This window comes from Streptomyces sp. 7-21 (genome assembly GCF_016741785.1).
In the GTDB taxonomy this organism is placed as follows: Bacteria; Actinomycetota; Actinomycetes; order Streptomycetales; family Streptomycetaceae; genus Streptomyces.
In genome coordinates, this window is record NZ_JAERRL010000001.1 from 336,818 (window position 1) to 434,902 (window position 98,085).

Annotated in this window: 73 protein-coding genes, 2 tRNA genes and 2 pseudogenes (1 of these 77 running past the window's edge); 54 read left to right on the forward strand and 23 right to left on the reverse strand. The window is 72.7% G+C overall.

Going from position 1 to position 98,085, the window contains the following annotated elements:
• The 4 genes from glgB to JK356_RS01635 form a co-directional block, all read right to left on the reverse strand.
• Window positions 1-2,229: the 5' portion of a 1,4-alpha-glucan branching protein GlgB gene (gene glgB, locus JK356_RS01620; RefSeq protein ID WP_201865620.1), read on the reverse strand. Its footprint begins 33 nt before the window's first position; the window shows 2,229 of its 2,262 coding nt (coding positions 1-2,229); its start codon is at window positions 2,227-2,229; the stop codon falls past the left edge of the window.
• The gene (locus JK356_RS01625; protein WP_201865621.1) at window positions 2,183-3,628 is read right to left on the reverse strand and encodes a phosphotransferase; all 1,446 of its coding nucleotides are present in this window, start codon (window positions 3,626-3,628) and stop codon (window positions 2,183-2,185) included. Before JK356_RS01625 ends, glgB begins: the two co-directional genes overlap by 47 nt.
• A 241-nt stretch (window positions 3,629-3,869) precedes the next feature.
• Entirely contained in the window at window positions 3,870-5,573 is a 1,704-nt protein-coding gene (gene treS / locus JK356_RS01630) for a maltose alpha-D-glucosyltransferase (protein ID WP_201865622.1), read from the reverse strand.
• On the reverse strand, window positions 5,560-7,608 hold the full coding sequence (locus tag JK356_RS01635; RefSeq protein ID WP_201865623.1) for an alpha-1,4-glucan--maltose-1-phosphate maltosyltransferase: 2,049 nt from the start codon (window positions 7,606-7,608) through the stop codon (window positions 5,560-5,562). Before JK356_RS01635 ends, treS begins: the two co-directional genes overlap by 14 nt.
• A gap of 715 nt (window positions 7,609-8,323) precedes the next feature.
• Here JK356_RS01635 and JK356_RS01640 point away from each other — a divergent pair.
• From JK356_RS01640 to JK356_RS01660, 5 genes are all read left to right on the forward strand, one after another.
• Window positions 8,324-9,994 (forward strand): ABC transporter substrate-binding protein, encoded by a 1,671-nt coding sequence (locus JK356_RS01640; RefSeq protein WP_201865624.1) that lies wholly within the window; start codon window positions 8,324-8,326, stop codon window positions 9,992-9,994.
• Window positions 9,995-10,088: 94 nt separating this feature from the next.
• Entirely contained in the window at window positions 10,089-11,093 is a 1,005-nt protein-coding gene (locus JK356_RS01645) for an ABC transporter permease (RefSeq protein WP_201865625.1), read from the forward strand.
• Between the two features lie 2 nt (window positions 11,094-11,095).
• Window positions 11,096-12,067: an ABC transporter permease gene (locus JK356_RS01650; RefSeq protein WP_201865626.1), complete on the forward strand. Its 972-nt coding sequence runs from the start codon at window positions 11,096-11,098 to the stop codon at window positions 12,065-12,067.
• A 5-nt stretch (window positions 12,068-12,072) separates the two neighbouring features.
• Window positions 12,073-13,110, forward strand: coding sequence for an ABC transporter ATP-binding protein (locus tag JK356_RS01655; protein ID WP_201865627.1), 1,038 nt, complete (start codon window positions 12,073-12,075; stop codon window positions 13,108-13,110).
• Window positions 13,107-14,210 (forward strand): ABC transporter ATP-binding protein, encoded by a 1,104-nt coding sequence (locus JK356_RS01660; protein ID WP_201865628.1) that lies wholly within the window; start codon window positions 13,107-13,109, stop codon window positions 14,208-14,210. The genes JK356_RS01655 and JK356_RS01660 overlap by 4 nt, the downstream gene beginning before the upstream one ends.
• 30 nt (window positions 14,211-14,240) lie before the next feature.
• On the opposite strand, the gene JK356_RS01665 is transcribed toward JK356_RS01660, so the two are convergent.
• On the reverse strand, window positions 14,241-16,151 hold the full coding sequence (locus tag JK356_RS01665) for an ABC transporter ATP-binding protein (protein ID WP_201865629.1): 1,911 nt from the start codon (window positions 16,149-16,151) through the stop codon (window positions 14,241-14,243).
• Window positions 16,148-18,031, reverse strand: a complete 1,884-nt coding sequence (locus JK356_RS01670) for an ABC transporter ATP-binding protein (RefSeq protein ID WP_201865630.1) — start codon at window positions 18,029-18,031, stop codon at window positions 16,148-16,150. Before JK356_RS01670 ends, JK356_RS01665 begins: the two co-directional genes overlap by 4 nt.
• A gap of 137 nt (window positions 18,032-18,168) precedes the next feature.
• On the opposite strand from JK356_RS01670, the gene JK356_RS01675 reads away from it, so the two are divergent.
• Window positions 18,169-18,477: a hypothetical protein gene (locus JK356_RS01675; RefSeq protein WP_201865631.1), complete on the forward strand. Its 309-nt coding sequence runs from the start codon at window positions 18,169-18,171 to the stop codon at window positions 18,475-18,477.
• A 24-nt stretch (window positions 18,478-18,501) separates the two neighbouring features.
• Here the strand turns inward: JK356_RS01675 and JK356_RS01680 are convergent, their stop codons facing one another.
• Window positions 18,502-18,987: an ATP-binding protein gene (locus JK356_RS01680; RefSeq protein ID WP_201865632.1), complete on the reverse strand. Its 486-nt coding sequence runs from the start codon at window positions 18,985-18,987 to the stop codon at window positions 18,502-18,504.
• Window positions 18,988-19,154: 167 nt separating this feature from the next.
• A complete protein-coding gene (locus JK356_RS01685) occupies window positions 19,155-20,360 on the reverse strand; it encodes an Ig-like domain-containing protein (protein WP_201865633.1) in 1,206 nt (401 codons plus the stop codon).
• A gap of 256 nt (window positions 20,361-20,616) precedes the next feature.
• On the opposite strand from JK356_RS01685, the gene glgX reads away from it, so the two are divergent.
• The 3 genes from glgX to JK356_RS01700 all read left to right on the forward strand — a co-directional run bounded on the left by glgX (window position 20,617) and on the right by JK356_RS01700 (window position 27,095).
• Entirely contained in the window at window positions 20,617-22,827 is a 2,211-nt protein-coding gene (gene glgX, locus JK356_RS01690) for a glycogen debranching protein GlgX (protein ID WP_307815354.1), read from the forward strand.
• A 387-nt stretch (window positions 22,828-23,214) separates the two neighbouring features.
• Window positions 23,215-26,070: a BTAD domain-containing putative transcriptional regulator gene (locus JK356_RS01695; RefSeq protein WP_201865635.1), complete on the forward strand. Its 2,856-nt coding sequence runs from the start codon at window positions 23,215-23,217 to the stop codon at window positions 26,068-26,070.
• A gap of 137 nt (window positions 26,071-26,207) precedes the next feature.
• Window positions 26,208-27,095, forward strand: coding sequence for a dienelactone hydrolase family protein (locus JK356_RS01700; RefSeq protein WP_201865636.1), 888 nt, complete (start codon window positions 26,208-26,210; stop codon window positions 27,093-27,095).
• A gap of 139 nt (window positions 27,096-27,234) precedes the next feature.
• On the opposite strand, the gene JK356_RS01705 is transcribed toward JK356_RS01700, so the two are convergent.
• Window positions 27,235-27,564: an Lsr2 family protein gene (locus JK356_RS01705; RefSeq protein ID WP_201865637.1), complete on the reverse strand. Its 330-nt coding sequence runs from the start codon at window positions 27,562-27,564 to the stop codon at window positions 27,235-27,237.
• A 660-nt stretch (window positions 27,565-28,224) separates the two neighbouring features.
• Between JK356_RS01705 and JK356_RS01710 the strand changes: the two are divergent.
• A pseudogene (locus JK356_RS01710) lies at window positions 28,225-28,622 on the forward strand (MerR family transcriptional regulator); the annotation flags it as partial.
• Window positions 28,623-28,992: 370 nt separating this feature from the next.
• On the opposite strand, the gene JK356_RS01715 reads toward JK356_RS01710, so the two are convergent.
• The 3 genes from JK356_RS01715 to JK356_RS01725 all read right to left on the reverse strand — a co-directional run bounded on the left by JK356_RS01715 (window position 28,993) and on the right by JK356_RS01725 (window position 30,010).
• Window positions 28,993-29,406 carry a group 1 truncated hemoglobin gene (locus JK356_RS01715; RefSeq protein ID WP_201865639.1) on the reverse strand — a complete coding sequence of 138 codons (414 nt, stop codon included), beginning with the start codon at window positions 29,404-29,406 and terminating at the stop codon, window positions 28,993-28,995.
• Between the two features lie 268 nt (window positions 29,407-29,674).
• A tRNA-Ile gene (locus tag JK356_RS01720) sits at window positions 29,675-29,748 on the reverse strand.
• A gap of 189 nt (window positions 29,749-29,937) precedes the next feature.
• Window positions 29,938-30,010 (reverse strand) — tRNA-Asn (locus JK356_RS01725).
• 149 nt (window positions 30,011-30,159) lie between these two features.
• On the opposite strand from JK356_RS01725, the gene JK356_RS01730 reads away from it, so the two are divergent.
• From JK356_RS01730 to JK356_RS01760, 7 genes are all read left to right on the forward strand, one after another.
• Window positions 30,160-30,432 (forward strand): hypothetical protein, encoded by a 273-nt coding sequence (locus JK356_RS01730; protein WP_201865640.1) that lies wholly within the window; start codon window positions 30,160-30,162, stop codon window positions 30,430-30,432.
• 112 nt (window positions 30,433-30,544) lie between these two features.
• Window positions 30,545-31,336 carry an IclR family transcriptional regulator gene (locus JK356_RS01735; RefSeq protein ID WP_201865641.1) on the forward strand — a complete coding sequence of 264 codons (792 nt, stop codon included), beginning with the start codon at window positions 30,545-30,547 and terminating at the stop codon, window positions 31,334-31,336.
• Window positions 31,333-32,211 (forward strand): SMP-30/gluconolactonase/LRE family protein, encoded by an 879-nt coding sequence (locus tag JK356_RS01740; RefSeq protein ID WP_201865642.1) that lies wholly within the window; start codon window positions 31,333-31,335, stop codon window positions 32,209-32,211. Before JK356_RS01735 ends, JK356_RS01740 begins: the two co-directional genes overlap by 4 nt.
• Window positions 32,212-32,488: 277 nt before the next feature.
• The gene (locus tag JK356_RS01745; RefSeq protein WP_201865643.1) at window positions 32,489-33,847 is read left to right on the forward strand and encodes an extracellular solute-binding protein; all 1,359 of its coding nucleotides are present in this window, start codon (window positions 32,489-32,491) and stop codon (window positions 33,845-33,847) included.
• Window positions 33,844-34,809 carry a carbohydrate ABC transporter permease gene (locus JK356_RS01750; protein ID WP_201865644.1) on the forward strand — a complete coding sequence of 322 codons (966 nt, stop codon included), beginning with the start codon at window positions 33,844-33,846 and terminating at the stop codon, window positions 34,807-34,809. The genes JK356_RS01745 and JK356_RS01750 overlap by 4 nt, the downstream gene beginning before the upstream one ends.
• Window positions 34,810-34,814: 5 nt before the next feature.
• Window positions 34,815-35,708 carry a carbohydrate ABC transporter permease gene (locus tag JK356_RS01755; RefSeq protein ID WP_236670624.1) on the forward strand — a complete coding sequence of 298 codons (894 nt, stop codon included), beginning with the start codon at window positions 34,815-34,817 and terminating at the stop codon, window positions 35,706-35,708.
• A 263-nt stretch (window positions 35,709-35,971) separates the two neighbouring features.
• The gene (locus tag JK356_RS01760; protein WP_201865646.1) at window positions 35,972-37,498 is read left to right on the forward strand and encodes an alpha-N-arabinofuranosidase; all 1,527 of its coding nucleotides are present in this window, start codon (window positions 35,972-35,974) and stop codon (window positions 37,496-37,498) included.
• A gap of 170 nt (window positions 37,499-37,668) precedes the next feature.
• On the opposite strand, the gene JK356_RS01765 is transcribed toward JK356_RS01760, so the two are convergent.
• Together JK356_RS01765 and JK356_RS01770 are read right to left on the reverse strand one after the other, a co-directional pair.
• Window positions 37,669-38,397: a protocatechuate dioxygenase gene (locus tag JK356_RS01765; RefSeq protein ID WP_201865647.1), complete on the reverse strand. Its 729-nt coding sequence runs from the start codon at window positions 38,395-38,397 to the stop codon at window positions 37,669-37,671.
• 116 nt (window positions 38,398-38,513) lie between these two features.
• Window positions 38,514-41,048, reverse strand: coding sequence for an ATP-dependent Clp protease ATP-binding subunit (locus tag JK356_RS01770; protein ID WP_201865648.1), 2,535 nt, complete (start codon window positions 41,046-41,048; stop codon window positions 38,514-38,516).
• 154 nt (window positions 41,049-41,202) lie between these two features.
• Between JK356_RS01770 and JK356_RS01775 the strand changes: the two genes are divergently transcribed.
• The 4 genes from JK356_RS01775 (at window position 41,203) to JK356_RS01790 (ending at window position 44,720) form a co-directional block, all read left to right on the forward strand.
• Window positions 41,203-41,859 carry a hypothetical protein gene (locus JK356_RS01775; RefSeq protein WP_201865649.1) on the forward strand — a complete coding sequence of 219 codons (657 nt, stop codon included), beginning with the start codon at window positions 41,203-41,205 and terminating at the stop codon, window positions 41,857-41,859.
• A gap of 143 nt (window positions 41,860-42,002) precedes the next feature.
• Window positions 42,003-42,956 carry a hypothetical protein gene (locus tag JK356_RS01780; protein WP_201865650.1) on the forward strand — a complete coding sequence of 318 codons (954 nt, stop codon included), beginning with the start codon at window positions 42,003-42,005 and terminating at the stop codon, window positions 42,954-42,956.
• Between the two features lie 121 nt (window positions 42,957-43,077).
• The gene (locus tag JK356_RS01785; protein ID WP_201865651.1) at window positions 43,078-44,124 is read left to right on the forward strand and encodes a hypothetical protein; all 1,047 of its coding nucleotides are present in this window, start codon (window positions 43,078-43,080) and stop codon (window positions 44,122-44,124) included.
• Window positions 44,121-44,720: a hypothetical protein gene (locus JK356_RS01790; RefSeq protein ID WP_201865652.1), complete on the forward strand. Its 600-nt coding sequence runs from the start codon at window positions 44,121-44,123 to the stop codon at window positions 44,718-44,720. Before JK356_RS01785 ends, JK356_RS01790 begins: the two co-directional genes overlap by 4 nt.
• Window positions 44,721-44,741: 21 nt before the next feature.
• On the opposite strand, the gene gcvH is transcribed toward JK356_RS01790, so the two are convergent.
• Window positions 44,742-45,128: a glycine cleavage system protein GcvH gene (gene gcvH, locus JK356_RS01795; RefSeq protein ID WP_201865653.1), complete on the reverse strand. Its 387-nt coding sequence runs from the start codon at window positions 45,126-45,128 to the stop codon at window positions 44,742-44,744.
• 52 nt (window positions 45,129-45,180) lie between these two features.
• Window positions 45,181-46,332: a glycine cleavage system aminomethyltransferase GcvT gene (gene gcvT, locus JK356_RS01800; RefSeq protein ID WP_201865654.1), complete on the reverse strand. Its 1,152-nt coding sequence runs from the start codon at window positions 46,330-46,332 to the stop codon at window positions 45,181-45,183.
• Between the two features lie 121 nt (window positions 46,333-46,453).
• Here gcvT and JK356_RS01805 point away from each other — a divergent pair, with 121 nt between their 5' ends.
• The 3 genes from JK356_RS01805 (at window position 46,454) to JK356_RS01815 (ending at window position 48,786) form a co-directional block, all read left to right on the forward strand.
• Window positions 46,454-47,224, forward strand: a complete 771-nt coding sequence (locus tag JK356_RS01805) for an enhanced serine sensitivity protein SseB (RefSeq protein WP_201865655.1) — start codon at window positions 46,454-46,456, stop codon at window positions 47,222-47,224.
• A gap of 83 nt (window positions 47,225-47,307) precedes the next feature.
• Entirely contained in the window at window positions 47,308-48,090 is a 783-nt protein-coding gene (locus JK356_RS01810) for an enhanced serine sensitivity protein SseB C-terminal domain-containing protein (protein ID WP_307815355.1), read from the forward strand.
• A gap of 222 nt (window positions 48,091-48,312) precedes the next feature.
• A complete protein-coding gene (locus JK356_RS01815) occupies window positions 48,313-48,786 on the forward strand; it encodes a Dps family protein (protein ID WP_201865656.1) in 474 nt (157 codons plus the stop codon).
• 50 nt (window positions 48,787-48,836) lie between these two features.
• Here the strand turns inward: JK356_RS01815 and JK356_RS01820 are convergent, their stop codons facing one another.
• Together JK356_RS01820 and JK356_RS01825 are read right to left on the reverse strand one after the other, a co-directional pair.
• Window positions 48,837-50,117 (reverse strand): MFS transporter, encoded by a 1,281-nt coding sequence (locus JK356_RS01820; protein WP_201865657.1) that lies wholly within the window; start codon window positions 50,115-50,117, stop codon window positions 48,837-48,839.
• A gap of 183 nt (window positions 50,118-50,300) precedes the next feature.
• A complete protein-coding gene (locus tag JK356_RS01825) occupies window positions 50,301-50,966 on the reverse strand; it encodes an HNH endonuclease family protein (protein ID WP_307815356.1) in 666 nt (221 codons plus the stop codon).
• 401 nt (window positions 50,967-51,367) lie between these two features.
• Between JK356_RS01825 and JK356_RS01830 the strand changes: the two genes are divergently transcribed.
• From JK356_RS01830 to JK356_RS01840, 3 genes are all read left to right on the forward strand, one after another.
• A complete protein-coding gene (locus JK356_RS01830; RefSeq protein ID WP_201865659.1) occupies window positions 51,368-52,456 on the forward strand; it encodes an N-acetylmuramoyl-L-alanine amidase in 1,089 nt (362 codons plus the stop codon).
• 130 nt (window positions 52,457-52,586) lie between these two features.
• Window positions 52,587-53,222, forward strand: a complete 636-nt coding sequence (locus JK356_RS01835) for an RNA polymerase sigma factor (RefSeq protein WP_201865660.1) — start codon at window positions 52,587-52,589, stop codon at window positions 53,220-53,222.
• 3 nt (window positions 53,223-53,225) lie between these two features.
• Entirely contained in the window at window positions 53,226-54,143 is a 918-nt protein-coding gene (locus tag JK356_RS01840; RefSeq protein ID WP_201865661.1) for a hypothetical protein, read from the forward strand.
• 42 nt (window positions 54,144-54,185) lie between these two features.
• Here the strand turns inward: JK356_RS01840 and JK356_RS01845 are convergent, their stop codons facing one another.
• Window positions 54,186-54,884: an N-acetylmuramoyl-L-alanine amidase gene (locus tag JK356_RS01845; protein WP_201865662.1), complete on the reverse strand. Its 699-nt coding sequence runs from the start codon at window positions 54,882-54,884 to the stop codon at window positions 54,186-54,188.
• Window positions 54,885-54,976: 92 nt separating this feature from the next.
• On the opposite strand from JK356_RS01845, the gene JK356_RS01850 reads away from it, so the two are divergent.
• Together JK356_RS01850 and mnmA are read left to right on the forward strand one after the other, a co-directional pair.
• Entirely contained in the window at window positions 54,977-56,146 is a 1,170-nt protein-coding gene (locus tag JK356_RS01850) for a cysteine desulfurase family protein (protein WP_201865663.1), read from the forward strand.
• A gap of 50 nt (window positions 56,147-56,196) precedes the next feature.
• Complete coding sequence (gene mnmA, locus JK356_RS01855; protein ID WP_201865730.1) at window positions 56,197-57,294, forward strand: tRNA 2-thiouridine(34) synthase MnmA; 1,098 nt, start codon at window positions 56,197-56,199, stop codon at window positions 57,292-57,294.
• A 13-nt stretch (window positions 57,295-57,307) separates the two neighbouring features.
• Here the strand turns inward: mnmA and JK356_RS01860 are convergent, their stop codons facing one another.
• Window positions 57,308-58,108, reverse strand: coding sequence for a carbon-nitrogen hydrolase family protein (locus JK356_RS01860; RefSeq protein WP_201865664.1), 801 nt, complete (start codon window positions 58,106-58,108; stop codon window positions 57,308-57,310).
• Between the two features lie 135 nt (window positions 58,109-58,243).
• Here JK356_RS01860 and JK356_RS01865 point away from each other — a divergent pair, with 135 nt between their 5' ends.
• From JK356_RS01865 to gatB, 8 genes are all read left to right on the forward strand, one after another.
• Window positions 58,244-58,933 carry an SDR family oxidoreductase gene (locus JK356_RS01865; RefSeq protein WP_201865665.1) on the forward strand — a complete coding sequence of 230 codons (690 nt, stop codon included), beginning with the start codon at window positions 58,244-58,246 and terminating at the stop codon, window positions 58,931-58,933.
• Between the two features lie 112 nt (window positions 58,934-59,045).
• Window positions 59,046-60,020, forward strand: a complete 975-nt coding sequence (locus tag JK356_RS01870; RefSeq protein ID WP_307815363.1) for a methionine synthase — start codon at window positions 59,046-59,048, stop codon at window positions 60,018-60,020.
• 3 nt (window positions 60,021-60,023) lie between these two features.
• Window positions 60,024-62,246 carry an NAD-dependent DNA ligase LigA gene (ligA, locus tag JK356_RS01875; RefSeq protein WP_201865666.1) on the forward strand — a complete coding sequence of 741 codons (2,223 nt, stop codon included), beginning with the start codon at window positions 60,024-60,026 and terminating at the stop codon, window positions 62,244-62,246.
• 162 nt (window positions 62,247-62,408) lie between these two features.
• Window positions 62,409-64,574: a bifunctional diguanylate cyclase/phosphodiesterase gene (locus tag JK356_RS01880; RefSeq protein WP_201865667.1), complete on the forward strand. Its 2,166-nt coding sequence runs from the start codon at window positions 62,409-62,411 to the stop codon at window positions 64,572-64,574.
• A 129-nt stretch (window positions 64,575-64,703) separates the two neighbouring features.
• A complete protein-coding gene (gatC, locus tag JK356_RS01885; RefSeq protein WP_201865668.1) occupies window positions 64,704-65,000 on the forward strand; it encodes an Asp-tRNA(Asn)/Glu-tRNA(Gln) amidotransferase subunit GatC in 297 nt (98 codons plus the stop codon).
• Between the two features lie 5 nt (window positions 65,001-65,005).
• Window positions 65,006-66,508, forward strand: coding sequence for an Asp-tRNA(Asn)/Glu-tRNA(Gln) amidotransferase subunit GatA (gene gatA, locus JK356_RS01890; RefSeq protein WP_201865669.1), 1,503 nt, complete (start codon window positions 65,006-65,008; stop codon window positions 66,506-66,508).
• Window positions 66,505-66,750 carry a hypothetical protein gene (locus JK356_RS01895; RefSeq protein ID WP_307815357.1) on the forward strand — a complete coding sequence of 82 codons (246 nt, stop codon included), beginning with the start codon at window positions 66,505-66,507 and terminating at the stop codon, window positions 66,748-66,750. Before gatA ends, JK356_RS01895 begins: the two co-directional genes overlap by 4 nt.
• A 19-nt stretch (window positions 66,751-66,769) precedes the next feature.
• A complete protein-coding gene (gene gatB, locus JK356_RS01900; RefSeq protein ID WP_201865670.1) occupies window positions 66,770-68,275 on the forward strand; it encodes an Asp-tRNA(Asn)/Glu-tRNA(Gln) amidotransferase subunit GatB in 1,506 nt (501 codons plus the stop codon).
• Window positions 68,276-68,484: 209 nt separating this feature from the next.
• Here the strand turns inward: gatB and JK356_RS01905 are convergent, their stop codons facing one another.
• Window positions 68,485-68,679 carry a DUF6191 domain-containing protein gene (locus JK356_RS01905; RefSeq protein WP_201865736.1) on the reverse strand — a complete coding sequence of 65 codons (195 nt, stop codon included), beginning with the start codon at window positions 68,677-68,679 and terminating at the stop codon, window positions 68,485-68,487.
• A 253-nt stretch (window positions 68,680-68,932) separates the two neighbouring features.
• On the opposite strand from JK356_RS01905, the gene JK356_RS01910 reads away from it, so the two are divergent.
• Complete coding sequence (locus tag JK356_RS01910) at window positions 68,933-69,109, forward strand: hypothetical protein (protein WP_201865671.1); 177 nt, start codon at window positions 68,933-68,935, stop codon at window positions 69,107-69,109.
• 35 nt (window positions 69,110-69,144) lie between these two features.
• A pseudogene (locus tag JK356_RS01915) lies at window positions 69,145-72,155 on the forward strand (AAA family ATPase).
• Between the two features lie 37 nt (window positions 72,156-72,192).
• Here the strand turns inward: JK356_RS01915 and JK356_RS01925 are convergent.
• Window positions 72,193-73,371, reverse strand: coding sequence for a sorbosone dehydrogenase family protein (locus JK356_RS01925; RefSeq protein WP_201865673.1), 1,179 nt, complete (start codon window positions 73,369-73,371; stop codon window positions 72,193-72,195).
• 52 nt (window positions 73,372-73,423) lie between these two features.
• Between JK356_RS01925 and JK356_RS01930 the strand changes: the two genes are divergently transcribed.
• The 6 genes from JK356_RS01930 to serA all read left to right on the forward strand — a co-directional run bounded on the left by JK356_RS01930 (window position 73,424) and on the right by serA (window position 83,087).
• Complete coding sequence (locus JK356_RS01930) at window positions 73,424-74,377, forward strand: 2-hydroxyacid dehydrogenase (RefSeq protein WP_201865674.1); 954 nt, start codon at window positions 73,424-73,426, stop codon at window positions 74,375-74,377.
• 227 nt (window positions 74,378-74,604) lie between these two features.
• Window positions 74,605-77,406, forward strand: a complete 2,802-nt coding sequence (locus JK356_RS01935) for a putative bifunctional diguanylate cyclase/phosphodiesterase (RefSeq protein ID WP_374100584.1) — start codon at window positions 74,605-74,607, stop codon at window positions 77,404-77,406.
• A 306-nt stretch (window positions 77,407-77,712) separates the two neighbouring features.
• Window positions 77,713-79,563, forward strand: a complete 1,851-nt coding sequence (locus tag JK356_RS01940) for an acetolactate synthase large subunit (RefSeq protein WP_201865675.1) — start codon at window positions 77,713-77,715, stop codon at window positions 79,561-79,563.
• 65 nt (window positions 79,564-79,628) lie between these two features.
• Entirely contained in the window at window positions 79,629-80,162 is a 534-nt protein-coding gene (gene ilvN / locus JK356_RS01945) for an acetolactate synthase small subunit (protein ID WP_201865676.1), read from the forward strand.
• A 116-nt stretch (window positions 80,163-80,278) separates the two neighbouring features.
• On the forward strand, window positions 80,279-81,277 hold the full coding sequence (ilvC, locus tag JK356_RS01950) for a ketol-acid reductoisomerase (protein WP_201865677.1): 999 nt from the start codon (window positions 80,279-80,281) through the stop codon (window positions 81,275-81,277).
• A 211-nt stretch (window positions 81,278-81,488) separates the two neighbouring features.
• Window positions 81,489-83,087, forward strand: a complete 1,599-nt coding sequence (gene serA / locus JK356_RS01955) for a phosphoglycerate dehydrogenase (protein ID WP_201865678.1) — start codon at window positions 81,489-81,491, stop codon at window positions 83,085-83,087.
• A 226-nt stretch (window positions 83,088-83,313) separates the two neighbouring features.
• Here serA and JK356_RS01960 read toward each other — a convergent pair whose 3' ends face one another.
• Window positions 83,314-84,318, reverse strand: a complete 1,005-nt coding sequence (locus tag JK356_RS01960; protein ID WP_307815359.1) for a glycoside hydrolase family 6 protein — start codon at window positions 84,316-84,318, stop codon at window positions 83,314-83,316.
• A gap of 215 nt (window positions 84,319-84,533) precedes the next feature.
• Here JK356_RS01960 and JK356_RS01965 point away from each other — a divergent pair, with 215 nt between their 5' ends.
• The 9 genes from JK356_RS01965 to JK356_RS02005 all read left to right on the forward strand — a co-directional run bounded on the left by JK356_RS01965 (window position 84,534) and on the right by JK356_RS02005 (window position 98,076).
• Window positions 84,534-85,460: a proline dehydrogenase family protein gene (locus tag JK356_RS01965; protein ID WP_201865679.1), complete on the forward strand. Its 927-nt coding sequence runs from the start codon at window positions 84,534-84,536 to the stop codon at window positions 85,458-85,460.
• Window positions 85,461-85,529: 69 nt separating this feature from the next.
• Window positions 85,530-87,161 (forward strand): L-glutamate gamma-semialdehyde dehydrogenase, encoded by a 1,632-nt coding sequence (pruA, locus tag JK356_RS01970; RefSeq protein WP_201865680.1) that lies wholly within the window; start codon window positions 85,530-85,532, stop codon window positions 87,159-87,161.
• A gap of 255 nt (window positions 87,162-87,416) precedes the next feature.
• Window positions 87,417-87,581 carry a hypothetical protein gene (locus tag JK356_RS01975; RefSeq protein ID WP_201865737.1) on the forward strand — a complete coding sequence of 55 codons (165 nt, stop codon included), beginning with the start codon at window positions 87,417-87,419 and terminating at the stop codon, window positions 87,579-87,581.
• A 73-nt stretch (window positions 87,582-87,654) separates the two neighbouring features.
• Window positions 87,655-88,698, forward strand: coding sequence for a 3-isopropylmalate dehydrogenase (locus JK356_RS01980; RefSeq protein WP_201865681.1), 1,044 nt, complete (start codon window positions 87,655-87,657; stop codon window positions 88,696-88,698).
• A gap of 273 nt (window positions 88,699-88,971) precedes the next feature.
• Window positions 88,972-90,081, forward strand: a complete 1,110-nt coding sequence (locus tag JK356_RS01985; RefSeq protein ID WP_201865682.1) for a branched-chain amino acid aminotransferase — start codon at window positions 88,972-88,974, stop codon at window positions 90,079-90,081.
• Between the two features lie 275 nt (window positions 90,082-90,356).
• Window positions 90,357-91,955: a citramalate synthase gene (gene cimA, locus JK356_RS01990; RefSeq protein ID WP_201865683.1), complete on the forward strand. Its 1,599-nt coding sequence runs from the start codon at window positions 90,357-90,359 to the stop codon at window positions 91,953-91,955.
• Between the two features lie 177 nt (window positions 91,956-92,132).
• On the forward strand, window positions 92,133-93,728 hold the full coding sequence (locus tag JK356_RS01995) for an acyl-CoA carboxylase subunit beta (protein WP_201865684.1): 1,596 nt from the start codon (window positions 92,133-92,135) through the stop codon (window positions 93,726-93,728).
• 22 nt (window positions 93,729-93,750) lie between these two features.
• Window positions 93,751-93,957, forward strand: coding sequence for an acyl-CoA carboxylase subunit epsilon (locus tag JK356_RS02000; protein WP_201865685.1), 207 nt, complete (start codon window positions 93,751-93,753; stop codon window positions 93,955-93,957).
• Window positions 93,958-94,731: 774 nt separating this feature from the next.
• Entirely contained in the window at window positions 94,732-98,076 is a 3,345-nt protein-coding gene (locus tag JK356_RS02005) for a nitrate- and nitrite sensing domain-containing protein (RefSeq protein WP_201865686.1), read from the forward strand.
• Window positions 98,077-98,085 lie beyond the last annotated feature (9 nt).

The window sequence follows — 98,085 nt, forward strand, 5'->3', positions numbered from 1 at the left end:
CGGCAGGGTCAGCACGATGCTGGCCTGCCGCCCGTGGCAGCCCACCGGCTCCGCCTTGACCGGCCCGGCCGCGGTGGCCACGCCTCCGCCGCCGTACCCGGGCGCGTCCGTGTTCAGCGTCTCCTCCCAGGCGGGCACGTCCTCCGGCACGCCCAGGCGGTAGCCGTGCCGGACCAGGGGCGAGAAGTGGCAGACCACGAGCAGCGGATCGCCGTCCGGCGCGTGCCGCAAAAACGCCAGCACGTTGTCCTCGGCCGCCGTCGCCGTCACCCACGTGAAGCCCCGCGGCTCGCTGTCCCAGCGCCACAGCGCGGGCGTCGCGCGGTACGCGGCGTTCAGGTCGCGCACCAGATCGCGCACGCCGCGGTGGTCCGGCTCCGCGGCGTAGCCCGGATCCAGCACCCACCACTGCGGGCCCTCGGTGGCGGACCACTCCGCGCCCTGGGCGAACTCCTGGCCCATGAACAGCAGCTTCTTGCCCGGGTGCGCCCACATGTAGGCCAGGTAGGCGCGGTGGCTGGCCCGCCGCTGCCACCAGTCGCCCGGGATCTTCGACACCAGGGCGCCCTTGCCGTGGACGACCTCGTCGTGCGACACCGGCAGCACGTAGTTCTCGGCGTACGCGTACACCAGCGAGAACGTCATCTCGTCGTGGTGCCAGGCCCGGTGCACCGGGTCGCGCCCCAGGTACTGCAAGGTGTCGTGCATCCAGCCCATGTTCCACTTGAAGCCGAACCCCAGGCCGCCCTGGTCGGCCGGCCGCGTGACGCCCTCCCAGGCGGTGGACTCCTCGGCGACGGTGAGCACGCCGGGGCAGTGGCGGTAGACCGTGGTGTTCATCTCCCGCAGGAACGCCACCGCGTCCCAGTTCTCGCGCCCGCCGTCCGCGTTGGGCGTCCACTGGCCCTCGCCGCGCGAGTAGTCCAGGTAGAGCATGGAGGCCACGGCGTCCACCCGCAGCCCGTCGATGTGGAACTCCTCGCACCAGTACAGGGCGTTGGCGACCAGGAAGTTGCGCACCTCGCGCCGCCCGTAGTCGAACTCCAGCGTGCCCCAGTCGGGGTGCTCGGCGCGGCGCGGGTCGGGATGCTCGTAGGCGCACGTGCCGTCGAAGCGCGCCAGCGCCCAGGCGTCCTTGGGGAAGTGTGCGGGCACCCAGTCCAGGATCACGCCGATGCCCGCGCGGTGCAGTGAGTCCACCAGGAACCGGAAGTCGTCGGGGGAGCCCAGCCGGGCCGTGGGCGCGTAGTAGCCGGTGACCTGGTAGCCCCACGAGCCGCCGAAGGGGTGCTCCGCCACGGGCATCAGCTCGACGTGGGTGAAGCCGGTCGCGGTCACGTAGGCGGTCAGCTCGCGGGCCAGCGCGCGGTAGTCCAGGCCGGGGCGCCAGGACGGCAGGTGCACCTCGTAGACCGACATCGGCTCGGCGTGCCAGCGCCGCCGGGCGCGGGCCCGCATCCACGCGCCGTCTCCCCACGTGTACGAGCTCTCCCACACCACGGAGGCCGTCGCCGGCGGGCACTCGGTGCGCCGCGCCATCGGATCGGCGCGCAGGGTGCGCCTGCCGTCGCTGCCGTGCACCTCGAACTTGTACCGTGCGCCGGGGCCCACGCCGGGCACGAACAGCTCCCACACGCCGCTGGTGCCCAGCGAGCGCATCGGCAGCGCCGCCTGCTCGTGCCAGCCGGTGAAGTCCCCGGTCAGCCGCACCCCGCGCGCCGCCGGCGCCCACACCGTGAACCGCGTGCCCCGCTCGCCCTGGTGGCACCTCACGTGCGCTCCCAGCGCCTGCCACAGCCGCTCGTGCCGTCCCTGGCGGATCAGCTCCAGCTCCGCCGGGCCCAGTGAGGGCAGGAAGCGGTACGGATCGGCCGTCTCCTGCCGGCTGCCGTCCGGCCACCGCGTCACCAGCTGGTACGCCGGCGCCTGCGGCAGCGGCAGCACGGTGCTGAACAGCCCGTCGCCCTCGGGCCGCAGCGGCACACGCAGCCCCGCCGCGTGCAGCGTCACCCGCTGCGCGCCGGGGCGCAGGGCCCGCACCCGCACGCCCCCGCCGGGCTCCGGGTGCGGGCCGAGCAGGGCATGCGGGTTGCGGTGGACGCCCGCCAGCAGGCGGGCCCGGTCCTCGGGATTCAGCGGCACGGTGGCTCCTTTCGCGTCGTGCTCCGGCTGGGGCCGGCGGTCACAGCCGCGCCTGGGCGAGCCGGCGGATGGCGGCCATCGGCACATGCAGCCAGGCGGGACGGTGCCGGGCCTCGTACAGCACCTCGTAGACGGCCTTGTCGGTCTCGTAGGCGAGCAGCAGCTCCCGCTGCTCCAGGGGGTCGTGGCCCGAGGCCTCGGCGTAGCCCTGGCAGTAGGCGGCACGGCTGGCCCGGGACCAGGCGGCGGCCCACGCGCCGCCGGTGCGGTCCTGGCAGGCGGCGTAGTCGAACGAGCGCAGCATCCCGGCGATGTCGCGCACCGGCGGGCCGGGTTCCCGGCGCGCGGTCAGCGGCCGGGCGGGCTCGCCCTCGAAGTCGATGACGGACCACGCGCCGCCGGCCGACTCGGCGGCCGGCGCGTGCAGCACCTGCCCGAGGTGCAGGTCGCCGTGGAGGCGCTGGACGACGCAGGTGCCGCCGCGCCGGGCGTAGTCGGCGAGCGCGGCGTAAGCGCGGCTCAGCCCGTCCCGGTACGGGCGCAGCGCGGGCACGGCGCGCGCGGCCTCGGCCAGCCGCCGCGTCATGGCCTCGGCCATGCGCTCCAGCTCGTGCCGCCCCAGCACCGAGGTCGGCAGCGCGGCGGCGAGCGCGGTGTGGACCTCGGCCGTGGCGCGGCCGAGCGAGCGCGCGGCGGCGGAGAAGTCCGCCCGGTGGCTGAGGGCGGACAGCGCCAGCTGCCAGCCGTCCCGCGAACCGACGAGGTAGGGCTGGAGCACCCCCAGCGTCAGCGGCTCGCCGTCGGCGAACGCCGCCTCGAACCAGGCCGACGGCGCGGGCACCCGGGAGCAGCCCGCCTCGGCCAGCGCCAGCGGCAGCTCCAGGTCCGGGTTGATGCCGGGGCTGACCCGCCGGAAGAGCTTGAGGATCTGCGCCTCGCCGTAGACGACGGAGGAGTTGGTCTGCTCGCCGGTCAGCAGCCGGGCGGTCAGCCCGGAGGGAATGGCCGAGCCGGGGGCGCGCCCGAAGCGGAGGCTGCCGAGCCGGCCGGGTGCGCGGAACCGTTCCAGCAGCAGGGCGGCGAGCCGCGGGTCGTGGAGCGCCTCGTAGACGGCCCGGCCCCGCAGCGGCCCCTCGGCGGGATGGCCGACGAGGGCCGGGGCCAGGGCGGGCGGCAGCAGTCTGCGGACCCCCAGCAGCAGTTGGTAGCAGTCGCCGGTGGCGCGGTCGGCGCCGGGCGGGCGGGTGCGCACCAGCAGGTGCAGCAGGCCGGGCGCGTGGCCGGCGGCGGTGCAGGGCAGCAGTTCGGTGGCCGCGACGAGCGTGAGGCCGCCCAGCGGACGGCCCTTGCCGGCGAACCACCGCTGCCGGGGCAGCCAGCGCGCGAGCAGGCCCGTGAGCGAGCGGAGCAGCGCCCTGCCGTCGGGTGAGGCGGTGAGGAGCGGAAGCCGGCCGGATACCGTCCGGGGCGAGGCGCTGTCCGACATGGCGTCCTTTCCCCGGGCACAGGCACAGAATTATGTGACGAAGTGTCCCGTATGGGGGGTGCTCCGCGCGCGGTGGCGGCGGACGTGTCGTCCAGGAACGGCCGTGCGGGTGAGGACGGTAACGCGGATGGAGCCAGGCCGCCGGCGGTGCGCGGCGCGGCTGCGAGGGGTGCCCCCGGCCGAAGGCCGGGGGACGGTAAGCCTGTTGAGCCGGCCGGACGGCCGGCGATGCGGTGCGGCTTCAGACCGCGGTGGGCCGGCAGAGCCGGAACCAGTAGAAGCCGTGTCCGGCCAGCGTGAGCAGGTAGGGGAGTTCACCGATGGGCGGGAACCGGACGCCGCCGATCAGCTCCACCGGGATACGCCCCTCGTACGCCCGCAGGTCCAGCTCGGTGGGCTGGGAGAAGCGGGAGAAGTTGTTGACGCACAGGACCAGGTCGTCCCCGTGCTCCCGGAGGAAGGCGAGGACGGCCGGGTTGGACGACGGCAGCTCGGCGTAGGAGCCGAGGCCGAAAGCGGGGTTCTGCTTGCGGATTTCGATCATCCGCCGTGTCCAGTGCAGCAGCGAGGAGGGCGAGCTCATGGCCGCCTCCACGTTGGTCACCTGGTACCCGTAGACCGGGTCCATGATGGCGGGCAGGAACAGCCGCCCGGGGTCGCAGGTGGAGAAGCCCGAATTGCGGTCCGGGGTCCACTGCATGGGGGTGCGGACGGCGTCGCGGTCGCCGAGCCAGATGTTGTCGCCCATCCCGATCTCGTCGCCGTAGTACAGGATCGGCGAGCCGGGCAGCGACAGCAGCAGCGCGGTGAACAGCTCGATCTGGTTGCGGTCGTTGTCGAGCAGCGGGGCCAGGCGGCGGCGGATGCCGATGTTGGCGCGCATCCGCGGGTCCTTGGCGTACTCCGCATACATGTAGTCGCGTTCCTCGTCGGTGACCATCTCCAGCGTCAGCTCGTCGTGGTTGCGCAGGAAGATGCCCCACTGGCAGCCCGAGGGGATTTGCGGGGTTTTGGCCAGGATTTCCGAGACCGGGTAGCGGGATTCCCTCCGGACGGCCATGAAGATCCGCGGCATCACCGGGAAGTGGAACGCCATGTGGCACTCGTCGCCGCCCTTGTCGTAGTCGCCGAAGTAGTCGACGACGTCCTCCGGCCACTGGTTGGCCTCGGCCAGCAGCACGGTGTCGGGGTAGTGGGCGTCGATTTCCGCCCGGACCCGCTTGAGGAAGGCGTGCGTGGCGGGGAGGTTCTCGCAGTTGGTGCCCTCCTCGGCGAAGAGGTAGGGCACTGCGTCGAGGCGGAAGCCGTCGATCCCCAGGTCCAGCCAGAACCGCAGCGCAGACAGCACTTCTTCCTGCACCTTCGGGTTCTTGTAGTTGAGATCCGGCTGGTGGGAGAAGAACCGGTGGAAGTAGTACTGCTTCCGCACCGGGTCGAAGGTCCAGTTCGACATCTCGGTGTCGACGAAGATGACGCGGGCGTCGGCGTACTGCTTGTCGTCGTCCGCCCAGATGTAGTAGTCGCCGTACGGGCCGTCAGGATCCCTGCGGGATTCCTGGAACCACCGGTGCTGGTCGCTGGTGTGGTTCATGACGAAGTCGATGATGACCCGCATGCCGCGCTGGTGGGCGGCGTCGACGAAGTTCACGAAGTCGGCGAGGTCGCCGAACTCCGGCAGGACGTCGGTGTAGTCGGAGACGTCGTAGCCGCCGTCGCGCAGCGGCGACTTGAAGAAGGGGGGAAGCCAGAGGCAGTCCACCCCGAGCCACTGCAGGTAGTCGAGCTTGGAGGTGAGCCCTTTCAGGTCGCCGATTCCGTCTCCGTTGCTGTCCTGGAACGAGCGGACCAGCACCTCGTAGAAGACCGCGCGCTTGAACCACTCGGGATCCCGCTCGCGGGCTGGCGTGTCCTCGAATGTATCGGGGACCGGCTCATTGACGCTCATGGTTGGGTGACCCTCCGGTCTGTGAGGACGGTCGCAGGGCCAAGATGTGAGCGGAGGAGGCGTACGCGTCCGTACGGCCCGGCTCAAGCCGCACATAGTTGTCCCTGCCCCAGTAGTAGGTCTCTCCAGTGAGCTCGTCGCACACTGGGAAGGGCTCGGCGCCACTTTCCTGAGCGGGGGTGAGGCCGCACCCTTTGAGTTGCGACATATCCAACGAGACGGTGGCTTCCTGGGTGTGGTGCGGATCGAGGTTGACCACGATCAGAACGCAGTCTTCGTGAGGTGTCCGCACGCGCTTCGAGTAGGCAAGGATGTGCTCGTTGTCAGTGCGGTGAAAGGCCACATTGCGCAGTCTCCGGAGGGCGGGGTGGCGGCGGCGCAGTCCGTTGAGCCGGGTGATGAGCCCGGTGATGGTCTCGCCCCGCTCCTCGGCCCCCGCCCAGTCGCGCGGGCGCAGCTGGTACTTCTCGGAATCCGCGTATTCTTCACTTCCCGGCGCGGCCGGCGTGGCTTCGCACAGCTCGTATCCCGCGTACATTCCCCAGCTCGGGGACAGGGTGGCGGCGAGCACCGCCCGGGTCTCGAACGCCGCCCTGCCGCCGTCCTGGAGATAGGCGTGGAGGATATCGGGGGTGTTGACGAAGAAGTTGGGGCGCATATATGTCGCCGCGGTGCCGCTGAGCTCGGTGACGTATTCGGTCAGCTCGGCCTTGGTCGTGCGCCAGGTGAAGTAGGTGTAGGACTGCTGGAAACCCACCTGGGCGAGCGTGTGCATCACCGCGGGCCGGGTGAACGCCTCGGCCAGGAAGATCACGTCCGGGTCGGTGCGGTTGATCTCGGCGATGACCTTCTCCCAGAACGCCACCGGCTTGGTGTGGGGGTTGTCGACGCGGAAGATGCGCACGCCGCGGGCCATCCAGAAGCGCAGCACCCGCAGCGTTTCCGTGACCAGTCCCCGGAAATCCTGTTCGAAGGAGATCGGATAGATGTCCTGGTACTTCTTGGGCGGGTTCTCGGCGAACGCGATGGAGCCGTCCGCGCGCCGGTGGAACCACTCCGGGTGCTCCTTCACCCAGGGGTGGTCCGGGCTGCACTGGAGCGCGAAGTCCAGCGCCACCTCCAGGCCCAGGGCGCTGGCCTCGGCGACGAAGGCGTCGAAGTCCTCCAGGGTCCCCAGGTCCGGGTGGACCGCGTCGTGGCCGCCGTCGGCGGAGCCGATCGCCCAGGGGCAGCCGACGTCGTCGGGTCCGGCCGTCAGCGCGCCGTTCGGGCCCTTGCGGTACGACTGGCCGATCGGGTGGATGGGCGGCAGGTAGACCACGTCGAAGCCCATGGCGGCGATGGCCGGCAGCCGCTTGGCGGCCGTGCGGAACGTGCCGGAGACCGGGGGCGCCCCCGGCTTGACCACCGCGCCCTCCGAGCGCGGGAACATCTCGTACCAGGCACCGACGAGGGCGCGTTCGCGCTCCACCAGCAGCGGCAGCGGCCGGGAGGAGCAGACGAGCTCCCGCAGCGGGTAGCGCCGCAGCAGGTCGGTCACGGGCTCGGTCAGCGCGGCGGCCAGGCGGGCGGCCGGCGGCACCGCGCGGTCTCCGAGCGCCTCGGCCGCGGCGGTCACCAGCGATCTGCCCGCGTTCCGCGGCACCCCGGCGGCGGCGCGGCGCAGCAGCTCGGCGCCCTCGGCCAGCGTGAGTTCGGCGTCGTCGGTGCCGGCCGGGATCTTTACGCGGGCGCTGTCGATCCACGTGGTCACCGGGTCCGCCCACGCCTCGACCGCGTAGGTCCAGCGCCCCTCGGTGTTCGGGGTCACCTCGGCGCCCCAGCGGTCGGTGCCGGGGGCCAGTTCGTGCATCGGCAGCCACCCGCCGCGGCGCCCGTTGGGGTCGCGCAGCACCACGTTCGCGCCAACCGCGCCCGCCCCCTCGCGGAAGACCGTCGCACTGACCAGGAAGGTCTCGCCGGGAACGGCCTTGACCGGGCGGCGGCCGCAGTCGATGCGCGGCTGGACGTCGAGGACGGGAATGCGACCGATCATGGGATCACCTGGTGACGTTGAGAACAGGGGGACTTGTCCTTTGTATCGGTTTAGACGCCATATGACCGTTCTGTTCTGCGACCGCCTTCCGACGCGTTCACCCGCGTGGGGGTTGGGAGCCGCCCGCGGCACCGGCGGCCTGGCGGCCCCGCGGGAGAAGCGCCGGAACCAGCCCGTCAGTTCGTCAGGTGATGCGATTACCGCTGTGCGGCGCGGGGCCGTTGCCCGTTGCGGCCGGGGCTGTTCCCCGTGGCGGGCGCCGCCGCTGGGCCGCAGAAAACCCCCGGTGCGTGCGGCTGCTGATCGCAGGCGGCTGGGTGTGCCGCCACCGTCCGCCGGCCAGCGTGCGGGCGTCCGCCGGCACGCCGCCGGTGGCGCCCGTCTCCGCGGTGTCCGGCCCCGGTGCGCTGATCACACCCCCGCGTGCGGGATGTGGGGGAAATAACACTTCTGTGGTGCCGCCCGAAAAAAGAGGGGTCGCCGGGGCGGGGAAACCCGGCGCGCGTAGCCGGGGGATAACGCGGGAAAGCTCGCTACTGGACCGGAATCGGGCAGAGAAGTCCGGGTTTACCGGCTGTCCGCCGAGCCGTTCCCCGCGTGGGGTCTCAGGTCGGTATCGCCGTTCAGGCCGAGGTTCACAGCTATCTACGCGCGCAGTATCGTGACCTGCCACCGAAACGCCCTACCACCACCGCCGAACCCACTGAGGTGGACGATGCGCATAGCAAGACCAAAGGCCGCCCGAGCGTTCGCGGCCGTCCTCGCCATTGGCGTGATCGCCACGGGATGCGCCGAGAGCGAGCGCGATGGCGACGGTTCGTCGAACGGCTCCGACACGTTCATCTTCGGCGCCGCCGGCGACCCCTCGTCGCTCGACCCCGCGCTGGCGAGCGACGGCGAGACCTTCCGCGTGACGCGCCAGGTCTTCGAAACGCTGCTGGACCACGAGCCGGGAGGCACCGAGCTGGTCGGCGGCCTTGCCGAGGAGTGGGAGTCCAACGAGGAAGGCACTGAGTGGACCTTCCACCTCCGCGAGGGCGTCACCTTCCACGACGGCGGTGAGCTCACCGGCGAGGTGGTCTGCCAGAACTACGACCACTGGTTCAACTGGTCGGGCACCTACCAGAACAGCGCATTGTCCTACTACTGGCAGGCCATCTTCGGTGGCTTCGCCGAGAACGAGAGCGACGAGACGCCCGAGCCCCTCTACGTGGGCTGCACCGCGCCCGACGAGCACACGGCCGTCATCGAGGTCGAGCACGCCACCGCCAATCTCCCCGGCGGCTTCTCCCTCCAGGCGTTCGGCATCCACTCGCCCGATTCCATCGCCGTCATGGAGGAGCAGCAGGCCGGCGGCGAGGGCGAGAACATCACCTACCCCGAGTACAGCCAGGAGCCCGGCACGCTGGCCGGCACTGGCCCGTTCCGCATCACCGGCTGGAACAAGGGCAACCAGGAGATCACCCTGGAGCGGTTCGACGACTACTGGGGCGACCCGGCCGGAGTCGGGACGCTGGTCTTCCGCACCATTCCGGAAGAGGACGCCCGCCGCCAGGCGCTGGAGGCCGGCGACATCCACGGCTACGACCTCGTGGCGCCCGCCGACGTCGAGGACCTGGAGCGGCAGGGCTTCCAGGTGCCCGTCCGCGACGTGTTCAACATCTTCTACGTCGGCATGACCCTGGAGCGGAACCCGGCGCTTGAGGAGCTCGAGGTCCGCCAGGCCATCGCGCACGCCCTGGACCGCCAGTCGCTCGTCGACCGGCAGCTGCCCGAGGGCGGCCAGGTCGCGACCCAGTTCGTGCCGCACACCGTCGACGGGTACTCCGAGAACGTCACCACCTACGACTACGACCCCGACCGGGCCCGGGAGCTGCTTGCCGACGCCGGATACTCCGACCTGACCGTCGACTTCTGCTACCCGACCGAGGTCACCCGGCCCTACATGCCGGCGCCCGCCGACATGTTCGAGCTGCTCCGCGCCGACCTGGAGGCCGTGGGCATCACCGTCGAGCCCCGCCCGATGCAGTGGAACCCGACCTACCTCGACACCGTCGAGAACGGCGGCTGCGACCTGCGCCTGATGGGCTGGACCGGCGACTTCAACGACGCCTACAACTTCCTCGGCACCTGGTTCGCCGGCTACTCCGCCGAGTGGGGCTTCGAGCACGAGGAGCTGTTCGAGCTGCTGGACCGGGCCGAGACCGAGCCCGACCTGGAGACCCGCGTCAGCCTCTACCAGGAAGCCAACGAGCTGATCATGGACTTCCTGCCCGGCGTGCCCGTCTCCAGCTCGCCGCCGTCCATCGCCTTCGCTGAGAACGTCAACCCGCCGACCGTCTCCCCGCTCACGCAGGAGAACTTCGCGGAGGTCTCCTTCAAGTAATCCCGCCCGCCGACCGCCCGGCTCGCGCCACCCCGCGCCGGCCGGGCGGTACGGTGCGGCCCGCCGAAAGACGAGAGAGGGGAATTTCCCCGCCGTGATCCGCGTGATCGTCCGCAGGCTGCTTCAGCTCATACCCACGCTGTTCGGCCTGACGGTCCTCCTCTTCGTGTGGGTGCACTCCCTGCCGGGAGGCCCCGCCTCCGCGCTCCTTGGCGAGCGCGCCACCGACGCCGACCGCCGCCAGATCGAGGCGGCCCTCGGCCTCGACGAGCCCTTGTGGGTGCAGTACACGCGCTGGCTGAAGCGGCTGGTCCAGCTCGACCTGGGCAGCTCCGTGCAGACCGGCCAGCCCGTGTGGGAAGAGTTCACCCGCCGCTTCCCCGCGACCGTCGAACTCACCCTGGCCGCGATGCTCCTCGCCATCGCCATCGGCATCCCGCTGGGCTACTTCGCCGCCCGCCGGCGCGGCGGCTGGCTCGACGTCACCGCCGTCTCCGGCTCCCTGATCGGCATCTGCATCCCGGTCTTCTTCCTCGCCTTCCTGCTCAAGCAGCTCTTCGCGGTCGAACTCGGCTGGCTGCCCAGCTTCGGACGGCAGACGTCCAACATCGGCGCCACGGAAGTCACCGGGTTCGCCGTCCTCGACGGCCTGCTCACCCGGGAATGGGACGCCTCCTGGGACGCGGTGCAGCACCTGGTGCTCCCGGGCATCGCCCTGGCGTCCATCCCGCTGGCCGTCATTGTCCGCATGACCCGGGCCAGCGTCCTTGAGGTGCTCGGCGAGGACTACGTGCGCACCGCCGAGTCCAAGGGCCTGACGCGCAACACCGTGCGCACCCGGCACGTGATGCGCAACGCCCTGCTGCCGGTGGTGACCGCGATCGGCCTCCTCACCGGCCAGCTGCTGTCCGGGGCGGTGCTCACCGAGTCCGTCTTCTCCTTCGGCGGCATCGGCTCCTTCATCAGAGACGCCATCGAGACCCGCGACTATCCGGTCCTGATGGGCTTCATCCTCTTCATCGCCTTCACCTACGTCGTGATCAACCTGGTGGTCGACATCTTCTACAGCCTCATCGACCCGAGAGTGCGGGTGAACTGACGATGAGCACCGGCTCGTTCCTCACCAAGAAGGCGGACACCATCGACCGCCTCGCCGAACTCACCGCGAAGCGGGACACGACCACCGGCTCCAGCCTGTGGGTGGAGGCGCTGCGCCGCCTGCGCGGCAGCAAGATGGCGCTCATCGGCGGCGGCATCATGGCGGTGTTCGTCCTCACCGCCCTGATCGGACCGCTGCTCGCCCCGCACAACCCGACCGCGCAGCTGTGGCGCGACGAGGTCTTCATCAACCGGTCAATCTTCGTCGGCCCCCGCGCCGAGAACTGGCTGGGCCTGGACCACCTCGGCCGCGACCAGTTCTCCCGCATGCTCGTGGGCGCCCGCCAGACCCTGCTCGTCGGCGTCGTCGCCACCCTCCTCGGCTTCACCGCCGGCGCCCTGCTCGGCGGCCTGTCCGGCGCCGCGCTCGCGTTCGGCGGCAAGGCCGGGCGGCGCCTGGACACCGTCCTGATGCGGTTCACGGACATGGCGCTGGCCATGCCCTCGCTGCTGCTGGCCGTGAGCATCGCCGCCGTGCTGGGGCAGAGCCTCACCACGGTGATGATCGCCGTCGGCGTCGTACAGATCCCGATCTTCGCGCGGCTGCTGCGCGGCTCCATGCTGGCGCAGGCCAACGCCGACTACGTCCTCGCCGCCCGCTCGCTGGGCGTGCGGCGGCGGCGCATCGTGCTGGCGCACGTGCTGCCCAACTCCCTCGGGCCGGTCATCGTGCAGGCCACGCTGGCGCTGGCCACCGCCATCATCGAGGCCGCCGCCCTGTCCTACCTGGGCCTGGGCAACCCCGACGCGTCGCAGCCGGAGTGGGGCGTCATGCTCGCCCAGGCGCAGCGGTTCTTCGACGCGGCGCCGATGATGTCCGTCTACCCCGCGCTCGGGATCATCATCACGGCCCTCGGCTTCACCCTGCTGGGAGAGGCCATGCGCGAGGCACTCGACCCGAAACTGCGGAGCTGATGCTCATGTCCCAGCCCCTGCTGTCCGTGGACGAACTGACCGTCACGTTCGCCCCGCGCGGCGGCCGCGGCGCGCCCGTGCGCGCGGTGGACGGCGTGTCGTTCACCATCACCGAGGGCCAGGTCACCGGCCTGGTCGGCGAGTCGGGGTGCGGCAAGAGCGTCACCTCGCTCGCCCTGATGGGCCTGCTGCCGTCCAAAGGCGTCACCGTGGGCGGCCGCGCCGACTTCGCCGGCACCGACCTGCTGTCGCTGCGCCGCAACGAGCTGCGCGACATGCGCGGCACCCAGCTGGCGATGATCTTCCAGGACCCGCTGTCCTCCCTGAACCCGGTGGTCCCCATCGGGGTGCAGGTGGCCGAGATCCTCACCCGCCACCGCGGCCTGCGCGGCAGCGCCGCCCGCGCCGAGGCGGCCACGCTGCTGGACCGCGTCGGCATCCCCGACCCGACCAGGCGGCTGCGCGAGTACCCGCACCAGCTCTCGGGCGGCATGCGGCAGCGGGCCCTGATCGCCATGGCCGTCGCGTGCGCGCCCCGGCTGCTCATCGCGGACGAGCCCACCACCGCCCTGGACGTCACCATCCAGGCGCAGATCCTGGAGCTGCTGCGCGAGCTGGTGGACCAGCAGGGCACGGCGCTGCTGATGATCACCCACGACCTTGGCGTCGTCGCGGGGCTGTGCGACACGGTGAACGTCCTGTACGCGGGCAAGGTCGTCGAGACCGCCGAACGGCGCCCGCTGTTCGCCGCCCCCGCCCACCCCTACGCCCACGGCCTGCTCGGGTCCATCCCGCGCCTGGACGCCCCGCGCGGCGAGCCGCTGAACCCGGTGCGCGGCTCCATCAACGACACCATCGCCTGGGCCGACGGCTGCGCCTTCGCGCCCCGCTGCGACCACGTCACGATGGACTGCCTCACCGGCACGCCCGCCCTCGGGCCCGTCCCCGCCGGCGCGGCGGATCAGGCCGGCGGCCACCTCGTGAGGTGCGTCAACCCGGTCGTCCCGGCGCCGGAACCCCAGAACACGGAGGCCCCCGCATGAGCCTGCTCAGCCTGGACGACGTGAAGGTCCACTTCCCCGTCAAGCGCGGCGTGCTGTTCGACCGGACCGTCGGGCACGTGTACGCGGTCGACGGCGTGTCCCTGTCGATCGACTCCGGCCAGACCTACGGGCTGGTGGGGGAGTCCGGCTGCGGCAAGACGACGCTGGGCCGGGCGGTGCTGCGGCTGACCGACATCACCAGCGGCAAGGTCGTCTTCGACGGCACCGACCTGGCGCAGCTGCCCGCGGAGGAGATGCGCCGCGCCCGGCGCCGCCTCCAGATGGTCTTCCAGGACCCGCTGGGCAGCCTCAACCCCCGGCAGAACATCGAGTCGATCCTCGCCGAGGGCATGGCGGCGCACGGCATCGGCGCCAACCGGGCGGAGCGCCGCGCGAAGATCAGCGAGATCCTCGAACGCGTCGGCCTGCCGTCCTCGGCGCTCTCCCGCTACCCGCACGAGTTCTCCGGCGGGCAGCGGCAGCGCATCGGCATCGCCCGCGCGCTCGTGCTCGAGCCGGACCTGGTGATCTGCGACGAGCCGGTCTCCGCCCTCGACGTCTCCATCCAGGCGCAGGTGCTCAACCTGCTGGAGGAGCTCCAGGAGTCGATGGGCCTGACCTACCTGGTCATCGCCCATGACCTCGCCGTGGTGCGCCACATCTCCGACCGGATCGGCGTGATGTACCTCGGCGGGCTGGTCGAGGAGGCGGCGAGCGACGAGCTGTACGAGAACCCGCGCCACCCCTACACCCGGGCGCTGATGTCGGCTGTCCCCGTGCCCGACCCGGACAAGGAGGACACCCGGGAGCGCATCCTGCTCTCCGGCGACCTCCCGTCACCCGCCAGCCCGCCCGCCGGGTGCCGCTTCCACACCCGCTGCCCCTGGCGGCAGCCGGAGCGGTGCGACACCGAACGGCCGGTGCTGACCGATATCGGCGGCGGGCACCGGGTGGCCTGCCACTACGCGGCGGGCATCGCGGACGGCAGCATCCGGCCCACGCAGGAGCTGGCGCCCCGCGTCCTGCGCGCCGCCAACGGCGGCAACGGCACCGGTGGCACGGGCACGAAGGCCGAGCCGGTCGGCCCCGTCAAGCGCTGACGGGGCCGCCGCTCCCGCGGCCGGCCGCCGTCAGACCAGCGACTCGCGCCACGCCTGGTGCAGCGTGGCGAACCGGCCGGTGCCGCCGATCAGCTCGGCGGGCGTGCCGTCCTCGACGATGCGCCCGCTCTCCATCACCAGCACCCGGTCGGCGACCTCCACCGTGGACAGCCGGTGCGCGATGACCAGCGCCGTGCGGTTGCGCAGCACCGTCTCCATGGCGTGCTGCACGGCCTTCTCGCCGGGGATGTCGAGCGAGGACGTCGCCTCGTCGAGGATCACCACGGCGGGGTCGGCCAGCACCACCCGGGCGAACGCCACGAGCTGCCGCTGCCCGGCGGAGATGCGGCTGCCGCGCTTGCGCACGTCCGTGTCGTAGCCGTCGGGCAGCGAAGCGATGAAGGGGTGCGCGCCGATGGCCATGGCGGCGCGCTCGATCTCCTCCCGGGTGGCCTCGGGGCGGCCCAGCGCGATGTTCTCCGCGATCGTCCCGGAGAACAAGAACGCCTCCTGCGTCACCATCACCACGCCGCGCCGCAGCTCCGGCAGGCTCAGCGTGCGCAGGTCCGTGCCGTCCAGGAGCACCCGGCCCTCGGTCGGGTCGTAGAACCGCGCCAGCAGCTTCGCCAGCGTGGACTTGCCCGCGCCCGTCGCCCCGACCAGCGCCGTAGTCTGGCCCGCGGGGATCCGCAGCGAGAACCTGGGCAGCACCTCGCCGCCCGTGCGGTAGGCGAACCGCACGTTGTCGAAGACGACCTCCCGGCCCCGCGTGGACCCGGACAGCTCAGGCAGCCGCGCCGGCCGCTCCGGCTCCGGCACGTCGGGCCGCTGGCAGAGCAGGCCGGCGATCTTCTCCAGCGAGGCGGCGGCGGACTGGTAGTTGTTCAGGATCATGGCGAAGCGGTCGAGCGGGTCGTACAGCCGCCGCACGTACAGGGCGCCCGCCGCCAGCACGCCGAGCTCCAGGTCGCCCGAGGTGACGCGGTGCGCCCCCCACAGCACGATCGCGGCCGTGGCGCACGCCACGATCAGCCGGGAGAGCGTCACGAAGCGCGCCAGCTCCAGAATGCCGTCGCCGTTGAGCCGCTCGTGGCGGTGGTTGAGCACCGCGAACGCCTCGTCGTTGGCCTTCTCACGGCGGAACGCCTGCACCGGCCGGATGCCGCCGATCGTCTCGGAGAACTTGACGATCACCTTCGCCATGGCCGTGGACCGCTTGCTGAACCGCTCCGACGCGCGCCGCCGGTAGTCGCGCACCAGCAGGGACAGCGGCACGAACGACAGCAGCGCCGCCGTGCCCAGGCCCACGTCCAGGTAGAACAGCAGCGAGCTGATGTAGACGACCGAAACGGTCATCATCAGCAGGTCCTGCAGGCCCTCATCCAGCAGTTCGCGCAGCGACTGCACGTCGGTGGTGGCGCGCGAGATCAGGCGGCCCGAGGTGTAGCGGTCGTGGAAGTCGAGGCTGAGGGCCTGGGCGTGGCGGTAGATGCGGCTGCGCAGGTCCAGCAGCACGCCCTGGTTGACGCGGGCCGCCACCTGGATGAAACAGAACTGGAGCAGCCCGCCCGCCAGCGCGCAGACCAGGTAGGCGCACGCGACGGCGATCAGCGGCCCGTTGTCGTCCTCCCGCAGCGCGGGCACGCCGCGGTCGATGCCGTAGGCGACCAGCAGCGGCACCGCCTGCACGGCTGCCTGCTGGCTCAGCAGCAGCAGCGCGCCCAGCGCGACGCGCGCCTTGTGGGGCCGCAGCAGCGAGCCGAGCAGCCGCCGGGAGGCACCCGGGGGCGTCGGCAGCGTGTCCTGATCGAAGGGGTCGGACGCCTCAGACGGACCGGACGGACTGGAGAGACCGGACGGGCCAGCCTTCCCGGCCGGCCCCTCCTCGCGGGGCACCGGCGGCTCGTCGGGCGAGGACGGCAGCGTCGGGGTCGTGGTCATCGGACGGGAACCTCCCTGCCGGTGGTCCCGCCGGTACCGGTCTCCGCGCCGGCCTGCGGCGAGGTCCCAGACAGCGGCTCACCGGTCATCAGGTGCCGGTACTCGGCGCTGCGCTGGAGCAGCTCGGAGTGGGTGCCCACGTCGGCGATCCGGCCGCCGGAGAGCAGCGCCACCCGGTCGGCAAGCTGCACGGTGGAGGGGCGGTGCGCCACGACGAGGGCCGTGGTGCCCGCCAGCACCTCCCGCAGCGCCGCCTCGACGCGCGCCTCGGTGTGGACGTCCAGGGCGGAGAGCGGGTCGTCGAGGATGAGGAACGGCGGCCGGCCGATGACGGCGCGGGCCAGGGCGAGCCGCTGCCGCTGGCCGCCGGACAGGCTCAGCCCCTGCTCGCCGACCTCGGTCTCCGCGCCCTGGGGCAGCGCGGCCACGAAGTCGGCCGCCTGGCTGACCCGCAGGGCGCGTGCGAAGCTGTCGGCCCCGCCGCTGGCGGGGTCGCGCAGCCCCATCTCGACGTTCTCCCGCACCGTGGCGGAGAACAGCGTGGGCTCCTCGAAGGCGGCGCCGACCAGCTCGCGGACCCGTCGGCGGGGGAGCGTGGCGATGTCTGTGCCGTCGAGCGTGATCCTGCCGGAGGTGACCTCGTACAGCCGGGGCACCAGCGACAGCAGCGTCGTCTTGCCGCTGCCCGTGCCGCCGACGAGCGCCATCGTCTCGCCGTGCCGCACGTGCAGGTCGATGCCGTTGAGCACCGGTGTGGAGTTCTCGGGGGCCTCGGGGTACCGGAAGACGACGCCGTCGAAGCGCAGCCCTCGCTCGCCGCCGGCCGTGGGCGCCGGCGCGGGCGCGGCGCGCTCGGCGGGGGCGTCGGGCGGGATCTCGGTGTCCATCACCTCGAAGAAGCGGTCGGTGGCGGTGCTGGCTTCGTTCGCCAGGGCCAGCAGGAAGCCGATCGACTCCACGGGCCAGCGCAGCGCCATCGCGGTGGTCATGAACGCCACGAGCGTGCCGGCCGTCAGGTCATTGTCGGCGACCTGCGCGATGCCCAGCACCAGCGCCGTGCCCAGGAACAGCTCGGGGAGGACCAGGATGACCATCCAGATGCCCGCGAGCAGGCGGGCCTTGCGCAGCTCGGTGCCGTACAGCCGCCGCGAGAGCTGCTGGAAGGCCCGCGCCTGGCTGCGGTGCCTGCCGAAGCCCTTGATGACGCGGATGCCGAGGATGGACTCCTCCACCAGCGTCGTCAGGTCGCCCATCTGGTCCTGCGCCCGGCGGGCGGCGACCGCGTACTTGGTCTCGAAGACGGCGCACACCAGGATCAGCGGCAGCACGGGGGCGATGAGCACCAGGCCCAGGCCCCAGTCCTGCACCAGCAGCACGGCGCAGCCGATGAGGATGGTCGCGCTGTTGACGATCAGGAACGTCAGGCCGAACGCCAGGAACATCCGCAGCAGCTGGAGGTCGCCCGTGCCGCGGGAGAGGAGCTGCCCGGTGGCCCAGCGGTCGTGGAACGCGACGGGCAGGCGCTGCACGTGCTGGTAGAGCGCCCCGCGCATGCTGGCCTCGACGCCCGCGAGCGGCCGGGCCACGAGCCACCGCCGCAGGCCGAAGAGCAGCGCCTCGACGACGCCGACGGCCAGCAGGACGCCGCCGCCCAGCCAGACCCCCGCGGTGTCGCCGTCGGCGACGGGGCCGTCGACGATCCACTTGAGGATCAGCGGCATGATCAGCGCCATGGAGGCGGCGATGATGGCCACGGCGGCCGCGCCGAACAGACGGGCGCGCACGGGCCGTACGTAGGGCCACAGCCGGAGCAGGGAACGGACGACCGAGCGTTGTCGGGGCTGGCTGGTGGCGGCGGGGGCTTCGGCTGAGGCAGACATCATTACCGAGGTTACGGACTGGCTCGGACAGTGCCCACCCGGTTTTCCGGCGTAGGTCCTGGGGCCTGGTCCCGCCTGGCGCGGCCGTCGCCGCTGGCCGGGACCGGTTGTCGGTGCCGCCTTCTAGGCTGGCAGGCATGGACTCCGCGAGTGACCTCAGGGAGCTTCAGTCCGCCGTGCGGGTGGCGTCCGACATCGCCTTCGACCAGCAGCCGCCGGGGCCCGAGGAGGCCGAGGCGCTGGTGGCGGCGCTGCGGCGCGCGCTGGCCGCGGCACAGGCGCTGAGCGACGGGCCGGGCACGACCGGCTGCCCGGAGCACCCGCGCGGTGCGGTGGACCCGCTCTACTACGACAAGGAGAGCCCGCTGCCGCCCGGCTGGGGCAAGTGCCTGCTGTGCAATGACCGGCGGCGCCGTGCCAGTGCCCGGCGCCGGCCGCTGCGCTGAGACGCCCGCCGGATGCCGTGCCGCTCAGGTGCAGGTGCGGCCGGGCACCCGCATCTCGAACCAGGTGGACTTGCCGTGCGGCAGCAGATCGACGCCCCAGCGGCCCGCCAGCATGTTCACCAGGTGCAGGCCGCGGCCGCTGACGTCCAGGTCGCGGACCGGCAGGCGGCAGGGCAGGGCCCGGGACGGATCGCGCACCTCGCAGCGGATCCAGTCGCGGCGGCGCCTGATCCGCAGGCCGAAGACGTGCGCCCCGGCGTGCTGCACCGCGTTGCCGACCAGTTCAGAGGTGAGCAGCACGGCCGTGTCGGTGACGTCGGGCGGCAGGCCCCAGCGGTGGTGGAGCATGCTCCGCACCAGGCGGCGGGCGACCCCGGCGGACTCGGGGCGGGACGGCAGCCGCGCTTCGCCCGGCCAGGCGTCGTGGGTCAGCTCCCACGGCGCCGTGGGCGGCCCGTCCATGCCGTGTTCGTGACTCGCCTCGCGCGGAGGCCCTGCCGTGCTCGCCATGCCCTCATGATGGACCGTATATGCCGCCCATGAGGGTGAATTGAGGGTAGTTGGCCCGTGTGGGGTACGTGGGGCTTCCGTGACGGGCCTCATATGCCCAGGGCAGGTGGCCCGGGCGGCGCCGCGTGCCCCCGGTCACTTCCGGGGGCACGCGGGGAGCGCGGGCGTCACTCGTTCGCGCCCCAGTCGCTCCAGTCCATGTTCCAGCCGCTGAGCCCGTTGTCCGGCGCGATGATGTCGTCGTTGGAGTTGACGACCTCGACCACGTCGCCGATCAGGGAGTTCTCGAAGAACCACGCCCCCGGGGTGGAGGGGTCGCCCGCGCCCTGCACGTCCTCCAGACCGATGCAGCCGTGGCTGGCGTTGACGTTGCCGAACGTCGACGAGCCGGACCAGTAGTTGCCGTGGATGAACGTGCCGGAGGTGCTCAGCCGCATCGCGTGCGGCACGTCGGGGATGTCGTACTCGCCGCCGTACCCGACCGTCGCGCCGTCCATCCTGGTCTCGGTCAGGCGCTCGGTGATCACCATCTTGCCGTTCCAGGTGTCGTACCCGGGAGCGCCGGTGGTCACGGGCAGGGTCCGGATCGTCTCACCGTCCCGCACCACGTCCATGGTGAGGGTGTTGACGTCGACGGTGCTGATCTGGCTGCGGCCGATGGTGAAGCCGATGTCCTCGTGCAGGGTGCCGTAGACGCCCTCGGCTCCCTCCACGCCGCGCAGCCGGAAGCTGACGGACACCTCGGTGCCCGGCTCCCAGTACTCCTGGGGGCGGAAGTCCAGGCGCTGGTTGCCGAACCAGTGGCCCCGCACCTCCACCTCCGGGTCGGCGCTGATCCGCACGGCGTCCTCGACGGCCTCGGTGTTCTCGATCGGGGTGTCGAAGGTCAGCGACAGGATCATGCCGACCCCGGTGACCGACTCGTCGGGGATGTTCCAGTTGGTGGTGAAGGTGGCGTCGGCCTCGACCGTGGTGAAGGTGGAGGTTGCCGTCTCCTCCTCGCCGTCGCCGTTCTCCGCGACGGCCTCCACGGTGTACTCGGCGCCGTTGGCCAAGTGTTCCGAGGGCTCCCAGCGCGCGCCGTCCTCGGACAGTTCGCCGGGCACTTCCTCGCCCTCGTCGCTGGTGACCGTCACGCCGGTGAGGGAGCCGCCCTCGGCGGTGACCTCCAGCTCGCCCGAGGTCGCTACGCCGGTGGCGCCGTCCTCGGGCGTGATGGTGACCTCGACCGGCCCGCCGTTCCCCGCACCGTCCCCGCCGCCGCGGTCGTCCGCCTCGCTGCTGGTGCACGCCGCCAGGCCGAGCAGCAGTACCCCCAGCACCGCCGCGACGACGGAGTCCCGTGCCGTTCTCCGGTCATTGCCTGTCCGCACTGCGTGTCCCCTCCATGTCACCCGTGCGCGCGGCACTGCTCATATATGACTAATTGGAAGGTAATCACACTGGTGAGACGGAAGAGGGGCGGGATTGTCACTGTTCCGTCCCAGTCCGAGGCGCGTGCGCCCCGCCTGGCGACGGCTGCCGTGGCAAAATTCGGGAAATCCCGGCGTCACTGTCGTTTCTGACGTGCCGTGGGCCGCGGACGAGGCCGGGACCCGCGCGACCGGGCACGGGACGTGGGAGGCCAGCGTGCCCCAGTCATCCGAGGTGTGGCCAGGCGAACCGCACCCGCTCGGCGCCTGGTTCCAGCGGGCACCGCAGGGACCCGAGGGCACCAACTTCGCGCTCTGGGCGGGCGGAGCGGAGGCCGTCGACCTGTGCCTCTTCGACGACGACGGCCACGAGACGCGCTACCGCCTCGAAGAGCTGACACCCGAGATCTGGCACGGCTTCCTCCCCGGCGTCCGCCCCGGCCAGCGCTACGGCTACCGCGTCCACGGCCCGTGGGACCCGGGCAACGGCGCCCGGTGGAACCCCGCCAAGCTGCTCATCGACCCCTACGCCCGCGCCATCGACGCCGGCCAGGACGCCTGCGTCACCACGGAGAACGGCACCACCTGCCTGCCCGCCGAGGTCTACGGCCACGTCCGCGACTGGCACCGCCAGGACGCCGCCGACACCGTCCGCGACGACCGCGACTCCGCGCCGTTCGTCCCCAAGGGCGTCGTCGTCGACGACGAACTCACCGGCGGTGCGGGGCAGGACGACCGCCGCCCGGCCACCGACTGGGCCGACTCCGTCATCTACGAGCTCCACGTGCGCGGCTTCACGATGCGTCACCCCGGCATCCCCGAGCACCTGCGCGGTACCTACGCCGGACTCGCCCATCCCGCCGCCGTCGAGCACCTGACCTCACTCGGTGTCACCGCCGTCGAACTCCTGCCGGTCCACCAGTTCGTCCACGAAGACCACCTGCTCCGCCGTGGCCTGCGCACCTACTGGGGCTACAGCTCCATCGGCTACTTCGCCCCCCACGCCGCCTACAGCGCCAGCGGCAGCCGCGGCCAGCAGGTCAGCGAGTTCAGGCAGCTGGTCCGCACCCTGCACGCCGCCGGTATCGAGGTCATCCTCGACGTCGTCTACAACCACACCGCCGAGGGCAGCCACCTCGGCCCCACCCTGTCGCTGCGCGGCATCTCCAACACCGGCTACTACCGCCTGGCCGACGACCCCCGCTACTACGCCGACTACACCGGCTGCGGCAACACCCTGCACGTCGTCCAGCCGCAGGTGCTCCGCCTGATCACCGACTCCCTGCGGTACTGGGTCACCGAGATGGGCGTCGACGGCTTCCGCTTCGACCTGGCCGCCGCGCTCGCCCGCGCCATGCACGACGTCGACATGCTCTCGCCGTTCCTCGCCGTCATCGCCCAGGACCCGGTGCTGCGCCGGGTCAAGCTCATCGCCGAGCCCTGGGACGTCGGCAGCGGCGGCTACCAGGTCGGCGCGTTCCCCCCGCTGTGGACCGAATGGAACGACCGCTACCGCGACACCGTCCGCGACTTCTGGCGCGGCGCGCTGCCCGACGTGCGCGACCTCGGCTACCGCCTGTCCGGCTCCAGCGACCTGTACGCCTGGGGCGGCCGCCGGCCGTACGCCTCCGTCAACTTCGTCACCTCGCACGACGGGTTCACGCTGCGGGACCTCGTCTCCTACGAGCGCAAGCACAACGAAGCCAACGGCGACGGCAACCGCGACGGCACCGACGACAACCGGTCCTGGAACTGCGGCGCCGAGGGCGAGACCGACGACCCGCGCATCACCGCGCTCCGCCGCCGCCAGCTGCGCAACCTCCTCACCACGCTGCTGCTGTCCACCGGCGTGCCGATGCTGGTCGCCGGCGATGAGATGGGCCGCACCCAGCGCGGCAACAACAACGCCTACTGCCAGGACAACGAGATCAGCTGGCTCGACTGGTCCCTGCGGGACGACCCCGGCTGGCGCGCCCTGCTGGACCTGACGCGCCGCCTGATCCGGCTGCGCCGCGCCCATCCGGTGCTGCGCCGCCGCGCGTTCTTCTCCGGCCGCCGCCAGGGCCCCCACGGCATGCGCGACCTGGGCTGGTTCGCCGCCGACGGCAAGGAGATGACCGAGGAGGACTGGTACGCGCCCGGCAGCACGCTGGGCATGTTCCTCTCCGGGCGCGACATCCCGCAGCGGGACGACCGCGGCCGGCCCGTCACGGACGACAGCTTCCTCGTGCTGCTGCACGCCGGCGCCGAGGACGTGGCGTTCCCGCTGCCCGGAGCGCCGTGGGCGGACGCGTACGAGCTGCTGGCCGACACCTCCCGCGAGGACCAGGCCGGGCCGCCCGGGTCGCGCCACCCGGGCGGCTCCGTCCTCACGCTGCCGGCGCGTTCGGTGCTGCTGCTGCGCGCGCTGCCCCCCGGGGCGGGGTGAGCGCGCTCCGCCCTCGGCCAGCCAGGGTTTCCCCGCCGGGCCAGCTAGCCGCCGCCGGCGGCCTCCGGCAACGGCGGCGAGAGCGGCAACGGCCGGGACCAGCCCGAGGATGGCCGCCAGCGCGGCCGGAAAGCCACGGGTACGACTGCTGGTTCCCGCGCCTCTCCCAGCCTGCTCTCATGGCGCACCTCACGTCTCATCTCACTTTCTCTCTCTGGGAGTTGGGCGGCGAGCGGCGCCTTCCGGGGGCGGACGGCGGCGGAGGCCGGGCAGCCTCCGGCCCCCGTTCCTCCTGGCGAGTGGTACCCGGGACCAGGAAGGCCGCGGTGAACCGCCGGTTATCCTTGGCGGCCAGCCAGTGCCGGAGGGAGCGAGGGACTCGTGGGTGTGGAGTTCACTCTGCTCGGCGGCTTCGCCCTCCGGGCCGCTGGCGGCGAGGAGATCGATCTCGGCCACGCCCGGCAGCGCTGCGTGCTGGCGGCCCTGCTGATGAGCGCCAACAGCCTCGTCACCCACGAGAAGCTGGCCGACCGGCTGTGGGGCCCGGAGCCGCCGGAGCGCACCCACGCCACCCTGCGCGCCTACGTCTCCCGGCTGCGGAGCGCGCTGCGCGAGGCGGGGGACGAGGCCCGCATCGAACGCGGGCAGGGCGGCTACACGCTGACCGTGCCGCGCGACGCCGTCGACCTGCACCGCTACCGGCAACTGCTCGCGCGGGCGCGCCGCGCCCGGGACGGCGCCGAAGGCACCGCGCTGTTCGAGGAGGCGTTCGCGCTGTGGCGCGGCGAGCCCTTCACGGGCCTGGAGTCCGCGTGGCTCGACGGGGTGCGCCGGACGCTGCGCGCCGAGCACGACCAGGCGCGGCTGGACTACTTCGCCCTGCGCCTGCGGCGCGGCGAACACGCCGCCGTCCTGGCCCCGCTGACCGCCCACGTAACTGAACACCCGCTGGACGAACGGGCGTCCGCCCAGCTCATGCGCGCGCTCTACGCCAGCGGTCGCCAGGCCGACGCGCTGCGGGAGTTCGAGCGGATACGCGGCCGGCTGGCCGAGGAACTGGGAGCCGATCCCGGGCCGGAGACGCGCCGCGTCCACCAGCAGATCCTCACCGGCGGCCTCGGCCAACCGGCCGTGCCCGCCCCGCCGAAGGCGCCCGCCGCGCCCGCCGCCCCGCCAGTCCGGGTGCCCCGGCAGCTGCCTTCGGACATCCCGGGTTTCGTCGGCCGGCAGCACGACCTCGCGCACCTGGACGCCCTCCTCACCGAGGACCGGGGCCCGGACGGTCCGGACGCCTCACGGCCCGTCGTCATCTGCGCCATCGACGGCGCGGGCGGCGCGGGCAAGACCGCGCTCGCCGTGCACTGGGCGCACCGCGTCAAGGGCCGTTTCCCCGGCGGGCAGCTGTTCGTGAACCTGCGCGGCTACGGGCCCGGCGAGCCGGTGTCCGCGGCCGACGCGCTGGAGTCCATGCTGCGTTCGCTGGGGGTGCCGGCCGGCGCCATCCCCGGTGACCTGGACGAGCGGTCGGCCCTGCTGCGCAGCGAGCTGGCCGGCCGGCGGGTGCTGATCATCCTGGACAACGCCCGCGCCAGCGACCAGGTCCGGCCGCTGCTGCCGGGCGGCGACGCGCTGGTGCTGGTCACCAGCCGCCGCAAGCTGCGGGCCCTGTCCGCCCGGCACGGCGCCCGCCACCTCACGCTCGGCACGCTGCCGCTGCCGGACGCGCTCGCCCTGTTCGACGAGGCCACCGGGGGCCACCGCGCCGGCCGCGAGCCGGAGGCCACCCGGACCGTCGTCGAGCTGTGCACACGCCTGCCGCTGGCGCTGCGGCTCGCCGCCGAGCGGGCCACGCGCCAGCCGGACGCGCCGCTGAGCGCCCTCGCGGCCCAGCTTGCCCACCAGCGCGGCCGGCTGGCGGCGCTGTCCATCGACGAGAGCATCGACACCGACCTGCGGTCCGTCTTCGACTGGTCCTACGGGGCGCTCACCCCCGAGGCCGCCGCCCTGTTCGACTGCCTGGGCCACCACCCGGGCAGCGACACCGACGCGTCCGCCGCCGCCGCACTGGCGGGCACGACGCCGGAACGGGCCCGCGCCCTGCTGGGGCAGCTGTACGAGGTCAGCATGGCCGAGCAGCCCGTGCCCGGCCGGTTCCAGCTGCACGACCTGCTGCGGGAGTACGCCCGCGACCAGGCCGCGCGCCACGGCGTCGGCGCCCGGGAGACGCTCGGGCGGCTGCTCGACTGGTACGTGCACTCCGCGGCGCGGGCGCGGGGGCATCTGCTGCGTCTCGCGCACCGGTTGCCGCTTCCCGACGCGCCGCCCGAGGGCATCGTCCCGGCCGTGCCGGCGGACCGGGCGGAGGCACTGGCGTGGTTCGCCGCGGAGAGCGACACGATTGCCGCGCTCGTGCCCCGGGCCGGCGAGCTGGGGCACCACCGGTCGGCGGTGCTCCTCGCGCAGCTGAGCTGGCCGTACTTCTACATGCGCGCGCAGTGGGGGCGGCTGGTGGCCACGGGTGAGGCGGCGCTCGCCTCGGCGCTCGCGCTCGGCGACCCGTTCCTGGAGGCGAAGTGCCGCAACGGCCTGTCCGGGGCCTACGGCCACGTCGGCCGCTATGAGGAGGAGCTGGCCACCTGCCGCCGGGCGCTGGAGCTGTTCGAGCGGCTCGGCCACGTCGAGGAGCAGGCGACGGCGCTGCTGAACATGGGCTCGGCGCTGGAGAAGCGGCAGCGCTACGCCGAGGCGCGCGAAGTGCTCCAGCGCTCGCGGGACCTGTACCTGGAGGCCGGTGACGTCACGTCCGCCGCCATGGCGCTGAACAATCTCGCGATGGCGTACCGGGGCCTGCGCCGCTTCGACGAGGCGCTGGGGTGCGGCCTGCGGGCGGCCGGGATCTTCCGCACCGCGGGGGAGTACATGCGGCTGGTCGCGGTGCTGGACACCCTCGCCTGGGTGCACGCCGAGCGGGGCGACCACCGCTCGGCGATCCGCGTGTACGAGGACGCGCTCGCGGTCGAGCGGCGGCACGGCGCCGACTCGTCCGCCACCAGCATCCGCGTCGGCCTGGGCCACCAGTACCTGGCGCTCGGGAACCGCCAGGCGGCCCGTGAGGCGTGGTGCGAGGCCCTCCGGTACGCCCTGGCGCAGGAGGACCGGGAGGCCGCGGCGGAGGCCGCGCGGCTGGTGGACCAGCTCGACGGGAACGACTCTTCCGCCGCGCGTCGCCCGTCCGCGGTCTGACCGGCAGCCGCCGGCAGACGCCCACAGACATCGACGGAATACGCCCAACAACTTTACGAGCAAGTCAAGTAACCGGGGCTACGCTGGGCCTCCGCAGTCACGTCCCCCCACACCGGTCAGCGGAGAAAGGTTTCCTCATGACCGAGCTGATCAGCGCCTCACCCGTCCGCCGGGCGGCCCGCCGCCTGGGCGTCCTCTCCGTCGCCGCCGCCCTGGTGGGCGGCTTGCTCAGCGGCGCTGCGGCCCGCGCCGACACCGCCTCCTGCCAGCGGGGCCCCGACCCGACGCCGGAGAGCATCACCGAGGACGGGCCGTACGACGTCGGCGAGTACGAGGTGCGCCTGGCCACCGGGTTCGGCGGCGGCACGGTCTACTACCCCACCGCGACCGGTGAGGGCACCTTCGGCGCCGTGGCCATCGCCCCCGGTTACACCGCCAGCCAGACGAGTATGGCCTGGTACGGCCCCCGGCTGGCGTCCCACGGTTTCGTGGTCTTCACGATCGACACCCTCAGCCGGCTCGACCAGCCGTCCTCCCGGGGCCGCCAGCTGCTGGCCGCGCTGGAGTACCTCACCGAGGACAGCCGGGTCGCCGACCGCATCGACCCCGGCCGCCTGGCCGTCATGGGGCACTCGATGGGCGGCGGCGGCGCGCTGGAGGCGGCCGAGTCGGACCCGTCCCTCCGGGCCGCGATCCCGCTCACGGGCTGGAACCTCGACAAGGACTTCTCCGGCGTCGAGGTGCCCACCCTCGTCATCGGCGCGGAGAACGACAGCATCGCGCCGGTCCGCACCCACTCGGAGCCGTTCTACGAAAGCCTGCCCGGCACCGGCGGTAAGGCCTACCTGGAACTGGCCGGCGCCTCCCACTTCGCGCCGAACCTGCCCAACGACACGATCTCCGCCTACACCGTGAGCTGGCTGAAGCGCTTCGTGGACGACGACACCCGCTACGAGGAGTTTCTCTGCCCGGGGCCCGTGGCCGACCGCGCCGTCTCGGAGTACCGCGAAACCTGCCCGTTCTGACGGCGGTACGCCCGCACGGCCCGTCCGGACAGCCGCGGAATGCGGCGGCCGGGCAGCCAGGCGGGCAGGAAGCCGACGTGACGACGGCCCCCTTGGTGGAAAGGGGGCCGCTGCACGGCAAGCGAGGAGAATGGCCGCTTCAGTGTGCCTTCTCGTAAGCCTCGCGCACGTGCGACGGCACCCGGCCGCGCTCGCTGACCTGGAAGCCGTTCTCCTTGGCCCACTGGCGAATTGCGGCGGTATCCTCTTTGCTCTGCTGCCGCTTGGCCGCCGCACCCGCACGCCTTCTCCCGATCTTTCGCCCCTTGTCCATGAACGGACCAAGGGCTTCAAGGAGCTTGTCAAAAGACTCCGGCGTCAGGTCGATCTCGTACTCGACACCATCAAGGCTGAAGCGATGCGAGTCGATTTCAGTCGACTCCTCGCCGGTCAGGTCATCCGTATAGATAGTGACAACTTTTTGCGCCATGTTGCGGAGTATACGGCCCCCGCGCTGCGCCCCGTCGCACGAATCGGCGCCCTCCGCATGCTGGTTGTCCGTGCTTTCCGGAAAAAGCCCACCACCGCGCCGCCGTTGCCGCCTTGCGCGCCTGACCGCGCGGCGCCCGGGGAGGAACCGGGAAACCCGGCAGAGGGTGTCCGTTATCCCTGCCCGGGGTGACCGCCATGCGGACAACTCACTACGTCACAGCGGTCAGCGCCGACGGCTACGTAGCGGACGCCGCGGCTCGTTGGACCGGCTGACCGGATTCCCCGCCACGCCCGCCACACAGCAGCGCTCCGCGGGCATCGGCGCGGTGGTCATGGGCGCCACCACCTGGGAGTGGCTGCTGCACCACGCCGGCATGCTCGATGAGCCGGAAGCCCGGCACCAGGCCTGGGTGTTCACGCCACCGCGAGTTCGCCCGGCGCGGAGATCACCTTCATCCGCGGCGACGTGGCCGCCGCCCACCCGGGCTGCTGGACGCGGCGGGGAGAAGGACGGGTGGCTGGCCGGCGGCGGGACACTCGCGGGCCAGCTCGGGTGAGGTCGTAGGTGAGGCAGACGACGTCCTCGTCATGGGTGACGCCGGCCAGGCGGAACGGGCGGGCGGCCCGGTGGGGCAGCACCGGGCCGCCCGCGCCGAGCGTGAGGGGCGCGACGGCCAGGTGGACGCGGTTGGTCCGGGGGCACGCGGCCCTGGCGCTCGGCGTGCGGGGCGAGGCCGAAGCCGCTCCGGTGCTTCTGGAGATGTTCTGGAGATGATCGTGGCGGGGCGGAACGACACCGACGCGGCGGACGCCCTGAGCGTGCTGGCTGCCGACGCCGCCACGGCCGACCGGATCGCGGGCCGGGTCGCCGGCCTTCTCGCGGACCCTGCCACCGGGCCGCCCGCACGCGGGCGGCTGCCCCAGGCCCTGGCGTCCCTCCCGGGCGACGCGGCCACCCGCGCGCTGGCCGGGCTTACCCGCGACGACGACCCCGCCGCCGCGCTGACCGCCGTCTCCCTGCTCCGGTTCCGCGGGACCGGCGGGCCGCCGTCCTGACGCAGCCGCAGCGGCCACCGGCTTCCCCGGCGGGGCGGGCGAGCGCTGCCCGGCAGCGCCCGGGCGCCACCGGACCGGGAGGAAGGGCATGCCGACGCGACGCACCCCATGGAGGCGGCAGCAACGCCCGGGTCAGGAGTTATGCGGAACTGCCCGGACAGCAAGCCGCACCGCGCAGCAGTTCGGCGGGCGAACACCGTGGCCATGGGACCGCTCTCTCACCGGCGGCGTCCGGGCGCGGCGCACCCTGATCCGCGGGACCAAGGCGGCCAAGGCCGGCCACCCGCCTCAGGACACTGGCACGGTCATGGCCGTGCGGGCACCGCGCAACAGTGTCAGCCGGCTGGCGTCCGCCTCTCCAGCGCGCCGGTTACGCCTCCGGGGCGGCCGCTCCGGCGGTGACGATGTCGGCGCGCAGGGGGGCGAGTTTGTCCGCGATGACGCCGATGGTGTCCGTGTCGACCCCGGCCTCGGTGAGCGCGGCCGCCAGATGGGTCACCACGCGGTCGAAGTCGGCGTCACTGATGCCGAGGTGGCCGTGGGCCTTGCGCATTGAACGTCCGCTGTAGGGGCGGGTGGAGCCGAGGGCCTGGCCGATGAAGCGGCGCTGGTGGGTCTTGAGCCGTTCGAGGTCGACGCCGTCGAAGTAGGGCTGCAGGCTCTCATCGGCGAGGACCTTGCCGTAGAAGCTGTCGACCACCGCGGCGACGGCGTCGTCGCCGCCGAGCTGCTCGAAGAGCGTGCCGCTGTCCGTGTGCTGGTCTGCCGTGGAGGGATGAGTCATGCCCCTCACTGTGGGAGGGGTTTTTGGCCCGCTGATGACCCGTGGGTTCCTCTGGTGTCGCGTTCTTCTCAGGCGTGTGCGCGCGGCGCTGTGAACGTTCCGTCACTCTCGCGTAACACCGTGTGGCCACTGAGAGCGGTGTGACGTACGGGTCACCTGGGGCGGGTGGGACGGCTGTCGCTGGAGACGGCAGCCGCGCGCGTCCGCCGGACGGCCCGCGGCGCGCCGGAGCCGCTGGTGAGAACGTTTCTCCGCGTGAGGCGGAGAGTGGGGCGGGTGGGACTCGAACCCACGGCCGACGGATTATGAGTCCGTTGCTCTAACCGGCTGAGCTACCGCCCCAGTACGGCGTGCCGCGTACACGTGTGCGCGCCGTCTGCCGCAGCATAGCTGCTCATACGATCTCCCGCCCGGCTCGGGGCAGGTTCTTCGCAGGCAAGGACTGCGGGCACGGGTTGATCGGTTCCCGGTGTCGCAGCGGTGATGCACGGAAAACGACGAAGGGCCCCAGACGGGGCCCTTCGTGTGATGCTCCCCCGACTGGACTCGAACCAGTAACCTGCCGGTTAACAGCCGGCTGCTCTGCCAATTGAGCTACAGGGGAATGCTCCGCTCGGGTCCGCCCCCCAGATGCTGGGGGCGTGACCGCTTGGCGACCTCTACATTAGCGCATACGAGGGGGTGCTTCGAAACCGGTATCTGGGCACCCAGGGAAGACGGCAACAGCGGACCGGTGAACGGAAGGACCCATCGATGCGACGCAAGCTGACGTTCCTGGCCGGAGCGGCCGTCGGTTACGTCCTTGGCGCCCGTGCTGGACGGGAGCGGTACGAGCAGATGTGCCGGGCGGCCGAACGGGCACGCGCCAACCCCGCGTTGCGGAACGCCGCCGAGTCGGTGGCCCTGACGGGGCGCCAGGCGGCGGCCCGGGCGGCGGGCGCGGTGGCTGACCGGGCGGGGGACCGGCTGCCGCCCGTCGTCGCTGACCGGCTACGCTCGGTGCGGGAGCGGGGGTCAGCGGCCTGAAAGGTCTTCCGGCGGCCCATTGCCCGGGGTGACTGATGACGGTTACCGTTAAGTGGCAAGCGTTCGGCATTCCGTAAGCCGATCGGCATATCGAACGGGGAGGCGTGAGGGGATGGGGCGTCGCGTACCGGCGGTCACCCGGGCGCTGGACATCTTGGAGCTGTTCCTCGACGGGGACGGGACGCTGTCCGCCCCTGAGATCACGCGCAAGCTCCAGCTGCCGCGTACCACCGTCCACGAGCTGGTCACCACGCTGGCGGCGAGGTCGTACCTGGTGCCCGTGCCCGAGCAGCCGGGTCGCTACCGGCTCGGGGTGCGGACCTACCAGCTCGGCAGCCGCTACGCCGAGCAGCTGGACCTGGCCGCCGAGGGCCAGCAGGTCGCCCGCTCGGTCGCCGAGACCTGCGGCGAGACGGTGCACGTCGCGGTTCTGGAAGACGCCGATGTGATCTATATCGCGAAGGTGGACAGCACCCACGCCGTGCGGATGGTCTCCGCGGCCGGGCGGCGCCTGCCCGCGCACTGCACGGCGGTCGGCAAGATGCTGCTCGCCTCGCTGCCGCCGGAAGAGCTGGACGCCCGGCTCCCCGAGGACGGCAAGCTGCGCGCGATGACGCCGAACTCCTTCACGGACACCGGTGCCCTGCGCCGGGCCCTCACCGGCATCAGGGAGCGCGGTGTCGCGTTCGAGCAGCGCGAGTCCAACCCCGACGTCAGCTGCGTCGCGGCCCCGGTGCAGGACCGCTCCGGCCGCGTCGTCGCCGCGCTGTCCATCTCGGTGCCCATGATCCGGTGGAGCGAGGAGCGGCAGGAGGAGCTGGCCGCCCTTGCGGTCAAGGGTGCGCGGCAGCTCTCGGAGCGCCTCGGCCACCACGTCGGCCCCGCGGAGAGAGGAGCATCGTGAGCAGCAGTGCGAGTGGCGGAAGCGGCCTGGAGGTCGCCGTCCGGGCCCAGGCCGAGCTGGGGGAGGGCCCGACCTGGCACGTGCGGGAGCAGCGCCTGATATGGGTGGACATCCTCTCCAGCCGTGTCCACGGCTACGACCCGGCAACGGGGCGGCGCTCCGTCCGCGTCACCGAGCAGCACGTCGGAGCCGCCAAGCCGGCTGCCGGCGGCGGGCTCGTGGTCAACCTGCGCGACGGCGTGGGCCAGTACGACGCCGGCGGTACCTTCCGCTGGCTCTGGCACGACCCGGTGCCGGGGCGCCGCGGCAACGATGCGGCGGTGGCGCCTGACGGCTCCCTGTGGGCCGGCACGATGCGCTACGACGAGGGGCAGGGCGGCGGCTCGCTGGTCCGCGTCACGCCTGACGGCGAGGTGAGCACCATCCTTGCGGAGGTGACCGTCAGCAACGGCACCGGCTGGAGCCCCGACGGCAAGCTGGTGTACTACATCGACACCCCGACCCGCCGCGTGGACGTCCTGACGATGACGGACGACGGCGGTGCCGCGGACCGCCGTCCGCTGCTGTCCACCGAGGACGTGGCGGGCTACCCCGACGGCATGACCGTGGACGCCGACGGCTGCCTGTGGGTGGCGTTCTGGGAGGGCGGGGCCGTGCGGCGCTACACGCCCGACGGGCGCCTGGACCGCACGGTGGCGGTGCCCGTCTCGCGTCCCACCGCGTGCGCCTTCGGCGGCCCGGACCTCACCGACCTCTACATCACGTCGGCGCGCACCGGCGCGGACCCGGCGGCCGAGCCGCTGGCCGGATCGGTGTTCGTGCTCCCGGGCGCGGGGCGCGGACTGCCGCAGCCGGAGTTCGGCGGCGCCGCGTAGCCGGCGGCGGGCCCGCTGTCCTTCTTTTCACCTGTTCGCGTTTCTTTCCGTTCCTTCGCCTCCTTACGTTCTGTCTGATTTTCCGCCGCGGCCCCTTTGCTCCGGGGTCGCGGCGGTCTGCTGTCTGCGCCTGCCCTGCGATGTCCGCTCCGGGTACGGAAAAACGGATCGTTTCTGTCTCAACCGTTGACGCTGACCGCGCCCGCCGCCTACGTTCACGTTCGTATTACCGGCCTGCGTTCGAAATTACGAATGCGCAGCGAAAGAGGACGGACGAATGCATCGATCCGTGTTCCCTTCCCTGCCGCCGCCGCAGGGTCCGAGCCGTCGCCGGGTGCTGGGGGCCTTCGCAGGGCTTGGAGCGCTTGCTGCGTCCTCCGCGGTCGCGGGCTGCGCCGCGCCGTCGGGCGTCAGCGGGGACAGGACGCTGGTGCGGTACTGGCACCTCTTCGGCGGCGGAGACGGCGTCAACATGCAGGGGATGCTGGACGACTTCCGCCGTGAGCACCCGGAGATCCAGCTCCAGGACGCCACGCTCCAGTGGGGCGCGCCGTACTACACCAAGCTCGGCATGGCCGGCGCCGGCGGGCGGGCGCCCGAGGTCGCGGCGCTGCACCTGGCGCGGCTGCCCGGCTTCGCCCCCGGGCGGCTGCTGGACGCCTTCGATCTCGACCTGCTCGCCGAGCACGGGGTCGGCCCCCAGCACTTCACCGAGGACCTGTGGCAGCGCGGCTCCGTGAACGGGCGGCAGTACGCCATCCCGTTCGACACCCACCCGATGGTGCTCTACTACCAGACGGAGATCTGCGAGAGCGCCGGCCTGCTGGAGAACGGGCGGCTGCGGCCCATCGAGGGGGCCGACGCCTTCGCCGACGCGCTCCGCGCCGCCCGCGACGTCACCGGCAGGCCCAGTCTGGTCACCGAGACGCTGGGCAGCGAGACGGTCGGGCCCTGGCGGCTGTTCTCGACGTTCTACTCGCAGACCGGCGGGACGCTGCTCAACGAGGACGCCACCCGCATCACGATCGACGACGACAAGGCCCTTGAGGTGCTGCGCTTCATGCGCATGCTCACCGACGAAGGGCTGGCGGTCCGCAACATCGACGTCAACGCCGTCGTGGGCAGGTTCAGCGCGGGTGACACCGCGTTCGCGCTGCACGGCGACTGGGAGGTCACCACCTTCACCAACAACGACGTGCCGTTCTCCATGACCCGGGTGCCCAACCTGTTCGGCCGCCCGAGCACCCAGGCCGACAGCCACTCGTTCGTGCTGCCGCACCAGACCGGCCGCGGCGGCGCCTCGAACGAGGCCGCGCACGCCTTCGTCGCCTGGATGGTCACGCACTCCGTGGACTGGGCCGCTGGGGGCCACGTGCCTGCGTACCTGCCCACCCTGGAGAACCCGGACTACCTGGCGCTGGTGCCGCAGTCGGAGTACCGCTCCGTCATCAACGACGTGGCGCTCGACCCGCCGGCCTGGTTCGCCGGTTCCGCATCCTCGCTGTGGCTGGAGCTCGGCGCCGTCTTCTCCGGCGTGCTCACCGGCTCCCGCACCCCGGAGAACGGGCTGGCCGAGGCCAAGGCCCGGCTGCGCCAGCTCCTCGACACCCCGAGCCCCTTCGGAGAGACGGCATGACACTCCCCGCACCGACCACAGCGGCGCCCGGGAAGCCGGACGCGGCCCGGGCGGACCGCGCCGCGCCGGGCAAGGCCGTGCGCCGCTCCTGGCTGGAGCACGGCCTCGTCTTCACCGCTCCCTTCCTCATCATGTACGGGCTGTTCCTGGTCTGGCCGCTGGTGTACGGCATACGCATCAGCCTGACCGACCGGGACATCGCCGGCACCAAGGAGAATTTCGTCGGCTTCGACAACTACGCCGAGGCGCTGCGCGATCCGGACGTGTGGTCGTCGCTGTGGAACACCGTGTGGTTCACGCTGCTCTCCACCGTGCCGCTGGTCGTCGTCGGGCTGGTGCTGGCGCTGCTCGCGCACCACCTCCGGGTCGTCAGCTGGCTGTGGCGGCTGAGCTGGTTCGCCCCGTTCCTGCTGCCCTCCGGCGTCGTCTGCCTGCTGTGGGCGTGGGTGATCTACCCTCCCGACTTCGGCTTCGCCGACCAGCTGCTGGCCCGCTTCGGGCTGGAGCCCGGCATCGGGTGGCTGACCGATGAGCGCTACGCGATGCTGTCCATCGTCCTGACCACGGTGTGGTGGACGGTCGGCTTCAACTTCCTGCTGTACCTGGCGGCGCTCCAGGCCATTCCGCAGCACCTGTACGAGGCGGCGGAGCTGGACGGCGCCGGGCCGCTGCACCGGCTGCGTCACATCACGCTGCCGATGCTCAACCGCACCACGGGCCTGGTGCTGATCCTCCAGCTGCTCAACTCGCTGAAGATCTTCGACCAGGTGTACATCATGACCGGCGGCGGTCCGGACGAGTCGACGCGCCCGATCCTGCAGTACGTGTTCCAGGCCGGCTTCACCGGCTACCGGATCGGCTACGCCTCGGCCATCTCCTACATCTTCTTCGTCCTGATTGTGGTGGTCTCCCTTCTCCATCTGCGATTCACCCGCCGGTCCCGAGAGGAGAACAGCCGATGAGTGCCATGACGGCCGTGCGCGCGGTGAAGCGGGTCTTCGCGCCGGAGAACGAGGAGGACGGCAGCGGCCGCAAGCTCCGGTGGACCCCCGGCCGGATCGCGCTGCTGGCCTGCGCGCTGCTGCTGGCGCTGCTGTGGGTGCTGCCGCTGGCCTGGGCGCTGGCGACGTCCCTGAAGCCCGAGAACGAGACCACCGACACGCCGCTGCACTGGATCGGCTCGGAGATCACCTTCGACGCCTACCGCCAGGTCTGGGCGTCCGGCGACCTGACGCGGTGGATGCTGAACACGGCTTACATCGCCTCGGTGACGACGGTGCTGACCGTCGTGCTGTCGGCGATGGCGGCGTACGGCTTCTCCCGCACTCAGTTCCGCGGGCGCAAGGTGCTGTACGGCCTGGTGCTGGCGGGGATCATGGTGCCGCCGCAGGTGCTGATCGCCCCGCTGTTCGCGGAGATGGTGGCGCTGAACCTGGTGGACACCTACTGGGGCGTCATCCTGCCGCAGGTCGCGGTGCCCGCGATGGTCTTCATCCTTGTGAAGTTCTTCGAGGCGGTGCCGCGCGAGCTGGAGGAGGCCGCCTATGTCGACGGAGCCGGCCGCTGGCGGGTGTTCTGGCAGATCGTCATGCCGCTGTCCCGGCCGGTGCTCTCGGCGGTGGGCATCTTCACGTTCATCCAGACCTGGAACAACTTCCTGTGGCCGTTCCTGGTGACGACCGACCCCAACGGCATGACGCTGCCGGTGGGTCTGGTGAACGTGCAGTCCACCTACGGCGTCCGCTACGCGCAGGTGATGGCGTCGGTGATCATCGGCGGTCTGCCGCTGCTGATCGTCTTCGTCTTCTTCCAGCGCCAGATCGTGCGCGGCGTCGCGCACACCGGTATCGCCGGGCAGTAGCCTCCGCCCGTCCCGCCGCCGGGTTCCCTCCGGGCGCTGCCCGCCCCGGAGGGAACCCGACAGCCGCTTTCCGGCGCTCGTCCGGGGCAGCCCTTCGGTCCGTGCCCGCGGATCGCGGGGCCGTGAACACCGTTGACGGGCGACTTCTTCCGTCCTACCGTTCTGTTCGAAGTCGCGATCGTCGTTCGAAATAACGAACGATTTCTGATCGCTGTGACCGGCCGGCCCTTCCTTCCGCACCAACTCACTCCGGGACGACCTGCATGAGCTCACCGCACACCGCCCGCTTCGCCCTTCACCCCGCCTTCACCGTCTCGGCCGTCGACCCGCGGCTGTTCGGCTCGTTCGTCGAGCACCTCGGCCGCTGCGTCTACACCGGCATCTACGAGCCCGGGCACCCCAGCGCCGACGAGGCCGGGCTGCGCACCGACGTCCTCGATCTGGTCCGCGAGCTGGGCGTGACCGTCATCCGCTACCCCGGCGGCAACTTCGTCTCCGGCTACCAGTGGGAGGACGGCGTCGGCCCCAAGGAGAAGCGGCCGCGCCGCCTCGACCTCGCCTGGCGGTCGACCGAGACCAACCAGTTCGGGCTCAGCGAGTTCATCGACTTCGTCCGCAAGATCAACGCCGAGCCGATGATGGCGATCAACCTCGGCACCCGCGGCGTCGCCGAGGCCATCCAGCTCCAGGAGTACGCCAACCACCCCGGCGGCACCGCGCTGTCCGACCTGCGCGTCGCGCACGGCGACAAGGAGCCCTACCACATCAAGCTGTGGTGCCTGGGCAACGAGATGGACGGCCCCTGGCAGACCGGCCACAAGACCGCCGCCGAGTACGGCCGCCTGGCCGCCGAGACCGCGCGCGCCATGCGGCAGATCGACGACTCCGTCGAGCTCGTCGCCTGCGGCAGCTCCAACCAGGGCATGGAGACCTTCGCCGCCTGGGAAGCGGAGGTGCTCACGCACTCCTACGACCTGGTCGACCACGTCTCGCTCCACGCCTACTACCAGGAGCACGACGGCGACCGCGACTCGTTCCTGGCCTCCGCCGTGGACACCGAGTCGTTCATCGAGAACGTCGTCGCCACCTGCGACCACGTCGGTGCCAAGCTCAAGTCGAAGAAGAGGATCAACCTCTCCTTCGACGAGTGGAACGTCTGGTACCAGCGCGGCGGCTGCCCGCAGCTGGCCCCCGACGCGCCGCCGCACCAGGACTGGGACGAGGCGCCGCGCCTGCTGGAGGACAACTACAGCGTCACCGACGCCGTCGTCTTCGGCTCGCTGCTCATCGCCCTGCTCCGCCACGCCGACCGCGTCAAGGTCGCCTGCCTCGCCCAGCTCGTCAACGTGATCGCCCCGATCGCGACCGAGCCCGGCGGCCACGCCTGGCGGCAGACCACGTTCTACCCGTTCGCCCAGGCCGCGAAGTACGGGCGCGGCACCGTGCTCCAGGTCAACCCCGAGTCGCCGGTCCACGAGACCAAGCGGTTCGGCGAGGTGCCGCTGCTGCACGCCACCGCCGTGCGCGACGAGCAGACCGGCGCCGTCACGGTCTTCGCCGTCAACCGCCACCAGACCGAGCCGCTGCCGCTGGAGGTCACGCTGTCGGGCCTGGGGCTCAGCAAGGTCGCCGAGCACAGCGTGCTGTCCGACGCCGACCCCGACGCGCGCAACACCAGCGCCCAGCCGGACCGCGTCACCCCGCACGCCGCCACCGGCACCGAACTGGCCGACGGCACCCTGCGTGCCACGCTGGAGCCGCTGTCCTGGAACGTGATCCGCCTGGCCTGACGCGCCCCGGACCGGGGGCCGCCCCCGCCCGTGCGGCTTCCGGGCGGCGGCGGTCCCCCCGCAAACGCCGCCGCCGCGGGCCCGTCCGGCGCCCGCGGCGGCGCGGCCCCCTGGCAGGGCCTTCGGTCTGCTCCAGCCCCATCCGGGGCATCCCCGGGCAACGGCCGGGCTCAGCCAGCGGCGGAGAGACCGAGCACGGCGCGCGCGGTGTAGCCCCGCTCACCGGGAGCACGCTCCACGGTGAGCAGGCCGCCGCGCGCGCCGCCGCCCGGATAGACGCGGTCCTCGGCCAGCCGCGCGGGCCCGTCGCCGCCATGCCTGCGGTAGGGCTCGCGCCCGCGCACCTCGTCGGCGACTTCGTCACCGACGAAGAGCTGGCCCGTGTGAGAGAACCCGTCCTCGTGCACCACGACGTGCACGTGCGGCGCGCGCCGCCCGTACCAGCCGGGCACGATCGTGCGGAACACCACCGTTCCGTCGCTTCCCGTCCGCTGCGCGCCCCGCAGGTACGTCTCCGGGTCGGCTCCGCAGCGCTCCGCGCCCGCCGCGGGCACCTCCCCGCCGGGACGGCCGCTGGGGCAGCCCGCGTAGTAGCCCCAGGCGTCGCAGTGCCACACCTCGACGCCCGCGCCCGCCACCGGGCCGCCGCCCTCGCGGTGCACCGCCAGCCGCAGCTCCATCGGCACGCCCGGCTTCCCGTCGGTGATATCCCGCCGTACCAGGCCCGGTTCGGGCAGCCAGGTGGCCCCAGCCGGGCTCGCCGCCAGCACGTACGTCTCGCCCGCCAGATGCCGCGTCACCCCCGCCGCCTCGCCGCCGTGCACGCCGAGAACGGCCCCCGCGATCCCGGCCCCGCCGAAACCGATGACAGTACGGCGGCTGAGTTCGCAATTGGTCATGCGCCCACGCTACGAACGGGGCGTGATGATGAAATGACAGACGGGCCGTATGTCCGCGGGTGCCACCTCAACGGCCCACGCGCCCGGCGCAGGCACGTCCGGAAACCCTGGCGCCCTCACGCCGCCGGAGGCATCCCCTCTTCCTCCGCGTCCGACTCCGCCTCCGCCGCCGCCACCGAGCACACCAGCTGCCCGTCGCGCGCGTCCGCCGTGAGCGTGTCCCCAGGACGCGCCTCACCGCTGAGCAGCAGCGAGGCGATCCGGCCGTCCAGCTCCGTCTGGATCGTCCGGCGCAGCGGGCGCGCCCCGTACTCCGGCTGGTGCCCGTGCTCCACCAGCAGCTGCCGGGCCGCGTCCGTCACCTCCAGCCTCATGCCCTGGGCGCGCACCCGCCGCCGGCTCCGTTCCAGCAGCAGATCCACGATCTGGTCCAGCTCCGCGGCGCCGAGGCGGTGGAAGACGATCGTCTCGTCGATCCGGTTGAGGAACTCCGGCGGGAACCGCCCGCTGAGGTCCTTCATCAGATCCGCCCGCACCTCCCTGGCGTCGCCCCGGTGGGCCAGGATGCGGTGCGCCCCGATATTGCTCGTCATGATCACCACGGTGTTCCGGAAGTTCACGGTCCTGCCGTGCACGTCCGTCAGCCGTCCGTCGTCCAGCACCTGGAGCAGGGTGTGGAACACGTCCGGGTGCGCCTTCTCGATCTCGTCGAACAGCAGCACGCTGTACGGCTGCCGCCGCACCCGCTCCGTCAGCTGCCCCGCCTCCTCGTGCCCGACGTACCCCGGCGGGGCGCCCACCAGCCGCGAGACCGTGTGCCGCTCCTGGTACTCACTCATGTCGAACCGCACCAGCCGGTCCTCATCGCCGAACAGCAGCGCCGCCAGCGCCTTCGCCAGCTCCGTCTTGCCCACGCCCGTCGGCCCCAGGAAGAGGAACGAGCCGACGGGCCGGTCCGGATCGCCCATGCCCGCGCGGTTGCGGCGCACCGCCTCGGCAACCGCCGTCACCGCCTCGTCCTGACCGACCACCCGCTCGTGCAGCGCCTCCTCCAGCCGCAGCAGCCGCTCCCGCTCGCTCTCGGTCAGCTCCGCCACCGGGATCCCCGTGCGCCGCGACAGCACGTCGGCGATGTCCGCCGCCGTCACCTCCCGCACGCCCTCGCGCCGCTCCGCGATCGCCGCCAGCTCCGCCTCCAGCTCACCGATCCGCCGCTTGATCTCGGCCGCCCGCTCGTACTCCTCGCCCGCGATCGCCTGGTCCTTCTCGCGGTTGAGCTGCGCGATCTCGTCCTCGCGCCCGACCACCTCGGTCGAGCGCCCCAGCGAGCTGAGCCGCGCCCGCGCGCCTGCCTGGTCCACCAGGTCGATCGCCTTGTCCGGCAGGAACCGGTCCGTCAGGTACCGGTCCGACAGCTCGGCCGCCGCCGCCAGCGCCTCGTCGGAGAACCGCACCTGATGGTGCGCCTCGTAGGAGTCGCGCAGGCCCTCCAGGATCCGCACCGTCTCGTCCACCGTCGGCTCGGGCACCGTCACCGGCTGGAAGCGGCGCTCAAGCGCGGCGTCCTTCTCCACGTGCCGGCGGTACTCGTCCAGCGTCGTCGCCCCGACGACGTGCAGCTCGCCGCGCGCCAGGGCCGGCTTGAGGATGTCGGCGGCGTCCATCGTGCCGCCCTCGCCGCCCGCACCCGCCCCTACCACGGTGTGCAGCTCGTCGATGAACAGGATCACGGCGTGCTCGGCCGCCTTCACCTCCTCGATGACGTTGCGCAGCCGCTCCTCGAAGTCACCCCGGTAGCGCGAGCCGGCCACCAGGCCCGTCATGTCCAGCGCCACGACCCGCCGGTCCCGCAGCGACCGCGGCACGTCGCCGCTCACGATGCGCTGGGCGAGCCCTTCGACGATCGCCGTCTTCCCGACACCCGGCTCGCCGACCAGCACCGGGTTATTCTTGGCGCGGCGGGAGAGAATCTCCACGGTCTGCTCGATCTCCTCCGCCCGTCCCACCACCGGGTCCAGCTTCCCGGCACGCGCCTCCTGCGTGAGATCGCGCCCGTACTGGTCGAGCGTCGGGGTCTGGCTCGCCTCCCCGCCGCCCCCGGACGCCGCCGCCCGGCCGCGCCCCCGGGCCTCGCGTCCCTCGCGCGCCACCCGGCCGGTGTCGACCCGCAGGTCCTGGAGGATGCGACCGGCGCCGGAGCCCGGGTTGTCCGCGAGCGCCGCGAGGATGTGCTCGGGCCCGATGTATGACTCCCCAGCCGCCTGCGAACGACCGTGCGCCGCAATCAGCGTCCGTTTCGCGGCGGGGGTCAGCCCCGGCTGGGCCGACGGCACCGCCCCCTCGGCGGGCAGCACCGCTTCCACGGCCTCCGCCACCGCGTCGGGATCTGCGCCGGCCCGCTCCAGCAGTCCGCGGGCCGGCTCCACCTTCGTGCTGGCCCAGAGCAGATGCTCGGTGTCGAGGTCACCGGTGCCGGCCTCGGCGGCTCGTTCCGAGGCGAGAGAGATCAGTTCGCGCCCGGCGTCCGACAGCAGCCGTCCGATCGGTACCCGCTGCACGGCTGGCGGCGCCGTGCCCGGGGACATGCCGAAGAAGCGGTTGAGCAGCTCGGAGAAGGGGTCGGGAGACGGCCCGAACGGTGACATCGTCATGTGTCCATAACACCAATGGCCGCTATTGCCCGCAAATGGGGTCAATTGCGAGTTTGTGGGAAGGGCTGCTGATCAACGGAGCGCATCGGTAGTGTGACCGTGTCCAGCCGGACATGTACCCATCGCGACGATCACGACGACGAACGGGGCCCGCATGCCGATCCGCCGTTTCCGCACCGCCCTTCTCGCCACAGCCGCCGTCACTGCCCTCGCCGTCACGGCCTGCGGAGGCGGCGGATCGGATGGCGCCGACGACGAGATCGAGGGCGTGGACCAGGGCAACAGCGAGCAGCAGGACGCATCCGCGTCAGAGGAGCCGCAGGACGACGGCGTCGACCGCCCGGAGATCGTGCTGCCGGAGGACCTCGAGCTGGTCTTCGAGGGCTGGGAATCGAGTGACGCACTTGAACAGGAAGTCCTCAACGATGGCCGGGAACGCCTGCGTGCGATCTTTGCTGCGGCGGCTGAGGAACGAAACCCAGAAGCCGAACCTGTGCTGTTTTATCACGCGGAGGGGGAAGGGCTGGAAAACGCGATCTACTGGATCGAGGGCTTCACGGAGTATGACCTGACTATTGAGGGAACGATCCGGTACGTTGCCCCAGAGGTGACCATTGAGGGGCAGACGCAGGCGCTTCTCACCTACTGCGCGGACGAGCGGGATGCCCGGGCGGTCAACTTGGAAACAGGGGAACCCGAACCCGCGCCCGAACAGACCGATCTCTTCTACACGACGAATCTTGAGAAGGATGACCGGGGCGTGTGGATGACGACGAATGTGCACACCGACAGGAGGGACTGCTCATCATGAGCCGGGCGTTGAGCCTCGCCCGGGTCATCGCGGTGCTGGCGGGGGGAGCTCTCCTGGCAGGGGCTTCCACGACGACAGCAGGCGCGCTTGGTGGTGGGCATGGGGATGAAGGCAGCGGAACGGGCAGCCATGACGGCGCCGGGGTGCTGTCCGCAGAGGCCACGGCCACGGAGATCGTGGTCACGGGGGACACCGGGGGAGACGGGGGGAACCTCGAACCGCTCGACACGTCTTGGACACCACCGGTCTGCTGGTACGAACCCTGGCTGACCGCGCAGGAGTTCGCCGACGCGGTCGAAGCTATGGCGGCGGAGAACGGCAGAGCCAACCGCGCACTGAACATCAACTCGCCCCACGAGGCGTTCACGGACATCTACCGTGACAACAACCCCGAGGACTGGGCGTATAACCTCGACAGCCGCTACGCCATGCGCGGTTACGACAACTACAACCTCGACGCCGAAGAGGACGGCCTCTGGTGGCGCCCGGTGATCAACCCCAACCGGGAGGACGAGTACCGGGCCGGAACCGACTGCGTGGAGCCCATCTTCTGGGGAGATCCCGTCGAGGTACCGGACCTCGACGAGGCCATCACCGACGAGATGCTGGCGGAATACGCCTACGACGAGATCGACATCCCCGAGACGGAAATCGAGCTCAGTCCCAGCGGAGACCAGATCGTCAATCTTCCCACCTGGATCTGGATGCAGGCGGCCGACCTCGAACCCAGGACCGTGCGCGCCGAGTTGCCGATCAATGGGGTGTGGGCCGAGACCACGGCTGAGCCGGTCTCGCTGACGATCGACGCGGGCACCGAGGACGCCCAGCTGTTCCCGTCCTCCGGCGAGTGCGCTCTCCGCGACGACGGACGCATCGGTGAGCCGTGGGACGAGAGCCGGGAGGGCGAGGACCCCCCGTGCGGACTGACGTACCTGCGTTCCACGCACGGCACCGGGCCGTACGAACTGACGGCGAGCCTCACGTGGGAGGTCTACTGGACCGGCTCCCAGACCGAAGGGCGGAACCCCCTCCCCGGCGGCACATTCGAGACGACGCAGACGATCGTGGTCGAGGAGTCGCAGACCATCGTCAGGTGACGGCCCGAACAAGTATGCCGTACCTCCGGCGGGTGGCACCGGCGTGGAGCCGCCCGCGCGCTTCCGCGTAACGTGACGGAAAGTCGTGAATCCGTCACTAGCGGCAGTCGGAGGTTCCGCCGTGCGCGACGTCCGCAGCGCCAACCCTGCTGACCTGGAGCAGCTCGCGGACCTCCTTGACCACCAGGACGGCGGCACAGGCGTCGTGGCCGAACTCCAGCGGCTGTTCGTGCGTGCCAGTGACCTCGGGGCGCGCGATCTGCTGCGGCCGCTCGACCCGCTTCAGAGCTGGGCCAGCGAGACCGCCGCCGACCTGCGCACCCGGGCCTGCCTGCTGCGGGGCTGGACAACGGCAGGTGACATCTACGGGGTGTATGAGGACGCGAGCGTGCCGCTGGGCGCCGCGTACTACGGTCTCAGGGGCCTGCTGGCCTGGCGCCCGGGCAGCCCGCTGTCGGCCCCGCTTGGCATGGGTCCGACGTATCTCGCGCACTACGGCTCCACTGGCCGTGTCCCCAGCCGCTGGGCCGCCCGCCGTGCCACGTTCGGCGTCAACCAGCAGACCGCCCGCCTCCTGGGCGGCGACAACCGGCTGGCGCGGCGCATTTACCGGGCCGGAGCGCTGGGAAACATGCGGAACGCCCAGCAGGTCAGCTTGTTGCGCCTGGGTTCCTTCCAGTACTCAACGGCCCGCACGGCAGGCGCTCACCGGCTCGCGTCGTTCGTGTCGGCGCTGAGCGAGACGAGCCGCGTGGCGGGCTTCATCCGCGGTGCGGGGATCGTCGGCAGCGCCTACAGCGTGCTGTCCGGAACCGCGGGCCTGCTCGCTCGGGGCAGTCCTGAGGAAGCCTTCGCGCAAGACGCTTCCGGCTATATGACCGAGGTGACGTCCGTAGCTTTTCAGTCCGCTCTAACGGCTGCCTTGCTCGCTCCTAACCCGTTTACGGTCGGAGCGACAGTGGGAATGGGTGTCGCTCACGGAATCGCCGTCGTGTGGAATGAGCGGGAGCGCCTGACCGACCCCCAGACCTATGCACGCGTCGGCGAAGCGGCGTGGAGCGTGGTCACCGATCCCGTGACAGCGGTGACTGTGGCTGGGGAAGCCGTGGTGGGAGCCGCTGAAGATGCCGCACTAAGCGTGCTGGACGCTGTGGAGGATCTGCTGTGAGGCGCCCGCTGTACAAAGAGTCCGGCTCACTCGCCTGGCCAGCTCTGTGGTTCTTCGGATACCTCTCCTTCGTGGCATGGTGCGCCGCTGACGAAGAAATGCGTCGACGTATCGGCTTGTTCATCGTCTTCTGCGGTGCTGTGCTGCTTTGCTTCCTGATCCCCGTGCTCGGCTCCCTGCACGTCTTCTTTTTCCACCGGATCAGGCTGACGAAGAGCGTCCTGCGGGTCGGGTTCCAGCGGATTCCCGTATCCGAAATCGATCCCGGATCTGTGGCGGAGGAGCAGGAGTTTCTGGCGGACCTCCACCGGGGTCCAGGGCCGCCCATTGTCCGCAGCGAGCGGGAGACGATGACCCGGCGACGCCTGCACCGCGAAGGCCGGGCCCTTTTCGTCGGCGGGTCATGGGCCATTCCGCTCGGGCGGACGGCCGTTGTGGTAGCGCTTCGGTCTGGCGAGCCGGTGCAGATCGCCTCGCGGGACCCGCTGGCGTTCATCGCGGCGCTGGCCATGCTCACCGGAGCGGGGGCGACGGCGGCTCCCGTCGCCCCTCCGGCGACTTCGCCCCCGCCCGTTGCCGACGGCGTCACAGGGTGACTGCGGCCGTGGGCGGGGCGCTCACTCCTGCGTGAACTCCTCGTACTCCTGGGCTGACATCAGCGTCTCGGGCACTCCCTCGCTCTCGTCGACGCGCACCCGGAACAGCCAGCCGGAGCCGAACGGCTCCGAGTTGATCAGGGAGGGGTCGTCGACCGCGCTCTGATTGATCTCTGTAACCTCGCCCGAGACCGGCGAGTACAGGTCGCTCACGGACTTGGTCGACTCCAGCTCCCCGCACGGCTCACCCGCGGTGACGCGCGACCCGGCCGCGGGCAAGTCGACGAAGACGACGTCGCCGAGCGCGTCCGCCGCGTGCGCGGTGATTCCGACGGTGGCCACACCGTCCTGGGGGGCCGACAGCCACTCGTGCTCCTTGCTGTACTGGAGTTCGGCCGGGTTGGTCATGACGGTGACTCTCCTTCGCGCGTGTCGCGTTCGGGTGTGTTCGGGTGGTTGCTCACGAGTCGCGCCGGTAGAACGGCAGTGCAACCACGTCGTACGGTTCCCGCGTGCCGCGGATGTCCACGGCCACATCCTGTGTCCCCGGCTTGGCGTGCGCCGCGTCCACGTACGCCATCGCGATGGGCTTGCCCAGGGTCGGCGAGGCCGCCCCGGACGTCACCTCGCCTACGACGGCGCCGTCCGCGTCCACCACCGGGTATCCGGCGCGCGGCACCCTCCGGCCCCGGCTCACAAGGCCGGTCAGTACGCGCCGTCCCCCCGTCCCGTCCCCCTCCGCCTCCGCGGCGGCCTTGGCGGCCGACAGCTTGTCACGCCCGACGAAGTCGCCGTCCTTGTCGAAGCGGACGACCCGGCCCAGACCGGCGTCGAACGGCGTGAGGCGGTCCGTCAGCTCGTGCCCGTACAGCGGCATCCCGGCCTCCAGCCGCAGCGTGTCCCGGCACGCCAGGCCGCACGGGACCAGGCCGTCGTCGCGCCCCGCCTCGGTCAGCGCCCGCCACAGCGGCTCGGCGTCGGCAGGCGCACAGAACAGCTCGAAGCCGTCCTCGCCGGTGTATCCGGTGCGCGCGATGAGCGCCTCGCGCCCGGCGACCGTGCCGGGCAGGCCCGCGTAGTACCGCAGCCCGTCCAGGTCGGCGTCGGTGAGGCGGCCGAGGATGGCGGGGGAGGCGGGGCCCTGCACGGCGAGCAGGGCGTACGCGTCGCGGTCGTCGCGCACCGTGGCGTCGAAGCCGCTCAGCCGCTCGGACAGCGCCTCGAGGACGGTTCCGGCGTTGGCGGCGTTGGCCACGATCAGGTACTCGTCCTCGGCCAGCCGGTAGACGATCAGGTCGTCGAGGATGCCGCCCGAGGCGTCGCAGATCATGGTGTACCGGGCACGGCCGGGACGCAGCGCGGCGAGCTTGCCGACGAGCGCGTAGTCCAGGAAGGCGCCCGCGCCCGGCCCCGTGACGGTGATCTCGCCCATGTGCGACAGGTCGAACAGGCCCGCCGCCGACCGCACGGCCTGGTGTTCGGCGCGCTCGCTGCCGTACCGCAGTGGCATGTGCCAGCCGGCGAAGTCGGTCATGACGGCACCCAGCTCGCGGTGGACGGCCTCCAGGGCCGTGGCGCGAGGGGCACGTTCGGCATCGGGCGTGACGGACATGGGCGCTAGCTCCGGGGGGTGACTGCCAGGTGCGCGGCCCATCATCGCACGCCGGGGGCTAGGGTGCCGGGGAACGATCCGTGAGAAGGAACGGTGGTGGCGACGGTATGGAGGGGGCGCGATGAGTACCGAGCGGCCCGCTGGGCCCGGTTACGGCGGCGGCTGGCCCAGCAACGAGCTGGAGGAGGCGCTTGCGGCTTCGCTCGGCAGGCCGGAGGCCGCCCCCACGCTGCTGAAGGTGCTGGCGCGCAGTTCGGTGTGGGTGCCGCTGCCCGAGGGCGGCGGCCCGGAAAGCCGCACGCTGCGGCTGCCGACGACCGAGATCAACGGCGGGGCGTACGTGCCGGTGTTCAGCTCGGCTGAGCAGTACCACCTCGGTGGCGCCTCGCACCTGTCGTTCGCCGTGGCGCCCGTGCCGGAGCTGGCGCGCGGCATGCCGCCGCAGCTCGGCATCGCGGTCAACCCCGGCGGCACGGTGGGGCTTCCGGTGCCGCCCGCTGCCGTCGCCGAGCTGTGCCGCGACACCCCGGGCGAGCGGGTGCCCGGCGTGCCCTCCGGAGCGCGGATGCGGCTGTTCCAGCCCGACTGGCAGGACGAGCCGCTGGACTTCCTCGCGGCGTGCTCCCGTGAGCTGGCGCCGCTGTGGTTCGTCAGGAGCGGGCGGCGAGGGCTCGCCAGCGCGGAGGGCGGGCCCCCGTCGCTGTTCATCGGGGTGGAGACCGACCAGCTCGACGAGGACAGCCGGATCGCCGTCAACGAGGCGCTCGGTCGTGCGCTCGCGGCGCATCCGGTGGCGTGGCCGGTGCAGATGGTGCTGCTCGACGCCGCCGAGGACCCGGTCGTGGACTGGCTGCGTCACTGTGTGCGGCCGTTCTACACCCGGGAGGCGTGACGCGGCGGGGGAGGGACCCGGGCGCTGGCTCCTAAGCTGGTGGGGATGTCCGCAGACGCGAGTCGCGAGGAGGGCCGTCCCACGTGAACGCGGGGAGTGGCGTTGAGGACCTGCTGCCGCGGGTCACGGCCGACCGGCTCGACACGTACGAGGCCCTGCTGGCCGCGCTGGCCGAGGGCGAGGTGTGGATGCTGCTGTGGCACGGGCGCCCCGGCGATCCCGACGCCCAGTACGGGGCCGTCGAGGTCAACGGGCACGGCTACGCCCCCTGTGTCACCTCGGAGCACGAGCTGCGGGCCAGTGGCTGGACCCGGGACTACGAGGTGGTCAGCGGCCGCGACATCGCCGCCGCGCTGTACCCGGACCACTGGGGGCTGTGGCTCAACCCGCACGCCCCGGGCGGGGGCCTGGGCGTGCCGTGGCTCGACCTGCGGCGCATCGCCGGCGGGCTTGACCGTCTGCCGGCCGGTCCGCTGCGGATCAGCGAACCGAGCATCAGCGCCGACGCGTTCTACGAGCAGCTGGCGCTGCACGCCCAGCGCACCCCGGTGCTGCGCAGCCTGCGCCGGGCGTGGGTCCAGCCCGCGCTGGGGCCCGCCTACCTGGTGATCGGGCTGGACGTGGACGAGCCGGGGGAGCGCAGCGCGGAGGCCGTGCGGCAGATGATGCGCCAGGCGCTGCCGGCGGTGCCCGAAGGACTGGCGGTGGGCACCGTCGCCATGGCGGACGCGTACGACCCGGTCGCGATGTGGCTGCGGGCCAACACCCGGCCGTTCTACGACCGCGACGCTCCGGCCGGGGCCGTGCCGCCGCAGCATCCCGGAGCGCTGCGGCAGCACGGGTACGGCTATCCGCGCCCTTACTAGCGCGCCTCCCCGTTCCTTGTCTCTGCCTGATCACTTCCTCCACGCGGTTCTCCGCCGTTCGTGGCCAGGGCCGGTCGCCGGTCTGCGGCTCGATTGACCATGGCCGCAAGGAGACGTGCCCGTTGCGCACCCACCGCCACGCGCCGCCGGGCGGGCGTACACCGGCGGAAACGGGGCACCCGGAGGCGAGACCGGGAGCAGGAACGTCGAAAGGTGCGTCGCATGCACGCCGTGAAGAGCACTCTGCCCGACACGACGGTGAAGGTGGTGGGTGAGGCTCTCCAGGGGGCCCTGGTGGACCTCGTCGACCTTTCGCTGGTCGCCAAGCAAGTGCACTGGAACGTCCTGGGGCCCCGCTTCCGCTCCGTCCACCTGCAACTCGACGAGGTCGTCACCACGGCCCGCGGGCACGCCGACACGGTCGCGGAGCGTGCCGCCGCCCTCGGCGTTCCGCCGGACGGCAGGGCGGCCACCGTGGCGGCGTTCACCGGCATCGGCACGGTCAGCGAGGGCTGGCTGCGCGACACCGACGCCGTCCGCACCATGGTCGAAGCCCTCGGCGCCGTCATCGTCCGGATGCGTGAGCGGCTCACTACGGTCGGCGAGGTGGACTCAGTGACGGAGGACCTGCTGATCCAGATCACCGCCGAGCTGGAGAAGCACCACTGGATGTTCCAGGCCGAGCACACCGGCTGAGAACCGCCGGTGCGGCATGGCGCGGGAGGTGACGCACTCCTGCGCGCCGCTCAGGCGTGCGGTGCCTGCGCGCCGGTACCGGCGCCGGCCGTGGTGTCCGCGGCACGGGCGGCCGGGGCGGCGGCGCCGTGGCGCGGGGCGGTGGCCGGAGCGAGGAAGACGGCCGCGGCGACGAACACGAGCACGGCGCCCATCGCCGCGCGCAGCCCGTAGTGATCGCCGAGGAAGCCGAGGCCGGGCGGCCCGACGAGGAAGGCGACGTAGCCGAGCATCGCCACCAGGCTGACGCGCGCTGCCGGGTCGGGGCCGGAATCACCGGCGGCGGACAGCGCGACCGGGAAGCCGAGCGAGGCGCCCAGCCCCCAGAACAGCACGGCCGCGCTGGCGGCCACCGGGGAGTCGACGAAGACCACCAGCGTCAGCCCGAGCGCCGCGGACACCGCGCTGGCGCGGACGACGACGGCCCGGCCGAACCGGTCGATGAAGAAGCCGCCGCTGAACCGGCCCAGGGACATCGCTGCCGCGAAGCCCGCGTAGACGACCGACCCCAGCGTGTCGTCCAGGCCGTGGCCGTCGACCATCAGCAGCGGCAGCCAGTCGTTCGCGGCGCCTTCGGCCAGGGCCATGGCCAGGATGATCCCGCCGATCATGAGCAGCCGCGGGTCCTTCCACACCGGCCCGGCCGGCGCGGCGGTCTCCGCCTGGCCGTCGCCGCTCTGGCCGCCGTCCCGGCCGCCTCCGCCCGCTGCGCCGCGTGTCTTGCCCACCCCCGCCGGGATGGCGCGGATGGCGTGTGCGAACAGCCCCACCGCGGCGGCGGCGATGGCGATCAGGTGCCACTGCACCGGAAAGTCGACGGCGGTGAACAGGATGCCGAGGCCCGCGCCGGCCACCGTGCCGAGGCTGAAGAACCCGTGCAGCGTCGGCAGCACCGCCCGGCCGGTGATCCGCTCCACGTCGGCACCGTCGATGTTGATCGCGACCTCGCCGCCGCCCACGCCCAGGCCGAACAGGAACAGGCCGGCCGTCACCACGGGCGCCGAGGAGACCAGGGTGCCGCCGCCGATGGCCGTCATGCTGACGATCACCAGCAGCGTGCCGCCGGCGGTGACCGGGCGCGTGCCCAGCCGGGCCACCAGCGCTCCGGAGCAGAGCACCCCGAGCATGGAGCCGACCGACAGCCCGAACAGCACCAGTCCCATCTGGGCGGTGGAGACGTCCAGCTGGTCCCGGATGTCGGGCGTCCTCGTCACCCAGGAGGAGATCGACAGCCCGGGCAGGAAGAAGAACACGAACAATGCCCGCCGGCGGCGGCGCGTGGCGATGTCCATGGCAGGTGCTCTTTCGACGGGAGGAGCCGGCCCCCGCGGCGGGACACGCACTCTGGCGGGGCACAGGAAACCGGGAGCCTGCGCCGGCCCCCGGAAGTCAAGGACCAACGTACAGGCCCGGAAGGGCGCTGGGGCAGGAGCCAGCACCGTGACGGGGCGCACACGCGGCTCGGACGGCCCGGATCAGCAGCGGCCGAGCATCTCCTCCAGCGCCTCCCGTTCGTCGTCGTCCACCGTCAGCTCGTACGCGTGCTTGACCTCGATCCAGCTGGTCGCGTACGTGCACCAGTAGTCCTCGCGCGGCGGGCGCCAGTCGGCCGGGTCCTGGTCACCCTTGGAACGGTTGGACGAGGCGCTGGTGGCCAGCAGCTGCGGGGCCGTCAGGTCGTTGGCGAACTCCTCCCGCCGCTCGTCCGTCCATGAGGCGGCGCCGGAGCGCCACGCCTCGGCCAGCGGCACCACGTGGTCGATGTCGACGTCGGAGGAGTCCGTCAGCGTCTCTCCGTCGTACGGGCTGTACCAGCTGCCCGAGACGGGGTCGCACTCGTCGTCGGTCTCCACGCCCTCGCCGTCCCGGCGCAGCACCAGCTGCCGGGTGGTGCAGCCGTCGCTGCTGCTCCAGTGCGGGAAGCGCTCCCGGGAGTAGCCCGACATGGACTCCTCGGGGGCGGCCGTCAGGCCCTCCAGCAGCTCGCCGGCGTCCCCGGACGGCGACGAGGACGCCGGCGGCGGCGACGCGGCCCGCTCGTCGTCCGCGGTCTCCTCCTCACCTCCGCACGCGGAAACGGCGAACAGACACGGGATGATCCAACTGGCCGTCACTATCGCGGCGCGCGGGGCAGTTCTCACGCCACCGAGGGTAGGCAACGCCGCGGCGGCGCGGTACCGGGCCTCCCGGTGGCCGGGTGGTCAGAAGCGATGCCCGCAGGAACGGCAGACGTCGCGGGCGTCGGGGCAGGTCGCCCCGCACTGCGGGCACTGCTTGAGCGCCATGGGCCTGGCCCGGAGCCAGAGTGCCGCTGCCTGGACTGTGCGTGTCACGGTCGCGTCCCTCCTGTGCGTGATCCCTGCTCCTGCCGGGGATTACCCAGATAGCGCCCTCCCAGGTGCCCGCTCGGGCGCGGCCGGATGCGTGCGCCGGGGCGCACGACGCTCACGCGGTTGCGAGCCGATCCGCCCTTGCGCTCATCGTGACCGTGGGCGTACACATCGTGATATCGCGTGTTCGCCGATCCCGGACGGGAGTCCCCATGGCATCACCGCTTTCCGCCGACCGCCTGGTGCGGGCGCTCAAGGACGAGGGCGTGAAGGTCGTTGAGTACAAGTCCTGGCGCACGCACAACCGCAACTCTGCGGGCGCCTGGGGCCCGGTGCACGGCGTGATGATCCACCACACCGTCACCACCGGCACCGACTCCTCCGTGGCGCTGTGCTACAACGGCCGGTCCGACCTGCCGGGCCCGCTGTGCCACGGCGTCATCGCCAAGAACGGCACGGTCTATCTCGTCGGCAACGGCCGCGCTAACCACGCCGGAGCCGGGGACGGCGACGTCCTCGCCGCCGTCATCGACGAACGCGCGCTGCCCGCCGACAAGAAGGCCAATACCGACGGCAACGCCCGGTTCTACGGCTTCGAATGCGTCAACCTCGGCGACGGCAAGGACCCGTGGCCCCCCGAGCAGGTCGAGGCCATCGTCCGCGCCTCCGCCGCCATCTGCCGCGCGCACGGCTGGGGCAAGAAGGGGAACACCTCGGTCATCGGCCACCTGGAGTGGCAGCCGGGGAAGATCGACCCCCGCGGCCCCGGGATCTCGATGGCCGACGTGCGCCGCCGCGTCGCCGAGCGGCTGAAGCACCCCGCCGGGTGGAACCCCGGCACCACCCCCGAGGAGGACGACATGCCCAAGCGGTCGCTGTACGAGACCCGGGACTACACGCGGCGGGTCAAGCCCCGCACCTGGACCACGATCCACTTCAACCGCCGCTACATCGACGGCGACTGGCAGGACAAGGAGGCCGAGCCGAGCTTCCTGTTCGGCTCCTGCTACTACACGGCCTCCGTGGGGGTGCGCGTCAGCGGGCTGAAGAAGGGCCAGCAGATCCAGCTGCGGCTGGCCAACTACCGCAACAAGGACGACGGCAAGGGCTTCTACCGCTCGGCCGGCATGCCCGCCCACGCCGTGACCCACGACGGCGGCGAGGGCAAGTTCGTCTGCACCTGGACCAGCTTCATCAACTCCGCGGACAAGGGCCGGGTCCGCGCCGAGGTCTGGCACGACGGCGACGAGGACATCACCGTCGAGTGGGCCAGGGCCGAGGCACTGTACTGGGAGCCCTGATCCCGCTTCTGCATCCCGCCCGGGCCCCCGCCTCCCGGCCCGGGCGCCACGCCTGTAACGCTCTCCTCGTCTCCCGCCAAGAACAGTCGTACGGCACGGCAGTGCAACGGACGACGAGGAGAGCGTGCGCGTGAAAAAGACAGCCAGGGGCTCCGGACCGGCAGCAGCCGCCCGCGATCCCGCGGCATTCGAGGAGTTCTACCGCCGGCACGTCAACGAGGTCACGCGGTTTGTCGCGCGCCGGTCGGAGGACCCGCACGACGTCGCTGACCTGACGGCCGAGGTGTTCCTCGCGGTGATCGACTCCGGGCACACCTACCGGAAATCGCGCGGCAGCGAGACCGCCTGGCTGTACGGCATCGCCCGCAACGTGGTCTCGGCGGAGCGCCGCCGGGCTGCCCGAGAGGCGCGTCTCACCAGCCGCGTCGCGGGCCGGCGGCTGCTGGAACCGGACGACATATCCCGGCTCGAGGACAAACTCGCCGCCGAGCACGAGGGGCGCGCCGCGCTCGCCGCCATGGCCGACCTGCCCGAGGGGGAACGCGCCGTGCTCGAACTCGTCGCCGTGGACCAGCTCAGCATCGCCGAGGCGGCCGCCGCGCTGGGCATCAAGCCCGTCACCGCGCGGGTCCGGCTTCACCGGGCCCGCAAGGCGCTGCGTGCGGCTGCCGCGCCGCGAGTGGCGCGGCGCGATGAGGAGTGGGAACCACGCCGGCGCGCTGCCGCCCAGCTGTCGGTCACAGGGAGCGCAGGGAGTGGGAACTAGGACATGAAAGACGATTTCGAAACGCGCCTGCTTGAGGAACTGAAGCGGGAGGTGACACTGGCCGCCGCCCGCGACCAGGCGGAGGCGCCCGAGCCCGCCTGGCGGCGCCTGCTCACCGGCCGCCGCCTGGCCATCGCCACGACGGGCGTGGCGGCGGCGGCCTGCGCCCTGGTGATGCTGCCGGGCGGCGCCGACAGCCCGGCGTACGCGGTCGAACGCCACGAGGACGGCACGGTCTCGGTGGAGCTGAACGCACGGGAGCTGTCGCGCGAGGAGCTCGACGGTCTCGTCCTGGACCTGCATGAAGCGGGACTGACCACCCTTGTCACCCCCGTGGACGAAGTGTCGTGCATGGACGACGAGGAGCTCGCCGAAAGCCTCGACAGTCTCTTGTCCGATACCCTCGACGGCACCTTCCTTCCCCCGGACCCGGACGGTGTACTGGAGGACGGGACGCCCGTGACCCTCATCCGCGTCATGCGTGCGGATGGCACTCTGGAGGACGGGACTCCCGCGCCCATGAGGCCCGTGCTTCGCGAGAATGCCGATCGAATCGCTTCCACGTGGGGCGATGACGGCCCGATTCTTACGGAGTCCGTGGAAGTCGGCGACTCGGTGGTTTTCAGCGTGGAGGATGGGAGGATCACCGATCTCATCTTCGCGCCCGGCACCTGCATGACGGAGGCACTCCAGCACCGACTCCTTGGAGAGGCCGGCGAGGCTGAGGACGGTCAGGGCGAGGCCGGCGAGGCTGAGGACGGCCGGGACGAGGCCGGCGAGTCCGGGGACGGCCAGGGCGAGGCCGGCGAGTCCGGGGACGGCCGGGACGAGGCCGGCGAGTCCGGGGACGGCCGAAACGAGGCCAGCGAGTCCGAGGACGGCCTGGGCGAGATTGAGCCCGCCCTGCCCGTCGAGGACTGACCGGTCCCCGTTCCGGCCCGGAACAGCGGAGGCGGCGGGCGCTCAGCCCGCCGCCTGCCGCCGTGAGGCCCGCCGCAGCAGCCCCATGTACCGGTCCCAGTCCCAGTGGGGCCCCGGGCAGATGCGCGCCACGTCCGGCACCTCGTTGTGCCCCAGGATGTGCTCCCGGTCGACCGGTATGTGGTAGCGCCGGCAGATCCCGGCCACCAGCTCCGCCGAGGACTCGTACATCACGTCCGTCAGGTACGAGGGATCGTCCGCCCAGCCCTCGTGCTCGATCCCTATGCTCCGCAGGTTGTAGTCCCAGTTGCCCGCGTGGTACGCCACGTCCAGCTCGCGCGCCATCTGGGCGATGTGCCCGTCGGAGGACCGGATCACGTAGTGCGAGGCCGCCCCGTGCGACGGGTCCTGGAACACCTGGAGCGTGACCTCGTACGTCGCCTCCGGCATGTGAATCACGACACGGTCGATCGCGTAGTCCCGGGGCCGGTTCGCGTGGCGGTAGTTCGCCTCTGAGGCCGGCACCCACTCCGCGCCCGGATGGTCCACCTCGCCCTGCTCGCGCGGCACGTCACTCCCGGAAAGCCGCCACCACCAGCGCCGGAGGGTGTCCTGCGCCGCGAGCCCGCCCGCGCCGAGCGCCGTCACCGCTCCCCCCGCGATTCCCCCCGCGATCAGCGCGCGCCGTTTCACCGAGCCGCTCCGCGCCGGGGCGTCTGGATCTTCCGGGTCTTCAGCCATCGTGTCCTCCCGCTCGCCTCGCGGCCATACGCCGTGGGACAACGCCATCGGCCCCGGGCCGGTTCCCTCCCCACCCGTAGAATCGCCCTGTCATGCCATACCTTGACCACGCCGCGACCACGCCCATGCTGCCCGAGGCCATCGAAGCGATGACCGCGCAGCTGGGCCTCACGGGCAATGCCTCTGCCCTCCACGCGGCGGGGCGCCAGGCCAGGCGCACGGTCGAGGAAGGACGCGAGGCGCTGGCCGCCGCGCTGGGAGCACGCCCCAGCGAGGTGGTCTTCACCTCGGGCGGGACCGAGGCCGACAACCTTGCCGTCAAAGGACTCTACTGGGCGCGCCGGGACGCCGATCCACGGCGTACCCGGGTCCTGGCGAGCCCCGTCGAGCACCACGCCGTGCTGGACGCCGTCACCTGGCTCGCCGACCACGAGGGCGCCACCGTCGAGTGGCTGCCGGTCGACCGCCTCGGCCGCGTCCACCCGGAGGCGCTCGCCGAGGCCCTCGCGCGCGACCCGGACGACGTGGCGCTGGCCACGGTCATGTGGGCCAACAACGAGATCGGCACCATCCAGCCCGTCGCCGAACTCGCCGCCATCGCCGCCGAGCACGGCATCCCGCTGCACGCCGACGCCGTCCAGGCGGTCGGCCAGCTGCCCGTCGACTTCGGGGCCTCCGGGCTGGCCGCGCTCTCCGTCTCTGGCCACAAGATCGGCGGCCCGTACGGCATCGGCGCCCTGCTCCTGGGCCGCGAGTGGACGCCGACGCCCGTGCTGCACGGCGGCGGTCAGGAACGCGACGTGCGCTCCGGCACCCTCAACGTCCCGGCCGTCGCCGGCTTCGCCGCCGCGGCCACGCACGCGGCCGCCCGGCGCGCCGAGTTCGCCCGCGACATCGGAGCGCTGCGCGATGAGCTGATCCGCGCCGTCACCGCCGCCGTGCCCGACGCGGTGCTCGGCGGGGACCCCGACCCGGCCGGGCGCCTGCCCGGCAACGCCCACTTCGCCTTCCCCGGCTGTGAGGGCGACGCGCTGCTGCTGCTCCTCGACGCGCAGGGCATCGCCTGCTCCACCGGCTCCGCCTGCACCTCGGGGGTGGCCCAGCCCAGCCACGTGCTGCTGGCGACCGGCGCCGGACCCGAACTGGCCCGCGGCACTCTGCGGTTCTCCCTCGGCCGCACCAGCACCGCCGAGGACGTCGCCGCGCTCGCCGAGGCCATCGGCCCCGCCGTCGCCCGCGCCCGCGCCGCCGGTCTGAGCTGAACCGCGCGGGGCCGTACGCTGGTGCGGTGAGCACTCAGACCACCCGCCCGATGCGCGTCCTGGCCGCCATGTCCGGCGGCGTCGACTCCGCGGTCGCCGCCGCGCGTGCCGCCGAGGCGGGCCACGAGGTGACGGGCGTCCACCTCGCCCTGTCCGAGAACCCCAAGTCGTTCCGCACCGGGGCCCGCGGCTGCTGCACGATCGAGGACTCGCGTGACGCCCGCCGCGCCGCCGATGTCATCGGCATCCCGTTCTACGTGTGGGACCTCGCCGAGCGGTTCCGCGAGGAGGTCGTCGACGACTTCGTCGCCGAGTACCAGGCCGGGCGCACGCCCAACCCGTGCCTGCGGTGCAACGAGAAGATCAAGTTCGCCGCGCTGCTCGACCGTGCCCTGGCCCTCGGCTTCGACGCCGTGTGCACCGGCCACTACGCCACGATCGTGCGCCGCGAGGACGGCACCAGGGAGCTGCACCGCGCCGCCGACCGGGCCAAGGACCAGAGCTACGTCCTCGGTGTGCTCGACGAGCGGCAGCTCGCGCACGCCATGTTCCCCCTCGGCGACACCCGTTCCACCAAGGAAGAGATCCGCGCCGAGGCCGAGCGCCGGGGCCTGGCCGTGGCCCGCAAGCCCGACAGCCACGACATCTGCTTCATCGCCGACGGCGACACCCGCGGCTTCCTGGCGCGGCGGCTGGGCTCGGCCCCCGGCGACATCCTCGACGAGGACGGCCGCAAGGTCGGCACCCACGACGGCGCCCACGGCTTCACCGTCGGCCAGCGGCGCGGCCTGCGGCTCGGCCGTCCCGCACCCGACGGCAAGCCGCGCTACGTGCTGGACATCTCGCCCGCGACCAACACCGTGACCGTCGGGCCCGCCTCCTCGCTCGACGTGACCGCGCTGACCGCCATCCGCCCCCGCTGGTGCGGCCGGCCCCCGGCCGGGCCGGGCTCGTACACCGCCCAGCTGCGGGCGCACGGCGCCGAGACGCCGGTCACGGCCGAACTGGCCGGCGGCGAGCTGCGGGTACGGTTCGCCGAGCCCGTGCGCGGCGTCGCGCCCGGCCAGGCGATCGTGCTCTACGACGGCACCCGCGTCGTCGGTTCCGCCACCATCGCCACCACGACCCGGGCCGACGCCGCCGCCTGACGCCGCGCCGCGGTCACAGCACGTCGCGGCGCCGGTTGGCCAGCACCGGCACCGCGGCGCGCGCCCGGTCAGCCTCGTCCGGGTCCAGCTCCGCGACCAGCAGGCCGGGCCCGGCCCCGAGCCGGGCCCGCACCTCGCCGAGCGGCGAGACGACCATGCTGTGCCCGATGCCGGTGGGCGCGCTCGTCGCGGGCGGCTCGCCGACCGAGGCCGGATCGGCCTGCCCGCACGCCACCACCCAGCACGTGGCGTCCAGCGCCCGCGCCCGCACCAGCAGCTCCCACTGCTCGCGCTTGCCGGGGCCCGCGCCCCAGGAGGCGGGCAGCAGCACCACGCGCGCCCCGTCGTCGGCGAGCCGCCGGAACAGCTCGGGGAAGCGCACGTCGTAGCAGGTGGCGAAGCCCAGGCCGACCCCGTCCGCCTCGGCCGTCACCACCCGCGTGCCGGGCGCCACCGTGTCGGACTCGGCGAAACCGAACGCGTCGAACAGGTGCAGCTTGTCGTAGTGGGTGTCCACGCCCCGGCCGGTGATCAGCAGGGTGTTGCGCACCCGCCCGCCAGGCGCGGGCGTGAACATCCCCGCCACCAGCAGCACTCCCGTCCGCTCCGCCAGGCGCCGCACCGCCGTCGCCCACGGCCCGTCCAGCGGCTCGGCCACCGGGCCGAGCGGAATGCCGAAGCGGGCCATCGCCGCCTCGGGGAAGACCACAACCGTGGCGCCGTCCGCCGCCGCCCGCTCGGTCTGCGTGGTCAGAGCCGCCAGGTTCTCCTCCGGCGAGGTGCCGGACACCAGCTGCCCGATCGCGATCCGCATCACGCGCCTCCTCGTGAGCCGTTTACCGCCCGTGGCCTCCGCGCGCTCGCGCCGCCGGCCCCGCCCGGCGTGCCCGGCGTGGTCGCGCCGTCGTCACGGTACCCCGCCGCCGCATCCGGCGTGGATCATGGACACATGACCGCACACCTGATCACGGGAGCCGGGTCCGGCATCGGCCAGGCGCTCGCCCGGCGCCTGGCGGACCGCGGCGACGAACTGTGGCTGTGGGCCCGCGACGACGACCGCGCCCGCCAGCTCGCCGAGCGGTTCCCCGGCGCCCGGACGCTCGCCGGCGACCTCGGGCAGCCCGACCGCCTCGCCGCCGCGCTCGACGGGCAGCCGCTGCCCGACCGCCTCGACTCCCTGCTCCACGTCGCCGGAGTCGTCGAACTCGGCGCGGTCGGCGACCTCACGCCCGCCGTCTGGCAGGAGACGCTCGCCGCCAACCTCGTCGCCCCCGCCGAGCTGACCCGCCTGCTGCTGCCCCGGCTGCGCGCCGCCCGCGGCCACGTCGTCTTCGTCAACTCCGGCGCCGGGCTGGCCGCCCACCCGCGGTGGAGCGCCTACGCCGCCAGCAAGCACGGGCTGCGCGCCCTGGCCGACGCGCTGCGCGGCGAGGAACGGGAGCACGGCCTGCGGGTGACCACCGTCTACCCCGGGCGGACGGCGACCCCGATGCAGGAGAAGGTGCACCGGCAGGAGGGCAAGGACTACGACCCCTCCCGCTGGGTCACGCCCGAGGCGGTGGCCCAGACCGTGCTCACCGCGCTGGACCTGCCGCGCGGCTCGGAGATCACCGACCTGTCCGTGCGGCCCGGCGGCTGAACCGGCTTACCCTGCATGCGTGAAGATCAGCGACAGCAACCGCGAGGACCAGCCGGCCGGCCAGACCGCACCGCAGCCGGCGTTCCCCTGGGGGCCGGCCGCCGCGACCGGCGTGGGATCCCTGCCCGGCGACGATCCGCGGGAGGCGGCGCGGGTCGCCACCGGTGAGCTGCCCGCGCTGCCGTTCCTGCCGGAGCTGCCCGCCCGCGGCCCCGGCGCGGACATGACCGGCCGCACCACCGGGCTGCTCGTCGAGCTGTACGCGCGGGTGGAGCCCAGCGGCTGGCGCGTGGCGGACCGGCCGGGGCGCGACACCCGGCGGGCCTGGTCGTTCCTGCGCCACGACCTCGACGCGCTGGAGGAATTCACGCAGGGCTACGCCGGGCCGCTGAAGGTCGCCGCGGCCGGGCCGTGGACCCTGGCGGCCACGCTGGAGCGCCGCAACGGCGAGGCCATGCTCGGCGATCCGGGCGCCCGCCGCGACCTCGCCGCCTCGCTGGCCGAGGGGCTGCGCGCCCACGTCGCGGAGGTCCGGCGCCGGGTGCCGGGCGCCACGGTCGTCCTCCAGCTCGATGAGCCCTCGCTGCCGGCGGTGCTGCGCGGCCGGGTGCCGACCGCCAGCGGCTACCGCGCCCACGCGGCCGTGGACGGCGCCCTCGCCGAGGAGACGCTGCGGCAGGTCATCGCGGCGGCCGGGGACGGGCCCGTGGTGGTGCACTGCTGCGCGGCGGGCGTGCCGTTCGGGCTGCTGCGCCGCGCCGGCGCGGCCGCCGTCTCCTTCGACGCCGGGCTCCTCACCGAACGTGACGACGAGGCGATCGGTGAGGCCGTCGAGGACGGGCTCGCGCTGTTCGCCGGCGTGGTGCCCGCGACCGGCGTGACGCCGGCGGCGTTGTCAGACCCTGCCGGTACTGTCAGGGGAGTCAGGACGCTGTGGCGCAGGCTGGGGCTGTCCCCGGAGCGTCTGGCCGACACGGTGGCCATCACCCCGGCGTGCGGGCTCGCGGGCGCGTCCCCGGCGTACGCGCGGGCCGCGCTCGGTCACTGCGTCCGGGCGGCGAGATCCCTCGCGGATGACCCTGAGTGACGGATGACGGGAGACGAGACGGTGTCGGAGCAGGTGCCCGCCGAGGCGCGGGAGAGGCACAGGCGGCTGGCCGAGCAGGTCGAGGAGCACCGCTTCCGCTACTACGTCAAGACCGCGGTCATCAGCGACGCCGAGTTCGACGAGATGTTCCGCGAGCTGCAGCGGCTGGAGGAGGAGTACCCCTCGCTGCGCACCGCCGACTCCCCGACGCAGAAGGTCGCCGGCTCCTACGAGACGGAGTTCACCGCCGTCGAGCACCGCGAGCGGATGCTGTCGCTGGACAATGCCTTCGATGACGAAGGGCTCCAGGCGTGGGCGGACCGCATCGCCGAGGAGCTGAGCGGCATCCCGTACCACTTCCTGTGCGAGCTGAAGGTGGACGGCCTGGCGGTCAACCTCACCTACGAGCACGGCAGACTGACCCGCGCCGCCACCCGCGGCGACGGCCGCACCGGCGAGGACATCACGCCGAACGTCCGCACCATCGAGGAGATCCCGCACCGCCTGCGCGGCCCGCGGGTGCCGGAGCTGGTGGAGATCCGCGGCGAGGTCTTCTTCCCCATGGACCGCTTCGAGGAGCTGAACGCCCGGCTCGTCGAGGCCGGGGAGCGCCCCTTCGCCAATCCGCGGAACGCGGCGGCCGGCTCGCTGCGGCAGAAGGACCCGAAGGTCACCGCCTCGCGGCCGCTGCAGATGGTGGTCCACGGCATCGGTGCCCTGCGCGGCCTGCGCCTGGAGCGGCTGTCGGAGGCGTACGCCCTGCTCGCCGAGTGGGGCCTGCCCACCGCCCGGGCCAGCAAGGTCACCGACTCGCTCGACGGCGTCCGGGAGTTCATCGCCTACTACGGCCAGCACCGGCACGCGGTGGAGCACGAGATCGACGGCGTGGTCGTCAAGCTGGACGAGATCCCGCTCCAGGGGCGCCTGGGCAGCACCTCGCGCGCGCCGCGCTGGGCCATCGCGTGGAAGTTCCCGCCGGAGGAGGTCAACACCAAGCTCGTCGACATCCGGGTGGGCGTCGGCCGCACCGGCCGCGTCACGCCGTACGCGGTGGTCGAGCCCGTGACGGTGGCCGGCTCGGAGGTCGAGTTCGCCACGCTGCACAACCAGGAGGTCGTCAAGGCCAAGGGCGTCCTCATCGGCGACACCGTCGCCCTGCGCAAAGCGGGCGACGTCATCCCCGAGATCCTCGGCCCCGTCGCTGACCTGCGGGACGGCAGCGAGCGGGAGTTCGTGATGCCGTCCGAGTGCCCCGAGTGCGGCACGCCGCTGCGGCCGATGAAGGAAGGCGACGTCGACCTGCGCTGCCCCAACGCCCGCTCCTGCCCCGCCCAGCTGCGCGAGCGCATCTACTACCTGGCGAGCCGCAAGTGCCTGGACATCGACCACTTCGGGTACGTGGCCGCCGCCGCGCTGACGCAGCCGGTGGAGCCGGAGGAGCCGCCGCTGAAGGACGAGGGCGGCCTGTTCGACCTCACCGTCGAGCAGCTGCTGCCCATCAAGTCCTACGTGCTGGACCAGGACACTGGCCTGCCCAAGCGCGACCCCGAGACGGGCCAGCCGAAGATCGTCACTTTCTTCGCCAACCAGCAGGGCGAGCCGAAGAAGAACACGCTGGCCATGCTGGAGAGCATCCGCGCCGCGCGGCAGCGCCCGCTCGCGCGCATCCTGACCGGCCTGTCCATCCGGCACGTCGGGCCGGTCGCGGCCGAGGCGCTGGCGCAGGAGTTCCGGTCGCTGGACCGCATCGCCGAGGCCAGTGAGGAAGAGCTCGCGGCGACGGAGGGCGTCGGGCCGACGATCGCCGCCTCGCTGAAGGAATGGTTCGCCGTCGACTGGCACCGGGAGATCGTCGAGCGGTGGCGCGCCGCCGGGGTCCGGCTCGCCGAGGAGGACGGCGAGGAGAGCGGCCCGCGCCCCCTGGCGGGCCTGACCGTCGTCGTCACCGGCACCCTCAGCGGCTACACCCGGGACGGTGCCAAAGAGGAGCTCCAGCGGCGCGGCGCCAAGGTGACCGGGTCCGTGTCGAAGAAGACCAGCTTCGTGGTGGTGGGGGAGAGCCCCGGCTCCAAGTACGACAAGGCCCTGGCGCTGAAGGTCCCCGTGCTGGACGAGGAGGGCTTCGGCGTGCTGCTCAGCCAGGGGCCCGACGCCGCGCGCGAGCGCGCCCTCGCTCCGGCGGCGCCCGGGAAGGCCGCCGGGGCCGGCGGGGATTCCGGCGCCTGACGGAAGCGGGTGCGGGCGGCGGCATATGCCGCGGGTACGGGCCGGGCTGACACAGTTTCGGCAAACCGCGGGCTTTCCGGCACCTGGCGGCGCCGAGCGTCCTAGTGTGGGTGCTGTGCCTGCGCCAGGTGCGGGCGACGATGCCGTGAGAGGGACCTTCGGATGCAGCCAGCCCGCCAGGTGAGACTCGTCGCGCTCCCCGACCGCGCCTGGCAGTCCCGGGTCCTGCGCGCCGCCGTACTGGGCGGCGCCGCCACCGCCCTCCTCATCGGCGTGCTGCGCGTCCTCAGCAACGGGCACGCACTGTTCCCGCACGGCAGGACCGGCTGGGGCTTCGCCGTCCTCACCGGCCTCATCGTGACCCACCTGGTCGCCATCGGCCGGGGCCGCTGGTGGGGCGGCAGCGGCTCCGGCGCCGCGCTGGCCCTGGCCATGATGCTGCTCTACGGCTGGGTCCCGGCCGCGCTGGTCAGCCTGACCACGGTTGTTCTTGTCAGCGTCTTCCGCCGCGACCGCTTCCAGCATGCCGTCCTCCACGGCGCCATCGACATGCTCAGCATCGGGGCCGCCGCCCTGACGCTGCTGCTGTGGGGCCAGCGGCCCAGCGTCGAGCACCCCTGGGACCCGGGCGACTGGCAGGCCGCCACCCTCCCCCAGCTGCTGCTGGGCGCCGGCGCCTACCTCCTGGTCTCGCGCGGCCTGCTGTGGCTGTGCACCGCGCCCCCCGGTGGCCTGCCCGCCCGCGCCGTGTCCGGCCTGCTCCGCCAGTGCCTCGTCGCCATCGCGCTGCTGTGCATCGCGCCGCTCATCGTCGTCGTCGCCGCCCATACGCCCGAGACCCTGCCGCTGTTCGCGGTGCCGCTCATCTCCCTCGACTACACGCTGTGGATGGCCCGGGCCCGTGCCGAGGAACAGCTGCGCGACCCGCTGACCCGGCTGCCCAACCGCCAGTGGCTGCTGGCCCGCACCCGCGCCGCTCTCACCGCCGCCGAACGCGACGGCACCCGCAGCGCGCTCATCCTCATCGACCTCGACAGCTTCCGGTCCGTCAACGACACCCTCGGCCACCTCACCGGCGACGAACTGCTCCTTAAGATCTCCGAACGCGTCCAGCGCGAGATCGGCGCTTCGCTCCCCGCCGAGGCACGCGCCGCCCGCCTCGGCGGCGACGAGTTCGCCGTGCTGCTGCCCCGTGTCGACTCCGCGACCAGCGCGCAGCGGGCCGCCCGGGCGATCGTCGCCTCCCTCGGCGCCCCGCTCGACCTCGACGGCCTCAGCCTCGTCGTCGAGGCCAGCGCGGGCGTGGCCGTCTTCCCCGAACACGCCCCGGAGGCCGAGGGCCTGCTGCGCCGCGCCGACGTCGCCATGTACGCCGCGAAGCGGGACCGCAGCGGCGTCGAGGTGTACGAGCCCAGCCGGGACGGCAACACCCCCGACCGCCTCGCCCTCCTCGGCGACCTGCGCCTGGCGCTCGACACCGGCCAGGTCCAGCTGCACTACCAGCCCAAGGTCCGCTTCGACGGCACCGTCGCCGGGCTCGAGGCGCTGCTGCGCTGGGAACACCCCGAGCGGGGCCGCGTTCCGCCGGACGAGTTCATCTCCATCGCCGAGACCTCCGGCCTGATGCCGCGTCTGACCGAGTACGTCCTGGACGTCGCGCTGCGGCAGGTCGCCCAGTGGCGCGCCGAGGGCCTGACCGTGCCGGTGGCCGTCAACGTCTCGCCGCGCGACGTGTTCACCCCCGGCTTCGCCGGCACCGTCGCGGCCCGTCTCGCCCGCCACGGCGTGCCGCCGGCCGCGCTCCAGCTGGAGATCACCGAGCGCGTCATGCTCCAGGACCCCGGCCAGGCCGCCGACGCCCTGGCCGGCCTCATCAGCCACGGCGTGCGGATGTCGCTGGACGACTTCGGCACCGGCTACTCCTCCCTGGTGCACCTGCGGAACCTGCCGGTCAGCGAGCTGAAGATCGACCGTTCCTTCGTGGCCCGGCTTCCCGTGGACGGCGAGGACGCCGAGATCGTGCGCTGCACCGTCGAACTGGCTCACTCCCTGGGGCTGGTCGTCGTCGCCGAGGGCGTCGAGGACGACGCGACCTGGGAGCGGCTGCGCGACCTCGGCTGCGACGCCGTCCAGGGCTGGCTGGTCGCCGCCGCGATGCCGCCGGCGGAGACCACCGCCTGGCTGCGCACCCGCGCCAGCGGTGCCCCGTCCGGGCCCGCTGCGGCGGGCGGGACGCCGGACGCCGGCGACGTCTCCGGTGACACCCCCAGCGATGTTCCTGGTGAGATTCCTGGTGAGGTTCCCGGTGACGTCCCCGCCGGCGCCTGAGCCGGGCCGCACGGGCGCGCCGCCGCCGCGCGGCACCCTAGGATGGCTCCGTACTCAAGTAGCCACCTGCGCACGGGCCCCGCCTTCCCGGTACGGGCCCTGCGAGCCGACGAGCAAGAGGATCGCCGCATGCCAGGCATCACGCGCGAGGAGGTCTCCCACCTCGCTCGGCTGGCGCGTCTGGACCTGACCGACGAAGAACTCGATCACTTCGCCGGTCAGCTCGGCGACATCATCGGCGCGGTCGCCCGCGTCTCCGATGCCGCCACCGAAGACGTGCCGCCGACCTCCCACCCGCTGCCGTTGACCAACGTCATGCGCCCGGACGAGGTCCGGCCGAGCCTGACCCCGGAGCAGGCGCTCTCCGGCGCCCCCGCACAGGAGCAGCAGCGTTTCAAGGTGCCGCGCATCCTGGGGGAGGAGTGACCGCGATGACAGGCACGGCAGATCTCACCCGCCGCACCGCCGCCGAACTGGCCGGGCTGATCGCCGACGGCAGCGTCAGCGCCGTCGAGGTCACCGAGGCGCACCTGGCCCGCATCGAGGCCGTCGACGAGAAGGTCCGCGCCTTCCTGCACGTGGACCGCGAGGGCGCGCTCGCCCAGGCCCGCCGCGTCGACGAGGCGCGGGCACGCGGCGAGAAGACCGGCCCGCTGGCCGGCGTCCCGCTGGCGCTGAAGGACATCTTCACCACCGAGGGCATCCCCACCACCTGTGGCTCGAAAATCCTGGAGGGCTGGATCCCGCCCTACGACGCCACGGTGACGCGGCGGCTGAAGGAGGCCGGGGTCGTCATCCTCGGCAAGACCAACATGGACGAGTTCGCCATGGGGTCGTCTACCGAGAACAGCGCCTTCGGCCCCACCGCCAACCCCTGGGACCTCACCCGCGTCCCCGGCGGCTCCGGCGGCGGCTCCTCCGCCTCGCTCGCCTCGTTCCAGGCCCCGCTGGCCATCGGCACCGACACGGGCGGCTCGATCCGGCAGCCCGCCGCCGTCACCGGCACCGTCGGCGTCAAGCCCACCTACGGCGGCGTGTCCCGCTACGGGATGATCGCGTTCTCCTCCTCGCTCGACCAGGGCGGCCCCTGCGCGCGCACCGTGCTGGACGCCGCGCTGCTGCACGAGGTGATCGCCGGGCACGACCCGCTGGACTCCACCTCCATCGACGCCCCCGTGCCGCCCGTGGTCGAGGCCGCGCGCAACGGCTCGGTCGAGGGCCTGCGGGTCGGCGTCATCAAGGAGTTCCGCGGCGAGCACTACCAGGCGGGCGTCATGAACCGCTTCGACGACTCGGTCGCCCTGCTGCGCGAACTCGGCGCCGAGGTCGTCGAGCTGTCCTGCCCGTCGTTCGACGCGGCACTGGCGGCCTACTACCTGATCGCGCCTTCTGAGTGCTCCTCCAACCTGGCGCGGTTCGACGCCATGCGGTACGGGCTGCGCACCGGTGACGACGGCTCCCGCTCGGCCGAGGAAGTCACCTCCCTCACCCGCGGCGCGGGCTTCGGCGCGGAGGTCAAACGCCGCGTCATGCTGGGCACCTACGCCCTGTCGTCGGGCTACTACGACGCCTACTACGGCAGCGCGCAGAAGGTCCGCACGCTCATCGCCCGCGACTTCGAGCGCGCCTTCGCGGACGTGGACGTCATCGTCTCCCCGACGACCCCGACCACCGCCTTCCCGCTGGGCGAGCGCGTGGACGACCCGGTCGCCATGTACTACGCCGACCTGTGCACCATCCCGGTGAACCTGGCCGGCATCGCCGCGATGTCCCTGCCGTGCGGCCTGGCCGACGAGGACGGTCTGCCGGTCGGCCTCCAGATCGTCGCCCCGGCGATGGCAGATGACCGGCTCTACCGCGTGGGAGCGGCCGTCGAGGCGGCGTTCCAGGCACGCTGGGGGCATCCGCTGCTGGAGGAGGCGCCCGCGCTGTGAGCAAGAAGACCAAGCCCAAGTCCAAGGCCAGCCTGTACCTGTCCATCGGCACGACGCTCATCGGCACGGTGGGCGTGGCCCGGCGGCTGAAGGAAGCGCGCGCCGAGCAGGACACCCTGCGGCTCGCCGACGCCGTCATCTCCGCCGCCTCCATCGCCACCAGCCTCGCCCTGCTGGTGCGGGAGCTGCGCCGGCTGACGCAGGACGGCTCCGACGTGACCATCGACGACGTCCGCGACTGACGCGGCTGAGAGGTACCCCGTGACCGTCACCGACCTGGTGCCGTTCGACGACGCGCTGGCGTCCTACGACCCCGTCATGGGCCTGGAGGTCCACGTCGAACTCGGTACCAAGACCAAGATGTTCTGCGGCTGCTCCACCGCGCTGGGGGCGCCGCCGAACTCCCAGACCTGCCCCACCTGCCTCGGCCTGCCGGGCGCGCTGCCCGTCGTCAACGCCGCGGCCGTGGAGTCGGCCGTGCGCATCGGCCTGGCCCTCAACTGCCAGATCGCCGAGTGGTGCAGGTTCGCCCGGAAGAACTACTTCTATCCGGACATGCCGAAGAACTTCCAGACCTCGCAGTACGACGAGCCGCTGGCGTTCGACGGCTACCTCGACGTGCAGCTGGAGGACGGCGAGGTCTTCCGCATCGGCATCGAGCGTGCCCACATGGAGGAGGACACCGGCAAGTCGACGCACGTCGGCGGCGCGGCCGGCCGCATCCACGGCGCCTCGCACTCCCTGCTCGACTACAACCGGGCGGGCATCCCGCTGATCGAGATCGTCACCAAGCCGATCACGGGCGCGGGCGCGCGCGCCCCCGAGGTGGCCCGCGCCTACGTGGCGGAGCTGCGCGAGGTGATCCGTGGCCTGGGCGTCTCCGAGGCCCGCATGGAGCGGGGGCAGCTGCGCTGCGACGTCAACCTCAGCCTCCGCCCCCAGGGCACCGAGGCGTTCGGCACCCGCAGCGAGACCAAGAACGTCAACTCGCTGCGCAGCGTTGAGCGCGCAGTCCGCTACGAGATCCAGCGCCACGCCGCCGTGCTCGGCTCCGGCGGCACCGTCGTGCAGGAGACCCGGCACTTCCACGAGGACAACGGCACCACCACCTCGGGCCGCACCAAGGAGGAGGCCGAGGACTACCGCTACTTCCCCGAGCCCGACCTGGTGCCGGTGGCGCCCGAGCGGGAGTGGGTGGAGCAGCTGCGGGCCAGCTTGCCGGAGCAGCCGCTGGCCCGGCGCAACCGGCTGCGCGAGGAGTGGGGCATCTCCGGCCACGAGATGCAGTCCGTCCTCAACGCCGGGGCCCTCGACCCGATCGTCGCCACTATCGAGGCGGGCGCCGATCCGGCGGCGGCCCGCAAGTGGTGGATGGGCGAACTCGCCCGCCGGGCCAACGAGCAGGGCATCGAGCTGACCGAGCTGCCCATCACGCCCGCGCAGGTGGCGCGCGTCGCCGCGCTGGTCGCTGAGGGCGCGCTCAACGACAAGCTGGCGCGCCAGACCATCGAGGGCGTCCTCGCGGGCGAGGGCGAGCCCGACGAGGTCGTCGAGAAGCGCGGGCTGCGCATCGTCTCGGATGAGGGCGCGCTCGGCAAGGCCGTCGACGAGGCCATCGCCGCGAACCCGGAGATCGCCGACAAGGTGCGCGGCGGCAAGGTCGCTGCCGCGGGCGCGCTCGTCGGCGCGGTCATGAAGGCCACCCGGGGCCAGGCCGACGCGGCCCGCGCCCGGGAGCTGATCCTGGAGCGGCTCGGCGCCGGCTGAGGCACCCGGCGCGTTCCTCACAGGTCCCCTTGGCCCGCCGCGCGGCGGGCCAAGGGGACCGCGTCGTTGTGCGTCGTTCAGTGTTGTTGAGCGTCGTCGCGCCGTGGGGCCGTTGCGCGTCCCGCCCGCGCACCGGGTGCGGGGGCGGCGGGTCACTGACGCCGCCCGCGAGCGGCACCAGACCGGCCGGAACCCGCCGGCCCACCGCCTCAGGCCGGCGCTTCCGGGGCCCGCTCAGGGCCGAGCACGACCACGACGCGGCCGGAGTCCAGGTCCACGGGCAGCGTGCCCGTGGCGCCCTGGCCCTCGTCCGCCCGGTCGTACTCCTGGCGCCGCTGCTCCTGGTGGGAATGGCGGGCGGAGGGATGGAACAGCGCCTCCATGAGGCTGAACGGACCGAGCACGGCTGCCTCGCCTTCCTCCCCCGTTCTCCTCGTCCCTAACGACCAGCGACCGCCCCGCGTTCCCGCCCGGGCCTTACGGACCCGCGCCGGCCGCCCTAGCCGGACGGCGCGCGGGCGCGGCCGCCGCTGCCCTCTGCGTCCCCCTGGCCGGCGGGAGATGCGGCAGGCGTCCGATGCGGCTCCCCTGCCTTGGTCACGAGCCTGGAACCGGCAGCGAGGCGAGTGACGACGACCATCTCCACAGGGAGCGGCGATGAGTTTCTACGCGGACCAGGCGGCGGTGCGGGAACGGGTCGGCGAGCTGCTGCGGGCCGCCGAGAACGAGCGGCTGGCGCGGCGGGCCCGTGCGGCCCGCCGGGAGCGGGGACGGGACACCGGCGCGGGGGATGCCGCCCCCGCCGGGCGGCCGCGCCGGGGGACGGACAGCTGAGGAAAACCAAGGGTCACGTGTCAGTGGCGTGTGCCATGCTGCGGGACATGCAGGTGCGAGCGGCGAGCCCGGTATTCGTCGGGCGCGGTCCCCAGCGGGCCGTGCTCGCCGGAACGCTTCGCGGCGCCGACGAGGGCCGGCTGGGGGCGGTCCTGGTCGGCGGCGAGGCGGGCGTGGGAAAGACCAGGCTGCTGGAGGAGTTCCTCGCACAGGCGCAGCAGAGCGGGGCGTTGACCGCGCTCGGCTCCTGCGTGGAGGCGGGCGCGGACGGCCTGCCGTTCGCGCCCGTGGCGACCGTACTGCGGGCGCTGCACCGCCAGCTCGGGGACGAAGTCACCCGCGCCGCGGCTGGCTTCGGCTCCGAGCTGGCGCGGCTGCTGCCCGAGCTGGGCGCCGGCGCGCCCCGGCAGGCGCACGACGAGGAGGCCCGCGGCCGGCTGCTGGAGATGACGGCCCGGCTGTTCGAGGCGCTCGCCGCGGAGCGGACGGTGGTCGTCGCCGTCGAGGACCTGCACTGGTCCGACCGCTCCACGCGCGAGCTGCTGGGGTACCCGGTGTGCACCGTGCGCCACTGCCGTCTGCTGCTGGTCGTCACCTACCGCTCGGACGACATCCACCGGCGCCATCCGCTGCGGCCGTTCCTGGCCGAGGCGGACCGGCTGAGCGCTGTGCGGCGGCTGGAGCTGCCCCGGTTCACGCGCGAGGAGGTGCGCGACCAGCTCGCCGGGATACTCGGCGCCGACCCGGCCCCCGGCCTGGTCGACCAGATCTACCGCCGCTCCGACGGCAACGCCTTCTTCGTCGAGGAGCTGGCCAGCGCGGCGGACGGCGGCACCCCCGGCGCCATCAGCGACTCCGTCAGGGACCTGCTGCTGCTGCGGGTCGAGGCCCTGCCGCAGCAGGCGCAGCGGGTGGTCCGGTGCGCCGCCGAGGGCGGCTCCCGCGTGGAGCACGGCCTGCTGCGCGCGGTTACCGGCCTGTCCGACGACGAGCTGCTCGGCGCCCTGCGCGCCGCCGTCGCCGCCCGCGTCCTCCTCGCCGCCGACGACGGCTGCTACCGCTTCCGCCACTCCCTGGTGCGCGAGGCGGTGGACGACGATCTGCTGCCGGGCGAACGCACCCGGCTCAGCCGGCGGTACGCCGAGGCGCTCCAGCACGACCCGCGGCTGGTCCCGGCCGAGGAGCTCTCCGCCCGCCTGTCCAGCTACTGGTACCACGCGCGCGACGCCTCCCGGGCGCTGCCCGCCGTACTGGGCGCCGCCGCCGACGCCCGCAGCCGCCACGGCTACGCCGAGCAGCTGCACCTGCTGCAGCGGGCGCTCGAGCTGTGGGACGAGGCACCGCCGGAGGTCATCGCCGGGCTGCGCCCCGGTCAGGACGCCGAGTCCTATCCGCTGTGCGACTGCGACGACGCCCGGCTGCGCTGCCTCGACGTGCTGGCCGAGATGACGCTCGCCGCGAAGCTGGCGGGCGAGCCCGAGCGCGGCCTGTCGGTGGTCAACCGCGCCCTGCGCTCCCTCCAGGACATGGGCCACCCGGTGCGCGCCGCGTGGTTCTGGGTCCAGAAGTCCCGCCTGGTGCGGCACCTCGCCCGGGGCAACGGCTGGCAGGAGCTGGCCCGGGCCCAGGAGCTGCTGAGCGGCTTTCCCGACTCCCCGGTCCACGCCCGGGTGCTGACCGAGGCCGCGGGCTGGGGCTGCGTCTTCGCCCCCGGCCCCGGCAGCCTGGCCACGGCGGAGCGGGCGGTGAAGCTGGCGCAGGCGATGGACGACCTGGACTCCGAGCTCCAGGCCCGCGTCAGCCTCGCCGGACTGCTCGCGGACACCGGGCACGGCGACGCGGCAGCGGCCGGGCTGCGGCGGGTCGCCGAGCGGGCCGCGGCCGAGGAGATGGCGGGCGCCATCGCCCGCAGCCACGTGAGCTGGCCGTGCGTGCTGGAAGCGATAGGCCGCTCCGAGGAGGCCCTCGCCGCCGCCGGGAGGGCCTGCGGACCGCCCACCGCTTCGGGCTGCGCGACGCGTGCTCCTTCATCCACGGCAACCACGGCGAGTCGCTGTTCGCGGTGGGGCGGTGGGACGAGGCGGAAGAGGCCTGGCGACACGCCCGGCTCCTCGCCCAGACCCCCGTCTCCCGGGCCCTGGCCGCCGAGTTCCTGGCGCGGCTCGCGCTCGCCCGGGGCGACGTGCCCCGCGCGGCGGCGGACATCACCGTTATGCGCGAGGAGTACCGCGAGTACGGCGACGCCGTGCAGTACTCCCACACTGCCGCCCACTGCCAACTGGCCTACGCGGTCCTGACGGGCCGTTACCTCGACGCCCGGGACGTCTTCGCGAGGACAGCCGCCAAGAACCTGCCGCCGGGCAGCGGCCGCTACTCCTGGCCGCTGGCCTACGCGGCCGCCGCCGCGGAGTCGGCGTCGCGCGGCCTGCCGGCCGCCGGGCCCGGCCGGGACGAGGCGCTGCGCCGGATCCGGGACTTCGCGGACGGCCTGCCGCGCTGGTACCCGCCGTGGCGGGGGTACGGCGTGATGGTGGACGCCGAGCTGCGCCGCGCCGCCGGCGAGGACACCCCCGGGGACTGGCAGGACGCGGCCGAGGCGTTCGCCGGGGTGTGCCGCCCGGCGGAGCTGGCCCGGGTCCGCCTCCGCTGGGCCGAGACGCTGCTGGCCGCGGGCGAACGGGACGACGCGCGGCGGCTGCTGGCCCAGGCCCGGGAGACGGCCGGCCGGCTGGGCGCGCGCCCGCTGGCCGGGGAGGCCGAGCGCCTGGCGCGCCGCGCCCGGCTCGTGCTCGGTGACCGGGCCGCGCCCGCGGCCCGGGAGCGGTCGGGCACCCCGGCCGGCTGCCTGACCCGGCGGGAGCGTGAGGTGCTGGCGCTGGTGGCGGCGGGGCGGAGCAACCGGGAGATCGCGCGGGAGCTGTTCATCGCGCCGAAGACGGCCAGCGTGCACGTGTCGAACATCCTGGCCAAGCTGGAGGTCTCCGGCCGCGGTGAGGCCGCCGCGCTGGCCCAGCGCCTCGGTCTCGCCGGCCCGGAACAGCCCTGAGCGGGTCCCCTGAGGAAAACCCCTGAGCAGACCGGCCCTAGCTGACCCGCAGGCGGAGGATCCGGTCGTCGCCCGCCCCGGGAGAGCCGCGCGAGTCCGTCTCGTTGGTGAGCACCAGCAGCTCGTCGCCGCCGGGGGCGAGCACCGACCGGAGCCTGCCGTACTCCCCGTGCAGGAACGCCTGCGGCTCGGCAGCCGGCGCTCCGCCGTCCAGCGGCACGCGCCACAGCCGCTCGCCGCGCAGCGCCGCCAGCCACAGCGAGCCCTGGCTGTAGGCCAGACCGCTGGGCGAGGCGTCGGCCGGGGACCACCACAGCACCGGGTCGGTGAAGCCGTCCGCTTGGCCACCGGGCCCCTCGTGGAGGGGCCAGCCGTAGTTGCCGCCCGGCTCGATCCGGTTGAGCTCGTCCCAGGTGTCCTCCCCGAACTCGGTGGCCCACAGCTGGCCCGAACCGTCCCAGGCCAGGCCCTGCACGTTCCGGTGGCCCAGCGAGTAGACGTAGGAGTCCGGGTCCGGGTTGCCGGGCGGCGGGGGACCGCCGTCCGGGTCGAGGCGCAGGATCTTGCCGGCCAGCGACTCCTCGTCCTGGGCCTGGGAGCGGGCGCCGGTGTCGCCGGTGGCGGCGTACAGCATGCCGTCCGGGCCGAACGCGAGGCCGCCCCCGTTGTGGAGGGCCTCGCCGCGCGGGATGCCGTCCAGCACCGTCTCCCCGTCGCCGAGCCGTTCACCGGGCGGCGCGGCCGGGTCGTACCGGAACCGGCTGATGCGGTTGTCCCCGGCGGTCGTGGCGTAGACGAAGAGCGCGGGCCGCGGCCCCGGGTCCGGCTCCAGGGCCAGGCCCAGCAGGCCGCCCTCGCCGCCGGGGGAGACGCCGGGCACCGCGCCGACCAGGGTGACCTCTCCGGTGCCGGCGTCCACGTGCTGGATGGTGCCCTCGTCCCGCAGGCTCACCAGCAGGTCGCCGCCGGGCAGCTGCACCATGTCCCAGGGCGCCGCCAGGCCGCGGGCGACGGTCGCCACCACCTCGGCGCTGCCCTCGGCGGGTGCCGCGCCGGCCGAGGCGGGGGAGCGGCCGGGGTCCGGCTCCCGTGCTGTGCCGCGGTCCGTGCCGGCCGGCCCGCAGCCGGCGAGCAGCACCGTCATCGCGGCAGCGGCCGGCAGCAGCCGCGCCCGCACCCGTGCCAGCGTCCGTCCCGGCCCGTGTCCACGCGTCATCAGGCGCCTCCTGTGGCGACGGCCGGCGAGCCGCCGCCTTAGCCTGGCGGGCATGAGCACATCCACCACAGCGTCGGACGTATGGCTGCCCATCCCTCCCGGCGACCTTCCGTCACTCCCCTCTACCCTCACCTACCGGTACTGGAACGGCGAGGGCGGCTTTCCCGCCGATCCCGCCGACTGCGTCTTCTACGTCGTGCCCTACATGAAGGGCCAGGAGACGGCGCTGCGCCCGCTGCCGCGCATGACGCGGGTGCGGGTGGTGCAGACGCTGACCGCGGGCATCGACCACATGCTCCCGGGCATCGAGCTGCTGCCGCCGGGCGCACGGCTGTGCAACGCGGGCGAGCTGCACAACACCAGCACCGCAGAGCTGGCGCTGACGCTCACGCTCGCGTCGCTGCGCGGCATCCCCGACGCGGTCAGGGCCCAGGACGAGGGCCGCTGGGAGCCGGGTTTCCGCACGTCGCTCGCTGACCGGCGGGTGCTCATCGTGGGGTACGGCAACATCGGCGCCGCCATCGAGGACCGGCTGCTGCCGTTCGAGGTCGCCGAGGTCATGCGCGTCGCGCGGTCGGCCCGCGAGACCCCCCGGGGGCCGGTGCACCCGGTGTCCGAGCTGCCGCGGCTGCTGCCGGAGGCGGAGATCGTCATTCTCGCGACGCCGCTGACGGACGCCACGCGGGGACTGGTTGACGCCGGTTTCCTCGCGCGGATGCCCGACGGCGCGCTGCTGGTGAATGTCGGCCGGGGTGCCGTGGTGGACACCGACGCGCTGGTCAGGGAGCTGGAGTCGGGGCGGCTGCGGGCGGCACTCGATGTGACCGACCCGGAGCCGCTGCCGCCGGCGCATCCGCTCTGGCGTGCGCCGGGCGTTGTGATTACCCCTCATGTGGGGGGTCCTACGAGTGCATTCTGGCCACGGGCCGAGAAGCTGATTACCCGTCAGCTAGAACGTTTCGTCGCTGGAGAACCCGTGGCACATGTGAGGGCGGAAGGCGCATAAGGGGCATCCTGTCGCTGCTGGAACTCTCCCCATGCCGTCACTGACGGTAGTTCCAGTATGTCAATGAGTCACAGTTCTGGTGTATCGTCCGTGCCGGGCAAGCCCAGGACGAGAGGGGGCGACTCGCGGATGCACGGCGCAGGGACGCACTGCCGGACCCGCAGCTTGCAGGCCGGCCACTCCACCACGACGCCGGAGCGCACGTGGATCCCCGGGCGGGCCGGTCGGTGAGCGGGCCCGGGACCGAGGTCCCCGGTCCGCCGCCCCGGCCCCTCGGCGGCCAGCTGGCACAGTCTTCCGTCGCCGCCGCCTGCGGCGGGTACGCGCTGGGCGCCGCGCTCGGCTGGGGATCGCCCACGGCCGCCCGCGTCATGGGCGACTTCGGGCTCAGCGCCGCCGCGCTGCTGGCCGCCGTCTCCTGCCTGCGGTTCGCGCGCACGCGCGCAGGCGACCACGCGCCGGCCTGGGCCTTCTTCGGCCTGGCGTCGCTCATGATGGCCGCGGGCAACGCCGTCTGGGGCTGGTACGAGGTCGTCGAGGACGAGCCGGTGCCCCGGAATTCGGCGGCCGACCTGTGCTTCCTGCTCTTCCCGCCCCTGGCCATCGTCGGCCTCCTCATGCTCGCCAAGCGGCCGGTCACCCGCGCCGGCTGGATCTGCCTGGTCCTGGACGCCTGGCTGATCGGCGGGTCCCTGATGACGCTCTCCTGGAGCGTCGCCCTGGCGCACACCGCCGGCCGGGAGGGCATGGACGTGACCCACGCGGCGCTCTCCCTCGCCTACCCCCTGCTCGACATCGCGCTGATCAGCATGGTGCTGGTGCTCCACTTCCGCCGCAGCGCCGCGCAGCGCTCCGCGGTCAACACCGCGATCGGCGCGCTGGCGCTGATCGTGCTCTGCGACGCGCTGTTCACCGCACCGGGGCTGCGCGAGCGCTACAGCTCCGGCCAGTTCCTGGACGCCGGCTGGTTCGCGGGGTCGCTGCTGCTGGCGTGCGCCCCCTGGACCGTCGGGCGCCGCGGCGGACAGAGCGGACCCGAGCGCACCGCGCCGCCGCAGGAGCCGAGCCGCCCGCTGGCGGGCTCACTCGCCGCCCTGACCCCCTATCTCGCCGCAGCCGTGTGCACGCTGGGCATCCTCATCAGCACGGTGAGCGGCCGGCGGGTCGACCAGATGGTGATGCTGACGGCCTGTGCGGTCGTGCTGGCGCTGCTGGTGCGCCAGGGCATCATGCTGGCCGACAACGTCACCCTCACCCGCGAACTCGCCCAGAAGGAAAGCTACTTCCGTTCCCTGGTGCAGGGCTCCAGCGACGTCATCATGATCGCCGCGCCCGACGGCAGGCTGCGCTACGTCAGCCCCGCCGCCGCGGGGGTGTACGGGCGGGAGGCCGACCGCCTCATCGGCGGCGATCTGTCCGCGCTCATCCACCCCGAGGACGCCGGCCGCGTGCTGCACGAGCTGCGCCGCTTCCTGGCGGCCTCGCCGTCCCGTGAGCCCGCAACGCGCATTGAGTGCCGGGTGCGCCACGGCGCCGGGCACTGGCTCAACGTCGAGTCCAGCGTCAACCGCTACCAGGGCGGCCTGATCCTCAACAGCCGGGACGTGACCGAGCGGGTGCGGCTCCAGGCCCAGCTCCAGCACAGCGCCTCGCACGACTCGCTCACCGACCTGCCCAACCGGACGCTGTTCACGGAGCGGGTCCGGGTCGCTCTCGCCGCCGGCCGCGGCAGCGCGGACATCGCCGTGCTCTACATCGACCTCGACGGCTTCAAGGCGGTCAACGACTCCGCCGGCCACCAGGCGGGGGACGAGCTGCTGGTGCAGGCCGCCCACCGGCTGCGCGCATCCGTGCGCACCGGTGACACTGTGGCCCGGCTCGGCGGCGATGAGTTCGCCGCCCTGATCCTGGGTGCCCCCGGCGAGGAGACCCGGCCGCGGGAGTGCCGCGTGATGGAGATCGCCGAGCGCATCAGGAGCGCCCTCTCGCGCCCCTACCAGGTGGACGGCCACGAGCTGCGCGTGGCGGCCAGCATCGGCATCGCCTTCGCCGAGCCGGACAGCACGCCCGCCGCCCTCATGCGCAACGCGGACGTCGCGATGTACCGGGCCAAGAAGTCGGGCAAGGCGCGCGTCGAGCTGTACGTGCCGCACTCGCACGCCGAGACGCTGCCGCCCGCCGCGCGGGCGGATCTCGTGCGCGGCGCGCTGCGCACCGAGGAGTTCACGCTCCTCCACCAGCCGGTCGTCGACCTGGCCGACGGCCGGGTGGCCTCCGTCAGCGCGCTGGCCCGCTGGCGCTCCGCCTCCGGCCTGCTGTCCACCCCGCTGGAGACCCTGCGCGGCGGCCGGCGCGACGCCGCCGCCACGGTCGTCGCCGCCATGCCGCCGCCCCGGCCGGGCGACCGGATCGACGTGGCGCGGTGGCTGATCGAGGAGGCTGTCGCCGAGGCCGGGCGGCGCCGCCGGGCAGGGCTGACGGTGCCGGTCAGCGTCCGCCTGCCCGTCGGCCGGCTGGCCGACCGCTCCTTCGGGGCGGGCGGCGTCGAGTCGCTGCTGGCCCGCCACGACGTCCCGCCCGAGGCGCTGACCATCGAACTGGCCGAGGCCGAGCCGGTGCTGGCCGCCGAGGAGCCGCGCCGCCGGCTCAACGACCTCAGCGTCCTCGGCGTCGGCATCGCCCTGGGCGGGTACGGCGGCTCCGGCACGGCCGTGACCGCGCTGCACCGGCTGCCCGTGGACGTCGTGCGCCTCGACCGCGACCTCGTGGACGGCCTGCTCGACTCGCCCGCGGTGCGCACCATCACCGCGAGCCTGGTGCGGCTGGCCGAGGATCTCGGCATCGCCTCGCTCGCCGACGGCGTCGACGCGCCGGACCAGGTCGCCGCCCTGCGGGCTCTGGGGTGCCGCCGGGCCCAGGGGCTCGCCGTCTGCGAACCGCTGGAGAGCGACCGCCTCGACCGTGTGCTGGGCCGCGGCACCCTGCCCGTGCCTCCGGCGGCGGGCTCAGCCCCCGTGGTGACCACCTGACACGGCCCCCGGGAGCCGGTGACCACATAGTGAGATGAGGATTCTGCTCGCTTGACAGGCGAAGGGGGAGGGGAGCAATGTTCGTGCCATGCGGACCCAGATCCTCGTACTTGGACGGCGCGTCGGCTGACCCGAGCACTCTCGGACAGCGACGCGCTCCCCCTCGCATGCCCTTCAGGGCACGAGGGGTTTTTTGTTGCACGGACACCGACTCAGCGCCGAGTCACCGACGCCCCACCCACCGACAGCAGCTCACCCGACTACCCGCACGCGTCAGCACCCTCACACCGCGAGAAGAGACCGCCGATGACCCAGCAGGCCACCGGGGCACCGAAGCCGCAGCCGCGGGCCCCTCGCAGCAGCAGCCAGCAGCAGGCCGCCACCGTCACCACCCAGCTCACGGGCGCCCAGTCCCTCATCCGTTCCCTCGAGGCGGTCGGCGCCGACACCGTGTTCGGCATTCCCGGCGGCGCGATCCTTCCGGCCTACGACCCGCTGATGGACTCCACCAAGATCCGGCACGTGCTCGTGCGGCACGAGCAGGGCGCGGGCCACGCGGCGACGGGCTACGCCCAGGCCACCGGCAAGGTCGGCGTCTGCATGGCCACCTCGGGCCCCGGCGCGACCAACCTCGTCACGCCCATCGCCGACGCCCACATGGACTCCGTGCCGCTGGTGGCGATCACCGGCCAGGTGGCCACCAGCCTGATCGGCACCGACGGCTTCCAGGAAGCCGACATCTGCGGCATCACGCTGCCGATCACCAAGCACAACTTCCTGGTCACCGACCCCGCGGACATCCCGCGCACCATCGCCGAGGCGTTCCACCTCGCCGCCACCGGCCGCCCCGGCCCCGTCCTGGTGGACATCGCCAAGGACGCCCTCCAGGGCCAGACCACCTTCTCCTGGCCGCCCACCCCCGACCTGCCCGGCTACCGCCCGGTCAGCCGCCCGCACGCCAAGCAGATCCGCGAGGCCGCCCGCCTGATCGGCCAGTCCAGGCGCCCCGTGCTGTACGTCGGCGGCGGCGTGCTGAAGGCCGGCGCCTCCGCCGAGCTGCGCGAGCTTGCCGAGCTGACCGGCGCCCCCGTCACCACCACCCTCATGGCCCTGGGCGCGTTCCCCGACAGCCACCGGCAGCACCTGGGCATGCCCGGCATGCACGGCTCCGTCGCCGCCGTCACCGCGCTGCAGAAGGCCGACCTGATCATCGCCCTCGGCGCCCGCTTCGACGACCGCGTCACCGGCCGCATCGACTCGTTCGCCCCGCACGCCAAGATCGTGCACGCGGACATCGACCCGGCCGAGATCGGCAAGAACCGCGTCGCCGACGTGCCGATCGTCGGTGACGCCAAGGACGTCATCGCCGACCTGATCACGGCCCTGCGCGGCGAGGGCACGCGCCCTGACCTGTCCGCCTGGTGGTCGCAGCTCGACCGCTGGCGCGAGACCTACCCGCTGGGCTACGACCTGCCCGAGGACGGCACGCTCTCGCCCCAGCAGGTCATCGAGCGCCTCGGCCAGCTCGCCCCGGCCGGCACCATCTACACCGCGGGCGTGGGGCAGCACCAGATGTGGGCCGCCCACTACCTGCCGTTCGAACGCCCCGGCACCTGGCTCAACTCCGGCGGCCTGGGCACGATGGGCTACGCCGTCCCCGCCGCCCTGGGCGCCAAGGCCGGCCGGCCCGACGCCACGGTCTGGGCCATCGACGGCGACGGCTGCTTCCAGATGACCAACCAGGAGCTGGCCACCGCCGCCCTGAACGGCATCCCGGTGAAGGTCGCCATCATCAACAACGGTGCCCTGGGCATGGTCCGCCAGTGGCAGACCCTGTTCTACAACCAGCGCTACTCCAACACCGTGCTGCGGGAGGGGCCCGGCGCCGACGGCGCCGCCACCAGCACCGGCACCCGGGTGCCCGACTTCGTCAAGCTCGCCGAGGCCATGGGCTGCGTCGGCCTGCGCTGCGAGGAGCCCGGACAGCTCGATGCCGTGATCGAGAAGGCGAACTCCATCAACGACCGGCCCGTCGTCGTGGACTTCATCGTCCACGAGGACGCGATGGTCTGGCCGATGGTCGCGGCCGGCACCTCCAACGACGAGGTCATGGCCGCCCGCGGGGTGCGCCCCGATTTCGGCGACACCGACGACTGATCCCGGACGACTGATCCCGGACAACACCGCCCCCGCGCCCACCGCCCCGACGAGGTACCGAACCCATGTCCAAGCACACCCTCTCCGTCCTGGTCGAGAACAAGCCGGGCGTGCTCTCCCGCATCACGTCGCTGTTCTCCCGCCGCGGCTTCAACATCGACTCGCTCGCGGTGGGGACCACGGAACACCCTGAGGTCTCCCGGATCACGATCGTCGTCAACGTGGAGGACCTGCCGCTGGAGCAGGTCACCAAGCAGCTCAACAAGCTCGTCAACGTGCTGAAGATCGTCGAGCTGGACCCCGCCGCCGCCGTCCACCGCGAGCTGGTGCTGGTGAAGGTCCGTGCCGACAACGACACCAGGTCCCAGATCGTCGAGATCGTGCAGCTGTTCCGCGCCAAGACGGTGGACGTCTCCCCGGAGGCCGTCACCATCGAGGCCACCGGCAGCAGCGACAAGCTCAACGCCATGCTGCGGATGCTGGAGCCGTTCGGCATCAAGGAGCTGGTGCAGTCCGGGACCATCGCCATCGGACGCGGCTCCCGCTCCATCACCGACCGCTCGCTGCGCGCCCTGGACCGCAGCGCCCAGACCGCATAGCGAGACCGGCCGCCATCCGCCCCACCGACCCCCCTACCGTGGTCCGTACGCCGCGGACCCCGCCCGCGCGCCGCGCGGGCGGGAAGGGAACGCATCTTGTGAAGGAGAAAACCCAAGTGGCCGAGCTGTTCTACGACGACGACGCCGACCTGTCCATCATCCAGGGCCGTAAGGTCGCGGTCCTGGGGTACGGCAGCCAGGGGCACGCCCACGCCCTGTCGCTGCGTGACTCGGGCGTCGACGTCCGTGTCGGCCTGCACGAGGGCTCCAAGTCCCGGGCGAAGGCCGAGGAGCAGGGACTGCGGGTGACCACCCCGGCCGAGGCGGCGGCTGAGGCCGACGTCATCATGATCCTCGTCCCGGACCCGATCCAGGCGCGGGTCTACGAGGAGTCCGTGCGCGACAACCTCAAGGAGGGGGACGCGCTCTTCTTCGGCCACGGCTTCAACATCCGCTTCGGCTTCATCAAGCCTCCGGCCGGCGTGGACGTGTGCATGGTCGCGCCCAAGGGCCCGGGCCACCTGGTGCGCCGCCAGTACGAGGAGGGCCGCGGCGTCCCGTGTATCGCGGCGGTGGAGCAGGACGCCTCGGGCAACGCCTTTGCGCTGGCGCTGTCGTACGCCAAGGCCATCGGCGGCACCCGCGCCGGCGTCATCAAGACGACCTTCACCGAGGAGACCGAGACCGACCTCTTCGGCGAGCAGGCCGTGCTCTGCGGCGGCACCGCGGCGCTGGTCAAGGCGGGCTTCGAGACGCTGGTCGAGGCCGGGTACCAGCCGGAGATCGCCTACTTCGAGTGCCTGCACGAGCTGAAGCTCATCGTCGACCTGATGTACGAGGGCGGCCTGGAGAAGATGCGCTGGTCCATCTCCGAGACCGCCGAGTGGGGCGACTACGTCTCCGGCCCGAGGATCATCACCGACGCCACCAAGGCCGAGATGAAGAAGATCCTCTCCGAGATCCAGGACGGCAGCTTCGCCACCAGCTGGATGGCCGAGTACAACGCCGGCCTGCCGAAGTACAACGAGTACAAGAAGGCCGACGCCAACCACCTGCTGGAGACCACCGGCAAGGAGCTGCGCAAGCTGATGAGCTGGGTCGACGAGGAGGACTGAACCGCCTTGCGGGGCCGGGCCGCCCTGGCCCGGCCCCGGCCCCGCCGCGGGCTCACGACCGCGTCCCTTCGGCCGCGCGCGGCGCCGTTACACTGCACACCAAGCGCGTCACAGGCCCACAGCGTCGTGAGTCTCCACGTGGCTGCCCAACTCCCTCCACCGCCGTTGGCCGTCGGGACGCGGCCTTCCGCAAAGGACCAGTGAGACTCCCGTGAGCAAGCCGAGCAAACCCGTCGTACTCATTGCCGAAGAGCTCTCCCCGGCCACGGTCGACGCCCTCGGGCCGGACTTCACCATCCGGCGCTGTGACGGCGCCAACCGTGACGAACTGCTGAGCGCCATCGCGGACGTGGACGCCATCCTCATCCGCAGCGCCACCCGCGTGGACGCCGAGGCCATCGCGGCCGCGCGCCGTCTGAAGGTGGTCGCCCGCGCTGGCGTGGGCCTGGACAACGTGGACGTCCCCGCCGCCACCAAGGCCGGCGTGATGGTCGTCAACGCGCCCACCTCCAACATCGTGACCGCCGCCGAGCTGGCCTGCGGCCTGATCATCTCCACGGCGCGCAACATCCCGCAGGCCAACGCGGCCCTGAAGCAGGGTGAGTGGAAGCGCAGCAAGTACACGGGCGTCGAGCTCGCCGAGAAGACGCTCGGCGTCGTCGGCCTCGGCCGCATCGGCGTGCTGGTCGCGCAGCGCATGGCCGCCTTCGGCATGAAGGTCGTCGCCTACGACCCCTACGTCCAGGCGGCCCGCGCCGCGCAGATGGGCGTCCGGCTGCTGTCCCTGGACGAGCTGCTTCAGGTCTCGGACTTCATCACCATCCACCTGCCGAAGACGCCGGAGACGCTGGGCCTCATCGGCGACGAGGCGCTCCACAAGGTCAAGCCCTCGGTGCGGATCATCAACGCGGCCCGCGGCGGCATCGTGGACGAGACGGCGCTGCTGAGCGCGCTCAAGGAGGGCCGCGTCGCCGGCGTGGGCCTGGACGTCTACGCCAATGAGCCGTGCACGGACTCGCCGCTGTTCGAGTTCGACAATGTCGTCTGCACCCCGCACCTGGGCGCCTCCACCGGCGAGGCGCAGGAGAAGGCGGGCATCGCGGTGGCCCGTTCGGTGCGGCTGGCGCTGGCGGGCGAGCTGGTGCCCGACGCGGTCAACGTGCAGGGCGGCGTCATCGCCGAGGACGTGCGTCCCGGGCTGCCGCTGGCCGAGAAGCTCGGCCGGATCTTCACCGCGCTGGCGGGTGAGGTCGCCACCCGGCTCGACGTCGAGGTGCGCGGGGAGATCACCCAGCACGACGTGAAGGTCCTGGAGCTGTCGGCGCTCAAGGGCGTCTTCGAGGACGTGGTGGCCGAGACCGTCTCCTACGTCAACGCCCCGCTGTTCGCGCAGGAGCGCGGCGTGGAGGTGCGGCTGACGACCAGCTCCGAGTCGCCCGACCACCGCAACATGATCACCGTGCGCGGCACGCTCACCAGCGGTGAGGTCATCTCGGTCTCCGGCACGCTCGCCGGCCCGAAGCACCTGCAGAAGATCGTGGGCATCGCCGAGCACACCGTGGACCTGGCCATGGCCGACCACATGGCCTTCCTGCGGTACACCGACCGGCCCGGCGTCGTCGGCACCCTGGGCCGCATCCTCGGTGAGGCCGGGATCAACATCGCCGGCATGCAGGTCGCCCGCGCGGAGGAGGGCGGCGAGGCCCTGATCGCGCTCACCGTGGACGACGCCATCCCGGTGCCCGTCCTCAACGAGATCGCCCAGGAGATCGGCGCCACCTCGGCGCGCGGTGTCAACCTGGGCGACTGATCCGGGCAGCTGGCCTGGCTGGGACAGCCGCCCGCGCCACGACATAGGACGGGGCCCGCCACCGGCCCCCGCCCGCAAGGGGCGGGGCCGGCCGGCGGGCCCCGGTGCGTTCTGGTTCCGGAAGCCTTCCAGGCCGCGGGAGACGGTGACCGGTGCCGCCCGGGAAGGCGGGGGCGGCACCGGACCGGACAGACGCCTGACGCTGGGTGTGAGATGGGGGGACGCGTCAGCCGCCTGCCAGCTCGTACGCCTTGTCCGGCGAGAACTGGCCCGCCGGCCCGTCGCAGCCGTCCAGCTCACCCGGACGCTTGATCCACAGGTAGGCGTCGATGCGTTCGCTGCCGGTGTTCACCGTCGGGTTGTCGCCGACGAGACGCCCCGGCGGGTCGCACCACTCGCCGTCGGGGGCCGGGCCGTTGCCGTTGCGGCTGGTGTCCACCACCGCGCCGAGCTCCGGGTCGCCGAGCTCGGCGAGCACAGCCTCGGCGAAGGCCACCTCGCTGCCGGTGGTGTTGTAGTTCGAGGCGTTGGTGTAGATGCCGTCGCCGCTCTCAAGGACGCCGGCGTCCCGCAGCTCCGCGGCGATGCCCGAGGGCTGGTGCCACGTGGAGTGGCCGGCGTCGAAGTAGACCCGCGCCTCGGGGTTGGCCGCGTGGATGATGTCGGCGGCCTCGGCCAGCGCGCTGAACCGCTCGGCGCGCTCCGCCTCGTCCAGGCAGGTCGTCAGGGCGATCGAGTCCGGCTCCAGGATCACGACGGCCGGGTCGCTGCCCAGGCCGGCGGCGAAGTCCTCGGCCCACGCCAGGTAGCTGGGGAAGTCGGGAGCGCCGCCCGCGGAGGCCCCGCCGCAGTCGCGGTTGGGGATCATGTACGACACGAGCACGGGGACCTGGCCGGCGGCCGAGGCGGCGGAGGTGACGGCGGAGACCTCTTCGGTGACGGTCTCGGGCTCGTAGTTCGAGATCCAGGTGGCCTGCGGCTGGCTGGCTATCCGCTCCTGGATCAGGGGGGCCCGGGGATCATCCGGGTTGGCGGCGAGCCACTCGTGGATGGCGCCGGGGTGGTCGTAGAAGACGGTGTCGTCGGGAAGGTCGGCCGTGGCCGCGCCCTGCGCCGGGGCGACGGCGAGCCAGGCGGCCATGGAGCCCAGAAGCGCGCCGGCCGCCAGCGTCGCACGGGTGCGGGCCGGGCGGTGGCGGGTGGGGGGCTGCGCGGCTTTTGGGGTGCGCACGGTGGATCGTTCCTCTCACGGGACGATGCGTTCAGTGGGTTGGGAGCGCTCCCACCTCCGGGAACATAGCCGCTCGCGACGGGGGAGTAAACCACCGCGCACCGACCTTCCCTCGCATCACTGCCGCACGAATGCTGTCCGGGACGGCACGGATGAGCGAATATGGGGGTCCGCCGGCACCACCGTGCCGGAAACGTCCCGAGGAGGTACCCCCGATGCTGGGACCGGTGCTTCTCGCGGCGGCGCGCAGCGACACCCTGCGGCGCGTCGTCTCGAACACCTCGCTCACCCGACCGGTTGTCGAGCGCTTCGTCGCTGGCGAGAGCCTCTCCGACGCCCTGGCGGCCGTGCGCGCGCTGACGCGGCGGGGCCTGTGTGTCACCCTCGATCACCTCGGCGAGCACGTCACGGACCCCCGCGAGGCCAAGCGCAGCCGCGACGCCTATCTGGCCCTGGCGGACGCGCTCGCGCGTGAAGGGCTGGGAACCAGGGCCGAGCTGTCGCTGAAGCTGTCGGCCTTCGGGCAGGCGCTTGACGGCGGCGACGACCTGGCGTACGAGAACGTGCTGCCCGTCGTGGAGGCCGCCGCGGCGGCGGGCACGACGGTGACGCTCGACATGGAGGACCACACCACGGCGGACTCGACGCTGGCGGTCCTCGCCCGGCTGCGGGAACGCTTCCCGCAGACCGGCGCGGTGCTCCAGTCGTACCTGTACCGGACCGAGCAGGACTGCCGGACCCTGGCCGCCTCGGGCGCCCGGGTCCGCCTGGTCAAAGGCGCCTACCGCGAGCCGGCCGCCGTGGCCCGCCAGGACCGGCATGAGACGGACCTGGCCTACGTCCGCTGCCTGCATGTGCTGATGGCGGGCCAGGGCTACCCGATGATCGCCACCCACGACCCCCGGCTGGTGGCCATCGCCGAGTCGCTCGCCGCACGCTACGGGCGCAAGCCCGGCAGCTACGAGTTCCAGATGCTCTACGGCATACGCGCCGCCGAGCAGCGCCGGCTCGCCGACCGGGGGCACCGGGTCCGGGTCTACGTGCCCTACGGCACCGACTGGTACGCGTACTTCATGCGGCGTCTGGCCGAGCGCCCCGCCAACCTCGCCTTCTTTGTCCGGTCCCTCGTCAGCCGGGGCTGACCCGCCGGCGGCCGGCACCGGACCAGCACCGAACCAGCAACCGAACCCGCAACCAAGGAGCCCACCGCCATGGACGCTGTGACCCAGGTCCCCACGCCGGTGAACGAGCCGGTGCACACCTACGCCCCGGGCTCGGCGGAGCGCCTTCGCCTGGAGCGCAAACTCAAGGAGCTCGCGGAGAACCCGATGGAGCTGCCGATGACTATCGGAGGCGTCCGCCGGATGGCGGCGGGCGAGCCCTTCGACGTCGTCCAGCCCCACCGCCACGCCGCGCGCCTGGGCACCAGCGCGCACGCGACCCGCCAGGACGCCCGCGACGCCATCGACGCGGCGCTCGCCGCTGCTCCTGCCTGGCGTGCCCTGCCGTTCGACGACCGCGCCGCGGTCTTCCTGCGCGCGGCCGAGCTGCTCGCCGGGCCGTGGCGCGAGACCATCGCCGCCTCCACGATGCTGGGCCAGTCCAAGACGGTCCAGCAGGCGGAGATCGACGCCCCGTGCGAGCTGGTCGACTTCTGGCGGTTCAACGTCCACTTCGCCCGGGAGATTCTCGCCGAGCAGCCGCCCGTCCAGCCCAGGGGCGTCTGGAACCGCCTGGACTTCCGCCCGCTGGAGGGGTTCGTCTACGCCATCACGCCGTTCAACTTCACCGCCATCGCGGGCAACCTGCCGACCGCGCCCGCGCTGATGGGCAACGTGGTGGTCTGGAAACCCTCCCCGACGCAGACGCACGCGGCCGTGCTGCTGATGCGGCTGCTGGAGGAGGCGGGGCTGCCGCCCGGTGTGATCAACCTGGTGACGGGCGACGGCCGGGAGCTGTCCAAGGAGGCCCTGCCGCACCCGGACCTCGCCGGCATCCACTTCACCGGCTCCACGGCGACGTTCCAGTATTTGTGGCGCGGCGTGGGGGAGAACATCGCGCGCTACCGCAACTACCCCCGCGTCGTGGGCGAGACGGGCGGCAAGGACTTCATCGTGGTCCACCCGAGCGCGGATCCGGACGCGGTGAAGACGGCGATCACGCGCGGCGCCTTCGAGTACCAGGGGCAGAAGTGCTCGGCCGCCTCCCGTGCCTACGTCCCGCGCTCGCTGTGGGAGGGCGGGCTGCGCGACGCCGTCGCCGCCGAGGCCGACGGCCTGTCCATGGGCGACCCGCGTGATCTGAGCAACTTCATGGCGGCCGTCATCGACGCGCGCGCCTTCGCCAAGGCCAAGGCCGCCATCGAGCGGGCCAAGGCCGACCCCTCCTGCGAGATCATCGCGGGCGGCACCTATGACGACTCGGTCGGCTACTTCGTGCGGCCCACGGTGCTGACCTGCTCGGATCCTGGGAACGAGGTCTTCACCACCGAGTACTTCGGGCCGATCATCGCGGTGTACGTCTTCGACGACGGCGACTTCGACGCGGTCGTCGACCAGATGGAGTCCGTGGCGCCCTACGCGCTGACCGGGGCGGTCTTCGCGGGCGACCGTGCCGTGGCGTCCTCGGTGTGCGAACGGCTGCGGTACGCGGCGGGCAACTTCTACATCAACGACAAGCCGACCGGCTCGATCGTCGGCCAGCAGCCGTTCGGCGGGGCCCGCGCCTCGGGCACCAACGACAAGGCCGGCTCGAAGTTCAACCTGCTGCGGTGGACCTCGCCGCGCTCCATCAAGGAGACGCTGGTGCCGCCGACGGACTACCGCTACCCGCACATGGGGTGACGCGCCGCGCGTCACGGGCGTCCCTCCCGTCCCGCGGGGCAACAGCCGTCACGCGGGACGGGGGTGGCCGTCTCAGATAGTAGGACGGTCAACTATATGGGGAGACAGCACGTCTCCCGGCGGTTATTTTTGTAGGGCCGAACGGTCCGCTCCATCAGCGACGGGCGCCGAGCGGCGGCGCAGCGCGGGTGACCCCCCGGTGCCGCCCCCGCCCCCGGCGGCATCCCACCGGCCTTCCTTGGGGAGCTGATCGTCATGCCCACAACGCAGCACGCCGCCGCGCGCCCCGCCGCCCGGCCCGCCTCCCGCCGCCGTTCCGCCGCCCTGCGCCGCGAGCGGGACGACGCCCGCCGCCGCGCCGCGCTCGCCGTGCAGCGCTCGCTCGACCGCCGCGACAACGGCGGGGCGTTCGGCCACTGAGCGGCTGTCGCGCGCCTGTCCGGATCGTGGACGACGGCGCCCGCGAGCCGGGCCAGCGGCGTAGGGTCCCCCCATGGCTCCGAGTATCGATCTTGCGGTGATTCCCGGTGACGGCATCGGCCCCGAGGTGGTGGCGCAGGGCCTGAAGGTCCTGACCGCCGTGCTGCCCGAGGACGTGAAGCTGGAGACCACCGAATACGATCTGGGCGCGCGCCGCTGGCACGCGACGGGCGAGACGCTGCCCGACGCCGAGCTGGAGCGCCTGCGGGGCCACGACGCGATCCTGCTCGGGGCCGTCGGCGACCCCTCGGTTCCCTCCGGCGTCCTGGAGCGCGGACTGCTGCTGAAGCTCCGCTTCGCGTTCGACCACTACGTCAACCTCCGGCCCAGCCGGCTGTTCCCGAACACACCGACGCCGCTGGCGGGCCGCCCGGACATCGACTTCCTCGTCGTGCGCGAGGGCACCGAGGGCCCCTACGTGGGCAACGGCGGTTCCATGCGCACCGGAACCCCGGCCGAGGTCGCGACCGAGGTCAGCGTCAACACCGCTTACGGCGTGGAGCGCGTCGTCCGCGACGCCTTCGCGCGCGCCGCCGCCCGCCCGGCGAAGAAGCTGACGCTGGTCCACAAGAACAACGTGCTGGTCCACGCCGGCCACCTGTGGAAGAACACGGTCGACCGGGTGGCCCAGGAGTACCCCCAGGTCACCACCGACTACCTGCACGTCGACGCGGCCACGATCTTCCTCGTGACCCAGCCGGAGCGCTTCGACGTCATCGTCACCGACAACCTCTTCGGTGACATCCTCACCGACCTCGCCGCCGCCGTCACCGGCGGCATCGGCCTGGCGGCCTCGGGCAACATCAACCCGTCCCGCGCATACCCCTCGATGTTCGAGCCGGTCCACGGCTCGGCCCCGGACATCGCGGGGACCGGCAAGGCCGACCCGACGGCAACCGTGCTCTCGGTCGCCCTGCTGCTGCGCCACCTCGGCTACGAGGCCGAGGCCACCCGCGTCGAAGAGGCCGTCACCGCCGACCTCGCGGCGCGCGAGGCGCAGACCTCCCGCGACACCGACACCATCGGCGACGACCTGGCCGCCCGCGTACGCGGCTGACACGGCAGGACGTCAGCGGACGCCAGCCTGCCGCCCGGCCCCGGCGCCCGCGGGCCGGGCGGCAGGCCGTCACGGCTGGGCAGAACCCCGGCCGGGTGCCACGATCTGCTCACAGGACAGTGCCCACGGACCGCCCGCCCTTCCGCGCGCGGCAGCCCCGGACGGCCGCCGTCCGGCGGGGCCGTTCCGCTCCCCGATGCTCGGATGTCCTAGTATCCGGCTTCCCGGCGGGACCTGGTCCGCCACACCACGGAAGCGAAGGACGCGCTCACCATGACCACCACGCCCAGCATCGACTTCGATCTCAAGCCCTCGGCCCATCCGCTGCCCGCCGCCGAGCGCGAGGCCGTGCTGGCCGATCCCGGCTTCGGCCGCCACTTCACCGACCACATGGTCACCATCAGGTGGACCGAGGGCAGAGGCTGGCACGACGCGCGCCTGACGCCCTACGCGCCGCTGCCGATGGACCCGGCGACCATGACGCTCCACTACGGCCAGGCGATCTTCGAAGGGCTGAAGGCGTACCGCCAGCCCGACGGCTCGGTCGCGGTCTTCCGCCCCGACGCCAACGCCCGGCGCTTCCAGAACTCCGCCCGCCGCCTGGCCATGCCCGAGCTGCCGGTCGAGACCTTCATCAAGGCCATCGACGTCCTGGTCGCCCACGACGCGGCCTGGGTGCCGGGCGGGGGAGAGCAGTCCCTGTACCTGCGCCCCTTCATGTTCGCCACCGAGTCCGGCCTCGGCATCAACCGGCCCGCCAACGAGTACCTGTTCATGCTGATCGCCTCGCCCGCGGGCGCGTACTTCGCCGGCGGCATCAAGCCGGTCTCCGTGTGGCTGAGCACCGAGTACGTCCGTGCCGCCCCCGGCGGCACCGGCGAGGCCAAGTGCGCCGGCAACTACGCCGCCGCGTTCCTCGCCCAGGCCGAGGCGGTGCGCCACGGCTGCGACCAGGTCGTCTGGCTCGACGCGGCCGAGCGCCGCTGGGTCGAGGAGATGGGCTCCTCCAACCTCTTCTTCGTCCGCGGCCGGGGCAGTGACACCAAGGTCGTCACCCCCCGGCTGACCGGCACCCTGCTGCCCGGCATCACCCGCGACTCGCTGCTGACGCTCGCCGCCGACCTCGGCTACGCCACCGAGGAGGTGCGGCTGACCACCGACGACTGGCGCCAGGGCTGCGAGGACGGCACCATCAGCGAGGTCTTCGCCTGCGGCACCGCCTCGGTCATCACGCCGGTCGGCTCGGTGAAGTCCCCGGACGCCTCCTGGACCATCGCCGACGGCCAGCCCGGCGAGGTCACCCTGCGGCTCCGTGAGGCGCTCGTCAACCTGCAGACCGGCCGCGGCGAGGACCGGCACGGCTGGATGCACCCGGTGGGGTGACGCGCGGCCGGAACGGGGCGCGCGGGGCGGGTGCGCGCCGTCACCGCGAGGTCTCGCATCGTGAGACGGAATGGGCAGTCTGGGACGGGTGTGCCAGACTGCCGCCGTGCTTGTGTGCACCATGATTATTGGTGACAAGCGCGCCGGTCCGTGAGTGACCGCCGCCCTGGCCCATCCGTCCGCGGGCCGCGTCGGCCACCGCGCCCCGACCCGCGCGCAGACCTCTCGCATCCCGCGAGGGGTCTTTTCGTTTTGCAGAAGCAGGAGACACCGTCATGACAGCGTTGCCGACGGACGACTTCCACGTTTTCGACACCACCCTGCGCGACGGCTCCCAGCGTGAGGGCATCAACCTCACGGTGGCCGACAAGCTTGCGATCGCGCGCCACCTGGATGAGTTCGGCGTCGGCTACATCGAAGGCGGCTGGCCGGGGGCGGTCCCGCGTGACACCGAGTTCTTCCGGCGGGCGCGCGAGGAGATCACCTTCCGGCACGCCAAGCTCGCCGCCTTCGGCGCCACGCGCAAGGCCGGCACGACGGCCGAGGCCGACCCCCAGGTGCAGGCACTGCTGGAGTCTGAGGCGCCGGTCGTCGTGCTGGTCGCGAAGTCGCACGACCGCCACGTCGAGCTCGCGCTGCGGACGACCCTGGAGGAGAACCTCGCCATGGTCCGCGAGACCGTGGCCTACCTGCGCTCCCACGGCCGGCGCGTCTTCGTCGACTGCGAGCACTTCTTCGACGGGTTCCGCGCCCGGCGCGACTACGCCCTGGAGGTGGTGCGCACCGCCCACGAGGCCGGCGCGGAGGTAGTGGTGCTCTGCGACACCAACGGCGGCATGCTGCCCTCCCAGGTCGCGGACGTGGTGCGGACCGTCGCCACGGAGACCGGGGCGCGCCTGGGCATCCACGCGCAGGACGACACCGGCTGCGCGGTGGCCAACACCCTGGCGGCCGTCGAGGCCGGCGCCACGCACGTGCAGTGCACCGCCAACGGCTACGGCGAGCGCGTCGGCAACGCGAACCTCTTCCCGGTCGTCGCCGCGCTGGAGCTCAAGCTCGGCAAGCGGGTGCTGCCCGAGGGCGCGCTGCGGGAGATGACGCGGATCTCCCACGCCATCGCCGAGATCGTTAACCTCACGCCCGCCACCCACCAGCCGTACGTGGGGGTCTCCGCCTTCGCGCACAAGGCGGGCCTGCACGCCTCTGCGATCAAGGTCGACCCCGACCTGTACCAGCACATCGACCCGGAACGCGTCGGCAACTCCATGCGGATGCTCGTCTCCGACATGGCGGGACGCGCCTCCGTCGAGCTGAAGGGCAAGGAGCTCGGCTACGACCTGGGGGGCGACCGCGAACTGGTCGGCCGCGTCGTGGAGCGGATCAAGGCCCGGGAGCTGAAGGGCTACACCTACGAGGCGGCCGACGCCTCCTTCGAGCTGCTGCTGCGTGAGGAGCTGGTGGAGGGACCCCGGCGGTTCTTCCGCCTGGAGTCGTGGCGCACGATCACCGACCAGCGCGCCGACGGCTCCGTCGAGAACGAGGCCACCGTGCGGCTGTGGGCCAAGGGCGAGCGCATCCTGGCCAGCGGCGAGGGCAACGGCCCGGTCGACGCCCTCGACCGCGCCCTGCGTGTGGCGCTGGAGCGGATCTTCCCCGAACTGGCCCGGCTGACGCTGGTCGACTACCGTGTCCGGATCCTGGAGGGCACGCAGGGCACGCAGTCCACCACCCGGGTGCTGATCACGACCAGCGACGGCACCACGGAGTGGTCCACCGTCGGCGTGGCCGACAACGTCATCGCCGCGTCCTGGCAGGCGCTCGACGACGCCTACACCTACGGCCTGCTGCGGGCCGGGCTCCAGCCCACTGACTGACCGCTGCCACCGGCGGTGCTGTAGGAACCCGACAGCGCCGCCGGGGGCGGCTGTGTGACTTCGCTGCACGGCGGGGAGCGGCCGCCGCGGTTCTGTTCAGCGCCCCCATGAAATGACGGCGGAGACTGTACGGAACTGACGAGGGCCTCGCCCGTCCGGCTTTCATAGGGTCTGTACATGACCGATCAGGCCGGAACGGATCAGGCCGCGGCCACGCCCGCGGCCGACACACGGGGGCGCGTGGAGGAACTGCGCGCGATCCGGGACGAGGCGCTGCGCGGGCCGAGCGAGAAGGCGACGCAGGCGCAGAAGGCGAAGGGTAAGCTCACCGCGCGGGAGCGGATCGACCTCCTGCTCGACGAGGGCTCCTTCCGCGAGGTAGGGATGCTGCGGCGCCACCGCGCCACCGGCTTCGGGCTGGAGGCCAAGCGTCCCTACACGGACGGCGTGATCACCGGCTGGGGCACGGTCCACGGCCGCCAGGTGTTCGTCTACGCCCACGACTTCCGGATCTTCGGCGGCGCGCTGGGCGAGGCCCACGCGGCGAAGATCCACAAGATCATGGACATGGCCATCGCGGCGGGCGCCCCGCTGGTCTCGCTCAACGACGGCGCGGGCGCGCGCATCCAGGAGGGCGTGGCGGCCCTCGCGGGCTACGGCGGCATCTTCCAGCGGAACACCCGGGCCTCCGGCGTGATCCCGCAGATCTCCGTGATGCTCGGCCCCTGCGCGGGCGGCGCCGCGTACTCGCCCGCGCTGACCGACTTCGTGTTCATGGTGCGCGACACGGCGCAGATGTTCATCACGGGCCCGGACGTCGTCCAGACCGTCACCGGTGCCCAGGTCACGCACAACGAGCTGGGCGGCGCCGACGTGCACGCGGGCACCTCGGGCGTGGCGCACTTCGTCTACGACGACGAGGAGTCGTGCCTGGAGGAGGTGCGCTACCTGCTGTCGCTGCTGCCCTCCAACAACCGCGAGAACCCGCCGGCCGTGCCCGCCGAGGACCCGGCGGACCGGCGCTGCGACGCGCTGCTCGACCTGGTCCCCGCCGACGGCAACCGCCCCTACGACATGCGGGCGGTCGTCGAGGAACTGGTCGACGACGGCGAGTTCCTGGAGATCCACGAGCGCTGGGCGAACAACCTCATCTGCGCCCTGGCCCGCCTCGACGGCCAGGTGGTCGGCATCGTCGCCAACCAGCCGCAGTCGCTGGCCGGCGTGCTGGACATCGCCGCCTCCGAGAAGGGCGCGCGCTTCGTCCAGATGTGCGACGCGTTCAACATCCCCATCGTGACGCTGCTGGACGTGCCGGGCTTCCTGCCCGGCGTCGACCAGGAGCACGGCGGCATCATCCGCCACGGCGCCAAGCTGCTGTACGCGTACTGCAACGCCACGGTGCCGCGGATCTCCGTCGTGCTGCGCAAGGCGTACGGCGGCGCGTACATCGTGATGGACTCGCAGTCGATCGGCGCGGACCTGACCTATGCCTGGCCGACCAACGAGATCGCGGTGATGGGCGCGGAGGGCGCGGCTAACGTGATCTTCCGGCGCCAGATCGCCGCCGCCGAGGACCCCGAGGCGATGCGCGCCCGGATGGTCAAGGAGTACAAGGCGGAGCTGATGCACCCGTACTACGCGGCCGAGCGCGGCCTCGTGGAGGACGTCATCGAGCCCGCCGAGACCCGCGAGGTCCTGATCAGGTCCCTGGCGATGCTGCGCACCAAGCACGCCGACCTGCCCGCCAGGAAGCACGGCAACCCGCCGCAGTGAGGGCGGGGCGAAGGAGAACGCGATGAACACGGATCCCCGTCTGGTCCGCGTGGAGAAGGGACAGGCCAGCCCGGAGGAGCTGGCCGCGGTCACCGCGCTGCTGATGGCGCGTGCCGCCCGGCCCGAGAGTGCCGCTGCGGGCGGCGCGGTGCGCAGCACCGCGCCCTGGAGCCGGCTGGAGCGTGTCCGGCCCTACCGGGCCCCGCATGACTGGCAGGGCCCGGCCTGACGGCGCCGAAGCGCGAGCGGTAAGGGTCAGGAACGCTCGCCGGACAGCACCGTCCGGCGAGGGTTCGCCGTCCGCACCGGGAGCCGCTCGGTGCGGGGCTTCGGCGTGACGGGCGGAGCCAGTTCCGAGGTGTCCCGCAGGTGTGCGAGAGTGGTACGCCTGGGATTGGCGAGGGAGCGCACGGTCAGGGTGCTCTTCACGGGTCGTCTGCCTTAGCTCGTTCTGTCGCTTGTCCGGGCACCGCTTGGCATGCCATGGTGCCCTGCCAACGACATTAGGGGCCGGCCTGACGGCCAGCCACCAGCGTCCGGGCCCGGCTTCCCTGTGAGGTTGCTCACGGCAAGGGGGGCACAGGTGGCGGGAAGCCGTCCCTGCTGGGCGGCGCGAAAGCGGACGTATGAACCATAACGCCGCGATGCGCGCCCGCGCGGGACGGTCACGTTTGGGCGGAAGTCGCAAGGAGATGGTGGTGAGTTGCGCAATTTGTGGGCGTGTTCCTTCACCTTGTCGTGACACCCCGCCTGCGGAGCGTCATGCCAGCAGCCTTGCTCTCCCGGGCCCTTGTTGCGAGTTCCGCCGCTGTGCTGGAATTCCACGGACCGCCGCGCAGCAGCAGCTGGCGTACGAGACGCGCCCCAGGCGTCACGCACCGGCTCGCCGCCGTCCGCCGCGCCGGTCGCACAACGACAGTGAAGGGGCCCGTGTGCCCTCGTCCGACACCGTCACGCCGCCCCCGGGGGTGCGGCGCCTGGTCCACATAAGGTTGCGACGCTAGTGCAGGGACGTTTCAAGAGGGAAAGCAGCGCCGCGGACGACGGGAAGCCCGGCGGCCAGAAGGACCGCGGCTCCCTCGCCGGGGCGGCTCTCGGCGGCGGTCCGGCCGCGCCCGCGGCCGGACCCGGCGATCCCGCGGAGGAACGCGCCAGCCGCGACGACGGCGCAGCCGAGCCCGAGCCGAAGCCCGAGGCCGGCCAGAAGCCCGAGAAGGACGCGGGGCTGCCCACCGAGTACACCGGCTCCCGCATCGCGCTGCGCAACTGGCGCATCAGCACCCGGCTGGTCTCCCTGATCGCGCTGCCCGTCGTGGCCGCCACTTTCTTCGGGGCCCTGCGCTTCAAGGACTCGCTGGAGGACATCGAGCAGCTCGACAACATGCAGCTGCTCACCGAGATGACGCAGCACGCCACCGAGCTGGCCGGCCGCCTCCAGGAAGAGCGCGACCGCTCGGCGGGCCCGCTGGTCAGCGGCCAGTCACCGAAGGCAGACGAGGTCGCGGGCGCCCGCGAGCGCACCGACGCCGCCCTCGCCGCGTTCGAGGACGCCACCCTGGCGATCAATACCGACGACCCCGACATGCGCGGGGTCCACGCCACGGTGCTGGACATCAGCCGCCAGCTCCGTGAGCTCGGGCAGATCCGCGAGGAGGCCTACGGCGACCCGGAGTACGTCTCACAGACGATCACCCGCTACAGCGAGCTGATCAACTCGCTGCTGTCGCTGTCGATGGACATGGCCCAGGCGACCAGCAACAGCGAGATGATCCGCAGCACGCGCGCGCTCGCGGCGTTCTCCTCGGCCAAGGAGAGCGCCTCCATCCAGCGCGCCGTCATCACCGCGGGCCTCGCCCGCGCCGAGCGGGACGGCGGCGAGGCCGAGCTGTCCCGCAGTGACTGGCAGTACGGCAACTCCGCCGTCCGCTCCGAGTACGCCTCGCTCCAGAGCTTCCAGCAGATCTACGGCAACCAGGCGGAGGAGCTGCTGGAGCAGCTCGACTCCGGCATGGTCAGCATCGTCGAGGCCAACCAGTACATCGGGCGCATCTTCTCCGAACAAGACCGCATCCAGGCCGAGGCCCGCTCCTACCAGGAGTGGTACGACGAGTCCCGTGCCAAGATCGAGACCATGGACCGGATCGAGCAGACGCTGCTCGACTCCATGGACTCCCAGGCCCACGCCCTCCAGGAGGACGCCCGGCGGGACGCCATCGTCAACGGTGCGATCACCGCGCTCGTCCTCGGCGTCTCGCTCGTCGGCGCCTTCGTCGTCGCCCGGTCCATGGTGCGCTCGCTGCGGCGGCTCCAGCGCACCGCCCAGGAGGTCGCCCGCAAGCGCCTGCCCGAGGTCGTCCGCCAGATGTCGGAGGCCGAGCCGCAGGACATCGACACCTCCGTCGAGCCGGTGGGCGTGTACACCAGGGACGAGATCGGCCGCGTGGCCCAGGCGTTCGACGACGCCCACCGCGAAGCCGTCCGCCTGGCCGGTGAGCAGGCACTGCTGCGGGGCAACGTGAACGCGATGTTCACCAACCTCTCCCGCCGCAGCCAGGGGCTCATCCAGCGTCAGCTGTCCCTGATCTCCGAGCTGGAGTCGCGCGAGGCCGACCCCGACCAGCTGTCCTCGCTGTTCAAGCTCGACCACCTCGCCACCCGCATGCGGCGCAACGGCGAGAACCTGCTGGTCCTCGCGGGCGAGGAGCCCGGCCGCCGGTGGACCCGGCCTGTCCCGCTCGTGGACGTGCTGCGCGCGGCCGCGTCCGAGGTGGAGCAGTACGAGCGCATCGAGCTGAGCGCGGTGCCGAAGACCGACGTCGCCGGGCGGGTGGTCAACGACCTCGTGCACCTGCTCGCCGAGCTGCTGGAGAACGCCACCTCGTTCTCCTCGCCGCAGACCAAGGTCAAGGTCACTGGCCACGCGCTGCCCGACGGGCGCATCCTCATCGAGATCCACGACACCGGCATCGGCCTGTCGCCCGAGGACCTGGCGGAGATCAACGAGCGCCTCGCCAACCCGCCCACGGTCGACGTCTCGGTCTCCCGCCGCATGGGTCTGTTCGTCGTCGGCCGGCTGTCGCTGCGCCACGGCATCCGGGTCCAGCTGCGCCCGTCCGACCAGGGCGGCACCACGGCGCTGGTCATGCTCCCCGCCGACGTCGTGCAGGGCGGCGGCCGTCCTGGCCGCCCCGGCCAGGGGCAGGACAAGCCGGGTGCCTCCGGCGCGCCGGGCACCGCGACGCTCCAGCGCGAGCGTCCGCCCGCCCCGCGGCGCACGCCGGGGCCGCGCCCGGCCGTGCCGCAGGCCAAGGCGCCCGGACTCACCGGCGGCGGCCCCCGGCCGCCCCAGGAGGTGTCCCCGGGCACCGGCCGCCCCGCGCTGCCGTCCCGCCCGGTGGCCTCCGGACCGGACGCCGGACCGCCGCGGCCGCCGGCCCCCGGCCCCGCGCCGCGGCCGGCGCCGCGCGACGACGAGACGGCCACCGGGCCCGTGCCGCGCGTGCCGGAGCCGCGACCCGCGGAGACCCGCCCGAGCTGGGCGCGTGACGAGGACAGCCGGCCGGCCGCGGTGCCGCCCGCCGCGTCCCCCGCCCGCGCCGAGGCCGAGCGGCCACGCGGGCACGACGACGCCGAGTCCACCGGCACGATGCCGGCGGTGCAGGACACCGGTGCGATGCCGGCGGTGCAGGACACCGGTGCAATGCCGGCGGTGCAGGACACCGGCGCGGTGCCGCCTGCCGGCCCGGCACCGGCGCGCAAGCCCGACGCGCTCAGCGATCCGCTGCCGGCGGGCGCCGCGGAACGGGCGCCGGAGCGGACGCCCATCTTTGAGGAGATGGAGTCCACGTGGTTCGGCACGCGCCGCGCCGTGCAGCAGCAGCCCGCCGCACCGCGGCCTGCCGAGCCTGCGGAGCCCACCGGACCCGCCGGGCCCACCGGACCCGCCGCCGGGGGCGGTTCCCCGGCGCCCGCCCCGGCGGCACGCGCCGAGACCTCCCCGCGCGAGCCCGCCGCCTCCGGCAGCGGCACGGCGGCGGACACCGGTGCCGGCCGCTGGCGTCCCTCGCCCAACGACGAGCGCTGGCGCCAGGCGGAGCAGGTCAGGCAGCCGAGCGCGGGCGGCGTGACGACGTCGGGCCTGCCCCGGCGTGTGCCGCGCGCGAACCTCGTGCCGGGCGCTGCGCAGCCGCAGCGGGACGACACCCCGGCGGGACCACGTGTCTCGCGCGCCCCCGCCGACGTGCGGGGACGTCTGACCAACCTGCGGCGGGGTATCCAGCAGGGGCGCCAGGCCGGATCCGCGGCCGGGCGGACGGACCGGGACTTCGGTTCCACGTACCAGCAGTAGGAGCGTGCT

Excerpts from the sequence above, each read along its gene's own strand:
- JK356_RS01625 (WP_201865621.1), bottom strand. The coding sequence starts at position 3,628 with ATGTCGGACAGCGCCTCGCCCCGGACGGTATCCGGCCGGCTTCCGCTC.
- treS (WP_201865622.1), bottom strand. The coding sequence starts at position 5,573 with ATGAGCGTCAATGAGCCGGTCCCCGATACATTCGAGGACACGCCAGCC.
- JK356_RS01635 (WP_201865623.1), bottom strand. The coding sequence starts at position 7,608 with ATGATCGGTCGCATTCCCGTCCTCGACGTCCAGCCGCGCATCGACTGC.
- JK356_RS01640 (WP_201865624.1), top strand. The coding sequence starts at position 8,324 with ATGCGCATAGCAAGACCAAAGGCCGCCCGAGCGTTCGCGGCCGTCCTC.
- JK356_RS01650 (WP_201865626.1), top strand. The coding sequence starts at position 11,096 with ATGAGCACCGGCTCGTTCCTCACCAAGAAGGCGGACACCATCGACCGC.
- JK356_RS01655 (WP_201865627.1), top strand. The coding sequence starts at position 12,073 with ATGTCCCAGCCCCTGCTGTCCGTGGACGAACTGACCGTCACGTTCGCC.
- JK356_RS01660 (WP_201865628.1), top strand. The coding sequence starts at position 13,107 with ATGAGCCTGCTCAGCCTGGACGACGTGAAGGTCCACTTCCCCGTCAAG.
- JK356_RS01665 (WP_201865629.1), bottom strand. The coding sequence starts at position 16,151 with ATGACCACGACCCCGACGCTGCCGTCCTCGCCCGACGAGCCGCCGGTG.
- JK356_RS01670 (WP_201865630.1), bottom strand. The coding sequence starts at position 18,031 with ATGTCTGCCTCAGCCGAAGCCCCCGCCGCCACCAGCCAGCCCCGACAA.
- JK356_RS01675 (WP_201865631.1), top strand. The coding sequence starts at position 18,169 with ATGGACTCCGCGAGTGACCTCAGGGAGCTTCAGTCCGCCGTGCGGGTG.
- JK356_RS01680 (WP_201865632.1), bottom strand. The coding sequence starts at position 18,987 with ATGGCGAGCACGGCAGGGCCTCCGCGCGAGGCGAGTCACGAACACGGC.
- JK356_RS01700 (WP_201865636.1), top strand. The coding sequence starts at position 26,208 with ATGACCGAGCTGATCAGCGCCTCACCCGTCCGCCGGGCGGCCCGCCGC.
- JK356_RS01705 (WP_201865637.1), bottom strand. The coding sequence starts at position 27,564 with ATGGCGCAAAAAGTTGTCACTATCTATACGGATGACCTGACCGGCGAG.
- JK356_RS01715 (WP_201865639.1), bottom strand. The coding sequence starts at position 29,406 with ATGACTCATCCCTCCACGGCAGACCAGCACACGGACAGCGGCACGCTC.
- JK356_RS01730 (WP_201865640.1), top strand. The coding sequence starts at position 30,160 with ATGCGACGCAAGCTGACGTTCCTGGCCGGAGCGGCCGTCGGTTACGTC.
- JK356_RS01735 (WP_201865641.1), top strand. The coding sequence starts at position 30,545 with ATGGGGCGTCGCGTACCGGCGGTCACCCGGGCGCTGGACATCTTGGAG.
- JK356_RS01745 (WP_201865643.1), top strand. The coding sequence starts at position 32,489 with ATGCATCGATCCGTGTTCCCTTCCCTGCCGCCGCCGCAGGGTCCGAGC.
- JK356_RS01750 (WP_201865644.1), top strand. The coding sequence starts at position 33,844 with ATGACACTCCCCGCACCGACCACAGCGGCGCCCGGGAAGCCGGACGCG.
- JK356_RS01755 (WP_236670624.1), top strand. The coding sequence starts at position 34,815 with ATGACGGCCGTGCGCGCGGTGAAGCGGGTCTTCGCGCCGGAGAACGAG.
- JK356_RS01760 (WP_201865646.1), top strand. The coding sequence starts at position 35,972 with ATGAGCTCACCGCACACCGCCCGCTTCGCCCTTCACCCCGCCTTCACC.
- JK356_RS01765 (WP_201865647.1), bottom strand. The coding sequence starts at position 38,397 with ATGACCAATTGCGAACTCAGCCGCCGTACTGTCATCGGTTTCGGCGGG.
- JK356_RS01770 (WP_201865648.1), bottom strand. The coding sequence starts at position 41,048 with ATGACGATGTCACCGTTCGGGCCGTCTCCCGACCCCTTCTCCGAGCTG.
- JK356_RS01775 (WP_201865649.1), top strand. The coding sequence starts at position 41,203 with ATGCCGATCCGCCGTTTCCGCACCGCCCTTCTCGCCACAGCCGCCGTC.
- gcvH (WP_201865653.1), bottom strand. The coding sequence starts at position 45,128 with ATGACCAACCCGGCCGAACTCCAGTACAGCAAGGAGCACGAGTGGCTG.
- gcvT (WP_201865654.1), bottom strand. The coding sequence starts at position 46,332 with ATGTCCGTCACGCCCGATGCCGAACGTGCCCCTCGCGCCACGGCCCTG.
- JK356_RS01805 (WP_201865655.1), top strand. The coding sequence starts at position 46,454 with ATGAGTACCGAGCGGCCCGCTGGGCCCGGTTACGGCGGCGGCTGGCCC.
- JK356_RS01815 (WP_201865656.1), top strand. The coding sequence starts at position 48,313 with ATGCACGCCGTGAAGAGCACTCTGCCCGACACGACGGTGAAGGTGGTG.
- JK356_RS01820 (WP_201865657.1), bottom strand. The coding sequence starts at position 50,117 with ATGGACATCGCCACGCGCCGCCGCCGGCGGGCATTGTTCGTGTTCTTC.
- JK356_RS01830 (WP_201865659.1), top strand. The coding sequence starts at position 51,368 with ATGGCATCACCGCTTTCCGCCGACCGCCTGGTGCGGGCGCTCAAGGAC.
- JK356_RS01840 (WP_201865661.1), top strand. The coding sequence starts at position 53,226 with ATGAAAGACGATTTCGAAACGCGCCTGCTTGAGGAACTGAAGCGGGAG.
- JK356_RS01845 (WP_201865662.1), bottom strand. The coding sequence starts at position 54,884 with ATGGCTGAAGACCCGGAAGATCCAGACGCCCCGGCGCGGAGCGGCTCG.
- JK356_RS01850 (WP_201865663.1), top strand. The coding sequence starts at position 54,977 with ATGCCATACCTTGACCACGCCGCGACCACGCCCATGCTGCCCGAGGCC.
- mnmA (WP_201865730.1), top strand. The coding sequence starts at position 56,197 with ATGCGCGTCCTGGCCGCCATGTCCGGCGGCGTCGACTCCGCGGTCGCC.
- JK356_RS01860 (WP_201865664.1), bottom strand. The coding sequence starts at position 58,108 with ATGCGGATCGCGATCGGGCAGCTGGTGTCCGGCACCTCGCCGGAGGAG.
- JK356_RS01865 (WP_201865665.1), top strand. The coding sequence starts at position 58,244 with ATGACCGCACACCTGATCACGGGAGCCGGGTCCGGCATCGGCCAGGCG.
- ligA (WP_201865666.1), top strand. The coding sequence starts at position 60,024 with ATGACGGGAGACGAGACGGTGTCGGAGCAGGTGCCCGCCGAGGCGCGG.
- JK356_RS01880 (WP_201865667.1), top strand. The coding sequence starts at position 62,409 with ATGCAGCCAGCCCGCCAGGTGAGACTCGTCGCGCTCCCCGACCGCGCC.
- gatC (WP_201865668.1), top strand. The coding sequence starts at position 64,704 with ATGCCAGGCATCACGCGCGAGGAGGTCTCCCACCTCGCTCGGCTGGCG.
- gatA (WP_201865669.1), top strand. The coding sequence starts at position 65,006 with ATGACAGGCACGGCAGATCTCACCCGCCGCACCGCCGCCGAACTGGCC.
- JK356_RS01910 (WP_201865671.1), top strand. The coding sequence starts at position 68,933 with ATGAGTTTCTACGCGGACCAGGCGGCGGTGCGGGAACGGGTCGGCGAG.
- JK356_RS01925 (WP_201865673.1), bottom strand. The coding sequence starts at position 73,371 with ATGACGCGTGGACACGGGCCGGGACGGACGCTGGCACGGGTGCGGGCG.
- JK356_RS01930 (WP_201865674.1), top strand. The coding sequence starts at position 73,424 with ATGAGCACATCCACCACAGCGTCGGACGTATGGCTGCCCATCCCTCCC.
- JK356_RS01940 (WP_201865675.1), top strand. The coding sequence starts at position 77,713 with ATGACCCAGCAGGCCACCGGGGCACCGAAGCCGCAGCCGCGGGCCCCT.
- ilvN (WP_201865676.1), top strand. The coding sequence starts at position 79,629 with ATGTCCAAGCACACCCTCTCCGTCCTGGTCGAGAACAAGCCGGGCGTG.
- JK356_RS01965 (WP_201865679.1), top strand. The coding sequence starts at position 84,534 with ATGCTGGGACCGGTGCTTCTCGCGGCGGCGCGCAGCGACACCCTGCGG.
- pruA (WP_201865680.1), top strand. The coding sequence starts at position 85,530 with ATGGACGCTGTGACCCAGGTCCCCACGCCGGTGAACGAGCCGGTGCAC.
- JK356_RS01975 (WP_201865737.1), top strand. The coding sequence starts at position 87,417 with ATGCCCACAACGCAGCACGCCGCCGCGCGCCCCGCCGCCCGGCCCGCC.
- JK356_RS01980 (WP_201865681.1), top strand. The coding sequence starts at position 87,655 with ATGGCTCCGAGTATCGATCTTGCGGTGATTCCCGGTGACGGCATCGGC.
- JK356_RS01985 (WP_201865682.1), top strand. The coding sequence starts at position 88,972 with ATGACCACCACGCCCAGCATCGACTTCGATCTCAAGCCCTCGGCCCAT.
- cimA (WP_201865683.1), top strand. The coding sequence starts at position 90,357 with ATGACAGCGTTGCCGACGGACGACTTCCACGTTTTCGACACCACCCTG.
- JK356_RS01995 (WP_201865684.1), top strand. The coding sequence starts at position 92,133 with ATGACCGATCAGGCCGGAACGGATCAGGCCGCGGCCACGCCCGCGGCC.
- JK356_RS02000 (WP_201865685.1), top strand. The coding sequence starts at position 93,751 with ATGAACACGGATCCCCGTCTGGTCCGCGTGGAGAAGGGACAGGCCAGC.